This is a genomic window from Pseudomonas alliivorans (genome assembly GCF_017826695.1).
Lineage (GTDB): Bacteria > Pseudomonadota > Gammaproteobacteria > Pseudomonadales > Pseudomonadaceae > Aquipseudomonas > Aquipseudomonas alliivorans.
This window is the reverse complement of sequence record NZ_JAFFZW010000001.1, coordinates 1-114854: the sequence shown is the minus strand read 5'-3', so window position 1 is coordinate 114854 and position 114854 is coordinate 1. Positions and strand designations below refer to the sequence as shown.

Genomic DNA, 114854 nt, shown 5'->3' with positions numbered 1-114854 from the left:
GACGCCACAGAGGCGTCTGCTCGGGCAGGATGTCGTTCATGCCACGAATGGCTTGCAGAGACTTACTCACAAAAAATCCTTAGCAATACGGGTTAGCCGCGCACGATGACCGATGCGTCGGCTTCGGCCTTTTCAGCCGCTTTCTCACGAATCAAGCGTTCCAGCTCATCCACGAGATTGTCATTGGTCAGCTTCTGCGCAGGCTTGCCATCGATGTAGATCAGGTTCGGCGTACCGCCCGTGAGGCCGATATGCGCCTCCTTGGCTTCACCAGGACCGTTGACCACACAACCGATGACCGCCACATCCAGCGGCACCAGCAGATCTTCGAGACGACCTTCAAGCTCGTTCATGGTCTTGACCACATCGAAGTTCTGCCGCGAGCAACTCGGGCAGGCGATGAAGTTGATACCACGTGAACGAAGGCGCAACGATTTGAGAATGTCGTACCCGACCTTCACTTCTTCGACCGGATCAGCGGCCAGCGAGATGCGGATAGTATCGCCAATTCCTTCGGCGAGCAGCATACCTAGGCCGACGGCCGATTTCACTGTACCTGAACGCAATCCACCGGCTTCGGTAATGCCCAGGTGCAACGGCTGGGTGATCTGCCTGGCCAGCAGGCGATAGGCTTCAACGGCCATGAACACATCGGAGGCCTTCACGCTGACCTTGAAGTCCGGGAAATTCAACCGGTCCAGATGCTCCACGTGACGCAACGCGGATTCTACCAGCGCGGCGGGTGTGGGCTCGCCGTACTTCTTCTGCAGGTCTTTTTCCAGGGAACCGGCGTTGACGCCGATGCGGATCGGGATGCCGCGATCACGGGCGGCATCGACCACGGCACGTACCCGGTCTTCGCGACCGATGTTGCCCGGATTGATGCGCAGGCAATCGACGCCCAGTTCAGCTACCCGCAATGCAATCCTGTAGTCGAAATGGATGTCGGCCACCAGCGGCACTTTCACCAGCTGCTTGATGCGGCCGAACGCTTCGGCGGCATCCATGTCGGGTACGGAGACCCGCACGATGTCGACGCCGGCCGCTTCCAGTCGGTTGATCTGCGCGACCGTGGCCGCCACATCATTGGTGTCACTGTTGGTCATGCTCTGCACTGCAATCGGGGCATCGCCGCCGACAGGAACAGAACCAACCCATATTTTTCGGGATTCGCGACGCTTGATTGGGGATTCACCGTGCATGACTTATTGACCTAGTTTCAGGCGAGCAGTCTCGCCGCTGGTAAAAGGTGCCACGTCTACAGGCTGACCGTTATAGCTGACTTGCGCACCGCGGGCGAAACCCAGGCGCAGGGTCAGCGGCGGCTTGCCGTTGACGTCAAGGCTTTCGCCCTTGCGCTTGAGTCCGCTGACCAGCACCTTCCCGTTGCCGTCTGTTACCTGAGTCCAGCAATCGGCCGTGAACTGCACGTTGACCTGCCCGGCACCGGCCACGACTGGAGCAATCTGCTCGGCGGCTGGAGCGGTCGGCATGGACGGAACGGATGGCGCAACTGCGGGAGCCTGAGCCGAAGCGGCCGGTGGCGTAGCAGTAGCAGGTGCTTGCGTGTGCGCAGGCGCTGTAACGGCAGGAGCCGAGACTTCAGGCGCAGCGCTCTGGGTTTGAGTGGACGGCGTACCGGTGTTCAACGGCAGTGATGTTTCGCCGGTTGACTGGTTCTCGACGACCGCCTGATCCTCGGGCTCGTCCAGCGGGTGAATCTGGGTAGTGCCATCGGCGCTTTCGACTTCGACGTGCTCAAGGTTGAGCCCTGAAAGATCCTTGCCACGCATCGAGGCCTGGTCCTGCCACCAGAGAAAACCTCCACCGATCAGCACGATCAGCAGCAACAGGCTGACGATGCGCAGAATGTTGTGCGACAGACGCACGGGCTCCTCGATGCGACCCAGTGCATGTACCGGACTGCCCTTGCCGTCAGTGCCGGTGAACTGATCGAACTGCTCGACCAGCGCGGCCTGATCCAGCTCCAGCAGTTTTGCATAGGCACGCACATAGCCCCGGGCGAACGTGTGCCCAGGCAGCTTTTCAAAGTTCCCGTTCTCCAGATGACTCAGTGAAGTCACGGTCAGATTCAGCCTCAAAGCCACATCAGGCAGCGACCAGTTTTTGCTCTCGCGAACCTGGCGCAGGGTTTCTCCAGGATTCACGCGGGTGGTTGCTACAACTTCGGGATGCGCCGCTTTCATCATTGCTCCGACAGGTATTGCTGATATTCCGGCGTACCGGGATAGAGTCTTTTTAATTGCAGACCAAAACTGGCCGCCTTGTTGCGGTCTTCATACACTTTAGCCAACCGCGTACCGAGCAATAGACTACGTGCATTTTGCTCGCTCAGCTGGCTAAAACGGTCGTAATAATCACGCGCCGGCACATAATGCCCGTCTTCGTAAGACAACTCAGCCATTTCCAGCAACGCTCGCGGTTGCTGGCTGTCCAGCCGCAGCGCCTTGGTGAACTGCTCGCGGGCCTGCTCGCGATTGCCCAGCTTGATGGAGGTCATGCCCAGGCTTTCGAAAACCCGCGAACGCTCAGGGTAGAGGTTATCGGCGGCAGCCTGTTCGAAACGCTCATAGGCTTCCTTGTAGCGCTTCTGCTCGTAGAGGAAACTGCCATAGTTGTTGACGATGCGTGTGTCGTTGCGGCTCGCCGACAGCGCCTTGCGAAAGTACTGGTCGGCGAGTTCCGGTTCCATTTCGGCCTGGAAGACCAACGCCAGTGCCGCGTTGGCTCCGGCATCCGAACCATCCAGTTCAAGTGCTTTCTTCAGAGGTACCTTGGCGCGCTCGGTCTGGCCTTGCTGCAGATAGCCGATTCCGAGCTGAACGTATGCCTTGCGCGCTTCTTCACGTCCCTGAGGAGTGGAGAGCGGATTGACATTGCCGGTTGATACGCAGCCCACGAGCAACATGACAACACACAGCAGCAACGGGGCGCGCACAGACATGAAGTCCCTCTTGGTCAGTTTCGCGTTCGGTTTGGCAGTCAGGTTCGGGTTGCCGCGCCTGGCACTGATTCGGCCTCGACACTCAACTCACGCACGGCGATGTAGCGTTCGCTACGGCGCGTGCGGTCCATCACCTGGCCGACCAACTGGCCACAGGCAGCATCGATATCTTCGCCACGCGTGGTACGCACAGTGACGTTATAGCCAGCCTGATGCAACAGGTCCTGGAAACGACGAATTGCGTTATTGCTCGGACGCTCGTAACCGGAGTGCGGGAACGGGTTGAAAGGAATCAGATTGATCTTGCAAGGCGTGTCCTTGAGCAACTCGATCATTTCAACAGCGTGCTCGACCTTGTCATTGATGTCCTTGAGCATGGTGTACTCGATGGTGAGCACACGTTTTTCGCCCAGGTTCGACATGTAACGACGGCAGGATTCGAGCAGCATTTTCAGCGGGTATTTCTTGTTGATCGGCACCAGTTGGTTGCGCAGCGCGTCATTGGGCGCGTGCAGCGAAAGGGCCAGCGATACATCGATATGCTTGGACAGCTCATCGATCATCGGTACAACGCCTGAGGTGGACAGGGTCACCCGGCGCTTGGAAATGCCATACCCCAGGTCGTCCATCATCAGATGCATGGCGGCTATGACATTGTCGAAGTTCAGCAGTGGCTCACCCATGCCCATCATCACCACGTTGGTGATGGCACGGTCGACGGTAGCCGGGACACTGCCAAAGGATTTGTTGGCAATCCACACCTGACCGATGACTTCGGCGGCGGTGAGGTTGCTGTTGAAGCCTTGCTTGCCGGTGGAGCAGAAACTGCAATCCAGGGCACAGCCCGCCTGGGAAGACACGCACAGCGTGCCGCGCTTGCCTTGCGGAATATAGACGGTCTCGACGCAGCTGCCGGACTCGACGCGCACCACCCATTTGCGGGTGCCATCGCTCGAAATATCCTCGCTGACAACTTCAGGACCACGAACTTCGGCACAGGCCTTGAGCTTTTCGCGCAAGGCCTTGCTGACGTTCGTCATAGCGTCGAAATCATCGACACCAAAGTGGTGAATCCACTTCATGACCTGACCGGCACGGAAGCGCTTCTCCCCGATAGAGTCGAAGAATTTCTCCATTTCCAGCTGAGTCAGACCCAACAGGTTGGTTTTACCAGTCGATGCAATCATGAATTCACCCTTCACTCGTTAGTCGCAAGACTTAGCGAGCGGTTACCTCGGTAGCTGCGAAGAAGTACGAGATTTCACGAGCAGCGGCTGCTTCGGAATCGGAACCGTGGACAGCGTTGGCGTCGATGGAATCAGCGAAGTCAGCACGGATGGTGCCGGCAGCAGCTTCCTTAGGGTTGGTAGCGCCCATCAGCTCACGGTTCAGAGCGATAGCGTTTTCGCCTTCCAGAACCTGAACGACAACCGGACCGGAGATCATGAAAGCAACCAGGTCGCCGAAGAAACCACGAGCGCTGTGCTCAGCGTAGAAACCTTCAGCTTCGGCCTTGGACAGTTGCTTCAGCTTGGAAGCAACAACGCGCAGACCGGCTTTTTCGAAACGAGTGGTGATCTCGCCGATTACGTTCTTTGCAACGGCGTCAGGCTTGATGATGGAGAAAGTACGTTGAACAGCCATGGTGAAACTCCAGAAACAGTGATTGAAGCGAAAAATTAAACCCGCGAATTATACGCGGGTTCTGAGGGTATTGCCTAAAAACATGCGTTACAGACTCAGTCGAGCTCCTCGATCCAAAGCCCCTGTATCGCTTCGAGGACCTTCTCGCCGCCACGATCAGGAATGTCATCGAATTCAGGCAGAGCCATGACCAGACCACGCAATTTGACGAAATTGACGGTCAACGGATTGATCTCCGGATGCTTTTCAGCCAGTTGAATGGCAATTTCCTGTACATCGACCCATTTGAGACTCATGAGCGTTCCTTGAATCAGTGAGGCGCTTCGGCAGCGTGATTGAGCGAATATTTGGGTATTTCGACGGTCAGGTCCTCGGTGCCGACAATTGCCTGACAGGATAGACGCGATTGCGCCTCAAGGCCCCAGGCTTTGTCGAGCATGTCTTCTTCCAGCTCGTCGGCTTCATTCAGCGAATTGAAGCCCTGACGAATGACGCAGTGACAGGTCGTGCAGGCGCACACGCCGCCACAGGCGCTTTCGATCTCGATGTGATGCTCGTGAGCAAGCTCGAGGATGGATATACCGGGTTCAACTTCTACAACCAGCCCGTCCGGGCAGTGCTCGGCGTGGGGCAGAAAAATCACCTGCGGCATCAGTTATTCCTCAATCTCATTCAGGTTGCGCCCAGCCAGGGCGGCTTTCACCGTGGAATCCAGGCGGCGGGCAGCAAATGCATCGGTCACTTGCGACAGACGCTTGGTCTGCTGCTCGATCGCGTGTCCATCGGTGCCCTTCATCAATTCGCGCAGCTCATCCATCTGCAGGTTGATGACCAGACGTTCTTCTTCATCGAGAAGACGCTCGCCATCGGCATCCAGCGCGCCCTGCACCGCTTCGAGCAGACGCTCGGCATCGACCTGATGCTCACGCAATACGCGGGCAACCTTGTCGTCACCGGCGTAGGCAAAGGAATCCTTGAGCATGCGGGTGATTTCGCCATCGGTCAGACCATACGAAGGCTTGACCTGAATGCTCGCCTCGATACCCGAGCCCAGTTCACGCGCCGAAACACTCAGCAGGCCGTCAGCGTCCACCTGGAAGGTGACGCGGATCTTCGCCGCACCCGCCACCATCGGCGGAATGCCACGCAGCTCAAAGCGCGCCAGAGAGCGGCAATCGCTGATCAGCTCGCGCTCGCCCTGCAGCACATGAATCATCATGGCCGTCTGGCCATCTTTGTACGTGGTGAAGTCCTGACCGCGCGCCACGGGAATCGTGGTGTTGCGCGGAATAACCTTCTCCATCAGCCCACCCATGGTTTCCAGCCCCAGCGAGAGCGGAATCACATCGAGCAGCAGCAATTCTCCGCCGTCACGCTTGTTGCCGGCCAGAGTGTCGGCCTGGATCGCAGCCCCGATGGCCACCACTTGATCCGGATCGATTTCCGTCAACGGCTGACGACTGAACAGCTCGGCAACTGCTTCCCGAACACGCGGCACGCGAGTCGATCCGCCGACCATGACGACTGCTTCGACCTCTTCAAGCTCGATGCCGGTATCGCGCACGGCGCGGCGGCACGCCTTCAGGCTGCGGGCAACCATTGGCTCGATCATGGCGTTCAGCGCTTCGCGAGTCAGCACGGCCTTCCAGTCACCGTAGGTCACGTCGACGGCAGCTGCGTCGGTCAGCGCTTCCTTGGCCGCGCACGCCGCCTGCAGCAGGCTGCGCTGGGCAGAAGGCGCGAGATCGGCGCAAAGGCCGGCTTCGGCAACAATCCAGCTGGCAATCGCGTGATCGAAATCATCGCCGCCCAGCGCAGTGTCGCCGCCAGTGGCCAGCACTTCGAACACGCCGCCCGTCAGCCGCAGAATCGAGATATCGAATGTGCCACCACCCAGGTCATAAATGGCGACCACGCCCTCGGCTTTCTGGTCCAGACCATAAGCGACCGCAGCGGCAGTCGGCTCGTTGAGCAGGCGCAGCACGTTAAGACCTGCCAGCCTGGCAGCATCCTTGGTGGCCTGACGTTGAGCGTCATCGAAATAGGCAGGAACCGTGATGACCGCACCGACCAATTCACCACCCAGCGCCTCTTCAGCACGCTGACGCAGCACTTTGAGAATGTCGGCAGAGACTTCCACCGGGCTTTTCGGCCCCTGGACAGTCTCGATGAACGGCATATGCGACTCACCATCGACGAAGCGGTAAGGCAGTTGCTCACCCAGCTGCTTGACGTCGGTCAGTCCACGCCCCATAAGACGCTTCACCGACAGCACGGTGTTGAACGGATCCTGGGAAGCGGCGACTTTCGCCGACTGCCCCACTTCGACCCGATCGGCGTGATAGCGAACGGCAGAAGGCAGGATAACCTGACCTTCTGCGTCGGCCAGTGGCTCGGACAGGCCGCTGCGCACTGCAGCAACCAGAGAGTTGGTGGTGCCCAAGTCGATTCCCACAGCCAGACGGCGCTGATGCGGTTGAGGACTGAGGCCGGGTTCGGCGATCTGCAGTAAGGCCATGCGTTTCAGAATAATCACTGGGCGTGCGGCCAGGGCAGCACGGGGTTAATCGTCGAGGCGCTCTTCTAACTGGCGCACTTCGTGAGAAAGCTTGTCGAGAAACTGCATACGCCGCATCAGCCTTTCGGCGTGCTCGCGCTGTGCAGCATCATTCCAACAGGCAGCAAAGCTCTGATTCAGTTCATCCTGAGCCACCTTGAGCCGACGTTTGAACGTCGCGACCCCGGCGAGATCAGCTTCATCCTGCAGATCCTCGAGTTCTTCGCGCCACTGCATCTGCTGCAGAAGAAAGTCCGGATCGTGCACGGTGACCTCGAGCGGTACCTCGTTGCCGTTCATGGCCAACAGGTAACGTGCCCTTTTCGGCGGGCTCTTGAGTGTCTGATAGGCTTCGTTGAGGCTGGCGGAGCGCTCCAGCGCCGTGCGCTGCTCTCGCTCGGAAGCGTCGGCAAAACGGTCTGGATGGACGCCACGCGCCAATTCGCGATAACGCGTCGCCAACTGATCAAGATCAAGCTGGAAATCAGGCTTGAGCTCGAACAGGGCGAAATGACAGGGAGTACCCACAATAAAAGCCTCAGACGTTGAAGCTTTCGCCGCAGCCGCACTCACCGCGCGAGTTGGGGTTGTTGAACTTGAAGCCTTCGTTCAACCCTTCCCGAACGAAGTCGAGCTCGGTGCCATCGAGATAGACCAGGCTTTTCGGGTCGATAATCACCTTCACGCCGTGCATTTCGAAGACGGTATCTTCGCTGGCCGCCTCATCGACGAACTCGAGCACATAGGCAAGACCTGAACAGCCTGTGGTGCGAACACCCAGACGAACGCCATCACCCTTGCCACGCCCCTCAAGGGAACGTCGTACGTGGTTAGCGGCAGCTTCTGTCATGCTGATAGCCATCGGAACTCCTTACGCGTTTCTGAAAAAGGACTACTTACAGCAGACCTTTCTTCTGCTTGTAATCGCGAACGGCCGCCTTGATGGCGTCTTCGGCGAGTACCGAGCAGTGAATCTTTACCGGCGGCAGGGCCAGCTCTTCAGCCAGTTGAGTGTTTTTGATGGTCTCTGCTTCGTCCAGAGTCTTGCCTTTCATCCACTCGGTTGCCAGAGAGCTGGAAGCGATTGCCGAACCGCAGCCATAGGTCTTGAATTTGGCGTCTTCGATAACGCCCTGCTCGTTGACCTTGATCTGCAGACGCATCACGTCGCCGCATGCCGGAGCGCCGACCATGCCGGTGCCAACATCTGGGTCTTCCGCGTTCATCTTGCCGACGTTGCGCGGATTCTCGTAGTGGTCGATGACCTTTTCGCTGTAAGCCATGATTCTATTCCTCTCACATCAGGGAGCCGCTCTTCAGGTCGTGCAGCAGATGCTGACCACGACCTGTGTTGGAGGCGACTTTAAATTAGTGCGCCGCCCACTCGATCTTGGAGATATCGACGCCGTCTTTGAACATGTCCCACAGCGGCGAAAGTGTCCGCAGCTTGGTAACGGCCTCGCAGACTTTCTGCGCGGCATAATCGATCTCTTCTTCGGTGGTGAAGCGGCCGAAGGTGAAACGGATCGAGCTGTGTGCCAGTTCGTCGTTGCGGCCCAGAGCGCGCAATACATACGAAGGCTCGAGCGATGCAGACGTACAGGCCGAACCGGACGATACCGCCAGATCCTTGAGCGCCATGATCAGCGACTCGCCTTCAACGTAGTTGAAGCTCAGGTTCAGGTTGTGCGGTACGCGTGCAGTCAGACTGCCGTTGACGTAGAGCTCTTCCAGATTCTCGACCTGCTTGTAGAAACGATCGCTCAACGCCTTGATGCGCACGTTTTCAGCGGCCATTTCTTCTTTGGCGATACGGAATGCCTCACCCATGCCAACGATCTGGTGAGTGGCGAGCGTGCCGGAACGCATGCCGCGCTCATGACCACCACCGTGCATGGCTGCTTCAAGACGAACACGCGGCTTGCGGCTCACGTACAGCGCACCGATACCTTTGGGACCGTAGGTCTTGTGGGCAGAGAACGACATGAGGTCAACCTTGAGGCTGGCCAGATCGATTTCAACCTTGCCGGTCGACTGAGCGCCGTCAACGTGGAACAGCACGCCACGCGAACGAGTCAGCTCACCGATCGCGGCGATGTCGTTGATGGTGCCGATCTCGTTGTTCACGTGCATGATCGAGACCACGATGGTGTCGTCACGCAGTGCAGCTTCGATCATGGCAGGCGTGATCAGACCGTCTTCGCCCGGTTCGATGTACGTCACTTCAAAACCTTCACGCTCCAGTTGGCGTGTGGTGTCCAGGACAGCCTTGTGCTCGACCTTGGAGGTGATGATGTGCTTGCCCTTGCTGGCGTAGAAGTGCGCAACGCCCTTGATCGCAAGGTTGTTGGACTCGGTGGCACCGGAAGTCCAGACGATTTCACGCGGATCGGCGTTGACCAGGTCGGCGACCTGACGGCGGGCATTCTCGACCGCTTCTTCGGCTTTCCAGCCAAAGACGTGGGAGCGCGAAGCCGGGTTGCCGAAGTTTCCTTCGACTGTCAGGCATTCGATCATTTTCTGCGCGACGCGCGGATCGACCGGGGTCGTCGCGGAGTAATCGAGGTAAATCGGCAATTTCATTGAAGCTCTCCTATCAGGCAGGCGCACCGCTCATTCATCTGCGTTCATTCAACGGCGGACGTTTCGATCTTACCCAGTTGCGACGTATTGCAATGGCTACGGCGCATGTCCTGGCGCTGAGCGACTTCTTGTACCTCACGGCGAGTGACAAGATCCGCCAAGCTGATACCGCTTAGAAATTCGTGAATCTGCTGGCTCAGGTCACACCACAAGTGGTGAGTGAGACAGGTGTCGCCAGCGTGGCAATCACCCAATCCCTGACAGCGTGTGGCATCGACCGACTCATTGACCGCATCGACGACCTGCGCCACCTGGATACCTTTCATGTCGCGAGAAAGCTGATAACCGCCACCAGGACCACGGACACTGGAAACCAGGTTGCCGCGGCGCAGCTTGGCGAACAGCTGCTCGAGATAAGACAGGGAAATGCCCTGTCGCTCGGAGATATCGGCCAGAGACACTGGCCCGTTCTGCGCGTGCAAGGCCAGGTCAAGCATGGCTGTTACAGCGTATCGGCCTTTTGTAGTCAGTCGCATGGCGTGTACCGCAGAGGATCGGAATGAGCGTGAGTATGCTATTCCCGAGTAAATGAGTCAACTATTAGACCGAGTAAAACAGTCGGGTTTAGCAAAAAGTGCGGGCTGCATCATAGCAAAGGTGCGGCGCAATGACACGCCCCAACCCCCTGCCCTGCCTAGCCGATCTTGTCTTTCAATGTCTCTTCACGCTTGTCCTTGACGCAATCGAAGACCTCGTCGCGCAGCTCCGGCAAATCTTTGGCGCAGTAGTCACTGCCCAGCCGGTTGAGGGCGCCGCACATATCTTCGAGGCGACCGTCCACAGCCTGCAGATGGTCTAGCAACTGGCCGATGGCCCGCGCGACCGGGTCCGGCATATCGGCACTGACGCCGTAGGCATCGAAGCCCAGCTTCTCGGCCATCGCCTTGCGCTTGGCTTCGGTTTCATCGTCGGACTTGACGATGATGCGCCCCGGAATACCCACCGCCGTCGCGCCTGCCGGCACAGCCTTGGTCACAACCGCATTGGAACCGATCTTGGCTCCGGCACCGACCGTGAACGGACCCAGCACCTTGGCACCCGCCCCCACTACGACGCCATCTTCCAGCGTCGGATGACGCTTGCCGGCATTCCAGCTGGTGCCGCCCAGGGTTACGCCCTGATACAGCGTCACGTCATTGCCGATCTCGGCAGTCTCACCAATCACGATGCCCATGCCATGATCAATGAAGAAGCGGCGACCGATGCGCGCCCCCGGATGAATTTCGATCCCGGTCATCCAGCGACCGAAATTGGAGACCACCCGCGCCGGCCATTTCCAGCCCTTGCCCCACAGGATGTGCGCGAAACGGTGCAGCCAGATCGCGTGCATTCCTGGATAGCAGGTCAACACATCGAACGCGTTGCGCGCGGCCGGGTCACGATGGAACACACTTTGAATATCTTCTCGCAGACGTTCGAACATCACTGATCCTTCCGCTTGTAGGGTTCACCGCGCGCGGCTTTCTGGGTTTCGGTAAGGATCCCGCGCAGAATGCTGAGCTCGGAATGCTCCACTTCACTGCGACCAAAAAGCCTGCGCAGGCGCGCCATCAGGTGCCGGGGCTTTTCAGGATCAAGGAAACCGATGGCCACCAGCGTGGCTTCCAGATGACCATAAAAGCCCTCCATTTCGTCCATGGTCGCCAGCTCGGCGTTATGCGCCATTCTGGAGGGTTCGTCATGGGCGGGCTGCTCGGACGCCGCCAGCCAGGACATGCGCACTTCATAGCTGAGCACCTGCACGGCAGCGGCCAGGTTCAGCGAACTGAAGCCGGGATCGGAAGGGATGTGCACATGGAAGTGACAACGCTGCAGCTCTTCGTTGGTCAGGCCTGCATGCTCGCGACCAAAGACCAGCGCGACCTCGGCACCCTGCCCGGCCTGCTCGACAACCTTCATGCCCGACGCGCGAGGGTCCAGCATCGGCCACGGCAGACTGCGATCACGGGCGCTGGTGCCGAGCACAAGACGGCAACCTGCCAAAGCCTCTTCCAACGTGGCGACAACCTGCGCACCTTCCAGAATGTCGGTGGCTCCGGAGGCCCGGGCATCGGCGTCAGGAGAGGGGAAGATCCGCGGATCGACCAGCACCAGGCGCGAAAGCCCCATGTTTTTCATGGCGCGAGCAGCCCCGCCGATATTTCCGGGATGGGTAGTGCCGACCAGGACAACACGAATGTTCTGCAACAAAGCGAACGCTCACTGACGCGAATTAGGGGGGCAAATCTTACAGAAACGCCCCGGCTAACGCTATTAACCCGTTCAAGCCGGGCAACCTTCAGGCACACAGGGGCGCAGTGGAAAATGGGTTGAAACCCGACAACCGTTACAACGCAAGGCTGGAAATAATTCGACGCACCCAATAGAATGGCCGGCTCTCTTTAACAACCTTAGGTGAATTGTCCATGCAGCCCATGCTGAATATCGCGCTGCGCGCCGCCCGCAGCGCCAGCGAATTGATTTTCCGCTCCATCGAGCGCTTGGATACCATCAAGGTCGACGAAAAAGAAGCCAAAGACTACGTCTCAGAGATCGACCGTGCCGCCGAACAGAGCATCATCACCGCTCTGCGCAAAGCCTACCCGACCCACGGCATCCTGGGTGAAGAAAGCGGCATGCACGAAGGCAGCGGCGAAGGTACCGACTACCTGTGGATCATCGACCCACTGGACGGCACGACCAACTTCGTACGCGGCATCCCGCACTTCGCGGTCAGCATCGCCTGTAAATACCGCGGTCGCCTCGAACACGCCGTTGTCCTCGATCCCGTCCGCCAGGAAGAATTCACCGCCAGCCGTGGCCGTGGCGCCGCCCTGAACGGTCGTCGTCTGCGCGTCAGCCAGCGCAAGAGCCTTGAAGGCGCGCTGCTGGGTACCGGCTTCCCATTCCGCGACAACCAGATGGACAATCTCGAAAACTACCTGGGCATGTTCCGCAGCCTGGTTGGCCAGACCGCAGGCATCCGCCGCGCGGGCGCCGCCAGCCTGGACCTTGCCTATGTCGCAGCCGGTCGTTTCGACGCCTTCTGGGAGTCGGGCCTGTCCGAATGGGACATCGCCGCAGGCGCTCTGCTGATTCAGGAAGCAGGCGGTCTGGTCAGCGACTTCACAGGGGGTCATGACTTCCTGGAAAAAGGCCACATCGTTGCTGGCAACACCAAATGCTTCAAGGCTGTGCTGACTGCAATCGCACCGCACCTGCCACCTTCGCTCAAGCGCTAAGCGACAGGCATAAAAAAACCGGCGAAAGCCGGTTTTTTTATGCCTTGCAGAAACTCGGCTGACTTACTGGGCCTGACCCAGAATCAGCTGACCATTCTTGTCGACAGGAATCTGATTGCCTGGATCACGCTCCATGCGGACCTGACCCACTTTCTCATTCAACTTGTACTTGACGTTGTAACCCACCACCTTGTCGCTCACATCGTTGACTGTCGTGCAACGGTTCTGCGTAGTGGTGTAAGTGTCACGCTCCTGCATGCCTTCCTGAACCTTGTTGCCGGCATAACCACCACCGACCGCACCTGCAACGGTTGCGATCTTCTTGCCGTTACCACCACCGATCTGGTTACCCAGCAAACCGCCAGCGACTGCACCGATGACGCTACCCACAATCTGGTGCTGGTCCTTGACCGGCGCCTGACGGGTAACGGTTACGTCCTTGCAAACTTCGCGGGGGGTTTTGATCTGCTGGTTGATCGGCTCGACAGCCAATACGTCCGCATACTCAGGACCACCCTTGACCAGGCTATAGGTGGCAACGGCACCGCCAGCAGTTACCACAGCAGCACCTAATACAACACCAACAAGCATAGACTTGTTCACGTGAACCTCCTGACCCAATCGAAACGCAGCATGACTGCGCAATGCCTAGCCTTGGAGCATAAAAAAAGGCGCGAGTTCATCACTCGCGCCTTTTTTATGACAACTGGCTATCAGGGCAGATCATCCGCCTTCTCGACCACAACCGGAGGAATGAGGTCCTCGGTGGTCAGGTTCAGCCAGATCAGCACCACGTTGGCGATGTAGATCGACGAGTAAGTACCCGCCAGCACACCGATGAACAACGCGATGGAGAAGCCTTCCAGGCTGTCGCCACCAAACGCCCACAGCGCGACGATCGCAAGCAGCGTGGAGATCGACGTCGCCATGGTGCGCAGCAGCGTCTGGGTAGTGGAGATGTTGATGTTCTCGATCAACGACGCCTTGCGCAGCAGACGGAAGTTCTCACGAACCCGGTCAAATACCACAATGGTATCGTTCAGCGAGTAACCGATGATCGCCAGCACCGCCGCCAGCACCGTCAGGTCGAAGGTGATCTGGAAGAACGACAGGATGCCCATCGTCACCACCACGTCGTGGATCAGCGAAACGATCGCACCGACCGCGAACTTCCACTGGAAGCGGAACGCCAGATAGATCAGTACACCGCCAAGCGCCAGCAGCATGCCGATACCGCCCTGGTCACGCAGCTCTTCACCGACCTGAGGACCGACGAACTCGACGCGCTTGACCACCGCAGGGTTGTCAGCACCCGACTTGCGCAGTGCTTCCGCCACCTGAGTGCCCAGCTGAGGGTCTTCACCCGGCATGCGCACCAGCAGGTCGGTGGTTGCACCGAAGCTCTGCACGACCGCCTCGTGATAACCGGCCTCGACCAGTTCCTGACGGACCTTGCCCAAGTCGGCCGGACGCTCGTAGGTCAGCTCGATGAGCGTACCGCCGGTAAAGTCCAGACCAAAGTTAAGCCCTTTATGGAACCAGCTGAACAACGCCAGTGCGGTAAGGAGCATGGTAATGGCGAACGCAACGTTGCGAACGCCCATGAAGTTGATGGTACGTTTCATGGCAGCCCCTTAAATCCACAACTTCTTGAAGTCACGACCGCCATAGATCAGGTTGACCATTGCGCGGGTCACCATGATGGCTGTGAACATCGAGGTAAAGATCCCGAGCGACATGGTCACCGCAAACCCTTTCACCGGGCCTGTGCCCATTGCGAAGAGAATGCCGCCGACCAGCAGCGTCGTCAGGTTGGCGTCGAGGATCGCCGTGTAGGCACGATCGAAACCTTCGCTGATTGCGCGCTGAACCGTCATGCCGTTGGCGATCTCTTCACGTATCCGCGAGAAGATCAGCACGTTGGCGTCCACCGCCATACCCATGGTCAGCACGATACCGGCGATACCCGGCAGGGTCAGCGTTGCACCCAGCAGCGACATCAATGCCAGCAGCATGACCATGTTGAAGGCCAGCGCCACGGTAGCGATCAGGCCGAAGAAGCGGTAGATGGCCATGATGAACAGCGACACGAACAGCATGCCCCACAGGGAAGCGTCGACACCCTTGGTGATGTTGTCGGCACCCAGGCTGGGACCGATGGTGCGCTCTTCAGCGAAGTACATCGGCGCGGCCAGACCACCGGCACGCAACAGCAGCGCCAGCTCGGACGATTCGCCCTGACCGTTCAGGCCCGTAATACGGAACTGGCTGCCCAGTGGCGACTGGATGGTCGCCAGGCTGATGATCTTCTTGTCTTCCTTGAACGTCTGGACCGGCACGTCTTTCTCGACGCCGTTGACCATCTGCTTGGTGTAGGTGGTGGTCGGACGCTGCTCGATGAAGATCACCGCCATGCTGCGACCCACGTTGCTGCGGGTTGCACGACTCATCAGCTCGCCACCATGACCATCAAGGTTGATGTTCACCTGTGGACGACCATGCTCGTCGAAGCTCGCCTTGGCGTCGGTTACCTGGTCACCGGTGATGATCAGGCCACGCTCCACCGCTGCCGCCGGACGTCCGCCTTCGCGGAATTCGAACATTTCGGTGGTGCCTTTCGAATCCTCGGGACCTGCGCCCAGACGGAATTCGAGGTTGGCGGTCTTGCCCAGAATACGCTTGGCTTCAGCCGTGTCCTGCACGCCCGGCAGTTCGACCACGATGCGGTTGGCGCCCTGACGCTGAACCAGCGGCTCGGCAACACCCAGCTCGTTGACCCGGTTACGTACGGTGGTCAGGTTCTGCTTGATGGAGTATTCACGAATCTCGGCCAGCTTGGCCGGTGTCAGCGCCATGCGCAGTACGGGAATCCCGTTCAGTTCGGCAGGCGTGATTTCGAAATCGGTAAAGGTCTTGCGTATCAGCGCACGAGCCTGCTCGCGCTCTGCGTCGTCGGTAAAGCCCAGCTGAATCACATTACCCAGCTGCGGCAGGCTGCGATAACGCACCTTTTCCTTGCGCAGCAGCGTTTTGACTTCGCCTTCATAGACTTTCAGACGGGCATCGATTGCCTTGTCCATGTCGACTTCCAGCAGGAAGTGCACACCACCGGACAGGTCGAGACCGAGTTTCATCGGAGTTGCGCCAACATTGCGCAGCCAGTTCGGCGTGGTGCGAGCCAGGTTCAGCGCGACGACATAGTCATCACCCAGCGCCTTGCGCACGACATCCTTGGCCGGCAACTGGTCTTCCTGCTTGCTCAGACGCAACAAACCGCCTTTGCCATTCTCAGCCAGAGAAGAAGCCTTGACCGAGATACCGGCATCAGTCAGCGCCTTGGCTGCACGATCCACATCTGCCTGAGTGACCTGCAACGCAGTACTTGCGCCACTGATCTGAATGGCCGAATCGTCAGGGTAGAGATTGGGTGCGGAATAAATAAAACCGACCACCAGCACCGCCAGGATCAGTACGTATTTCCACAGAGGGTATTTGTTCAGCATCACGCCGCCCGCTTAAAACGCGGGGCGCCTTGCGCGCCCCGTCGATGGGTAAAAGTTGGTACTCAGATCGCTTTCAGGGTGCCTTTTGGCAGAGTGGCTGCGATTGCGCCCTTCTGGATTTTCAACTCAACGGTGTCAGACACTTCGATCACGACGAAATCGTCGGTCACTTTGTTGATCTTGCCGGCGATGCCGCCGCTGGTCACGACTTCGTCGCCTTTCTGCAGGTTGCCCAGCAGGTTCTTCTGCTCTTTGGCGCGCTTGGCCTGTGGACGCCAGATCATCAGATAGAAGATGACCAGAAAGCCAACCAGGAAAATCCACTCGAAACCGCTGCCCGCAGGACCGGCAGCCGGTGCAGCAGCATCCGCGAAAGCGGGAGAGATGAAAAAGCTCATGTGTCGCTCCAAGTTACATAATTAGTATAGAAAAGCAGGAAAAACTCGTTCTGTTTCAACCCAGAGGCGGCGTGGGAATTCCGCGTTTGGCATAGAAGGCATCGACAAAGGCGGCCAATGTACCCTGTTGAATAGCCTCGCGCAAACCAGCCATAAGCAGCTGGTAGTGCCGCAAATTGTGGATCGTATTGAGCATGCTCCCCAGCATTTCGTTGCACTTGTCCAGGTGATGCAGATAAGCGCGCGAGAAGTTCTTGCAGGTGTAGCAGTCGCAGGTCGGATCCAGCGGCGAATTGTCATGCCGGTGAAACGCGTTACGAATTTTCAGCACACCGGTGTCAATGAACAAATGACCATTGCGGGCATTGCGGGTCGGCATCACGCAGTCGAACATATCGACTCCGCGGCGGACACCTTCGACCAGATCTTCCGGCTTGCCTACTCCCATCAGGTAACGGGGTTTGTCTGCCGGCATCTGGCCGGGCAGGTAATCCAGCACCTTGATCATCTCGTGCTTGGGCTCGCCCACCGACAGACCGCCGATGGCCAGGCCGTCGAAACCGATCTGGTCCAGACCTTCCAGCGAGCGCATGCGCAGGCTTTCATGCATGCCGCCCTGGACGATGCCGAACAGCGCAGCGGTGTTCTCGCCATGCGCGATCTTGGAACGCTTGGCCCAGCGCAGCGACAGCTCCATTGAGATGCGCGCCACGTCTTCATCAGCGGGGTAAGGCGTGCATTCGTCGAAAATCATCACGATGTCCGAACCCAGATCACGCTGAACCTGCATGGACTCCTCCGGCCCCATGAACACCTTGGCGCCATCTACCGGCGAAGCGAAGGTCACGCCCTCCTCCTTGATCTTGCGCATGGCACCCAGGCTGAACACCTGAAAACCACCGGAGTCGGTCAGGATCGGACCTTGCCACTGCATGAAATCATGCAGATCGCCATGGCCCTTGATGACCTCGGTGCCCGGACGCAGCCACAGGTGAAAGGTGTTGCCCAGAATGATCTGCGCGCCCGTGGCTTCGATGTCCCGTGGCAGCATGCCCTTGACCGTACCGTAGGTGCCCACCGGCATGAAAGCCGGGGTCTCGACCACGCCACGGGGAAAGGTCAGGCGACCGCGACGGGCCTTGCCGTCGGTGGCCAACAATTCGAAAGACATACGACAGGTGCGACTCATGCGTGATCCTCTGGTACCGATTCCTGTGGGGCCGTCGGCGCGGGATTGCGGGTGATGAACATCGCATCACCGTAACTGAAGAAGCGGTACCCGTGCTCGATGGCAGCCGCGTAGGCCGCCATGGTCTCGGGATAACCGGCGAACGCCGAAACCAGCATCAGCAGCGTGGATTCGGGCAAATGGAAATTGGTCACGAGGGCATCGACCACATGAAACGGTCGGCCTGGATAGATGAAGATATCGGTGTCGCCGCTGAACGGCTTCAGCACCCCGTCACGCGCCGCACTCTCCAGCGAACGCACGCTGGTGGTCCCGACCGCAATCACCCGTCCGCCACGCGCACGGCACGCGGCCACGGCATCGACCACGTCCTGACCGACTTCAAGCCATTCGGTGTGCATGTGGTGATCTTCGATCTGCTCGACGCGCACCGGCTGAAACGTACCCGCCCCGACGTGCAGCGTGACGAACGTCGTCTCGACGCCCTTGGCGGCAATCGCCTCCATCAGCGGCTGATCGAAATGCAGACCCGCCGTCGGCGCCGCCACGGCACCGGCGCGCTGAGCGTAAACAGTCTGATAGCGCTCGCGGTCCGCGCCTTCGTCCGGGCGGTCTATATAAGGAGGCAACGGCATGTGCCCGACACGGTCGAGCAATGGCAGCACTTCTTCGGCGAAACGCAGCTCGAACAGGGCATCGTGTCGCGCCACCATCTCGGCCTCCCCGCCGCCGTCGATAAGGATCGACGAGCCCGGCTTGGGCGACTTGCTGGAGCGCACATGCGCCAGCACACGATGGCTGTCCAGCACGCGCTCGACCAGAATCTCCAGCTTGCCGCCGGAGGCTTTCTGACCGAACAGACGCGCAGGAATGACGCGGGTATTGTTGAACACCATCAAATCGCCCGGGCGTAAATGCTCAAGCAAATCAGTGAATTGACGATGTGCCAGCGCGCCGCTTACCCCGTCCAGGGTCAACAGACGACTACTGCGACGCTCAGCCAGCGGGTGACGAGCAATCAGGGAATCCGGGAGATCGAAGGTAAAGTCAGCGACGCGCATGATGGGGTTCGTTTAGCAGGGCCGGGAAGTTTATCCGGTTTGGCGGAATTAGTAAAAAACCAGCGCAAATCCCTGTTGACCAACGGAAAACCGATCCCTATACTTCGCCGCCATTGAGCCCTGATGGCGGAATTGGTAGACGCGGCGGATTCAAAATCCGTTTTCGAAAGAAGTGGGAGTTCGATTCTCCCTCGGGGCACCATTTGCAGTACATAGACGACTACCAGCGTCTACACAACACCCATAGAGCCCGCTAACTGCGGGCTTTTTGGTCTCTGGGGTTCCATCCCCATCCCTTGCAAGCCAGCCTCTTTTTGGTGCATTTTCTGTACAGATTCCAGTTCGAGAACCGGAGGTGTACAGCCATGCCACTCACTGCCTTGCAAGTCGAAGCGTCCAAGCCTGCCGACAAACAATACACGATGAGTGATAGTTCGGGTCTTGCCCTTCCAGTCCAGCCGAACGGCCACAAGTACTGGCATTTCCGCTATTCGTATCATGGTCGCGCGGCGCGCATGTCATTGGGCGTCTACCCGAGCATCTCCTTGCAGAAGGCTCGCGAACGGGCTGCCGAATGCCGCAAGCTGCTCAAGGACGACATCAACCCTGGCGCCAAGCGGCGGGATGACAAGCAGCAGCAACGGGAGGCCGGGCTCAACACCTTCAGGCGAGCTACGGAGTACTTGTATCAGTTCAAGGCCGACTCCGGCCGCAGCGATGCGACGCTAAAGAAGATTCGCGACTACCTCGACAAGTATCTGCTACCGGCACTCGGCGAGATGCAGCTGGAGCACATCACTCGCGCCGACTGCGCGAAGTTGCAAGCCAGCATCGAAAAGCGCGGGGCGTTCAATGTGGCAGAAGGCTCGGACCTGGCTCAAGCAGATTTTCAGTCAGGCGATTGCGCGGGGGTTGTGCGAACACAATCCGGCTTCAGAACTTCATGCCATCGCGTTGGCGCCGCCTCCCCCTGAGCACTATCCGCACTTGCGTGAAAGCGAGCTACCGGAATTCCTTCAGGCGCTGAGCAAGACCACCAGCCGGTTGCCGTCAAGGATTGCTTCGTGGATGGCAATACTGACGGCGAGCCGACCCGGCATGGTTCGGTATGCGACGTGGGATAAAATCGATTTTGAAGAAGGGACGTGGACCATACCGGCTGAACGCATGAAGATGCGCCGGGACTATGTCAGTCCCCTGCCCCATCAACTGATCGCAATGCTGATCAAGCTGCACCAATGCACTGGACGCAGCCGCTACCTGTTTCCGGGGAGTGGTGAGAAACGGCCCGTCATCAGCGAGAACACGATTAATCTGGTGTTTGCCAAGATTGGCTGTAAAGGGCGGATGGTCAGTCATGGCGTTCGTCACACCACGAGCACCTTGCTGCGAGAGCATGGGTGGTTGAAAGGCCATGTGGAAAGCTAACTGGCGCAGGTCGAGGGCGGCATTGCTGGCGAGTACAACCAAGCGCTGTATATGACCCAACGGCGGATAATGATGCAATGGTATACCGACTATCTCGATGCGCTCAGGGACGGGATTACGGCGAGCCTGGGGGATCAGTTTGATACGCGGGTTAACCAGTTTCTGTCGCGTAAGTCTTCGGAGCTTCTCGAGTTCAACGCGGTCGGTGGCGATATCAGTGCTTTGGAAAATGAGCGTGGTTCATTCTAGCGCTAACAGGTCAGTGAGATCTCCGTGGTTTGCTTTCCTCGCGGGTCCATCCAAACAGGGCTGCAAAGCCGCCGTGTTTGGATGGACCTCACTTAAAAAATCTAAAGCCCGCGCAACTGTGGAAAACCACTGATTTCCACCGGTGGATAATTTCATCCACAGCCGCAGAACTCCCGAAAATTCGAGCCTTGACCCTACCCACCCGCAGGCGTAGAAAAGATCGTGCAAGCGCTGTCGTTGACAGCACCCCAGGTAGCCAGAACCTTTAAGGCTACGCCACACCATGGTGGTTATCCCAAAGTGCGATTAGCGTCCGGCGGCTCGCACGCTCACAGCGATGTGATGGATGCCTACTTATAGCAGTGTGCCCACTGCGGCAACTTCCCCTTTCATAGCTGCCCTGCAGCAACCTATCCGCTTGGCCATTTACTTGCGCCAACCTGCGCCCGTCTCTTTCTCCCGGAAAGAGACGGGCGCTCCTACCACTGCTGCAGCCCACCTCGTACAAGGCTTTACGGCATTCCCCCTCGTGACAATTGGCGTGACAAACACCGAAGTCACCAGCAACAGCGATGCAGATGATGGTGCCGCAGCCCACGGAATGGACTGCACCTGACTGACAGTCAGACACGCCCCGGTCATCGCTTCACTGCCTTCACCTGACTCAGGATCTCGCGGCGCTGGCCTCGTCAGCCAGTACAGCCTCCACCCGCCCACTTCCTCGGAAGTGCTCAGGAGGCCAGATCATGAGATGCCCAAGCTCCCGGTCGTAAAGAGCCGCCAGTCCCGCGTTAATGGACAACCCTCACAGGTCGCAGGGGTCTCGATCCCTGATAACACTCAACATTCTTGGCGGGAAGACGTGGGGAAAAGCTTCAAATGTTTGGCTTGAAGAGGAGTTTTATCATGCCATTGTTGGGTAGATGGGATCGGGTCGGCAGCTGACTTATGCCGGGCCTCAGGCATTGCGGGATATGTTTGGTGGCGGGCACTACGGTACGGTCAAAGCGCACAGTGATCGCTGGAAAGCGTTCGTGCAGTGGCGTCATCAGAGGATGGGTCGGGCTTCAATGATGCACGGCAGATTGATCGGCAGACTTTCCTGGACTACGCCGGGCATCTGCGGCAGCAAGTCGAACATGGCGAGCTTACCATCACGACCGCGCAAAACCGGTTGTCCAGTGTGAACCGAACCATGGCCACGCTTCGCGGTGATCAATATGTGAAAGTGCCGAGCCCAAGTGAAGCGTTAGGACTGAACCGGACCACCATCTGCACAAAAATTCCCCAAGGCCAAGATCGTGACCAAGTGATTCGCATCGCTGAAGCCCTTCGCGAAGGGCATCCTCGGGCTGCCGTGATCGCCGAGTTGGCACGCACCACTGGGATGCGTTTGGGTAAGGCCAGCTTGGCCGACCTTCCGCGCCTAATCAACGCGCTACTGATACGTGTTAACCATAGGTTTGATCACTCTACGCACAGGGAAGACTTGGCATGTCTCACGCTTGCTAGGCGATGGCGCCCCGACCCAGCGCACGCCAGTGGCTGCGCAGGATCTGCGTATCGCCGAAACAAAAACTTAGACACAGATTTTTCGAAGACGGTATGGATCCAATCCGAGAAATCCAATACTATCAAAGCGCCACCGGCCTACTGGAGCGAGCTTCATTCACCACCATTGCCTTCAGTGACTACCGTAACGCGATGGCCTGAAAAGCCAATTATTTATTGGGCTGATACCTACACGCCTGAAAGGTCTTCAAAACCTAACTCCAAGTGATAAAGCAGTTAATTTTCACTTAAACCACATTTCACCTATAAGAGGTTTCATATGAACCTAGGCAAGAACGAAGCTTACAACCACGAGAAAGGTAACGATTTTAGAATGTCGTCGCGGGCCGATATAAAAACAGAGATTGCAGAAACCAATTATGTAAGCCAGACAGCGATAGACACTATTTTGGACCGGATCAATCGTGTAGACTTTACTCCGCTTTGCTTCAAGCTAGAAAAGGAATACGACTGGCGTGAAGATAAAATCAACGGTGCTCTGACCCTATACAAGCAGTGGTTGACGCTTCAGACCCTCTATGAAGATCTTTCTTTTGCGCCAAGCGAACTAATTGACGAGTTCTGGCATATCCATATTCTGGATACAAGAAAATACATGAATGACTGCAACTTCATTAAGGGTGAGTACATCCACCATTACCCTTATTTCGGCCTTACAGAACAAGAGAATGAAACAGTTCTCGAAAAAGGTTTTGATTTAACGAAAAAACTGTTCCAAATGCATTTTGGGCATTCGGAGCTTGGTTTCCAAGCAGATCATGCAGCGTCGTGTGGCTGCCGTTCCGGCAACGGTAGCAGCTGTCGCTGATGCCTACGCTTATACTTTCCAGCGAGCTTCGAGCCCTCATAAAAAAGGGCTTGGAGGTCCACGAGGGTACCAGTGTAACCCATCCCCCCTTGAACGAGCAGCCTGGGCTTTTTAATTTCTTCGATGCCGTGAAAAAAATTCTTCACCAAGAAAAACACGTTCATATAAGGGGGATTCCCGTATTAAGCAATGAAGGCTGGAGGGCTTTTACCAGCTGTTTCGGATTATTTTATGGAGTTGTCGAACGAACGGATATAAAAATCGATTGCCATTATTCAGCCTGCTCCATTAATCCTCTTACCCTTCATAACGATGATGCCATAGATGAAGTCAGGCAACCAAGGTATGGATTTATTCAAGTCACCAATGAAGATCCATTGCACCCTGTTGCAAATGGAATCGTAGTAGTCCGAGAGCTAGTCCAACAGCTTAGATATGAAGCCCCAGAACTGCTGAAAATGCTGCTCAGCCATCCAGTACCTATGTTTTCTCATGGAGTTAACTATGAGGAAAAGGATGGCGAATCTATAATTATCAATTCCCCGATACTCTACAAATCGTCTAGCGGCGAGTATCAAATAAGATTTGATCATGACAGGATCAGACGATATTACCAAGAAATGAAGAAAAAGCAGCCATTTGAAGAGGGAAAAATGATTTATGACTTTCTTCAGGCTGCTCAGAAAATAAAGCAAAAAATTACACTGTCGCATTCCGATCTATTAGTCCATGATAATTTGTGCACACTCCACGACAGAGATGCATGCAATATAGAGCTTTACTCCGACGGCACAAGAAATACTCGTCATATTTCGGTCAGTTTCGCGAGAGCACAAGATGGAAATCCATAAAATCCCTCGCAACTTAAAGCAATACGGAAACTTCCCTTTTTGGCACTCACTCATCAAAGAGTCGATTGAAATAATTCCACCTGATAAATATTTAAACGTGCTGGACTTTGGGACTGGGGAAGGTGGATTTTTGCAGCTTTTCGACTTCTTAGTACCGGAAAAACAACTTATAGGCGTGGAAAAAGATGAAAACCTGCTAGCGACATGCAAGAAGAGGCACTCAGCCCCAAATATATCCTTTACTGCTTCGTGCGACCTTGGGAACGGTAAGAATGAAACAATTGATATAGCTTACTCTCAAGAAGTAATTTATACACTTCCCCGACTCGATGAGCATGCCAGGGAAATGTATTATCTTTTAAGGCCGGGAGGGTACTACCTAGCTACGATCGGCTGCCATGTGGACAACCCAACATACACGAGGCGTAAAGAGAGAATTAGAGCTACTGAAAATTATCCAGCATTCGATTATTCATTGGATGAGGTTGGCAGATCGTTCTATGATGCTGGTTTTAGAGTTTCAGTGAAACGATTACCTGTCACAGCCCCCTTGAAATACTCATTTGAGGCGGATCCTGAGTTTTTATCTATTTCTGACTTACTACTATCTTCAGAACAGTACAAAACTTTGTTTGTATTTATGAAACCAAAGCACCCAAGGTAGAATAAATGTCAAAATCCGATGCTGATATTGCAATTATAGATGCTAATGAAAACAATCTAAAAAATCTTAGTTGCAAGATACCGCTAAATTCAATCATCTGTATAAACGGCGTCAGCGGTTCGGGAAAAACAACTTTAGCGAAAAAACTTATTGTGCAGGAAGCTGAGCGACAGCATAAAATACAATCAGGCACCGGCAAACGTTACCACCATTTGGTGAGAGGAAATTTCTTATCGATAAAAAACCTACCTAAAGTTTTATCTATCGATCAAAAACCTTTACTGCAATCCGAAAAATCCACCGTAGCCACGGCGTCGGGACTTAACGACTGCATTAGAACCTCATTTGTTAAATGTGGCATTATCCAATGTTCCTGCGGGACGACTGTCGAAGAAACCCCAAGCTACGAAACCATTAAAAAAATTATAGTCACCGCAATACCTGATGGGAACTATAGTATTTATTTTTATGTATCCAGCAAAATTTCCTCTCGCGTAGAAAAACTGATCAAATTCATGACATCTAACGGATTTAGATATTTTGAAGTAGATGGCAGCAAAAAAAAATACAGAACTAAGGATATTGAAACCCTTAATCTTGATAGCCATTCAAAAATAAAGATTGAGGCTGACTCTCTGGATCAACTGGAGAGTTTAAAAATACCACAGGAAAGTATTTTTATATCGCGCAATAGTGAAAGCGCATTTGATTTTTCTTATCAGACTTTTTGTCAGCACTGCATGACAGAATACCAAAAAAAGTCACTATCTTTATTTACCAGATCAAAACTAAGCGATCGAAATGGATGCTGCAATTTGTGCGGTGGTAGTGGATCCACTGTAAGATTGAACGAGAAATATTTATTCTATCCTAAAAATAACCTTGCCGAAGGGTTCCTGAATCTGCAGTTTGACGGGCAAAAATATACCCCCATCAACCTTTACAAATCTAAATTAAAAAAAATAATTCAGGACGGCGGAGGAAAAGTCTCGACGACATATGAGAGTTTCCCGCCTTCGGTCAAACTTGAGATTCAAAAAACTTTAATTAACAAGCTCTCCAGTTTGGAAAATACGGCGACAGATCCTGAGCTTATAATCACTTCTCTTTGTGATGAATGCGGCGGATCAGGTTTTAGTCAAAAGGCTCGAGCCGTAAAGCTAAATGGTAGGAGCGTCGCAGACATTCTTTCGCTAACAATTGACGAAGCATTTTCGTCAATACGAGACCCTGAATCTTCCGTTATTTTAAGCGCAGCGCAAGATCTCTCGCTTGGACACTTAGTGTTGAACAGAAGCACTACCACACTAAGCGGAGGAGAAATGCAAAGGATCAAGCTAATTGAAGCGATAACGGCGAAGGTGTCCGACCTACTGATAGTCATTGATGAGCCGTCAGCAAGCTTAAGCACGAACGACATAAAAAAATTATTTGTTTTACTCAAAAGACTACAATCCTTGGGCAATACACTTCTACTAGTAGATCATTCGGATCAGGTAATTTCTCAATCAGATTTCAGTATTCACCTAGGGCCTGGGTCCGGCTTGGAAGGTGGTTATATTTTGGAAACGGTTGATAGTGTTCTGCCCCCTTTAAAACCAAGAAAAAAATGCTCACAGGAACCTCAAGAGTATATTTCTCTTCGTCGAATTAGTTTCAACAACGTTGTTAATCAGGACGTCTGCTTCCCTGCAGCCGCGATCACAGCGATTGTAGGAGATTCCGGGAGCGGTAAGAGCAGCCTCGTGCAAGGAATTACATCACGAATAACCTCGAGCTCCAGAGACGCAAAGACTAATAACATAGCAACCGCGATACTATTGGACCAGAAGCATATTAGAGGTAGTAGGCGCTCAAATGTATCTACGTTTCTAGATATATCTGAAATTCTTAGAAAGCTGTACTCGGAAACAGTTGTCGCGCAGGCGTTAAATCTCGACTCTAGCTTTTTTACCTACAATGGTGCAAATGGGGCTTGTAGTGAGTGCCAAGGTTCTGGCGAACTGGCTGGTGAGACCTGTAAATCATGCGGGGGTGCTAGGTTTAATAGCCTCGCGTTGTCCGCCATGGTTCATAATCTCAATATTGCTGAGCTATTGGACTTCCCCGCAACTGGTGTACTTCCCCTTGACCTACACCCGGCAATCAATAGGGTATGCACATTATTAATAGAACTGGGCTTAGGACACCTTAACCTCGGGCGTAGTTTGACTGAGTTGAGTGGCGGCGAATCTCAACGACTCAAACTTGCGAAATTTCTTGGGGCAAGTGAAAACTCCATATCGAATAATCAACACCACTTATTGATAATCCTTGACGAACCGTGTAAGGGTTTAAGCAAAAATGATTGCCAGTTTGTATTAGAGGTTCTCCAAGGACTTTCCAGGAAAGGGCATAGTGTTCTTGTCATTGAGCACAACGACGCTTTAATACAGCAAGCGGATTATATAATAAAGATGGGCCCCGGGGTAGGCGATGAGGGTGGGCTAATTGTGTTCGAGGGACCTACTAGCGATTATCCTACAGACGGCTCTATTTTGAACGGTATGAAGGTGAAACCTATCACCTACTCTAAAGATAAATCCACGCATCTGACCTCCGAGGATCGTTACTTTCAGAAGCTTTCTATCTATCAAAAGAGGGCTTTAATTTCTCAGCGCGACGGAAAGTTCTTTAGCACCAAGGCTAAACTGTTCGAATACCTCGATGATTCCGCCTGCAAACCGCCGTATTACTTCAATCCATTTTGCGCTGAACTACATACATCCGCGACAATATCTAAAACCCAGATAAAACAAAGGCTTGAGTCGCTAGCCAAACTAGGACTACAAAAAGTACTAGTTAACAATGCGCTTATTAAGATCACTAATGCGGCTAAACTTGTTGATTATGATACCGCTTGGAAAACCTATATCGAAACTGACAACCCAGAACTAGCCTATAATTTAGGTAATGGCTGGATCGCAGTATGGAAAGATGAAAAAACGGAAATACTTTCGACACGTCTAATCGATGTAGATAAGCGAGTTGTTGGGGCACGCACATTAACGAGACGTACATTCAACGCGTTTTATAATGATTGCAAACTATGCAACGGGAGTGGCAAGCTAACATACTACGATTCGTTTATCAGCGATGAAGCTAAAGCATGTACCGATCTTGAATTTTATTCGCCCTCCATTAGACCTTATGTCAAAACAAAAATTCTATTCAAAATCCGAGAGTCTGTTAGTTTTTTTAAAGCTGAGAACCTTGCTGATTTTTCAACCCCATACAGTTCCCTGAGTAGTCGCGAGAGGATGGCGTTACTCCATGGCATTCCCAATTTATCATTCACAAAAAGAGATGGTCGGAAAGATGCATTGAGTGATCAAATTGAATGGCGTGGATTAATTAAGCTCCTTGAGTCCAGCTCATCACTGATGCCGAAGTTTCTCAAATCCTCAATCGAAACCCCTAGGGTTTCGGTGAATTGCTATTGCTGCAATGGCACAGGGTATGCCAAGGAGGTAGATCACTACCTAGTAAATGGTGCCCCAATATACCAATGCGACCCTACTGAAGTATAGGATGTTCATTAATCCACAATAGTTATACTTTCGAATCTCTCCTCATCGGATGGCGGAGAGATTCGCGCATATAACATCTCTACCATTTCATCAGAAACCACGCGCTCAGTCGCCCTCATTTTATTTCGTTCCAAACAATCGCTCAGCGAGGTAGCGATGTATATGGCATGTACTTTAACACTACCTCCAAAACCAAAAAGAAAAGACCGAGCCTCTAGCTCATTAAAGTAAGTTGTATCAAGTACAACATCTTGTCTCAATGCTACTTTCCCTGAAACAATATTTTTTATCTCCTGCAAAACTTTTTGTCTAATCTCATAAGAGCGCATCGAACCAAACATAGACTCTCGAATCACATCACACGACACAACTTGAACATTTGTAAAATTTCTGGAGCAGTAATGGCTTTTCCCTGCCCCAGGCGAACCTAACAAAAGATATATATTCACTTGACCAACCTCCTTCTTTGCAAAATCTACAGGGTTACGCCAAGACAAAATTCATTACAAGTAAACCCTCAGAATAATATACCTCCTTCCCAAGTGCTGAAACATGACTTTCTTTAATAGCACGCACATAGCCACTTAAAAGAATAGTAATGCGGTTCGTTAGATTCTTAAATAAACTGCCATACCAATCGCCGATCCCAGCCATTTTTTAAACTTAATAAGCTAGCCCATCTAAAAATAAAAACCTATGAATATGACTGGCGATATTACGCACCACTATGATACATGCCTTGCCTCAGGGTCCCCGTATAAAATATCTATCTCTTCATGCTTTTATAGATATCACTACCAGGCATATCTTCCGTGGGAAAGTTTCCAAACTGACTGGGTTTTTCGATTCGACTACGACTTGAGGCTTTGTTACTAAAAACAACCATCAAACCTACACCAGAGCCTAGACCAACTAAGAAGGTTAGGACATGCGTCAAATATTCCATTTTATATCACCAATATTTTTCGGTATCTCCTGAGGCTCGAAGCGTATCAGAGCACCACAATTAGGTCTAGTTAACATGTGACGATATGGTACTAACACTCGCTAGGGTTCTAAGGGTACCGTTCCTCCAATCCGCGAGGTGGCGCCTTTGGGAAAGGTCCGTCTAAAGCAGCGGAAAGCCTTTGTAGTATGCATGGCAAAAAAAATGCACTTCGTCGGAAATACAGCAGCAAAAACGATAGTCTCCGACGACCTTACTGAGATAATTTATCAACGTGCAAAGTATGGATATACGCACACAAAAACATGTACAGCGAAATTAATATTTTACAATCAAACAGTTAAATAATATATTGAGCCCCCCCTCGGGACACCAAAATTGAAAAAGACCTTGAAATTCAAGGTCTTTTTTTTCGTCTGGTGAAAAGTGGTCATGGCGCAATTACAGGCCTGTCCGCCTCTGTAAAACTGCCAGGCAATTCCCGATGATGCTTGCAGTGCCCGACCGGGAATTTTCGACAGCTTGTTAAAGGGAAGTGCAGGACATGGATGCCAGGCAAATCGAATTTCAACTGCCCGAAGTCATTGTGGATCTTTGGAAAGCGCGGCAGGCACTGGCTGCTCACTATGTCAGCACAGGCTTGAAGTTCACGCTGGATGGACGCCTTGTAGGCGATATCGCAGAAGCATTGGCCTTGGAGCATTTCGATCTACTCATTCCCCAGAAACGCACAGGTGGAGTCGACGCGCTCACTCGAGCCGGGAAAACCGTGCAAGTGAAAGCGACCGGCAACGCAAGATCAGGTCCGGCCTTCACGCCGGGCAAAGGCTTTGCCGATTACCTGCTGTTTTTCAGAATCGACTTTGAGTCCAATACCGCCATGGTTGCTTACAACGGCCCCGAAGCGCCCGTGCGTAGTTTGCTGCCGGAAAATGGATGGAACGGCACCAAGGCACTGAGTCTGGCCGCTATTCAACGATTGGCGCTGGAAGTGAATCCGCGGGATCAGCTTCCGCTAAAGGCCCATGCCAGCCTTTCGAATACTGACATGACGCGCTGACCTGTTGCTCTGCCCAATCGTCCGTTCTATTCATGACATTGCCCATCGGTATAATCGCCGCAGAATGGACCTCAGGACAGCCCAGTGAATAAGATCGTTTATGTAAAAGCCCACTTCCGCCCTATCGGTGAGGAAGTCACCGTCAAAGTGCCCACGGGTGAGGTGACGTGGGGGCTGTTCGGTACGAAAGAAGAGACCCGAAAAGAGAAACAATGGCAGCAAACCGGTTGGTCGGATTGCGAGGTTGATGGCGAGCGACTTTCGAAAGACATCGAAGAAGCGGTTGCCTTGCTCAATGCTGACGGTTATGAAATTCAGACCATCCTGCCGATCCTGTCGGGTGCCTATAACTACGAATTCAAGCACAAGGACGTAACATTCCCCGAACAAATAGGCGCTGCAGGCGGAGGCTGGGGATATGGCTACGGGTATGGTTTCAGCTTCACCGAAGGCGTTACCTTGATCGCCAGGAAAATTCAGAATCCTTCCGCATAACGATCAGGCCATACAGTCATCCTGAAAAATGCGCTTGCCCCGATGACTGGCAAGCGCATTACACCCTCAAAGAGCTGATAGTTTCAGGCACAGCCCAACCAAACCCTTTCAAACGCCGAATAGATCCAGAGCGCTATTTTTTCGCGTGTGGCGGTGCTCCGACATTGTATTTGTCCGTGCTGTGGTCATTGTCCTGATCGGTATCGCTGCCACCAAACGCGGCGTCGGTGCGGTGATCGTTGTCCAAGTCCTTGTCATTACCGCCAAATGAGGCGTCGGTCTTGTGATCGTCGCGCTGCAACTTGTTATCTGCTTTTACTCACGTCGCTAGCCCCTGAAAACCGGTCGTTTGTGTTCCGGGGCATCGCGATTGATTTGACCGGCATTCCGGCAAATTGCTTGCGCGACAGACGATGAGTTTTTTATTGCCTGTAGAGCAAATCAATACATTTATCAGCGTGCGGCTTGCGCGCCATGGAAAAGCCAGTCCGCACGGGTGATCGGTATGAATGGTTTCGGGATGAAGACCTGACACTGCGCACCTGACCATTGCTGAGCAAAACTCAAGTCTGCATGAGCTTTTGAGTGGGTAACCTTTACGTGGAAAAGCCAGTAGCCTGTTCGCATACCTGGCAACGGTCCAATGCGTAGTCACCAGGTACAGGATCAAGCATTCGACAGGCAGCAAAGGTTCAAGCGCATGACAATCACCTCAATCAATACTCTGGAGATCAGTTTCCTGGAAAGTCCGAGGCATGATGTCGAGGCATTGTTGCTCAAGCACATCGAGCAATTGAAAAACGCGCCGGGCTGTTTGAGCTACGCGCTGAGCAGGAGCACAAAAGGCACGGCGCGCTGGATCGTCAGCGGTTACTGGTCAAATGAAGACCAGATGACTGATCACTTCTGTACGGCTGCAATGACTGGATTCATTGATGAACTCATCGGCGCCGAAGCCAGTATTGCCTTCGCTCGCTTTGCGGCCAATATCGATATTCCAGCCTGACCCAGTTATACCCGGTAACCCAAGCGGATCGACCAGGCTTTGACACGCCTGTCAGAAACGCACGCGCCCTTGAAAAGTTACTTATCGCTATACCCACACTTTCATATAAAGGTTTTCCCATGAAATTCTTGAAACTTGCAGCGTTCGTTGTAGCCGTATCAGGCCTGGCTGGATGTGCGACCGCAATGCCTGTGCCTGACAAAGGCAATGCCATCGTTCATATTGAGGCTCAGGTCGGTGATGAGATGATCGCCAGGCGCCTTGATACAAAACCTGCCGAAAGCTTGAATCATTTCGAAGTGTCACCCGGCAAACACTCAATGGAATTGGGTATTGTCGCGAGGGGTTATCAGAAGAGTCAGCGACGTTGCGTAGCGACGCTTGAGTACAGCGGATTTGCTGCCGATGAGCTTTATACATTGGTTGAAAGCAGGTCGGGGCCGGAAGTCAAAGTAACGCTGATCGACAACAAGGGGAAGGCACTGGCGCAGACGGACAAGGTACCTTGCCTGTGATCTTGCCCAGATTCCTTGCCTAGAAAACCGTTTGAAGAAGGCACGGCCCTTTCCTACGACACTCTGCGAATCAGCCTCTATTTTCGGTTAGCCAGAAAGTCCAATCTTCCCGCCGTTCGCTGCCCCATCAGCAACCGGATTTAGCGATCCTTTCTATCCAGGCGTATTATCGCTCTCCCCTGCATCAAGCCAAAACTTGAAGCAAGTGTTATGGCGGCTGTGCGTCGGAGGCCTTCGGGCCTGCCGGTTTCCTGGATACCGGTTCGCTAACCTTCGCACAGCTGCCACCTTTTCGTTTAGCGACGTCCGGTGGCAGCTCTCTATTCAGGAGCTGTACCCATGTTGAACATTACCCCTTCCGTGCCCTGCACCGCCCATTTCGAAGCCATCCTTTTCTTTCGTCATCACCGCATGCTCCGGGCTGCTGTTTCTGAAGCGCAGGCCTGGTTCTGTCTGGCAGACCTCGCCCGCCTGATGGGCAAGGCGCTGGATGAGCGCGCCACGCTCAAGCTGGATGCAGACCAACGCCGGGTGGTCTGGCTGCAGGCCAATGGCGAGTGGTGCAGGCAGTTGATGGTCAGTGAATCCGGCGTGTTCGCGCTGCTGGTTCATCACTACGTGCCGGAAAACCGGGCGTTGCGGCAATGGCTGACCCATGAAGTGCTGACAGTACTCCGGGATCAGCACAACGTGACGCTGGATAATCCGAAAGTCAGTCAGTTGAGATGGCCAGGGACGTCTCTGAGCGTGCTGCACTGGCGAGACGAGTCATGGATCCGGTTGCGGGATATGCCGAATGTGGTGGCCGAAACTGCGCCTCGTTCGAAGCGCGGGCTATGGCATCGCGTGATAGGGCGTGAGTGCCATTAAGCTCACGTATCGACGTTCGACAGTGCGAATTGCAGATTCTATTGGCGATAACGCTTTCCTGCCCTGCGCAAGGATGCGTTACCGCACTTGCAAACGCCTCACTGTCTTAAAAGAAAAAGCGGAATACTTATACCTGATACAGATCACGGTACATTAAGACGGTGGCGGGCTGCCGGCCCTTCTTGCGCTGACCACTCATTGCCATGTTTCGGCTGCTCTCCAGAAACTCTAGACGATTATAAAACCTGATCGTACGCTCTCTGTTTACTGCATTTACCGTAAGCAACCTGGCAGAGAACGGGAGAGTGAACGATATGCCTTGAATCAACTGAATTATCGCCTCGCCGAGGCCACGGGACTGCCAGTCCAATGCCACAGCGAGTTTGGTTATTTTCACAGCAGGAAAAAAGTCTATCGGAGCCTGAAAAGGCAAGCCCAGCTCACTGAGCTCTACACCCTCAAGCTTTAAGCTGTCGCAAGACAAACTGAAAAATCCTACAGGATCGTCGGAGCCTTCCAAGAATACTACCGTAGTAGATGTAATTCCGTGCGTCGAATAGGCGCAAGCATCTTCCTTGAGAAAAACGTCGAGTTCATCATCACCCGATGTAAAGGTTTCCAGTACCCGCTGTTCGACTTCATCAACAGGGGCAAGAATGAAGTCATCCAAATTCACGCAGACATCAATCCCGTTCGTTGTTTCGTTTCGAGAAAGCTTTTTGAGCGGCACATGCGTACGCGCTAAGGGTCGCTTTACGCTCTCGAGTAAGCCCGGTAGACCCCAGCCTCTTTAAAAGAACACGGCTCTCGTCTACAGAAAGAGCAGGTGAAGATTCAATGACAGGTTTTGCAGCCATGCTAAGGCCTCTTTGTGGGTAAGCAGGAAACCCCGTCGGCCCACCAGAGGCTTGCGGAGAATCGAACACGTCGTACAGATGTATCAGTAGTGTAGTCAGCGTCTTGATGAAAAAAATCTAACTATTTGTATCTCTCAAAGACCGTGTCAGCCTGCGGAGCCGCCAGGATCTGAGCGATCTTACTCTGGGCAACGAGCTTAATTGATCGCTATCCCGTCTGCACCTCTTGGGCTCGGTTATCTGGTCACCGTTTTGCCAGAATTTGTGACGGGTAGCCTGCTACGCATTCGAAAGAATGCCTTTGGGCCCATGCATTCAGACGCCATACCCGAATGACCGACCAGTCATGAATTAAGCGAGCGTTAAGCGTCGTGCCGTAGGTTTGTGTCACGGCTTGTTACAACTACGTGGCGAGCCATTCACCCACCTCGGGCAGGAGTTTCGCCATGACCGGTCTCTTTGAAAAGAAATGGAAGTGCTTCAGAAGGACGCTGACCTATGTAGGTTGGTCGCTGTTATGGCTGTTGCTTTGGGACGTGGGCGTGACGATGGATTTCATGCTGATGGACGGCATTGGCATCGATTTCCCGCTCATGCCATTGACACTGCTGTGCTCGGCGCTGATTGTGCTGATCAGTTTTCGTAACACCAGTGCCTATAACCGCTGGTGGGAAGCGCGCACCTTGTGGGGGGCGATGGTCAACAGTTCGCGCAGTTATGGCCGACAGGTTCTGACCCTGATCGATGGCGATGGCCGTGCTCGGGAAAACCCGGTGAAGGGTGAGCTGTTTCGTCGTCACGTGGCGTATCTGCGAGCGCTGCGTGCGCACTTGAAGGGTGACGTCAGCGAAGCCCGGCTCGACGGTCTGCTGCCGCCGTTCGAAATAGAACGGGCGCGTGACAGCAACAACTTCCCCAACGACATTCTAAGCGGCTCGGCGTCGATCATCGCCGACGAGTTCGCGCAAGGCCGGCTGGACAGCATCCGGTTTTCACGGCTGGAAACGACGCTGGTGGACCTGTCCAATTGCCAGGGCGGCATGGAGCGGATTGCCAATACGCCACTGCCCTACCCTTACGTTTACTTTCCCCGACTGTTCAGTGCGTTGTTCTGCGTGATCATGCCGCTGAGCATGGTGACGACCCTGGGTTGGTTCACGCCGCTCATTTCGACGGTGGTGGGCTGCCTGTTGCTGGCCATGGAGCGGATCGGCACCGACTTGCAGGCGCCGTTCGGCAACAGCCAGCACCGGATCCGCATGGAAGACCTGTGCCAGAACATCGAAAAGAACCTGTGCTCGATGTACAACGAGCCGGAACAGGGCCCGTTACTGGCACACCTGAAAGCGATGATCGGGCCGATTGCGCCCTCGGTTCGTCAGGCGACGGCGTGAACCGATCGCGGGGTGGTGGTTCCCATAATCCTGTGAACGCTCCCCAAGGGCCGGGCTCTAAACAGCAAATCGGAAACGCGCTCGAGGAGAACACATGACCACTTCATTCAAGGTTGGCGATGCCGTGCGCTGGAATTCGGAGGCTGGCGAGATCCGGGGCAAGGTGACCAAGGTGCACGTCAAGGACGTGGAGTTCATGGGCAAGCATCGGCCCGCGTCGAAAGACAGCCCGCAATATGAAGTGAAAAGCGACAAGACCGGGCATCTGGCGATGCATCACGAGGACGCCTTGCACAAGGTCTGACGCCCGGCTCAGAACACGAACCCGTGCCCCAATTCGTTTTCCATCCACTCCAGAAAGCGCCTGACCCTTGGAAAGCTGGAGTGGGCCTTGGGAAACACCAGATGATGCGCCGCCACCGGTGAACTCAACAGGTGCGGTACGACTTCCAGCAGCGCGCCGCTTTGCAGGTATTTCTGCGCCAGCAGCGTGCTTTCCAGCGCAAAGCCCAGGCCGTGACTCGCGGCCTCCAGCGTCATGTAGGAACGGTCAAAACTCAGCGTGTAGGGTTTTTCCGGGCGCGCGAGGCCGTGCTGGGCGAACAGCTCCGGCCACTTCAATAATGTGGCTTCGGACAGAATCAGCTCGCCGTTCAGCAGGTCCGCTGCGCTGTTGACCGGGTATCGCTCCAACAGCGTCGGCGACGCCAGTACCGCAAAGGTTTCGTGGCGCACGGTGCGTACTTCATAGCTTGGCCAGTTGGGTCGGCCGTGACGGATGTCGACGTCGATCTTGTCACGACTGAAGTGCAACGATTCGTAGGAACACGACAGGTTGATCTGGATATCCGGGTGGCTGATCCGAAAGGCTTCCAGTCGCGGCATCAGCCATAACAGCCCGAAGCTGGGTGACGAATGCAGGCGCAGGCAATCGAGGCTGACGTCGCTGGCGGCGCGCTCGGTTGCCACGGCCAGGCTGTGCAGCAATCCGGAAACCTCTTTCAGGTACTGCTCACCCACCGGCGTCAGGGTGACGCCGCGTGCCGCACGCACGAACAATTGCCGACCGATCATCGCTTCCAGTTTGGCCAGTTGATGACTGACCGCCGACGGTGTCAGGTCCAGCACTTCGGCAGCGCGGGCCAGGTTGCCGAAGCGTGCCGTCTGCTCGAAGGCCTGAATGGCTTTCAGGGGTGGCAGGTTCGAGTGTGGATCATCATCGGCACGCACGGCAGCTCCGAAGCTTCAGGAAGATTGAGTTTCTGGCATTCAAGCACTGCTCGGCGGAAATGACGAGAGGTGAATTTTTTTCATCGACCAGTGATGGTTGCGTTATTGCTCGCGGGCAGCACCGGGAACACTCTGAGCCCATCGATCACTCGAATCGAACCCATAAAAACAATCAGAGGACTCCCCTCATGCTGCTTCAAGGCAAAATTGCAATCATCACCGGTGCTGCCTCCGAACGTGGAATCGGCCGCGCCACGGCTGTCACGTTCGCGCAACACGGCGCACACGTCGTGATCCTCGACCTCGATGAATCCGCCGCACGCGACGCTGCCGCCGCGCTGGGCGAAGGCCATCTGGGCCTGGCTGCCAATGTGGCCGATGAATCCCAGGTCAAACAGGCCGTTGCAAAGATCATTGAGCACTTCGGCCGCATCGACGTGCTGGTCAACAATGCCGGCATCACCCAACCGATCAAGACACTGGACATCCGTCCCGGCGATTACGACAAGGTGCTGGACGTCAGTCTGCGCGGCACACTGCTGATGTCGCAGGCGGTCATTCCGACCATGCGTGCGCAAGGCTCGGGCAGCATCGTGTGCATGTCGTCGGTCTCGGCGCAGCGTGGCGGCGGCATCTTTGGCGGGCCGCATTACAGCGCGGCGAAAGCCGGCGTGCTCGGCCTGGGCAAGGCCATGGCCCGGGAGTTTGGACCGGACCAGATTCGCATCAACTCCATCGCGCCGGGCCTGATTCACACCGATATCACCGGTGGGTTGATGCAGGACGAGCGACGCCACGCGATCATCGAAGGCATTCCGCTGGGTCGCCTGGGTGCCGCTCAGGACGTGGCCAATGCCGCGCTGTTTCTGGCCAGTGACCTGTCTTCCTACCTCACCGGCATTACGCTGGATGTGAACGGCGGCATGCTGATTCACTGATAGCCCATCGGCGGGCCGATCAGTCAGTGTGACGGCCCGTATTTGCTCTGGATCGATGACACGCCAGGCCGGTTTGCCTGGCGGTCTATAAAAACAAGAGATCAGACCATCATGATAACCACCATGCCCCTCGACGCGGTCTCGACTGCCCGTGCCAATGCCTACCGCAAGACGGCCTGGCGACTGATGCCGTTCCTGATGTTGTGCTACCTGTGTGCCTACCTGGACCGGGTCAATGTCGGTTTCGCCAAGCTGACCATGATGAATGACCTGGCCTTCAGCGAAGCCGTCTACGGCCTCGGCGCCGGCATGTTCTTCATCGGCTATTTCCTCTGCGAAGTACCCAGCAACCTGATCCTGCATCGCGTCGGCGCACGCCGCTGGATTGCGCGCATCATGATTTCCTGGGGCATCATTTCCGCCCTGTTCGCCTTCGTCGAAACCGAATGGCAGTTCTATGCCCTGCGCTTTCTGCTCGGGGTGGCCGAAGCCGGTCTGGCGCCGGGCCTGCTGCTCTACCTCACTTACTGGTTCCCCTCCTATCGCCGTGCACGCATGACCGTGCTGTGGTTCATCGCCATTCCGTTGTCCGGGATGATCGGCGGGCCGCTGTCGGGCTACATCATGGGCACCTTCGCAGGCTTTCATGGCTGGGCAGGCTGGCAGTGGATGTTCGTCATCGAGGCCATTCCCACGGTGATTGTCGGCCTGATGGTATTGGCGTACCTGAAGGACGGTGTGCATCAGGCGACCTGGCTCACCGATGACGAAAAAGAGCTGATCAAAAAGGAGCTGGCCGAAGACAACAGCCAGAAGGTCGTGCATGCCTCAGTGGGTGAGTTCATCCGTGACCGCCGTTTGTGGCTGCTGGCCTGCATCTACTTCTGCGTGGTCATGGGTCAGTACGCAATCACCTTCTGGCTGCCGACACTGATCCGCAACGCCGGACTGGCCGATCCGCTGCACATCGGGCTGATGACCAGCGTCCCTTACCTGTGCGCCATCGTCGCCATGCTGTTGATGGGCCGCAGCGGTGACAAGCACCGCGAGCGCCGCTGGCATCTGGTTCTTCCGATGATCGCCGGTGCGCTGGGCCTGAGCCTGGCAGCGGTGTTCGGCAACAGCCTGCTGATTTCGGTACTGAGCCTGTGCCTGGCCGCAGCGGGTGTGCTCTCGGCGTCGTCCCTGTTCTGGATGCTGCCCACCACCCTGCTGGGCGGCGTGTCTGCGGCGGCGGGTATTGCGGGCATCAACAGCTTCGCCAACCTCGCGGGCTTCTGCTCGCCTTACCTGATCGGCTGGATCACGACCACCACCGGCTCCAGCGCCATCGGCATGTACCTGATCACCGGCGTGCTGTTCATCGGCGCGTTTCTGGTCCTGCGTATCCCTGCCGCTTCGGTCAATCGTTGAGTTTACGGAGTCATCACCATGACAACCCAAACGTTATCTGCCTCATCCACCTCGCTGGCACAGCGTGCCCACAACATTCGTCGCCATGCCTTGCGCATGGGTCAGGTTCAGGGCCAAGGCTATGTCGGCCAGGCGCTGGGCGCGGCCGACCTGCTGGCGGTGTCCTACTTCCATGCCATGAGTTACAAGCCTGAAGACCCGGAATGGGAGCAGCGTGATCGCTTTTACCTGTCGATAGGTCACTACGCCATCGCGCTGTATGCGGCCTTGATCGAGGCTGAAGTCATCCCGCTGGACGAGCTCGAAACCTACGGCTCGGACGACAGCCGCCTGCCCATGTCGGGGATGGCCGCCTACACGCCGGGCATGGAAATCACCGGCGGCTCGCTGGGTCACGGCCTGGGCATTGCGGTCGGCGCTTGTCTGGGTCTGAAACGCAAAAAATCAGCGTCCTTCGTTTACAACCTGCTCTCGGATGGCGAACTGAACGAGGGTTCGACCTGGGAAGCGGCGATGTCGGCATCCCACTGGAAGCTCGACAACCTGATCGCAATCATCGACGTGAACAACCAGCAGGCAGATGGTCACTCCAGCGAAGTGCTCGCTTTCGAGCCCATCGTGGATCGCTGGCAGGCCTTTGGCTGGTTCACGCAACGCGTCGATGGCAACGACCTGCAAGCGCTGGTCGCCGCGTTCGATGCCGCCCGCCAGCATCCGGGCGCACAGCCTCGGGTGATTATCTGCGACACGAAAATGGGCAAAGGCGTGCCCTTTCTGGAAACCCGCGAGAAGACTCACTTCATCCGTGTCGACGAACACGAGTGGGACCTTGCACTGAACAACCTCGACGAGGGGCAAACCGTATGAGCACAGCCAACCAGAACCCTGCGGCGGCACCTGCCGTGAAGAAGAAGCTCACCACCTCGGCCATGATCGCTTCGATTGCCTCCGAAGGTCAGGCCACCCGCTCGGCGCCGTTTGGCCATGCGCTGGCGGCACTGGCAGATCAGCGCTCGGACATCGTCGGGCTGTCGGCGGACCTGTCCAAGTACACCGACCTGCACATTTTCGCCAAGGCGCACCCCGAGCGTTTCTACCAGATGGGCATGGCCGAACAGTTGCTGATGAGCGCCGCCGCCGGAATGGCCCGTGAGGGCTGCGTGCCGTTCGCGACCACCTACGCGGTGTTCGCCTCGCGCCGCGCCTACGACTTCATCTGCATGGCGATTGCCGAGGAGAACCTCAACGTCAAGATCGTCTGCGGCCTGCCCGGTCTCACCACCGGCTACGGCCCGAGCCACCAGGCCACGGACGACCTGGCGATCTTCCGCGCCATGCCCAACCTGATGATCGTCGACCCGTGCGATGCGCTGGAAATCGAACAGGCCGTACCGGCCATCGCTGCGCATCATGGGCCGGTGTACATGCGCCTGCTGCGCGGCAACGTTCCACTGGTACTGGACGAGTACGGCTATCAGTTCGAAATCGGCAAGGCCAAGACCCTGCGCACCGGCAACGACGTGCTGATCATCTCCACCGGCCTGATGACCATGCGCTCGCTTGAAGCTGCAAAGGAATTGCAGGCCGATGGCGTCGATGTGGCGGTGCTGCACGTACCGACCATCAAGCCGCTGGATGAACAGACCATTCTGGCCGAAGCCAGAAAACCGGGACGGCTGGTGGTGACAGCAGAAAACCATTCGATCATCGGCGGGCTGGGTGAAGCGGTTGCTACAGTGCTGCTGCGCAATGGCGTCACGCCAACCTTCAGACAGATCGCGCTGCCGGATGCGTTTCTCGATGCCGGCGCCCTGCCGACGCTGCATGATCGCTATGGCATTTCCACACCAGCGGTCTGTGCACAGATCAAGGCGTGGTTGTAGCGGTCGGATACTGAAGAGGCGCTGATGTCCGCCTCTGCCCGCAGGGCGTGAGAGCTCTGGGAGTTACGAGAGCCGCAATGGGCTGCGCAGCGGCCCCTGGTTGCATCTGGCACACCGCATGCGCAGGCCCTGCTGCCGGCTCCCGGTAGTTGGGCGGCAAGCCGCCTGCCATCGGTGCTTGCTGTGCTTTTTGACGAGACTGGACGATGGATGCCAACCACCTGCTCGACCCGGCCTACGCCGTTTTCCTGGATGAACCTTCGAGCGTCTGGACGCTCGATAATCTTCCCGTCATCAGGCGTCGCGTTGAAGCCGCCTGGAAACAGCCTGACGGAGCGAGGTACACGCCGTACTGGACACAGAAGGATCACATCAGGCTGTGCGTCTATCGCCCGGCACACAGCCTCAATCCCTCACAGAAACTTGCCACACTGCTGTACATCCACGGCGGCGGTTTCGTGCTCGGCCGACCCGAGATGGCTGACGATTATCTCGTCGATCTGGCCAACGAGCTGAACGTCCTGATCGTGGCCGTCGATTATCGACTTGCGCCCGAACACCCGTTTCCCACGCCGCTGAACGACTGCTACGCAGCATTGGCCTGGATCTTCGAAGAAGGCCTGGCACTCGGCGTGGATACGCAAAAGGTAATGGTCATGGGCCACAGCGCAGGTGGTGGCCTGGCTGCTGCTGTATCGATCATGGCGCGGGACAAAAACGAGTATCGGCTGGCAGGGCTGTTGATGGTCTACCCGATGCTGGACCACCGCACTGGCTCGGCCAATTCGTCAGACGACAACCCCAGCACCGGAACGCTGAGCTGGACCCGTGACGCGAACCGGTTCTGCTGGCAGTGCCTGCAAGGTACCTATGCACTGGACGATGAACGGGCAGCGCTTTTTTCACCCGCACTGGCCAATGACCTGACCGGGCTGCCGCGGAGCTTTATCAGCGTCGGCGCGCTCGATCTGTTTCTGGACGAAAACCTGGCCTTTGCGCTCAAGCTTTCCAGGTCCGGCGTGCCGGTGGAATTGCACCTGTACCCCGGCGTGCCGCACATGTTCGATCAGTATCCCGGCCGTCAGACCGATCAGCTCAAACAGGACATCACGCGTGCCCTCGCCTGCCTGTGCGCAGACAAGGGCACGCCATAGCCGCTAGACCAGCGCTTCAGCCGGGCCGAAGAACTCGTAATGGCTCTGCTCGTCCGGAATACCCAGCTCGTGCAGCGCTCGCTTGATGAACGCCATGAACGGTTTGGGGCCGAGGAAATAAGCCTCGACGTCCCGGTTCGCAGGCAGCCATTGCTGAAGATGCTCGACGGCAGGCAGGCCGACAACATGGGGCTGGGCAGGATCAGCAACCGTGTCGTTGTAGACGACATGGGCGCGGAACTGCGGATAGCGTGCCTGCCACTCCTTGACCACCTTTTGAAACGCATGCGCTTCAGCGTTGCGCGCGTAATGGATGAACACCACGTCCCGACCGCCAGCCTTCAGCGCTGTTTCGGCCATCGCCAGGGTAGGCGTGATACCGACACCGCCGCTGATCAACACCAACGGCTTGCTGCCTTCAATCAGGGTGAATTCGCCGGACGGTGGAAACAGTTGCAGCTCGTCACCCGCCTTGACCTGTTCATGCAGGTAGTTCGAAGCCACGCCATCCACTTCTTTCTTCACGCTGATGCGATAACCGATGCCTGTCGATGCAGCCGACAGCGAATAATTGCGACGGATTTCCTGACCCTTCACGACCAGGCGCAGGCCAATGTACTGACCGGCCTTGTGGGCGATGACAGGTTGACCATCCACAGGCTCGAGATAGAACGAGGTGATCTCGGCACTTTCCGGCGTCTTGGCTTTCACCTTGAACGCACGCTCGCCACGCCAGCCGCCCGGAGCTGCGGCGATGCTTTCGTACACCGCGTGTTCGGCGCCGATGAGGATGTCGGCCAGTTGCTGATAAGCAGCGCCCCAGGCAGCGATCACTTCGTCGGTGGCGGTTTCGGCGCCCAACACTTCGCGAATCGCCTGCAGCAGGCACGTTCCGACGATAGGGTAATGCTCGGGAAGAATCTGCAACGCCACGTGTTTGTTGACGATCTGGCTGGCCAGCGGACCGAGGTTCTCCAGACGGTCAATGTTGCGGGCGTACATCAGCACGGCATTGGCCAAAGCACGAGGCTGAGCACCATTGGCCTGATTGGCCTGATTGAACAGCGGGCGAACCTCTGGGTAGTCGCGCAGCATGATCTGATAGAAGTGGGTAGTCAGGGCTTCGCCCCCCACTTCCAGAATCGGCACGGTTGCCTTGACGATGTCACGTTGAATGTCGGTCAGCATGGTCAGCTCCAGAACGCTTGAAAGTCGATACCTGGATAGAGCAACGCACGTGCCAACTGAAAACCCTCATGAAATCAAGGGCAACGCGGAAGAAGAAGTCAAAATGACAAGGTCATAATGACCCTGCCATCGACGAACGGGTCATTCCGACCCGCTTCCCGGACCCTGTCGAAAACGGCTGAACACTCGTGCGCGTATCACCTCGATAAATTGGAACCGGACTGTTTCATGAGTCAGAATGGCGCCGCACAGCGCACATCCAGCACGGAGCCATTTACCCGCCCGGACCTGCCGAGCTGCGTGCGCGAACAACTGGAGTGCTCGATGCCGGCGTGATGGCAGTCGGGCCTGCAGGTTTCTCAGTGCAAATAAGCGCCCCAGGCCGATACCAGCAGCAACACCGCCATGCTCCTGTTCAGCCATTGCAGGGCATCGGCAGACTTGAGCAAGCGTGCCGACCCCGCGCCCAACAGCGCCCAGCACGCCAGACAAGGCAGCGACACGAGGAAGAACGCCAGCGCCAGATGGGCCACGGTTCCCTGACTGAACACACTGACGACGGCCAGCGCCATCATCCAGGTCTTCGGATTGACCACCTGCAGACCCGCCGCGCCGACAAATCCCAGGCGCGGACGGCTGTCATCGGGGCTTACGGGACCTGCCTGGCTGTTGAAGATTTTCCACGCCAGCCAGGTCAGCCAGCCGACACCGATGGCCGCCATGACGGGCTGTACGGCAGGCACTTGCATCAACGAACGACCGACACCGGTGCCGACCAGCAACACCAGTCCGGCGGCCCCCATGCAGGCCCCGAGAATGATCGGCAGACTGGCCTTCAGACCGTAACGGGCGCTGTTGCTCAGCACCAGCAGATTGGTGGGTCCGGGGGTGATCGACGCGACGAAAGCGAACAGCAGAAAAGACAGCATGACCGGACTCCATGGATGACAAGCCGTCATGCTCGCGCAATACGCAGCGTCAGTCTGGAAGGTCTGTGCAGCGCGTGCGATAGGCCGCAGGCGTCAAGCCATAGGCACGCAGGAACCAGCGGCCCAGATGACTCTGATCGGCAAACCCCAGATCGCTGGCGACCTCGGCAGGCTGCGCGCCACGGGCCAGAAGCCTGCGCGCCATCGACAGCCGCAACTGCACCAGATAGGCGTGAGGGGGCAGGCCGAAGGCAGCCTTGAAGGCGCGGGTCAGCCTGAAGCGGTCCACGCCGCAGGCCATCGCGAGCTCGTCCAGCCCCAGATCACGCCGAAAATGGGCGTGCAGATAATCCCGGGCACGCAGGGCGACCAAGGGCAGCCGAGGGTCGTGTTGCTGCCTGACTCGCCAGTGCACATGGGCGGTCAGCCGTTCGAGCAGACCATCGAGTGCACTCTGCCGGATGATGCGCGACTCCTGGCCATGCAGCGCCGAAAACGCAGACACGATGGACTGGGCCAGCCGCGGGTCACACACCAGCGTGCTGGTGAAACCGGGCTGGAAGTCCTGCGGCGCGTCTTCGAACAACGACGTCAGTTCACGGCCGATCCAGTGCGGGTCCAGATACAGCATGCGATAGGTAAAGCCATCGGCATTCGGCGCGTCGCCGTCATGAACCTCACCGGGTTCAAGCATGAACACCTGACCGCAGGTGCTGGCATGCCGCTGCCTGCGACAGTGAAACTGCTGCACCCCCTGCTCCGTCACGCCCACCAGATAACTGTCATGCCAATGCGGATCGTAGGCATGCCCACGAAAATGGGCGCGCAACGTCTCGATTCCGGTATCCCGGTCCTGAGCGAGGTCGATCCAGTTGGCTGACTTCATGAGTGGCTTGGGTGGGCAGATGAGCGTGTCTGCTGTTATCGCGCGGCAGAGGCGCAAAGTCTAGAAGGTTTGTGCGCACCCCCTGGGTCGTCTATATTTGCGACCGGCGCCTCCACGCCTCCATCCGCGGAAAGGGCTGCGCCCAGGACACTGCTTCACCCTCTTGTCATTACGACTCCCGACCTTCAAGCGGACAAGGTTTGCACAAGGAGCTCGTATGTCCATCAGTACTGATTTCCGGTCCCAAGACGGCCGCATCAACCTCGAGCAGCAGCGAAAGCGCGCGAAGGAACTGTTGCAGCGCCTGAAACAGGGTACCGCCCCCGATCAGCTCGCACTGCTCGGTACATCGGACCGAACGCTTGCGCCAACGCTTTCCGATGCACAGTGGCTGATTGCGCGCCAACTGGGTTTCAGCAGTTGGCCCAGGCTCAAGGCCCATGTCGACGCCGTTGCCTTTGCCGCGCAGCATCCTGACTTCGACGCCAGCGACGAGCCGCGGACAGTGCATTGGCGGTGCGGCAACGACATCGCCCACAGCCTGCAACTGGCCGGCTTCAAAGGCTCTTTCCACATGCTCAGCGACCCGCTGTGCATGGGCCCGGTTCAGGACCTGCCAGACGTAGACTTTCGAGCGCAGCGCAGTGATTTCATCAGCGCAACCTTTGATATGAATCGCGCCGATGTCGCCCGCAGAACAGACGAAGAGTATGGCCGTCTCGAACAACTGAGCAGTGATCAACACAATGTGCTGTGGTGCGAGGCCGATGCCTACGACCAACTTTTTCTGATCAGAGTCCTGGCAGGTCTGGAGCGACTGCCGTCACGGCTTGAGCTGATCGAGGTGGACCGTGTACCGGGAGTTCAGCGCTTCATCGGCATCGGTCAGTTGGCACCAAACGTTCTCGCCTGGCTGTGGCCACAGCGCAAACCGGTGACTCAGGACATGCTGAACTGCGCACGCACGGTGTGGCGAGCCTATCGCGATGCATCACCTGTTGCACTGGCAGGCCTGGCTCATGAACCGCAACTGCCTCTGCGACTGCTGGCTCCGGCACTGTTGCGACAACTTCAAGAGCTGCCGGGCAGTGAGGACGGTTTGTCGCTCACCGAGCGCCTTTCCTTGCAGTACCTTAGCGAAGCAGGCCCGACCACCTTTGGCCGTGTCTTCGCTGAACTGATGGACAAGCGTGACCCCCTGCCCTTTTTAGGTGACATGATGTTTCAAGCGCTGCTGCGTCCCTTGATCGACTCAGCGGCTCCTTTGCTGAAAGAAGCGCAAGCGCACCTGAAATGGCAGCAGCGAACGCTGACACTGACAGCCTTCGGTAAGCGAGTGCTGGATGAAGGCGCTTATTGGCTGGACCACGCGCAGCACCTGCGTTGGGTCGGTGGTGTGTGCATTATTCCGGGCCAGCCTCACTGGACGATCAACGTCGAAAACCGACCCATATGGCGCGTTTGAAGACGTATGCAGGGTGAGTAGGCGCGGAAAAAACTGTCGAGCCGGACGACTTTTCTGTGAAGTATTTGTGACAACGAGGGCAAATATAATTGGAAAATAAATTCCATTAACTGTATGAAGTGAAAGGATTCTGCGCCCGAAACACCATGGCATCGGGCGCTGAATTCACCCCTCCTTATCGACAGTTAACCAGCCTGAGGCTTTTTATGAATTCGTCCTTGTCGCGCCGCAAGATTCTTCAGGGTGCCTGCTGCCTTCCGGCTGCTGCCGCACTCATGCAAATGCCTTCCATCGCAAATGCCGCCTCACCTGCATCGCCCCGTACCAACATGACTGCCGATCAGGCATTGAAAACATTGCGTGACGGCAATGATGCGTTCATGAAAGACACCACCATCAAGACCGAAGGCAATCGTGACCGCCGTCTGGAAATCGCCAAGGGCCAGACGCCGTTCTGCATCCTGATTTCCTGCTCGGATTCGCGCGTTCCGCCGGAACTGCTGTTCGGCCGTGGTCTGGGTGAACTGTTCATCGTGCGTAACGCGGGCAACACTGTCGACACCACCGCGCTGGGCTCGATCGAATACGGTGTCAGCCAGCTCGGCGTTCCGCTGGTCGTGGTCATGGGTCATGAAAAATGCGGTGCCGTTGCCGCCGCCGTTTCGGTGGTCGAAGACAACACGGTCTTTCCAGGCGCTATCGGTCAGATGATCGAGCCGATCATTCCTGCCGTCCTGACAGCCAAGGGCAAGAAAAGCAAAAACCTTCTGGAAGACTCGGTCAAAAGCAACATCCAGCGCACTGTGGCACGTCTGCGTTCGGCGTCCGAGCCAGCCCTGATGAACCCGATCAAAGCAGGCACCGTCAAGGTTGTCGGCGCCTACTACAGCCTGGAAAACGGCAAGGTCGACTTCTTCGACGTCTGATACGAATGGTCGTATGGGATAGAAAAAGTCGGATAGTTTAAAGCGCACGGATTGCGCCACCCTCCTTGATGTGGCATTGGATATCACCGCCAAAAGGAGTGTCGCGTGACCAAGGATTATCTGGCGTTTTTCAGCGCTCTGTTTCTGTCGCGACTGGCCGATCAGATTCTTCTTTTCATCGTGCCATTGGTCGTTTTTCAGACCACCAACAGCGCGTCATGGGCGGGCCTGGCGTTCTTTGCCGAGTCACTGCCACGCTTTCTGGCGTTTCCGATCTGCGGAGCGCTGTGCGATAAATTCTCTGCGGTCCGGATTCTTCACGTCAGCCAGATGTACCGGGCGTTTCTGTGTCTGCTGGCGATGCTGTTGTACGTGGTTTTCGGCGGCCTTGTCTGGCTGATCCTGCTGTCGGCGTTGTGCGGCGTACTGACCACTCAAGGTGTGATGGCCCGCGAAGTGCTGATGCCACATGTGTTCCCGCGCTACAGCTATGCGCGCACGCTCTCCTACTCTCAGATTGCCGATCAGACGGGGCTGGTGCTCGGCCCATTGGTGGCCGTGCTGTTGCTGAACACGTGGGCGTGGCACTGGGTGGTGCTGGCTTGCGCCGCTCTGTTTCTGCTGGCGGACCTGGCCACATGGGTCTGGCACCGCACTCGCCGTCTCGATCCCTGCGTATTCGAGCAAAGGGACAACAGCGTCTGGCAATCAGTGAGCATCGCTGTCGGGCATATTCGGCGCCTCACTGAGCTGAAGAAGATCATTACCTTGGCGGCCGGGGTGAATCTGATCGTCGGCGTAACCCTGGCGACCTCGGCCGCCATGGTCATCGGTGAATACGGCAGTGATCAGGAGCGCTATGCCGGACTGCAAATGGCGGGCGCAGCGGCGACCATTCTGATCCTGTTTTTTCTGGCACGAGCGGTGCTGCCACTGCAAGTGCTCGGCGTTTTGTCGTACGTGACGATTACCGGCGGCGCATTGGCCAGCGCCTTGAGTCCATCTTTCAGTGGCTACGTGGCGGGCTTTCTGCTGATCGTCGGGTTCGACAAGATGTTCAATGTCTATATGCGCAGCATCCGCCAGCAAGTTATCCCGCGAGAGGATTTCGGCAAGACCGTAGGCGTCATGACGCTGCTCAATAACCTTTCACAGCCGATTGCCGGTCTGCTGGTCGCGCTGTTGGCCGGTCCATTGGGCATTCGAGCGGTCATCGTGGCAATGGCGCTGCTGACCGCTCTGCTCGGCGGGCTGGCGCTTCGGGTGTTTGCAGGTCGCACTGATCCGCAGTGAATAATCCCGGATGCTCACACCGTTCATGCAACACACCGGACTGTGAGGGGGCTTGCTGCGCGACAGCGCCAGACCTGCCACAGACAACCGTGTCTGCAGCAGGTCAGGCTTGCTCGCCAGGGCTGTAAAACCGCGATCAGATCACGCCGCAGGCAGCCCGGTCGCCACCACCGCCCAGCGGCTTCGGATGGTCGGAATGGTTGTCACCACCGGCATGCACCATCAGCGCATGGCCCTTGATTTCCGAAATCTTCTTCAGACGCGGAGCCAGGACCGGATAGTTTGCGGTGCCGTCGGCATTTACGTACAGCGCTGGCAGGTCACCCAGATGACCGTCGGCGTATGGCCCCAGGTGCTTGCCGGTCTTGGCCGGATCGAAGTGCCCGCCAGCGGCCAGCGCGGCGACTTTCGCGCCGTCCTTGGTGCCTGCATCGCAGCTGCCGTTTTCATGGACGTGAAAACCATGAATGCCTGCCGGCAGGTCCTTGAGGTTGGGAGTGAACACCAGCCCGTACTCCGTTTCACTCACCGACACGGTGCCAATCGGCTTCGGTGCGCCATCGGCGCTGACCAGATTGATCGGAACGTCCAGCGATGCGGCCTGTACGCCGACGGAAAACATGCCCAGCAGGCCTAGCCAAAGATAAGGTTTCATAAGGTCAATACGTCCTTGATGGAGGAATCGAGGTTGAACGCGGATGAGCGTGAAACGGCATCGATCAAGCGGCCTTCTTCGCTGTGCTCATCAACGTTTTCGTATACGGCATCACCTGTGACCACAGCCGGTGCGGTTTTGATGCAAAAACTTCGACATGCGCCCTCTGCCCGACGACCCTGCAAACCTCTGCAGCCTCGGCTAACCTGACAAAAACTCTTTCATAATTTACGGTCGTAACACCCCATGAAAGACCCCTACGCGTTCGGGTTCTACAGTGCCTGTTTTGCGCTGGTGGTCGTTGTAGCCGCAGTTTTTTACAGCGCAGCCGTCAGTACATCGCCGGGCAGTGCCGCCAACGCCTATTACATTGTCGAGGCGGCGTCATCGCTAAGCGAAGCGCTGGCGGTGATCGGGATCGCGGGCGTGGTGTTCAAGGCCTACGGATCGTGGAAGCGCGAGACCCGCCAGCAAAAGGCCCTGAGCATCATCTGGGACGCCAACGTCGCGTTCCGCGAAATAGAAATCGGTTTCAATGAATGGTTCTTCGGCCCTACGGCCAATCAGAAGTCCGGCCAGGATGTCGGCAAGATCAATACACTGCTGGCGGCAAGCGCTCTGGGATCTGCACTCAGGGCCTTCAAGAAACAGTGCATTCTGCTCGACAAGGTGGTGATCAAGGATCACTGGCACTGGCTCAACCATGCCGCCCAACTGGACATGCTGGCACGCGCGCTGAGCGCGGAAGCGTTCGGTGCCGTAGGCAAAGGCAAGGTCACGCACACCATCGTCGACTTCCTCTATGCCCATGAAGGTGAAACCTGGAAAAGAACCCAGGCCGACTGGGAATCGCAAATGACCCTCATCGAAGAACAGTTGATGTCGCTGGAAGAGCTGTACACCTGACCGCTCAAGTGTCTGAAGACCGCTTCTTTTGAGCCCAAGGCCTTGTTCCTGCTTCACATCCTCCCTGTAAATGAAGCACTCTGTCGCTTCCAATAAAAATCGACGACACACGCGAGCCCCTACTTTCATGATGAAACTGAATTACAGCGTATCGGCTGCCCTTCTGTTGGGTCTGACAGGCATGGTGCAGGCAGAGGAATCATCTTCGCACCTGGACAAGGTGTTGCAGGCCGGGCAGTTGTCGGTGTGCACCACGGGTGACTACAAGCCTTACACCTTTCATCGCGAAGACGGTGAGTACGAAGGCATCGACATCACCATGGCCCGCTCGCTGGCCAAAAGCCTGGGTGTGAACGTGCAATGGGTGCCAACCACCTGGAAAACCCTGATGCCGGACATGATTGCCGGCAAGTGCGACATCGCGATGGGGGGCATTTCCGTTTCGCTGGAACGTCAGAAGAAGGCGTTTTTCAGCAACACGCTGGATATCGACGGCAAGATTCCGCTGGTGCGCTGTGAAGACCAGGCGCTGTACCAGACCATTGAGCAGATCAATAAACCGTCGGTTCGCCTTATCGAGCCCGCTGGCGGCACCAATGAGGCGTTCGCTCGCGCCTATCTGCCTCAGGCACCCATCGCGTTCCATGACAACAAGACCATCTTTCAGGAACTGCTCGACAAGAAGGCCGACGTGATGATCACCGACGCCTCGGAAGCGCTCTATCAGCAGAAGCGTATGCCCGGCCTGTGTGCAGTCAACCCGACGCGTTACATGCAATACGGCGAGAAGGCCTACCTGCTGCCACGCGACGATGTAGCCTGGAAAGCCTACGTCGATCAGTGGCTGCACCTGAGCAAAGCCACAGGCGCTTATCAGCAGGCCCTGAGTGAATGGCTGGCCGTACCCGCGCAGTAACCGACACGATGGCCCGAGCCCGTCCGGCATTGGTTGCAAGGCGGGCCCGGCTGAAATAGCGTGTTGCAGGATCAACCGTCTGGAAGGCAACTGCGAGCATGAAGCCCACGAAACCCATCACCCGCGCGTTCTGTGTCGAACTGCAGCAGGAAATGTCCATCGCAGGCGCCCGTCGCGAATACTTCTCTCAGGAGCCGCCCCGCAAACGTTTCGAGTTTCTGTGCTCGAACGAAGCCTGCCGGGCAATGGGAGCGAAAGTGACCGGGGTCCGCTACGACGTCAAGCCACAGGACAATCCGACCTTTGTCGCCGCCCATTTCCGTGCCAATCCACATTACGACCATCATGCCGATTGTGAATGGGTGGACGCGGATGCAGACGAATCTGCTGAAGATCAGATCGACGCCAATGACCCTCAAACAGCGCTACGCAAGGCCAAGCGCAAGCTGGACGACTATATCGACGTGTTTGACCCGACGATAAAGGAGCCCGCCAAGGAGAAGTCCGGAGTGGAAAAAGCGGGCAGTCCCGCCCCCGCACCGGTTCCCGGCACGGCGCCTGCTCCGCCTGCCGAACCGAAGGCGCTACGTTACAGCGAAACCCGCACCAACAACCTCGAACGTCTGGTGGACAGTTATCGCCAGGCAAAGGCTGAACTCTCACCCGAGGAGTTCAAGTTGCTGAAACTGCGTATACCGGGTCAGGGCGAACTGTCACTGCGTTCGTACTTTCGCCATATCAAATACGCACAGTTGGGCGACAACGGACGTGTGCTGTATGGCGGTGGTCTGGTGGAACAGCGCTACGGGCAGGGTTTCAAGTTCAAGTTCTTTGACAGACTGGAGGGCAAGCTGGTGACGCTCTATGTGTCGCCCGCACAGATGCAGGCCTATCGCTCAAGCCGCTACATCAGCGAACTGCTGAGCCATGCCGACGAAGTGAAGTTCTTTACGGTCTATGCACTGGGTACGCTGACGAAGAGCCCCTCAGGAAAGAGCTTCAGCGTTGAGGTGGATGATTTGCGGCACCTGGCGATTGTATTGGGGCCGCAGAAGGAGCTTGCGGCTTGAGCGTTTGAAACGGCGTGCCTCGTTATACACACGTCTGCCTCAACCCTGATCGTGCCCATCGCTCTGCGTGGGCATGATCAGGGCCGGTATCAGACCTTGACGATCCAGCCCGCTGGCGGCTCGATATCACCGGACTGCACACCGGTCAGTTCCTTGTACAGACGCTGAGTGACAGGACCTACTTCGGTTTCGCTGTAGAACACATGCAGGTGGTCCTTGTAAGAGATCCCGCCAATCGGCGTGATCACCGCAGCCGTGCCGCACGCACCCGCTTCCTTGAACTCACCTATTTTGTCGATGAACACATCGCCCTCTTCGACCGTCAGGCCCAGGCGGGATTTTGCCAGTTCGATCAGCGACAGACGGGTGATACCCGGCAGCACGGACGGCGACTTGGGCGTCAGGAACACATCGTCATTGGTAATGGCGAAGAAGTTGGCCGAACCCACTTCCTCGATCTTGGAATGGGTCTGCGGATCCAGGTAGATGCAATCGGCGAAGCTGTGCTTCTTGGCTTCGGAACCCGGCATCAGGCTGGCGGCGTAGTTGCCACCGACCTTGGCTGCGCCCGTACCATTCGGTGCCGCGCGGTCGTAGCCGGAGATCACGAAGTTGTTCGGCTTCAGACCGCCCTTGAAATAGGCGCCTACCGGGATGCAGAAGATCGAGAAAATGAATTCCGGTGCCGTGCGCACGCCGATGTTGTCACCCACGCCGATCACGAACGGGCGCAGGTAAAGCGCGCCACCGGAACCGTAAGGCGGAATGAAACGCTCGTTGGCTTTCACCACCTGCCTGCAGGCTTCGATGAACACATCGGTGGGCACGTGGGGCATCAACAGACGGGAACAACTGCGCTGCATGCGCTGGGCGTTCTGGTCGGGACGGAACAGGTTGATCGAACCGTCCTTGCAACGATAGGCCTTGAGCCCCTCGAAGCACTGCTGACCATAATGCAGCGCGGTAGAACCTTCGCTGATGTGCAGAGTGTTGTCTTCCGTGAGCGAGCCCGCATCCCAGGCACCATCGCGCCAGTGAGACAGGTAGCGTTTGTCGGTCTTGATGTAATCGAAACCCAGAGTGTCCCAGTTGATGCTTTCGTGACTCATAACGCCCTCTATCATTTAGCGACTGCCTGGACGAGTCAGGCCATTGCCGTATTCTGCCAGATCATTCGAAACCTGAGGCTTGAAATAAATACAAACCGATGTGGCGTTTTTGCATCCGTTCAAACCGTCAGCCTGTCACTGCCTGTACAGCGCCCTGCCGCTGTCGAACATAAGCCAGAAACGCCTCCATGTCCGAACTGCACAAGGTGCGCGCAACCTGCTTGACCTCCTCCATGGGCCAGTCCCACCACGCGGCCTGAAGCAGCAGTTCGCGAACGTCCTCATCGAAACGCCAGCGAATGAATTTGCACGGATTGCCGCCGACCACGGAAAAGGGGGCTACATCGCGCACGACCATGGCGCCGGCCCCTACAATGGCCCCGTGTCCGATCGTCACGCCGGAAAGAATCACCGCGTCTGCGCAGATCCAGCAGTCACTGCCAATGGTCACGTCGCCTTTACTCGGCGCGTAGTCCTTGATGTCGCTGACCCGATCGACCATGGCCGGAAACGGGTATGTGGTGATCCAGTCGGTTCGATGCTCGCCGCCCAACAGAATCCTTACACCTTCGGCAATGGAGGTGTAGGAGCCCACTCGCAGGATCGTATCATCGCCGAACTCGATGACGTCCGGGATGCCGTAGGTACCGACTCCGACTTCATAGCGCGGGTAGCGCAACCTGATTTTCTCGGCGGCCCTTTCCAGCTTGTCCAGCTGGCGAAGCTGCTTGCGTATTTTTCTGGCCTTTAGCCTTTCGATGAATCTCATGAGCACTCTGGATCAATAGGTTGCGAGAGGTTCTGGCTACCTACCGGTAGCTCAACAGCAGGCGCTTGCAGCGACGCCAGGTGGTGCGGTCCACATGCCTTAACGGGATAGAGCAAAGCAGTTTCCAGGCGTATCGCTTGTCTGAAACCGATGCGTATTTGAGGGCCTTGTTGACGATGAGGGTTCGGCCTTTCTGATACCCGGAATGATCACGGTAAGGCTCGATGGTCTTGAGATCAGCCTCAAGCAGCACCTTGTATTTTCGCGACAGGTTGTTGGGGTGGCGGCGGTAACGGGTCACGACTTCCGGTATGACGTGAATTTCGTAACCCTGAGCCGCGATTCTCAGGGTCATCTGAAAATCCTGAACCTTGATCTCGGGGTCATAACCGTTCGCGTCACGGATGGCCTGCATGCGGTAAAGGGCGACCGGAGCGCCTACGACCACAGCACCGCGCAGCACGTCGTCGAAATCAAGACGCTCGATGTAATTGCGGGACTGGCACTTGACCTCGTTGCCGTCGCAATCCATGTAACTGATGAGCGCGCCGATGCAGCCCACTTTCGGATGCTGATCAAGGTATCGGGCACGGACACTTACGGAGGACGGCAGCATGATGTCGTCCAGATCCGGCGTGGACACGTAGACGCCTTTGGCGTATCTGAGCCCGTGATTGAGCGCGGCGCTCACACCCTGATTGGGCTGGCGATAAAGCTGGAATGGATACTGGCTCTGCAGTGCCTCCAGCATCGCAATGCTGTTATCCGTAGAGCCGTCATCGACAATGATGACTTCGAAGTTCTCGTAATCCTGAGCAAAAATGCTCTGAATGGCAGCTTCCAGAAATCGCTCGGCGTTGTAACAGGGGGCGATGATCGACACGAGCGGTTTAGGCGAAATGTCCTGAACAGTTGAGGACGTCATAGGGGTAACAGCCATAATTATTATCCAGCCCTAGGCTTTGAAATACAGCGCGTTGCGTAACAGATCGAATACAAAACGCACATGATGCGACAAGTCATCCCCATTTTCCATGACCCTCCCATGAGCAAAGATTCACGCACGCCATGACGAATCCGATCGGCGACATGGCGATACGTCTAGCTCGCACCTGAGCACCCGCCCACGTGTTTTGCGAGGCAAAATAGGGACGAAAAAAAACCCCATTCGAATGAATGGGGTTTTTCGTAAAACGGGTTACCGGTCAGAACGCATAAGTGACCAGCAGCTCCTTGGTGACCTGAAAGTCCACCGACATCATCACGCTCAACGCGGTGATTGTGAAGATGGAGAACACGAAAAGCTTGCGAGCCCAGACAGTATCGTCAACGGCCTTGTAGCCTTTCCACGCCATGTACAACCAGTACATGCCCATGCCCGCCGCAACGGCGAGGTAGTTCAGACCTGCGTAACCGCCCACCGTCAACATCAGGGTCGCCACGAGGAATGCCAGGATGTAGAGCAGGATGTGGCGCTTGGTGACCAGAATGCCGCGCTTGACCGGCAGAACCGGAATCTTCGCGGCACGGTAGTCATTGAAACGGAAGATCGCGATCGCGTACGAGTGCGGCATCTGCCACAGGCTGAACATGACCAGCAGCGTCAGTGCCGCGAAATCGAAGCTGTTGCTCACTGCGCAGTAGCCAATGACCGGAGGCATTGCCCCGGAAAGACTGCCGACCAGCGTGCCGTGAACGGATTTGCGTTTCAGGTACAGGCTGTAGAAGCCGACGTAGATGACAAAGCCGATCACCGCGAACAGTGCAGCCAGCGGATTGGCCTTGGTATACAGCAGGCCTACGCCTGCGATACCGAGTACGGTCGCGTAGAGCAGGGCCAGTTTCAGAGAAACCAGTCCCTGCACCAGGACCCTGTTGCGGGTCCTTTCCATGCGCTGATCGATGTCACGATCAATGCAGTTGTTGAACACGCAACCGGACGCAACGACCAGGGAAGTACCAATGACTGCAGCCAGAAACACGCTGAAGTCGATATTCCCCTTGGAAGCCAGAAAAAAGCCACCTGCCACCGAAAGCACGTTACCGAAAATGATCCCCGGCTTGGTGATTTGGATAAAGTGCTTCAGTGACATCTGGTATTCCTCAATGCGCCATCATTTCGCGGTGGATGCTGAAGATGATCCACAACGACAGGCCAACCAGCAGAACGATAACCATCGTGGTAAAGGCGAAGGCCATCACGTTGTTGCGTTGCACACTCGTGAAGTCCAGGTGCAGGAAGTAATGCAGGTGCACCAGGATCTGAATGATTGCAAACGCCAGGATGATCGCGATCGTCATGTCCTTCGGCAACGAAGGAGACATGACCAGCGCGAACGGGATGGCCGTCAGGATGATCGACAGTACGAAACCGATGATGTAGGACTTCACGGAGCCGTGGCTATTGTCTTCAGCCGGGTGATGTGAATTCGACATTACAAAGCCCCCATCAGGTAGACAACAGTGAACACGCCGATCCAGACAACGTCCAGGAAGTGCCAGAACAGACTCAGGCAGCTCAGGCGCGTCTTGTTGGTATTGGTCAGGCCCTTTCTCTGGACCTGAATCATCATGATCGCCATCCAGATCAGACCGCTGGTTACGTGCACACCGTGCAGGCCGACCAGCGCGAAGAACGCTGACAGGAAGCCGCTGCGGCTAGGACCGTAACCTTCGTGGATCAGGTGATGGAACTCGTAGACTTCCATGCCGATGAACGCAGCACCACACAGGAATGTCAGCGCCAGCCAGCCCAGAACCTGGCTTTTCTTGCCCTTGTACAGGGCCAGCATGGCGAAACCGTAAGTGATACTACTGACCAGCAGGAACGCGGTTTCCACGGCCACGAATGGCAGCAGGAAGATGTCCTGGCCCGACGGGCCGCCCGCGACACTGTTGACCATCACGGCGTAGACCGCGAAGAACGAGGCGAACAGCACGCAGTCGGTCATCAGGTACAGCCAGAAGCCGTAAACCGTCATCCCACCGCTGTCGTGGTGATCGTCATGCCCGTGATCATGATCGTGACCGTGATCGTGGGCTCCAGGGTTGATTGCAATATTCGACATGTTTAAACCTGTTCCAGCGAGGACTTGACAGGAGTGTATGCACCGTTGGCCGCCAGGACCTTGTGATGCTCACCTTCAATACGCGCTACTTCTTCAGCCGGCACCATGTAGCCCTGGTCGTCACGTGCAGCGTGAGCAACGAAGACCGCAATGGTTGCGACCAGGCTTGCGCCAACCAGCCACCAGATGTGCCAGATGAATGCGAAACCGAATACGGTCAGCAGCATGCCCATGTACAGGCCGGTAGGCGTGTTGTTAGGCATGTGGATCGCCGAGTACTTGGCCGGAACGTTGTAGGCAGTGCCTGCACGCTTGGCGTCAGTGAACGCATCGATGTCGTCCGCCTTTGGCAGTTCGGCAAAGTTGTAGAACGGTGGTGGCGAAGAAGTCGACCATTCCAGCGTGTGGCCATTCCACGGGTCACCGGTCAGATCAGGGTTCTTGGCACGGTCACGGATGCTGACGAACAGCTGGATCAGTTGCGAAGCGATACCGCACGCGATCAGCACGGCGCCGAACAGCGCGACGTCCAGGTAGATGTTCCACTCTGGCATGTCGGTAGCGTTCAGACGACGGGTCATACCCAGGAAGCCCAGCGCGTACAGCGGCATGAATGCGACGAAGAAGCCGACGATCCAGAACCAGAACGCTGCCTTGCCCCACTTCTCGTTCAGGGTGAAACCGAACGCTTTAGGGAACCAGAACGCGAAGCCGGCAATGTAACCGAACACTGCACCGCCGATGATGACGTTGTGGAAGTGAGCGATCACGAACAGGCTGTTGTGCAGTACGAAGTCAGCACCTGGAATCGCCAACAGAACGCCGGTCATGCCGCCGATCGAGAAGGTGACCATGAAGCCCAGGGTCCAGAGTACCGGCGCAGTGAAACGCAGACGGCCCTGGTACATGGTGAACAGCCAGTTGAATAGCTTCACACCCGTCGGAATCGCAATGAGCATCGTCGCCAGCCCGAAGAAGGCGTTGACGTTGGCCCCCGCACCCATCGTGAAGAAGTGGTGCAGCCAGACCATGAAGCCCAGGACGCAGATCGCACCGGAGGCGAAGATCATCGACTTGTGGCCGAACAGACGTTTACCCGAGAACGTGGAGATGACTTCCGAGAACACGCCGAAGGCCGGCAGAATCAGGATGTACACCTCAGGGTGACCCCACGCCCAGAACAGGTTCACGTACATCATGGGGTTACCGCCCATTTCGTTCGTGAAGATGTGGAAGTCCAGGTAGCGGTCAAGTGTCAGGAACGCAAGGGTGGCAGTCAGGATCGGGAACGAAGCCACGATCAGGATGTTTGCCCAGGTGCAGGTCCAGGTGAAGATCGGCATGTCCAGCAGTTTCATGCCAGGAGTACGCATCTTCAGTACGGTCACGAGGAAGTTGACCCCCGTCAGCGTCGTCCCTAACCCGGATAACTGTAGCGCCCAGATGTAGTAGTCAACCCCCACGCCAGGACTGTATTGCAACCCCGACAGAGGCGGATACGCGACCCAGCCGGTCTTGGCGAACTCACCGACACCCAGAGAGATGTTGATCAGAAGCATGCCGGCAACCAGCAGCCAGAAGCTCAGGGAGTTCAGGAACGGGAAGGCAACGTCGCGAGCGCCGATCTGCAGAGGCAGAACGATGTTCATCAGACCGGTGAAGAACGGCATCGCCATGAAAATGATCATGATCACACCGTGAGCGGTGAAGATCTGGTCATAGTGTTCCGGCGGCAGGAAGCCTTCGGCACCATTCTGGGCCATGGCCAGTTGGGTACGCATCATGATTGCGTCGGCAAAGCCGCGCAGCAGCATGACCATGGCAACGACGATGTACATCACGCCGATTTTCTTGTGGTCGACGGACGTCAGCCATTCACTCCACAAGTAGGTCCACTTGCGGAAATAGGTGATCAACCCGACAACCGCGAGGCCGCCGAGCGCGATCATGGCAAGTGTCACCATGACTATCGGCTCGTGGAACGGCACCGCTTCCAGACTTAATTTGCCAAACATCGTTTACTCCTCTGCCCCAGCAGCTGAATTTTTGCTCTTTTCCGCGCCTTCGTTACTGGCGGTTTCTTTCTCACCTGCAACAAGCTTCTTGCCTGGATTCATACCCTCATACTTGTCGATGATGATCTGGAACAGGTTCGGAGTGACCGCAGAAAACAGTTCAACAGGATTACGCTCGCTCGGCTTGAGCAGTTCAGCGTACTCGGTCTGGCCAAGCTTCTTCGGCGAGTTCCTGACTTCGGTGATCCAGTTGTCGAAATCGGCCTGGCTCACGGAGTTGGCCTTGAACTTCATGCCGGTAAAGCCTGCGCCACTGTAGTTGGCGGAGATACCGTTGAATTCGTGAACTTCGTTGGCGATCAGGTGCAGCTTGGTGTGCATGCCCGCCATCGCGTAGATCTGGCCGCCCAGACCCGGAATGAACAACGAGTTCATCACGCTATCGGAGGTGACCTGGAAATTGATCGGCGTGTTGGCCGGGAACACGATCTTGTTGACCGTCGCGATGTTGTATTCCGGATAGATGAAAATCCACTTCCAGTCTACGGAGACCGCCTGGATGGTGACCGGCTTCACATCGGACTCAAGCGGACGGTAAGGGTCCAGCTCGTGCGTCGAGACGTAGGTGTAGTAGCCCAGAAACACCAGCAGCAGCATGGGAACGCCCCAGACCGCGATTTCGATCTTGGTGGAGTGCGACCAGTCCGGCGTGTACTTGGCAGCCTTGTTCGTTGCGCGATACTTCCAGGCGAAGATCAGGGTCATAAGGATGACCGGGATCACGACGATCAGCATCAGCAATGTGGCGATAACGATCAGGTTACGCTGCTCGATACCCACCTGCCCTTTTGGATCGAGCAGAGGTACGCCGTCGCATCCACTGAGCAAAAGCATACAGAAAAGGGCCAAGAAGCCAAAAAACCTGGGGTACCTTTTTTTACTCATTTCACGACCTCTAAAAGCAGCTTGCGCGGTGCAGTTGGGTTTCGACCGCCAACACTTCACCCTGCCAGTGCCGGCAATTTTTTTTGAATTGAACAAGGGCCTGCCAATGCGCCAACGCGACGTATCGACAAATCCGGGTTTAGCTATGGATTCTTATTTTGAGCTGCTGGAACTGCCCGATGTGCAGGGCAGATGCCTTCAGCGGCCATTGTACGCCCTCGGAGGCAAGCATTGCGCTGCCTGTTCAGGGTACACAGGTGGCGCTAAAAGGCCTCAAAATTGCTGGTCGTCAAGTGAAGCCTGACGACAAGTGACGGGGATTGTAGATACGTAAATTTTTAATGACTATGCCTAATTTTGTAACAGTTATTCTCCGATTACGTAACAATAAGCACTGATTGGCTTTCACGGCACAAAAAAAAGCCTCGATTTCACGAGGCTATTTTCATGAAAGCCCTTGTATTCAGTAAGGTTTACGTCGATTGCGCAACACGCAGACTGGAACCAGTATTGCGGTCAGAACGAAGGCTGCGAGTGCCCATTGCGCCAGCGACAGTCCGAGCACTGGCGGATAAGGCGTGGAGCAGAACCCGCTGACCTGGAAAACGGTGGGAAACAGATCCGCCAGCGGCAGGCCGTCGACGATTGGCTGCAAGGTATCGATCCCGCAACTGACCGCAGGGTTGGCCAGCACCCAGGCATGACGGCCGGCAGCGACAATACCGCCGAGCGCACTCAGGATCACCAGAACTTCGAAAAGGGTCACGCTGCGGCGGCCTGGCATGGCAGCGCCGATGAAGGCAAAGATCGCGATGAACAGCAGAGCATAGCGCTGCAGGATACACAGCGGGCATGGCGCTTCGCCCAGTACGATCTGCATGTACAGGGCGCCGCCGATCAGGGACAGGCAGATGATCCCAAGCAAGACCAGAAATCGTTTCTCGCGTCGCAGGTACAACAGGTTGTCGCTCATTCACACACCTTACTGAACTGATGAAGCGGTTGACGGACCCGGACGCCCTGCTGACTCAACCACCTGAGGATGGGACGCGCAGTGTAGAATCGCCCGCCCCGGATCGCACGCGATAATCATCCGCCAGCCCCGACAACTCAAGGGCGCAACGGCCGTACGGCCGAATCTGCCTGCCGGATGGTTGTGCGCCAGTGAGGTGGGTTTTTCACTGCACCGTGCGGACGGCGTCTGTGCAGCGATCGAATCTCTTCCTTATATATAGAAGCGTGCGTCACTTTGTCGCACCTCTTCTATATATAGAAGGCCGCGGTATTTTGTCGCACCTCGGGTTTTGGCCCTGCAAAGCGCTATCCTTTAAAAATCCTAAAGCCACACCGACGCGGGTCGATAACCTCTCAGAGAAAGATGTTTGTCGCCTCCAGGCGACGAAACACCTATAGCCAGAAGGTTCATATGTCCAAGAACGTCCGAGCAGATTCACTTTCGCTGCTCCTTTTCACGTTGCGCAGCGGCAAGCTGATGGCGATCAACCTGCTCAAGGTCAGCGAGATCATCCCCTGCCCTGCCCTGACTCATCTGCCGGAATCGCACCCGCACGTCAAAGGCATCGCAACACTGCGCGGCTCATCGCTCTCGGTCATCGACCTGAGCCGGGCCATCGGCGAGCGGCCGCTGGCCGATCCGGATGGCGGCTGCCTGATCGTCACCGACGTCAGCCGCTCAAAGCAAGGCCTGCATGTTCAGGCCGTCAGCAAGATCGTGCACTGCCTGACCACCGATATCCGCCCGCCGCCCTACGGCTCGAGCAGCAAGTCGTTCATCACCGGCGTCACCCAGGTCGACGGTGTGCTGGTGCAGGTGCTGGATATCGAAAAAGTGATCCACGGCATCGCTCCGGCACAGATTGTCGTTCAGTCGGCCGAACTGGCCAGGGAAGACTCCGAAGTGCTGGCGCAAGCGCGTATTCTGGTAGTCGATGACAGCCAGGTCGCCCTGCAACAGTCGATCATCACGTTGCGCAATCTGGGCATCAACTGCCATACCGCCCGCAGCGCGAAAGAAGCCATCGAGGTACTGCTGGATCTGCAAGGCACAGCGGCGCAGATCAATGTCGTGGTGTCCGATATCGAAATGTCGGAAATGGACGGCTACGCCCTGACCCGGACCTTGCGCGATACGCCTGATTTCAACGACCTGTACATCCTGCTTCACACGTCACTGGACAGCGCGATGAACAGCGAGAAGGCCAGAATCGCCGGTGCCAACGCCGTGTTGACCAAGTTTTCCTCACCCGAGCTGACCAAATGCCTGATCGAGGCCGCCCGCACGGTCGTGGCTCAGGGCATCTGATCCACAAACCGCTCTCCACTGCGCCGGGTTCAGCCGACGCCTCGCCAGACCATTGCTGGCTGATGCGTCGGGACCTGAAAGCGCCCGTGCCACATGCGCCCTGGCCGCACGGCATCTCCTGCGCCAGTCTTACGCTCCAACGCAGTCTTCAGGCTCACGGCCTGCTGGCGCAGAGTCATCTGCTGGATGACGGGCCGTGGCTGGATCACAAGGACTGGCTCGACGCATTCGAGCACAACCCCGAATTCGACCGGTCGCGCTGTTTTCTGGCAATCGACAGTGATCGCGTCGTGGGGTTGATCACGTGCTGGACCAGCGCCTTTATCAAGGACCTGGCCGTACACCCGGATTACCGGAACAGGGGAATCGGCGCAGCGTTGATCAACCACCTGTTCGTCCATCTGGGGCGATGCAATGAAGTGGCTGTCGATTTGAAAGTCATGGAAAACAATCTGATCGCAAGGCGTCTTTATGAAAAATCAGACATGTCCTACGTCGCTCGTCTGGCGGTCGACCGGAAATGATCTGCGATAATTTGCGCCCGAAACGCTGCAGATGGAGATCGAGATGAAAGCGTACCTTCTCTTGCTGGCAGGTCTGGCCGTTGTTGCCAATCCAGCCGGTGCGTCGACACCACAAGCCTGGAGCGCGCACGACAAGGCGATGCTCGACAGTTGCCTGAAAGCCAGCCAGCTCAAAAACGTTTCAGCCGTCGGCAGCAGCGCCCAATTCGATGACCGGGTCGGCTATAGCGCGCTGTTGCTGAAAGGTCGTTATCCACAAAAACACATGAACGACCGCCCGGGCACCGAGCTTTGTCTCTACAACCGTAAGAGCAGACAAGCCAGCGTGACCGAGTGGGACAGCATTCAGTCGCCTGCCCGATAAGCCGGTGGCGCGCAACTTGCTTCCTGCCCTCCATCAGTCGGAACGATGACAGCCTTGTCGTCAACCCGGCGCCCGTCATGGACAGGTTACCGACCCAATGAACACCCAGTTTTCCTGCACAGGTTGCGGCGGCTGCTGCACCGATCATCACGTACCGCTGACACTCACCGAGGCCGCGCAGTGGGCGGCGGACGGCGGTACGGTGATCGTGCTGACCGAAGCCTTTCTCGGTAACGGTTATGGCGTTCCCGAAGCACAACTGACGCACGCCACACGACGCTCCACCGAAGTGAACAGCGGCCTGACCACTGCGTATGTCGCCATCACCTTCGCCGCCTATAACGTCGGCCGCTGCCGGAATCTTGACGAACAGAACCTCTGCGGCATCTACGAGCGTCGGCCGCTGGTGTGCCGGATCTATCCGATGGAAATCAATCCGCATATCCCGCTGCGCCCTGAAACCAAGGGTTGTCCGCCGGAGGCCTGGGAACAGGGCCCCGATCTGATCGTTGGCAACACGCTGGTGGACATGCAACTGATGGCGCTGATCGAACAGTCACGCCAGGCAGACCGCGACGAAATCGAGGCCAAGCAGGTGATCTGCCAGAAGCTGGGAATTCGCACCACTGCGCTCAAGGGCAACGGGTTCGTGGCTTACCTGCCGGACATGGTCGCCTTCGCGGCAGCCATTGAGCAGGTTGCCAGCCACCCAGGTGAATCGCCGGACAACGCAGGCTGGGAGTTTCATGTCGCAGGCCAGACGGTCATCGACACGCTGCAGGCGGCAGGTGCCGAAGTGACGCTCAGGGAACCGGTCTCTTACCTGTTCATCCCGCTGCAGGCAGCCTGACTCAGCGCTTGCCCATGGAACGACGGGTGCCGGACGGAGCGGCACCTGGTGTCTTGTGGTGCCCGGACTTGTTCGACTTCTGATACCAGGCCTGATCCTTGTCTTTTTTGGCCTGTGCAAACTCCGACGGCTTGAACGGAAAGCTGAACGGGGCAATCGCAGCCTTCTTGTCGGCAGCGTCTACGGAGTCGATTGCGGCTTCTTGAACAGGCGCTTGTTCAGGAGTGGTCATGGTGTCACCAGAGAGTCGAAATGGCCGGGCACATGCCCGCGGTCGCGCAGCATACAGCAAACGTCGAACGCCCGCCCGAGCCTCCTGTCGCCCTCACCGATAGAAAAGATCCACCATGATTTGCGCATCGAAAGGCCCGACCTGCGGCCTGGTGCTGTTCCAGACCAGTTCGGCGTTGAAGTCCGCCTTGGCCGCATGGGTATCGTCCAGCAATTCGGCCATGTGGAAAGGTTCGTTGTAACGCAGCGCCTTGCCGCCCAAGGCACCGCTGATGCGGATGCCTAACGAGGGGTTGCCGGCGGGTATCAACATATCCCCACTGTCTGAAACAATGCCGCTCACCGGACGAAAACGGGCATTGATGCTGAAGGGTGAGTCGCAGGTGCGTTGGGTCAGCAGTGAAAACGGCTGAGTGGCGAAGACCTTGCCGACTGCGACGTTCTTGATGGGCAGCGCGCCGAACTCCACGGTCTGCGGAATCACCTGCAGATCGGCATCGCAGGCCACGAAGCGCAGACCGGTCAGGCTGTCGATCACATAACTGAGGCTGCGCCCCGGCAACGGTTGCAGACCGGCAGCGCTGTCGAGCTGGAAGAAGCGATAATCAAGCAGATCGCTTGCGACGCCAGATGGCGGGGTTGCGCCGAACTTCTGAATGAACACCGAAAACGGCAGATTGAAACGAACCCTGGGGCATTTATCGATGTTCGCATCGCCCTCATGGCACGCGGGCAGGTAATGCCCGGTGGTGATCCGGCCACTGCCTTGGACATAGTCGATACCCTTGTGGGTCAGGCCTGCACGAATGCCTTGGCCAATCACAATGTTGTCGGGATTCAGGTAGAGGGCGATTTCTTCCTGAAGTGCCTGCTGGCCGTCCTTGGCACACTCGACCTGAATGTTCATGGGCTCGGAGCGCCAGACCACTTCGCCATTCGGGACCGTCGCAGGAATCGCCACCGTACTGCTCAACTGGCCATGAACGAAGGTTTCGCCCGCACCTTGCGTCTTGCAGACCAGGGCAAACGCGGGCGCAGGGCTCAGCAGCAATAACAATGCAGCGGTTTGAAACCGGCGGCGCACAAAGAGAGGTTTCATATCAGCAGGCTTCCTGAGGCGTGAGGTTTTCCAGAAGACGGGCGCTGGACGATGCCTGCCCGTTCAGATTCGTGCAGTAGGCGCGCTGGCCGCCGTAGTCGGTCAGCGCCTTGAACGCGAGACGGTGAAGTCCGGATCGTTGAAGAACGTGCGCGGAGACAGGTAATTGGATTCGTGCACCCGGGGCCAGCAACAGGTGGTCGCTGACCTGAACACCGTTCAGGTTCAGGGACTCAAGGGAGGCGTGGTAGGCCGTCGGATTGCTGACCTGCAACTGCGTCATGCCCGAACCGTTATCCGTCAGCGTCCAGTCCAGCCGCTCGGCGGACTCGGCCGGATCGCCCGGCAACCCGTCAGGTCGGTAAAACACATTGATGCGTTGACGGACGGCAATCGTGAGTTGCCGGTTGCCGGGCTCGCGTCGGGGAATTTCAAGCACCGACAGGTGCAGCAGGGATTCCCGGTTCTCAGGCATTCCTGCCCCCTGATACAACACCCGCAATGCCTGCCTGCCACCCGCACTGATACGCGAAAGGGGTGGCGTCACCACAAAGGGCAGAATCCGGGGCGATGCCGACATTTCATCATCGAGTGGATCACTGAGCCAGGCCTGAACAAGTACCTCGTCCTGTCCGGAATTGCGCACCTCCAGGCTGACCTCCCGATACCGGCCATCGAAGATCAGCCGCGTCCCTGTCATCGACAGTGCGCCCTGCACGCAAACACTGGTCAGTGACAGCAGCGCCAGAAGCATGAGTCGGTAGCCGCGCCTCATTGGCAGATCACCTTGAGCCGTTCGTAGGCCCGAGCCGGGTCTCTGGGCGGCAGCTCAAAAGGTGCTTCGCAACGCTGATCCGACCAGCGCACTTGCAAACGGCCGCTGTCCTGTTCGCTCAACACCAGCGCCTGACTGCTCGGATCTACCACGGCCAGCGCCCTGCCCTGCTCGTCTTCGACACTGGCCCCCAGCGGAACCTTGCTGCCATCGGCGCGCACCAGTTCGAACTGCACGCGGCGACCCACCGCAGCCTTGAAGCGCACCAGCGGCATGGCCCCGCGTCGAGGCACGATCTGGGTGATCGCGCTTTCCAGATCGATGTCGGCACCCAGTTGCCGGGTGTCCAGACTGACCCAGTTGGTACGATAGGGCTGCGCGTAGGGCATCACCGCATAACCGTTGGCGGCTGTGGCGACGTTGTTGAATGACTTGAGCCTGGCCCCGCCGACATCCGGCACATGCACCAGCGCAAAGGTTTCGCCCAATGGCTGACCCAGATTGATACCGCCGGCATGAGCCACGACAGAACCGGTGGCGGCCAGCGTCAACGCGTCATAGTCCTGGCCCTGGCTGTAACCGGCCTCAAACCGGCCGTAAGGCAGGGTGGTATTGACCTTGCCCGCACCGTAGCTCCCGGAACTGCTGTCGCGACCGGTCTGCACGGAATAAAACGTGTCGCGATCATCCAGTACCTGACCATTGAGGCCAGCCTGCACGCTGTAGTCGCCAGCACTGCCGCGCACGCCATTGAACGACAGACGTGATGACCCTGGACTGGCGCCAAGCGGCAGGGTCACGCTGAAAGCGATGCGGGTGTCCGGGGTGACATCGCCTGAACGGCCGAGGTCCTGATTACGCTCGACGGACAGGCTGTAATTGAGGCTGCGCCAGGCCGCGTTGTATGACAGATAAAGCTGGCGGGTCTTGCCGGGCAGGTTCCAATAGCGCTGTTCGGAAGCAGTCAGGCTCAGGGAAGCGTTTTGCGCAGGCAGCACCTGAGTAACATTGAGCTCCAGCCGGTCCTTGGGCTGACCGCCAGGAAGACCGTTCAGTGAGTCGTCCATGTCGCTGACGTGCTGATTGAGCGTCCGGTAGGCCTCGGTGGAATAGCGATATCCGGCGACTGCCAGGGTGGTGTCCGTCACGTCCAGCGTATTGGCGTAGCGCACCCGCAGGCTCTGGCCGGCAAGCGTCTGGCGCTTCTGTTGACTGACCGAATGGGTGACATCCAGAGAGACCGCGCCGACTCCGGTGTTCACCCCCGTTCCGATGTTTGCGGCCTGATAGTCCTCGGCCAGTTGCAGTCCGCCGAAGCCGGTCACCCGTTCTGACAGACCGTAGATCAGCGCGGCGCTGGCAAAGGCCGGGGAACTCTGACCTTCGTTGTCGACCTGCCCGGCAGCCAGACTGAAGCGCAACGCACCCGCCGGGACCATGATCGGCAACGACGCATATGCCTGGGTGAAGGAACGTCGGCGACCATCGGCTTCGATGATCGTGACATCAAGATCGCCGTTGGAGCCGCTGGGGTAAATATCTGTGATTTCGAAAGGCCCGGGCGAAACGTTACTGCTGTACAGCAGAAATCCGTTCTGGCGAACCTCGACCGTTGCATTGGTCTCGGCAGTCCCGCGGATGACTGGCGCGTAATTGCGCTCACTGTCGGGCAGCATGCCGTCATCCGAAGCAATCGACGCGCCCCTGAAGCGAACGCTGTCGAACACCTGCGAATCGCTGAACGCCTCACCCACCGTCAACTGGCTTTTCAGGGCAGTGATGTCTCGCTGAGCGAACGTGCGATTGCCCCGATAGCGCCATGAACGATCAGCGCCATAGAGCAGTGAGGACTCATTGCGCAGCCGCCAGGCCCCCAGGTTCACACCGTTGCGCAGCCCGACATAGTACTGGTCGGTATCGAGATTCTGATTGCGCCGTCTGACGGCATTGACGTTGTAATTGACGAAGGCCGCCGGTTCGCCCTCGTCCCACAACTGTGGTGAAACGTAGCCTCGGGCACTGCGCGCCATGACCGCCTGAGGAACGCTGATGTTCAGGCGCAAGGCGTCGGGATGGTAATCGACTCGTGCAAACTCGACCCCTGCAGGCAGATCGAAACACGCCTCGTCCGGCTCGCCCGTGGCAGGCAAACGGGCCGGATCGAGCCCGAAACCCTGCAACATCTCAAGCGTCAGGCAGGGCTCGATCCGGCCGGAACGCCGGTTTTTCGAAAACGCCACATCACGCCGTCCGCTCAGTGTCCGGTTCACGTAGATGTCCACGCGGTAAATGCCGGGCAGAACGCTGTTGGCGCGCAGGAACTCTTTCAGGTCCGGCGGTTGCTCGCTGCCCTGAATGAACGCTGTGTTGAACGTCACCGGGCTCATGATACCCGGGCCGTCCGGGCCGTCCGGGCTGGCCGCGAAGGCGGTGGAAGAGCAGGTCAGCACCAGACTGATACAGACCCGATAGCGGCCGGATGCCCACGTCGCACGAGGCCTCGGGCAATGTCCGGGATAAAGGCGAACAGACTTTGCAGCAACGCCCGTGTCTTTTTTGTGCCATTCCATAGCGATCTTCACTCTACTTCGGATATATCGCACGCCGCACAATCCTTCGCGCAGACGCATCGCGACAGGACGGGCCCGGCTAGCGCGCCGCAGCCTTGCTTGCGTAACCGACTCCGCCGTCGTCGAGTCGGGCCTGATAAGGGACCTGTCCGCCGAAATCGTTAATGCTGATGAAGCTCAGATCCAGTGGTACCGCAGCGCTCTTGCCACGCAATGGCAGGCTGAGGCTCTGATGCGGCGCAAGCATCTGGCGGTCAAGGCTGGCCACCTCGGTGCCGCGCTGACGAACCGAAACCCGCAACATCGACACGTGATAGGGCCCCGGGTTTTCAATGGACAGCACATCGCCGCCGGCCCAGCGCCAGCGCAGTTTTTCGGGTGCCTGCAAGGGGTCGCCGTCCAGCCCCGAAGGCCGAAAAAAGACCTTGATGCGTTGCCGTATCGCGATTTGCAGCGTGTTTTCTGCAGCGGTCTGGGGTATTTCCTGAACATTGAGCCATAGCACCGACTCACGATCGGTCGGCAGACCGGCACCCGAATGGATGATGCGCAGCAACTGCTTGCTGCCACCGGCCATGCGTGCCAGAGCCGGCGTAACAATGAAGGGCAGATCCGGCGCAGCTTGTGTACCTGCCGTGCCCGGTGTCTCGAGCCAGGACTGCAGAAGGATCTCTCCGCCGCCGCTGTTCTGCACCCCGAGGCTCGCCTCCCTGTCGCCTCCTTGATAAATGACACGTGTCGTATTCAGCACAATGCCGGCCTGAACCGAAGACACGGCCAGCCCCATCGCAAGCAGCACGATGTAACGAAAAAAGTCGAGAAGCATACTTGGCACCCGCCTCTGATGAGCATGAAACAGGGCGAGCGAAGCCCGCCCTGTCAGGCCGTTACTCGTAATCCATTACGAACGGCATGAAGCCATCGGCGTTACCAGGATTGGTCGGTGTACCGTTAAGCACGTAGACAGCGCCAAAGTTGATTTCAGCCGTTGCTCCACCGGCACCATCCTTGACCAGCGACGTGTCGATGGTTTCGCTGCCACTCAAGTCCATCAGCACACTGGAGGCATTAAGAAGACCGATACCGACACCGTCCGCCGCGCCGGTCGTGCGCAACAGTTTCGAATCGTTATTGTCCAGCCCACTGCCGTTGCGTGCGGTGAACCGCATCTTCACCATGTTGTACTGATCGGCACCGGCACTGCAGTTGACCAGCAACTGAATAGGTGTGGCAGTTTCATATTTGGCTTCGCTGGACAGGCCGATATCGGAAAACGAAACGTTGCCCAGATCGACATTGATCTCACCCGGATTATTACCGGCGCTGACGCCGGTCCCCGGCGCCACATCGCAAGAGATATTGGTGAGTGTGCCGTTGAAGATCAGTTTGCCGTTGTTTGCCGCATTGGCGGTGCCCGCCAGACCCAAACTTATAGCACCCATGACTGCCAGTGTCAGAGAAAGCTTTTTCATGCTAACTACCTTCCTTGTGTTATTTCGTGTGTGCCCACATTGGGACGGCAAGCACTATAGGTCTCGAACTTTTTGACCGCTGTCAGGGTAATTACTTTGAATGAGCGGACACGACCACACGGCACGCAGGATGCATCTGTAGGAATAACCAGAATAACCAGACAGGCCCCGGTTTCAGCGCGTTACAGACAATACCCGAGTGCATACATCAACCAAATGACTGCCGCTGACGTATTCAAGAAATCCAACAGGAAAGTGCACAGAAACTGCATTGTCAGACAATAACCCGACGCCCCTCAGAGGCGATGGATAATTGGATAAACGGCAGGGACTTTTATTGATATGTCAGCGTTACCAGGCCGGCACGTGCCGTCGCCGTTGTGCGTCCGTCCGACGATGAAACAGGCAAGGGTGTCAGTTCCTGGTAATCGGCCACAAAGGAAGCAGTGTCATCGGCGCAGGCATCTTTCACGGCACGGATCTGTAGCGTAATACCCGGTGAAACTGTCAGCGAGCGCAGCGCATTATTTGTTGAATCCGGCGCGAATGCCGACACTTCACAACTCGAATTGACGACACTTCCGAGAAAACTCAGCGTGCCGTCGCGCGCCAGTGAAAGACTGGACGTCAACAACAACGGAATAAATACGGTCGCCGCCCTTCCTGAAGGCGTGGACAGGGTTTGCAGAACTTTTTTAACGGCGGATGCCTTGCTGCTCATGCCACACCTCATGAATACATACCTGATGATAGTTAAGTCGAGGAAGAATCGGCGGCCAGAAGTTAACTCAGGAAAATGTAGGATTTATCTGAGGACCCACTCATCATCCAACACGTCATCCCCTCTGTCGTTGTATCGTCCCGGAGCGGGATTTCTTGATCGGTGTTTCCTGACATTCCTGACAGCTGAAAGTCATTTTGCTGACCGTGTTTGCAGGTTATAAGTAACACTTGAAACTCGCGGCCTTCACTTTGACTCCTCCGGCGCCTTCTTCGCATGCGTAAACAGACACTGACCGTCACAGCCGTCGTCATCCTCGCCGCACTCATTGCGGTTGTCGGCTGGAGCCTGCTGCGCCCCGCCAAAACCCACAAAGGCGCCCCTGCGCCGGTGCCGGTCAAGGTCGTGACCGTTCAGGTCGAGGACGTGCCGCGTTTCGTGACTGGCATCGGCTCGGTACTGTCGCTGCAAAGCGTTGTGATTCGCCCACAAGTGGACGGCATCCTGACCAGAGTGCTGGTCAAGGAAGGTCAGCAGGTCAAGACCGGAGAGTTGCTGGCAACGCTGGATGACCGGTCGATCCGCGCATCACTGGAGCAGGCTCGTGCGCAACTGGCGCAGAGCAAGGCCCAACTGGACGTCGCCCAGCTCGACCTCAAGCGCTATCGCCAGCTCACTGAAGACAACGGCATCTCGAAGCAGACCTACGACCAGCAGCAGGCGCTGGTCAGACAGTTGAGCGCCACGGCGCAGGGTAACGAAGCAAGTATCAATGCCGCGCAGGTTCAGCTTTCCCACACGCAGATTCGCTCGCCAGTGAGCGGCCGGGTGGGCATTCGCAATGTCGACGAAGGCAACTTCATGCGCGTGACGGATGCGGCCGGACTGTTTTCCGTGACACAGATCGACCCGATTTCCGTGGAATTCTCACTGCCGCAACAGATGCTGCCCACCCTTCAAGGGCTGATCGCCGACCGTACGGGCGCGGTGGTCAAGGCTTATCAGGGTGATAGCGCAGCCAACGGCCTGCTGTTGGGCGAAGGCACGCTGTCGCTGATCGACAACCAGGTGTCGGCTACTACCGGGACGATCCGCGCCAAGGCGCAGTTCAACAACCCCGGCGAGCGGCTGTGGCCGGGGCAGCTGGTGACGGTGAAGATCCAGACCGGTATTGAGCGCGACTCGCTCACGGTCAGCCCGCAAGTGGTCCAGCGCGGCATGGACCAGCATTTCGTCTACCGGGTAAGGCCGGATAAAAAAGTCGAAGTTGTGCCCGTGAAGGTGCTTTATCAGGACAGCGAACAGACCCTGATCAGCGGCCCGCAGGCGGGAGACACACTGGTCAGTGACGGTCAGTCCCGACTCAAGCCCGGCACCGCCATCGAAGTGGTGAACGGCGCGGCCGAGCAAGACCGCACGGCACAAGTGGAGCGCGCCCAATGAAAGGCCGGGGCTCGGTGTCGGCATGGTGTATCGACCATCCGGTTGCCACGTTGCTGCTGACCTTTGCGCTGGTGCTGTTGGGCGTCATCGCCTTTCCACGCCTGCCGGTCGCGCCATTGCCGGAAGCGGAATTTCCCACCATCCAGGTCAGCGCACAACTTCCCGGCGCCAGCCCCGAAACCATGGCCTCGTCGGTCGCCACGCCCCTTGAAGTGCAATTCAGTGCGATTCCGGGCATGACGCAAATGACGTCCAGCAGCGCTCTGGGTTCCACCAACCTGACGCTGCAATTCACCCTCAACAAGAGCATCGACACCGCAGCCCAGGAAGTGCAGGCGGCGATCAACACCGCCGCTGGACGCCTGCCCGCCGACATGCCCAGCCTGCCGACCTGGCGCAAGGTCAACCCGGCTGACAGCCCGGTGCTGATCCTGAGCGTCAGCTCCAGCCTGATGCCGGGCACCGAACTGAGCGACGTGACCGAAACCATCCTGGCGCGACAGCTCAGCCAGGTCGAAGGGGTCGGTCAGGTGTTCATCACGGGTCAGCAGCGGCCGGCAATCCGCGTGCAGGCCGCACCCGAGAAACTCGCCGCGCTGGGCCTGACCCTGGCCGACATTCGCCAGGCCGTGCAGCAAACCAGCCTGAATCTGGCCAAGGGCGCGCTGTATGGCAAGGACAGCATTTCGACCCTGTCTTCCAACGACCAGTTGTTCAAGCCGCAGGACTACGCGCAACTGATCGTGTCGTACAAGGACGGCGCACCGGTTCACCTGAGTGATGTGGCCCGTGTGGTCAACGGTTCTGAAAACGCTTATGTGAAAGCGTGGTCCGGTGATCAGCAAGGTGTCAACATCGCCATCTTCCGCCAGCCGGGCGCCAACATTGTCGACACGGTAGACCGCATTCAACGCGAACTGCCGCGCCTGCAGGAAATGCTTCCCGCCGCTGTCGATGTGTCGGTGCTCAACGACCGGACCCGCACCATCCGCGCCTCGCTGCATGAAGTGGAGCTGACCCTGCTGATTGCCGTGCTGCTGGTGGTCGCGGTAATGGCGCTGTTTCTTCGCCAGCTTTCGGCGACATTGATCGTCAGCGCGGTGCTGGGGGTGTCGCTGATTGCCAGCTTCGCGATGATGTACCTGTTGGGCTTCAGCCTGAACAACCTGACGCTGGTCGCCATTGTGGTTTCCGTAGGCTTTGTCGTGGACGACGCCATTGTGGTGGTGGAGAACATTCACCGGCATCTGGAAGCCGGGCAAGGCATGCGTGAAGCCGCGATCAAAGGCTCCGGTGAAATCGGCTTTACGGTGGTCTCGATCAGCTTCTCGCTGATTGCCGCGTTCATTCCGCTGCTGTTCATGGGCGGCGTGGTCGGGCGACTGTTCAAGGAGTTCGCCCTGACCGCCACGGCGACGATCCTGATTTCGGTGGTGGTTTCGCTGACCCTGGCCCCGACGCTGGCCGCGTTGTTCATGCGCGCCCCGTCGCACGCCAAACAGTCCAGCCCCGGCTTTAGCGAGCGCTTGCTGGCCACTTACGAGCGAGGCCTGCGCAAGGCACTGGCGCACCAGCGGATCATGCTGGGCGTGTTCGGCCTGACACTGGCCCTGGCCGTGATCGGCTACATCGTCATTCCCAAAGGATTCTTTCCGGTGCAGGACACGGCTTTCGCATTGGGCACCACTGAGGCGGCTGCCGACATTTCCTACCCGGACATGGTGGAAAAACACCTCGCACTGGCGAAGATTGTCGGGGCTGATCCTGCGGTCCTGGCGTTCTCCCATTCCGTCGGCGTCTCAGGCAGCAACCAGACCATCGCCAACGGCCGCTTCTGGATTTCGCTCAAGCCCCGTTCCGAGCGCGATGTTTCGGTCAGCGAATTCATCGACCGGCTGCGGCCCAAACTGGCCAAGGTGCCGGGCATCGTCCTGTACCTGCGCGCCGGGCAGGACATCAACCTCAGCTCCGGCCCCAGCCGCAGTCAATATCAGTACGTGCTGAAGAGCAACGACGGGCCACTGCTCAACACCTGGACCCAGCGCCTGACCGAAAAGCTGCGAGAAAACCCTGCCTTCCGCGACCTGTCCAACGACCTGCAACTGGGCGGCAGCGTGACGCACATCGAGATTGATCGCAGTGCGGCGGCACGTTTCGGGCTGACCACGGCAGACGTGGATCAGGCGTTGTATGACGCGTTCGGCCAGCGGCAGATCAGCGAATACCAGACCGAGGTCAACCAGTACAAAGTCATCCTTGAACTCGATGCCCGGCAACGTGGCAAGGCCGAAAGTCTGGCGTATTTCTACCTGCGCTCGCCGCTGACCAACGAAATGGTGCCGTTGTCGGCACTGGCCAAGGTCGGTGCGCCGCAGATGGGGCCCTTGTCCATCAGTCACGACGGCATGTTCCCGGCCGCCAACCTGTCTTTCAACCTCGCCTCCGGGGTCGCACTCGGCGATGCAGTGCGCATGCTGGACGAGGCCAAGGCCGAGATCGGCATGCCGGCGTCGATCATTGGCAGTTTCCAGGGAGCGGCGCAGGCGTTCCAGAGTTCGCTGGCCAACCAGCCCTGGCTGATCCTCGCGGCACTGGTGGCGGTGTACATCATTCTGGGCGTGCTATACGAGAGCTTCGTGCATCCGCTGACCATCATTTCGACGCTGCCGTCGGCGGGCATCGGCGCACTGTTGTTGCTGTGGATGATGGGGCAGGATTTCTCGATCATGGCGCTGATCGGCGTGGTGCTGCTGATCGGTATCGTCAAGAAGAACGGCATTCTGCTGGTGGATTTCGCCCTGCAGGCGCAACGCGAGCAAGGTCTGACGCCACAGGAAGCGATCTACGAGGCCTGCATGACACGCTTTCGGCCCATCATCATGACCACCCTGGCGGCACTGCTCGGCGCGCTGCCGTTGATGCTGGGCTTCGGCGTCGGTGCAGAACTGCGCCAACCCTTGGGTATCGCCGTGGTCGGCGGTCTGCTGGTGAGCCAGTTGCTGACGCTGTTCACCACCCCGGTCATTTACCTGCAACTGGAGCGGCTGTTCCACCGGCGTCACCCCGCGCCTGCGCCCGCACTGGCCATTCACGAGTGAGAGTCGCTTCATGCGTGTGCTGATCATCGAAGACGAAGAAAAAACCGCAGATTACCTGCGTCGTGGCCTGACCGAGCAAGGCTACGCCGTGGATGTGGCCCGCGATGGCATCGAAGGGCTGCACCTGGGGCTGGAAAACGATTACGCCATCATCGTGCTCGACGTCATGCTACCGGGGCTCGATGGCTTCGGTGTGTTGCGGGCGCTGCGGGCTCGAAAACAGACGCCGGTGATCATGCTCACTGCCCGCGAGCAGGTCGATGATCGCATTCGCGGGCTGCGCGAAGGTGCCGACGACTATCTGGGCAAACCGTTCTCGTTCCTCGAACTGGTGGCACGTCTGCAAGCGCTTACCCGTCGCAGCGGCGGCCATGAACCGGTACAGATCAGCATTGCCGACCTGTGGATCGACCTGATCAGTCGCAAAGCCACCCGTGCCGGAATGCGGCTGGACCTGACCGCCAAGGAGTTTTCCCTGCTGAGCGTGCTGGCCCGACGCCAAGGGGACATCCTGTCCAAGACCGCCATTGCCGAGATGGTCTGGGACATCAATTTCGACAGCGACACCAACGTCGTCGAGGTCGCGATCAAACGCCTGCGCGCCAAGCTCGACGGTCCGCATGAACAGAAGTTGCTGCACACCATCCGCGGCATGGGCTACGTGCTGGAGAACCGCAGTGCGGATTGACTCGATTGCCCTGCGGTTGGGCGGTCTTTTCGCGCTTGTCGCGCTGGGCGTCTTTCTGCTCATCGGCTGGGCGCTGTACCTGCAGGTCGACAGGAGCCTAGACCTGCTGCCCCGCGCCGAAGTGGATGCGCGCTACAGCGTGCTGGAGTCTGCGGTCAATCGCTATGGGACCGAGGAACACTGGACCAAAATCAAAGCCAAGCTCACGCTGCTGAGTGAAGAAGACAAACGCCTGCGTTTCTGGGTGGTCAGCGATGATCCGCGCTTCGAATTCGGCGAGCCCGGTGCAGCTATCCGCCAGTTTGCTCGCGGACCATTGGGCATGCGCGATCTCAGGCTGGACGATCATCCGTTCGCATTCAAAGTGCTGGTCAGCGAATTCGCCCCCAAGGATCAGCGTCCTGCCCTGCGTTTTCTCACTTCCATCGACACCGAGACGTTCTGGCATGCGCAACACTCATTGCTGATCGCGCTGGTCAGCTTCGCCGCACTGGGTATTCTGCTGGCGTCGGCCCTGGGCTACTGGGTTGCGCGCATTGGCTTGCGCCCCTTGGCGACGCTGTCTCTTGAAGCGCAGAAACTTGCACCGCCGAGACTGTCAGGCCGCCTGCAATTGTCGCCATTACCGCCGGAGCTCGAGCAGTTCGTGGCGTCGTTCAACTCAACCCTCGAACGCGTCGAGCAGGCGTATTCCCGGCTGGAGTCGTTCAACGCCGATGTCGCCCATGAACTGCGTTCGCCGCTGACCAACCTGATCGGCCAGACTCAGGTCGCCCTGACCCGAGGCCGCTCGGCCGAGCATTATTTTGAAGTGCTGCAATCGAACCTGGAAGAGCTGGAACGCTTGCGTTCGATCATCAACGACATGCTGTTCCTGGCCAGCGCCGATCAGGGCACCAGGGTTCAGGAACTGACGTGCGCATCGCTGGCCGAGGAAGTTGCCACCACGCTGGATTATCTGGACTTCATTCTCGAAGATGCACAGGTTCAGGTACAGGTCGAAGGTGACGCCAACGTACCCATTGAGAAGGCTCACCTGCGCCGGGCCCTGATTAACCTGCTGCACAATGCCGTTCAGCACACCGAAGCCGGTGAACGCATTCAAGTAAGCATTCAGACGCAGGAAGATCACGTCAGCATCGGCGTGGCCAATCCGGGCGCACAGATCCCGGAAGAACATCTTCTCCGGCTGTTCGAGCGCTTCTACCGGGTCGATGCATCACGCAGCAACAGTGGCGCCAACCACGGTCTGGGACTTGCCATTGTCAAAGCCATCGCCCTGATGCACGGCGGCTCAGTGTTCGTGAACAGCGAACACGGCATCAATACATTCGGTATCAGTCTTCCGCGCTGATTATCCATTTGCCGAACTTAATATTGACGCTCGGTATTTGACGGTCTTCAAGTGTTTTAAAAAATACTCTTTATTCGTCGCGCGCGCTTATTGGCGTTATCGGCATCGTGATATATATGCTGCGCCGCCAGGCCCCTCATAAAAAGTTAATTATCCCAATCAATTATCAAGAATCATTCGTTTGCAGGTAGTGCCGCCAATGATGTTGTCTGCATCCATACAAACCGCGTCTTACCGATGGTCCCGATCGGAGCTCATGCTCATTTTCGGTAGTTCGCTGTCGGTGCTCTCTATTCTGACTATCGTCGCGTCCCTGCTGGTTCGGGAACGCACCGATACGGCGCTTTCCGCCGCTCGCACCGCCTCCAACATGGTCCAGTTGATCGACGCTGACGTGATGCGCAACGCGGAACTGTATGACTCTTCCCTGCAAGGCATGATTAAAGCCTGGCAGCGCACGGATCTGAAAAACCTGTCGCCGGAACTGCGCCAGCTTGTGCTCTTCGACCGTTCAACAGCCGCGCCCTACAAAGGTGACCTTGTTCTGCTCGACAACCGGGGGGAAATCATCGCGGACTCGTTGTCGGTTATCCCGCGCGACGATAACTTTTCGGACCGCTCCTACTTCAAGGAACATGCCACCGACCCGTCGCTGGAGTTGCACGTCAGCTCGCCTTACAAAACCCGCTGGGGTTACAAGGACTGGTGCATCGGTTTCAGCCGGAGAATGTCAGGCCCCAATGGCGAGTTCATGGGCATTGCCAGCGCGGCAATGCGTCTTGTGTATTTCAAACAGTTGTTCATGAGTCAGCGGCTGGGCAACGACAGCAGTATCAACCTGATCAACACTCAGGGCATTCTGATCGTGCGTCATCCTGAAAAGGACGGACAAGACCTGATCGGCAAGGACTACAGCCGTACCGCCAACTTCCAGCGCATGCTCAGGGAAGGCGAAGGCAGTTTCTCCGCCTGGTCGACCCAGTTGAACGCACAGCGGTTCTATACCTTCTCAAGGGTTGGCAACCTGCCACTGATTGTCGTGATCGGGCAGTCCGAAGCCGAGGTGTACGCGGTCTGGCGGCGCAATGCCTGGTTGGTAGGCTCGGCGACCAGCGTGCTGTGCCTGGGCATTCTGTGGCTGACGGGGCTGCTGTGTCGCGAGTTGCGCAGACGCCAGCGGGCCGAAGACCAACTGGCCTGCCTGGCGGCGACAGACGGCCTTACCGGGCTGGATAACCGGCGCCAGATGGACGCCTCTATGGAAACCGAATGGTCGCGTGCGCAACGCTCGGGCAAGCCGCTGTCGATGCTGATGATCGACGTCGATCATTTCAAGGCCTTCAACGAGCGTCATGGGCATCAGGGCGGCGATCAGGCGTTGCGCAAGGTGGCACAGACCATTGCCAGCAACATAAGACGCCCGGGCGACATGGCGGCCCGCTACGGGGGTGAAGAGTTTGTCGTGGTGCTGCCGGAAACAGACAGCAAGGGAGCGCTGAAAATCGCTGAAAACGTGCGCAAGGCCATCGAAACCCTGCCACCCTTCCTCGGCGATGAACAGCCGATCACGGTCAGTATCGGCGTTGCCTCGCAGATGGTTCATTCAGGTGACAAGCTGGCGGCGTTCTTCGGTATTGCCGACAAGGCGCTCTATCAGGCCAAGAACAATGGCCGTAACCGGGTCGAACTGCGTGTGGCTGCGGCAACTATTGCCGGTCAAGCGTGAAGGGTCGCCGAATTCAAGGCATAAAAAAACGCCAGACTGGCTGGCGTTTTTTCAGTACCGCTGAGCTATCGAATTACGATGCGGCGCGGGCTGCGTCACGAAGTGCCTTGACTTCGTCGTGGTTCTTCAGAACGCCTTGGTACTGCTTTTCGATGACGGCGATCACAGCTGGGGAAACGCCCTTCTCGCGGGATTTTTCCAGAGCCTTGCTGTAAGACTTCTTGGCAACGTCTTCACCGCGCTCCACTTCTTCCAGTACAGCCTTGTCGTCGGCGCTGGTGAATGCGGTTTTCAGCTTGACCCAGGCCTGGTGCAAGTCTGCCGATACACTGGTCGAGTCTTCTGGCTTGCCACCCAGCTGCGTTACATGCTGCTGAAGTTCACGAACGGCTGCAGCAACTTCGGTGGAGCGACGGGCAAGAAAGGATTTTACCTGTGGGCTTTTCGCATTCTCTGCGCTGGTCTTGAAGCCTTCTTCGCCATCTTTGCTGGTCTCGATCAGGTCATTCAGGATAGAGATCGTTTCTTTGTTGATATCAGTCATTTGATAATTTCCTAATGGCAGGTTGATACGAAAGTTGCTTCTGCCTTGAATATTGCAGTCGTCATGCCAGTTTTTTTAAAAAATTTAACCCTTTAAAATCAATAAGTTACGAAATTTTCACAAAGCGTTTATCGTGATTTCTGCATGAACTGCCCCTTGCCTGCATGCAGAATGCACGTATCGTATTGGTTCAAGCAAAACGACAGAAGGTCCGGTCCATGAACCCTGAAAAACTCAAGCTGCTGGTGACCCAGGAAATGCCATTCGGCAAGTACAAGGGACGGCTGATTGCCGACCTGCCCGGCCATTACCTGAACTGGTTCGCGCGTGAGGGTTTTCCGAAGGGTGAGCTGGGTGGGCTGCTGGCCCTGATGCAGGAGATTGATCACAACGGCCTCAGCGAGATACTGGACCCGATCCGTACACGCCCGCGTCAGTCCTACAAGGACCGCGGAGCCTGAGTAGGCGAAAAAAACGGTGTGCCGGACCAGGGCACACCGCAAAGCCATACAACAACCAACAACAACTTCTTTGCCGGGGTATCGCCTGACTGACTCAGCGCATGCCAGACGCGCCCCGTGAAAATTTAACGACCGAGCAAACCATACGTGTGGAAAGCCACGTGTCTGAAACCGCCTCAGTCAAACAACGCTAACGCCTGCGCGGTAGCTTCCTGAATGCGACCCCAGTCGCCATTCTTGACCCAGGCGTTGTCGATCATCCAGGTACCGCCGACGCACATGACGTTCGACAGGGCCATGTAGTTCTTCAGGTTCTGCTCATTGACGCCGCCGGTTGGGCAGAAGCGCACTTCGTTGAACGGGCCGCCCAGCGCCTTGATCGCCGCTACGCCACCGCTGATCTCAGCCGGGAACAGCTTGAAGCGGCGATAACCCATTGCGTAGCCGATCATGATTTCCGAGGCGCTGCTGACACCTGGCAGCAACGGCAACGGGCTGTCCACGGCGGCCTGCAGCAGGTCCTGCGTACTGCCGGGGGTCACGATGAACTGCGAACCTGCCGCTTCGGCATCGGCCAGCATCTTGCGATCCAGAATCGTGCCCGCACCAACACACAGCTCCGGGCGCTGCTCACGCAGGATACGGATCGCACTCAGACCGAACGCCGAGCGCAGGGTGATTTCCAGAGCGGTCATGCCGCCCGCAGCGAGGGCGTCGGCCAATGGCAGGACGTCCTCGTCACGGGCAATGGTGATGACCGGCAGAATCTTCGCTTTTGCGCAGAGTTCATCGATCTGGGCAATCTTGTTCGCCATGCTGTTGAGCGGCTGATTATTTTCGTTCTGTGTCATGGCGACGTTTCCTTTGCTTATGGGCACCAGTAAATCTCAAGGGACGGTTCTAAGAAGGCGCGGACCGGCATTTCGGCGAGGTCATCGCCCGCCAGCGCCGCACGCAGGGTGTCGAGTTTGGCCTGTCCGGACACCGACAGGATCGGCCGCTTCGCCGACGCCAGAAGGCGACGGGTCAGGGTCAGGCGTTGATGCGGCACACTGGGTGCCAGCATCGGCAAGCAACGACGCTCACCTTCCAGGCTCAAGGCCTCGGTCAGGTTCGGACTGTTGGGGAACAGCGACGCCGTGTGACCGTCATCGCCCATGCCCAGAATCAGTACATCGATAGGTGGCAGCTCGGCCAGCGCCTGATCGGCTGCCAGCGCAGCGTCTTCAACGCTCGCCGCCACGTTGTACAGGCCGAGAAATTTCGCCTTGGCCGCAGGGCCTTGCAGCAGGTGGCGCTGCAACAGACCGGCGTTGCTGTCGGCATGCTCGGTGGGCACGAAGCGCTCGTCAGCCAGGCTGACAACCACTTTGCTCCAGTCCAGCGGCTGTTGCGCCAGACTCTGGAAAAACGCCACCGGGCTGCGACCGCCGGAAACCACCAGGGTCGCCAGGCCGTTTTCGTCAATGGCCGCTTTCAGTTGCCCGGCCACATTCGCAGCCAGTGCATCGGCCAGTTGCTGCGGGTTGTCGAATTCACGTGCTACCAGCCCTGCTGGCAGCTCAAGGTCACATATCGCCATACCAGGATCTCCCGTCGCGAGTAATCAGAGCAATGGAACTCATGGGTCCCCAGGATCCGGCGGCATAAGGCTTGGGCGCATCGCCCGCCTTTTTCCAGCCTGCGATCAACTGATCGCACCATTGCCACGCGTACTCGATTTCATCTTTGCGGACAAACAGGTTCTGATTGCCACGCATGACTTCCAGCAACAACCGCTCATAAGCGTCGGGGACCCGAGCACTGCGGTAGGTGTCGGAAAAATTCAGTTGAAGAGGACCGCTGCGCAGTTGCATGCCTTTGTCCAGGCCCTGATCCTTGGTCATTACCTGCAAGGAGATACCTTCGTCCGGCTGCAGGCGGATGATCAGACGGTTGCTGATCTGCAAGCGCTGCTCAGGGGCGAAGATGTAGTGCGGCGGCTCCTTGAAGTGGATCACGATCTGCGACAGCTTCTGCGGCATGCGCTTGCCGGTGCGCAGGTAGAACGGCGTACCCGACCAGCGCCAGTTGCGGATGTCGGCCCGCAAGGCAACGAAGGTTTCGGTGTCGCTCTGGGTGTTGGAGTTTTCTTCTTCCAGGTAACCGGGCACAGCCTTGCCTTCGCTGTAGCCGCCGGTGTACTGACCGCGCACCACTTGGGTCGCCAGACGTTCGGGAGTAAACGGCGCAAGCGCCTTGAGCACCTTGACCTTCTCGTCACGAATACTGTCGGCAGACAGATCGCTGGGCGGATCCATGGCAATCAGGCAGAGCAGTTGCAACAGGTGATTCTGGATCATGTCACGCAGCTGGCCGGCCTGATCGAAGTAACCCCAGCGGCCTTCGATACCGACCTTCTCGGCAACGGTGATTTCCACATGGGAAATATGATTCTGGTTCCACTGGGTTTCGAACAGGCTGTTGGCGAAACGCAGCGCAATGAGGTTCTGAACCGTGTCTTTGCCCAGATAGTGGTCGATGCGATAGACGCGGTTTTCCGGGAAGAACTGCGCGACGGCATCGTTGACGCGACGCGAGGACGCAAGGTCGTGGCCGATGGGCTTTTCCAGCACCGCGCGCGTGCGGTCTGCCAGATTGACCGACGCCAGGTTCTCGCAGATCGCGCCGTACACCGATGCAGGTGTCGCGAAGTAGGCAATCAGGGTTTCAGCGTCACCCACGCGCTCGGCCAGTGCGACGTAATCCTCGGCCTTGAGGAAATCGACGTGCAGGTAGCTCAGGCGTCCCAGGAAGCGGGAAACGTGTTCGTCTTCCAGCTGCGCCTCGGAAATGAAGCGACGCATGGATTGTTCGATGTAGGCCAGATGCGACGGTGCGTCGCCCGGCTCTCGTGCCAGAGCAAGAATTTTTGTGTCTTCATGCAGGAGTCCGGCGCGATCAAGCTGATAAAGAGCCGGGAACAGCTTGCGAACTGCCAGGTCCCCCAAGGCACCAAACAGGGCAAATGTGCACGGTTCAACCGTAATCAAGGGCATAATGTTGGTTCTTTTATCAAGTTAGGCTACAAATACCTTTTTTAAAGGCGTTACTCAAGGCCATATGTAGTAATAACCACAACATTCTGCCTAAAAGCATATTCCAGTGGTGATCAACACAGGCCCTCAGTACGATAGGCCACCTTTGCTACAGGCTAAAGGGCTAATAAAAGCTCGAGCGAAAACCGTTGGTGAATAAGCCCCGACAAGGATTTTGAATGGACCGCACTAGAAACCTCCTGGAGCAAATCCAGGGCCGACTCGATGAGCTGAACAAAGCCGAACGCAAGGTGGCCGAAGTCATTCTCCTCAACCCGCAGATGGCGACCCGGCTGAGTATCGCCGCGCTGGCGCAGGCTGCGAAAGTCAGCGAGCCGACCGTCAACCGTTTCTGCCGCTCGTTCAACGTCAGTGGTTACCCGGAGCTCAAGCTGCAACTGGCGCAGAGTCTTGCCAGCGGCGCGGCGTACGTCAGTCGTGCGGTCGAGGCTGACGACAATCCCGAGGCTTACACCCAGAAGATCTTCGGCAGCGCCATCGCGTCGCTGGACAGTGCCTGCCAGCAACTGGACCCGACGCTGATCAGCAAATCGGTGGACATGTTGATTCAGGCCCGTCAGATCCACTTCTTCGGTCTGGGGGCTTCGGCGCCTGTTGCGCTCGACGCACAGCACAAGTTCTTCCGCTTCAATCTGGCGGTGACGGCGCATGCCGATGTGTTGATGCAGCGCATGATCGCGTCGGTGGCGCACACCGGTGAGCTGTTCGTGATCATTTCCTACACCGGCCGCACCCGCGAGCTGGTGGAAGTCGCACGCATTGCACGGGCCAATGGCGCCTCGGTGCTGGGCCTGACCGCTGCAGGCTCGCCGCTGGCGCAGGCCAGCACCGTCAGCCTGAACATTCCACTGCCCGAAGACACCGATATCTACATGCCGATGACCTCACGGATCATCCAGCTCACCGTACTCGACGTATTGGCGACCGGCATGACCCTGCGCCGTGGCGTGGACTTCCAGCCGCACCTGCGCAAGATCAAGGAAAGCCTCAACGACAGCCGTTACCCGGTCGAGGATCAGGGCTGAATGTCAGCGAGATAAGCGCACGCGCAGCGTCACATTCGCAAGCGATCGCTCAATGCGCCAACTGCGCCTGTAGCTTCAACTGCGCGTGCTGCCCCGGTGCGAGGCTGAAGCTATCGCCGCTGCCTGACGCCGCTTCCACGCGTACGAAGCCTGCGGTCTCGCTGCCGCACACGCCCAGCAGCGGTCTGCTGCCGGGGTGCCAGACGACGGTGTTGGCGCTGTCGCCCGTGTCGATGTTCAACTGTCGCGCCCAGGCCAGGTCCTGAAGCTGCAACGCACCTTCGTGCTCGAAAACCCGCTGACAGCCGCCCAAGACCCGCAGCTCACCGTGTTGCTGGCATGCCTGACGACTCAGTTCGTCGTAGCCTGGTGCACCGTCCAGCCCCTGCAGCGCCACCTCGGCAACGTCACTGATGCGCCAATACGCGTGCAGTGCGTGACTGAAATGACAGGGTTCGCTGTCTTCATGGCAGGTGCTCAGGCTCAGCTCCATCCCCTGCCCCAGTTCAGCGTGCAGGTCGGCCTGCCAGTCGCAGAGCTGCAAGCGCCAGTGCAGGCTTACGCCCGCTTCGCTTTCGCTACTGTCGATCAGTTTCCAGTCCAGCAGGCGGCCCCAGCCATGGGCCGGCCAACCGTTTTCGCCCGGATGTCGCCCGTACCAGGGCCAGCAAACCGGCACTCCGCCACGAATCGCCCCTACCTGCGGCCATTGCGCCGCGCACCAGAGCCAGGGTTTCTGGTCGCGGGGCTGGAAGTGCAGCAACTGCGCGCCCTGCCGACTGAACACCGCCTGACACTGCGGATGGTCGATTACCAGCACATCACGCAGCTGATGGCGCTCCCACTCGAACGTCGGCCGGGCTCGCCGGGATCGGAAGAAGCGTTGCAGGGGATGCTCGGAAATCTGCGCGTCGTCGGAAATCATCGCCAATCGCGTCCTGAAAAAAAGGGAAATTCAAGCCAATAAAAAACGGGCAGCCAGGCTGCCCGCAAAGCACACACGACCCTTGATCGCTCTATGCGTCATTCATGATTCATGTAAGTTCTGAATCAGAACTTCGACTGAATCTTCAGACCTGCCACGATGGCATCGTCAACCTTGTCAACACCGCCCGGGTGTTTGACGTACTGCAGGTTGGGACGCACAGTCAGCCAGTTGGTGACGTGGAAGCCGTAGTAGATCTCGGAGTTGTATTCGGTCTGCTGCACTGGCAGGAAGCCCGGATTGTCGTAGTCGTTGATGTTGTTGATCTGGTTCTGCAGACGGCGGCGATCCTGAACATCATCGTTTACGTGGATACGGGCGAAACCGATACCGATGTCATCCTTCGGACGGGAATCGAACGGACCTTTGTAGGTGAAACCGATCTGCTGGTAGTTGTCGACGAAGTTGGTTTCCTTGTCGTGCACGGTGGCGTTGGCGAAGATGCTCAGACCGCGCGAGGCATCGCCATTGTGTGCAGTCAGCTGTTGCTGAGCGACGACCCACCAGCCTTTCTTGCTGTCATGCGACTTGAACGCAGCGCCGGTAACGGCTTGAGGCTGGCCGTTGACGTCTTCGTAGACATCGTCGGCATTCGGCGTGCTCTTGTAGAAGCCGACACGGTATTCACCCGGCAACGAATTGACGGTAGGTGTCCAGACCAGTTCCACCGGCAGGATCATGCCCTTGGTACCGCTGCCGCTGAGCTTGAAGCCGTTGCCGGTTTCCAGGTTCGACGGGTTCTGCTCGTACACACCGACCTGCGCATACACTTCAGGCGTGATGTTGTACTTCACGCGCAAGGCCCACTGGCTGATTGGCCAGTTGTACCAGGTGTTCACATAGTTACCGACCTGCGAACCGCAGAAAGACAGGTTCTGGAAATCGCACGGAAAACTGTTGAAGTCTTCGCCCGGTCCGAAACGACCGACCTTGACGTCCAGCGCGCCGTCGAAGTACTTCTGCTTGACCCACATTTGCGTCAGACGCCAGGTCTGACCACGACCCCAGACTTCCTGCGAGGAACTGAGGGTACCGGCGCGAGGATCGCCGATACGGTCGTTGGAGATGTTGCGGCCACTACGCTCGGTGATCGCCAGTTTGAATTCAGCGTCGTTCCAGCCCAGCACCTTCTGCAGATCGACCTTCATGCCCAGCGCGAACTGATCGCTGTAACGGCCGGTCTTGTCGTCGTTGTAGCCACCCTTGATGTTGCTGGCCATCTCGGAGACGTATTCCAGCGAGAAGTCGTAACCTTTGTCGAGCAGCTCGGTACGTTTTCCGCCCCAGTCACCGGTCATCCACGGTGAGTCGTAGGAAAACGCATCCGCCGCATGAGCGCTACCTGCCAGGCTCATTGCACCAATAACGGACAGCTTGCCCACCAATTGCAGCCGGGAATGCGATTTAGCCTTGTTGATCTTCTTCATCCCATCAATCCTCGTTTTATTGTTATTAGCTTTGGTTTACGTCTTACATTCACTGCTTCGTGTTCGCTGGTGGATCGCTTGCCGGAGCGAAAGGCGACCCGCCAGCTGTGCTCGGGTGGATCAAGCTATCACTTGCGGTTCAACTGGGAAACATTGTTCACACGCTCAGCCGAAGGCTGGCTTCCCAGCACGCCCAGACGCTCACCGCTTTTGGCGTCGAACAGCAGAACCCTGGACGGATCGAACTGCAGGGTCAGGCTTTCGCCGACCTGTGGCGCAACGTCCGGCGCCAGACGGCAGCAGACTTTACTCTGATTCAACGTGACGAACACCAGCGTGTCCGGACCGGTCGGTTCGGTCACCTGAACTTCGGCGCGAATGGTCGGCAGCGCGGTAGGGTCACCGTTCGCCAGAGTGATCTGCTCGGGACGGATGCCCAGAATGATTTCCCGATCCTCAAGCCCTGCGTCGCTGACGCCAACCGGCAGTTCGCAGCGAGCCTGACCGCTGTCGAGCAGCGCCACCAGACGGCCGTCCTGACGTTGCAGGCGCAGCGGAATGAAGTTCATCGGCGGCGAACCGATGAAGCTGGCGACGAACAGGTTGGCGGGATCGTTGTAGATCTGCTTGGGCGTACCGAACTGCTGGACGATACCGTCCTTCATGACCGCGACCTTGTCACCCAGCGTCATGGCCTCGATCTGGTCGTGAGTCACGTAGACCGTGGTGGTCTTCAGACGCTGGTGCATCAGTTTCATTTCGGTGCGCATCTCGACCCGCAGCTTGGCGTCGAGGTTGGACAGCGGCTCGTCGAACAGATAGATCTTCGGCCTGCGCGCCAGAGCACGGCCCATGGCCACACGCTGTTGCTGACCACCGGACAACTGGCCTGGCTTGCGGTTGAGCAGGTGCTCGATCTGCAACAGCTTGGCGACCCGTGCCACCTCTTCTTCAATGGCGGCAGGCGCCATCTTGCGGATCTTCAGGCCGAAGGCGATGTTTTCTTTCACGCTCATGGTCGGGTACAGAGCGTAGGACTGGAACACCATCGCGATGTCACGATCCTTGGGGCTGGTGCCGCTGACGTCTTCGCCGTCGATCAGGATCGCGCCGCCCGTGATGTTTTCCAGACCGGCGATGCAATTCATCAGTGTGGATTTGCCGCAGCCGGACGGGCCGACCAGGATCAGGAATTCGCCATCCTTGATCGACAGTTCGATGTTCTTCAGCGTATCCGGCAGGTTGGTGCCGTATGTCTTGTTGACGTTGCGTAGCTCGAGAGTCGCCATGATTACCCCTTGACCGCGCCGGCTGTGAGCCCACGCAGGAAATACTTGCCAGCCAGTACGTACACCAGCAGTGTCGGCAGCCCGGCGATCATCGCCGCCGCCATGTCAACGTTGTATTCCTTGGCGCCGGTGCTGGTGTTGACCAGGTTGTTCAGCGCCACGGTAATGGGCTGCGATTCGCCACTGGAGAACACCACGCCGAACAGGAAGTCGTTCCAGATCTGGGTGAACTGCCAGATCAGGCACACCATCACGATCGGCGTCGACATCGGCAGGATGATGCGGCCGAAGATGGTGAAGAACCCTGCGCCATCCAGGCGTGCGGCACGCACCAGCGCATCCGGCACGCTGACGTAGTAGTTACGGAAGAACAGCGTGGTGAATGCCAGGCCGTAGACCACGTGAACGAACACCAGGCCAGTGGTCGTGTTGGCCAGTCCCATCTTGCCCAGCGTGAAGGACGCTGGCAGCAGAACGGTCTGGAACGGCAGAAAGCAGCCGAACAACAGCAGGCCGAAGAACAGCTGCGAGCCCCGGAACTTCCACATCGACAGCACGTAGCCGTTGAGCGCTCCGATGGCAGTAGAGATGATCACCGCCGGAACGGTAATGCGCAGCGAGTTCCAGAAATAGCCGTCAACGATGTCCCAGGCCTTGACCCAGCCGATGACGGTGACGACGCTCGGCCAGCTCAGCAGGTTGCCGGTGCCGATGTCTTCCGGTGTCTTGAAACTGGTGAACAGCATGACCACCAGCGGAACCAGATATATCAAACAGGCCAGCAACAGCACGGCGTGAATCACCACGCGACTGAGGCTGATGCCTGGCTTGCCTACGAGACTAGTCATTGCGCTTGGTCCTCAGCTCGGAATACAGGTACGGCACCAGAATCGCCAGGATCGCGCCGAGCATCAGAATCGCACTCGCCGAGCCCATACCCATCTGGCCACGGCTGAAGGTGAAGGAATACATGAACATGGCGGGCAGGTCCGAAGAGTAGCCGGGACCACCGGCCGTCATCGCCGCCACCAGATCGAAGCTCTTGATGGCGATGTGAGCCAGGATCATCACGGCGCTGAAGAACACCGGACGCAGGCTTGGCAGCACCACGCGCCAATAGATCATCGGCAGACTTGCACCATCCATCTGTGCAGCACGGATGATCGACTGATCGACACCGCGAAGGCCTGCCAGAAACAGCGCCATCACAAAGCCCGAAGACTGCCAGACAGCGGCGATGACCAGGCAGTAGACCACGCGGTCAGGATCGATCAGCCAGTCCAGACGGAAGCCTTCCCAGCCCCAGTCGCGCAGCATTTTGTCCAGGCCAAGGCCCGGGTTGAGCAGCCACTTCCAGGCCGTGCCGGTGACGATCATCGAGAGCGCCATCGGGTACAGATAAATAGTGCGGATCGCGCCTTCGCGGCGGATGCGCTGGTCCAGCAGGATCGCCAGAAAAACACCGATCACCAGACTGATGCCGATGAACATGCCACCGAACACCGCAAGGTTCTTGCTCGCGACCCACCAGCGGTCGTTGTCCATCAGGCGCGCGTATTGCGCCAGACCGACCCATTTATAGGAAGGCAGGAACGTCGAGTTGGTGAACGAGAGGACGAACGTCCAAAGGATGTAACCGTAGAAACCAACCAACACGATGAACATGCTTGGCGCCAGCACCAGTTTCGGTAGCCAGCGTTGCAATGTATCCAGTGGCGAGGCTTTGCTGAACACAGCGACAGAGCTCATCGGGAGTATCCCATTCGGTGTATCGAATTCAGGCCACAGGCACGGGCGAAATCGGGTTTCGATTCCACCCGCACCGACTGCAGCGGTACGTCAGGTTAGGCGGATTACTGGGCTGACTTGACGGCGGTGGCCAATTGCTTGGCAGTCGCGGCCGGATCGGCTGACGGGTTGTTGATGTAATTGGTGATCACATCGAAGAACGCGCCCTGGACTGCCAGCGAGGTGGCCATGTTGTGCGCCATGCTCGGTTGCAGACCGCCGGTTTTCGAATCCGCCAGGAAGTCCTTGGCTGCGGTTTGCGCGCAAGAGTCGAAGCCGTATTTGGCCATGTCGTTCAGCATGTCTTCGCGAACCGGAATCGAGCCCTTGTTGATGCTGAAGACTTTCTGGAAGTCCTCACCCATCGCAACCTTGGCCAGATCCTGCTGGGCAGCGGTTGTGCCCTTGTCCTTCTGCTTGAACACAGCCAGCGAGTCGATGTTGTAGGTGAACGCCTTGTCGGTACCCGGGAAGGCTACGCACTGGTAATCCTTGCCTGCGACTTTCTTGGCGGCGGTCCATTCACTCTTGGCCCAGTCACCCATGATCTGCATGCCGGCCTTGCCGTTGATGACCTTGGCCGCTTCCAGGTTCCAGTCCTGCCCCTTGCCGTCGGCGTCCATGTAGGTCGCGACTTTCTTGAGTTCGGTGAGCGACTTGACCATGCCTTCGCCGGTCAGCGCGTCCTTGTCGAGGTCGACCAGGGCTTTCTTGTAACCGTCTGCCCCCATGACCGACATCACCACCGCTTCGAACACGGTGCTGTCCTGCCATGGCTGGCCGCCATGAGCCAGAGGAATGAAACCGGCTTTCTTCAGCTTGTCGCCAGCGGCATAGAATTCTTCGAGGGTGGTCGGTGCTTTTTCGATACCGGCTTTCTTGAAGACTTCAGGGTTGATCCACAGCCAGTTGACGCGGTGAATGTTCACCGGCACGGCTACGTAATCACCGTCGTACTTCACGGTGTCGGAGACTTTCTTGTCCAGCAGCGAATCCCACTTTTCAGCCTTGGCGACGTCTTTCAGTGCGTCGGTGTCGAGCAGGCCGGTGGACGCCCATTCCTGAATATCCGGGCCTTTGATCTGGGCGACGCCAGGCGGGTTGCCAGCCACGGCGCGGCTCTTGAGCACGGTCATGGCAGTGGAACCACCGCCACCGGCCACGGCGCCGTCTTTCCAGGTGAAACCGTCTTTTTCAACTTGCGCTTTCAGGACATCGACCGCAGCTTTTTCGCCACCCGAAGTCCACCAGTGCACGACTTCTACAGTGCCTTTGGCATCAGCAGCGTGGGCGCTCAGCGGGAACAGGGAGGCGAGGGAGATGACAACGGCGAGGCGTGACATTGAATTCATCGAATTGACCTTTCTTGTTGTTATGCATGAGCAAGTCTGGTGCTTGCGCTTCGTTGGAGTCTAACCAAGCGAATCGCGAGGACGGTAACGAAGGGATGCGCGAATGTCACAGGATGGTGACATTCGATATCACTCTGATGTCCGCGGCAGGTACAGCGTGACACGCAACCCGCCTTCGCGAAGATTCTGCAGGCTCACCTCCCCGCCATGGCTATGGGCGATATTGCGCGCGATGCCCAGCCCCAGCCCATAGCCCTGCTGATCGCCACCCGCCAGCCGGAAATGCGGTTCGAATACATGTTCCAGCCGCTGCTCGGGCACGCCCGGCCCTTCGTCATCGACATGCAGCACGAAGGCCATCGCGTTGTCCTCGACCTTGAGGTGCGCGCGGTCGCCGTACTTGAGGGCGTTATCGATGAGATTGCCGATGCAGCGCCTGAGGGCCAACGGCTTGCCGGGATAACAGGACAGTGCCGCGCCGGTCTGAGTGACACGCCCTTCTCCATCGGGACGCAGGTAGGGTTCGACGAGACAGTCGAGCAACACGTTGAGGTCAACCTGCTCGATATTTTCATGGATGTCGGTGTCCTTGACGCACTGCAGCGCGCCCTTGACCAGCAGTTCCAGCTCATCGAGGTCGCGGCCGAACTTGTACTGCATCTGCTCGTCTTCAAGCAGCTCGACACGCAGCCGCAGACGGGTAATCGGCGTGCGCAAGTCGTGGGAAATGGCACTGAACAACTGCCCGCGTTCCGTCAGATAGCGGCTGATCCGGTTACGCATGGCGTTGAAGGCACGGCTCACTTCGACCACTTCACTGCCGCCGCCCTCTACCACCGGCTCGACATCCGCACCCAGTGACATGTCGCGTGCAGCGCGAGCCAGACGTTTGAGCGGTCGGCTTTGCCAGTGCACCAGCAGTCCGATGAACAGCAGCAGAAACGCGCTGGTCAGGCCGATGAACCACACCTGCTGAATGGGCAGGTCCTGTTCTTCAAGGGTGGTGTAAGGCTCGGGCAGCAATGAGGCGATGTAGAACCACTCGCCGGGTGCCATTTCGATCTGCGTGACCAGCACCGGTGGGTTGACCGGCTCAAGGGTCAGTGCGTAATGCGCCCAGGAACGCGGCAATTCGTCGAGCTTGAGCCCGCTGTTGAAAATCCGCAGGTCATCAGGTTTCACGAACCACACGGCAATGTCCGGATCATTGCCCAGATGCTGACGCAACACCTGGCCGACCACATCGAGCACCGCCTGCTTGCGCGGCGTGGGTTGCAGGATCTGCATGTCCAGCGGGTGATCGTTGAGCGACACCACAAAGCGCGTGCCGCCCATGCTGCGCAATTGGTCCAGCACCAGCGGGCGGTAGGCGAGTGGCAGAGAACGGAAGTAACTGACGCTGGCAGCCATCGAGTAAGCCAGGCTGCGCGCACTGGTCACCAGCCCTTCCATCTGCGTGGCGCGCAGTTGCGACAGCCAGATCACGCTGGACAGCGTCTGGGCCATCAGCACCGCCAGCAGCGTCAGCAGCAGCATTCGCCCGAGCAACGAGCGCGGTAGCGGCAGGCTGCGTTTTCTGGGGCCTGCCACAGGCGCGTTAATAACCGCTGCCTGTTTGCGCGTTGACGTTGGCGGCCAGCAGATAGCCGCTGCCGCGCACGGTACGGATCAGACGTGGTGACTTGCCGGTGTCACGCAGGCGCTGACGCAGACGACTGACGGCCATGTCGACGATGCGCTCCAACGGCATCAGCTCGCGGCCACGGGTGGCATTGCCGATGGTGTCGCGATCCAGAATCTGCTGAGGGTTATCCAGAAACAGCTTGAGCAGGGCGAAGTCGGCGCCCGACAGGATCACCTCTTCGCCATCGTTGTGAAACAGCCGGTGACTGACCATGTCCAGACGCCACTCATCGAACAGGATGACGTCGCCACCGGGACGTTCCTGACCGAACTGAGCGCGGCGCAACAACGCTTTGATCCGGGCCTGAAGTTCGCGCGGGCTGAAGGGTTTGCCCAGATAGTCATCGGCACCCAGCTCCAGCCCGATGACCCGGTCGGCCTCGTCGGAACTGGCGGTGAGCATAATGATCGGCACATGCGGCTGGCGCGGATGCTGACGTACCCAGCGGCACAGGCTGAAGCCGTCTTCGTCGGGCAGCATAACGTCCAGAATCAGCAGGTCGCTGGATGCCTCGTTGAACGCCTGACGAAAACCCGCGCCGTCGCCGACCGTGCGAACCTGAAAACCGGCACGGCTCAGGTAGGTGTCCAGCAACTCCCGAATCTCCTGGTCGTCGTCCACCAGCAGGATCGATTTACTGACTGAACTCACGTGAAGGTGTCCTCGCTGGCTGTGGGTTTTTGTTGTTATGGGCGCGGCTCAGATTTCCGAACCGAAGGCCTGTTGCAGCGCAACACCCGCGCCCATCAGGCCGGGGTATTCAGCGGTGACCAGCCAGACTGGCAACCCTTTGAAATAATCGCTCATCACGCCCTTTTCGGCGAGTGCGCGCTTGAAGCCGCTGTTCATGAAGAAGTCGGTGAAACGCGGCACCACGCCGCCAGCGATGTAAACGCCGCCCAGACCGCCCACCGTCAGCACTTGATTGCCCACCACGCGGCCCAGGAACACACAGAACTGGTCCAGCACGGCCGCAGCCACCGGGTCGCCAGCGAGTGCCGCAGTGGTGATGGCCGCCGGTGACTTGAGCTCAGGCTCGATGTCATCCAGCGCGCAACTGACCTGATACAGCAGCAACAGGCCTGCACCACTGAGCACCACTTCCGCACTGACATGCTCGTGCTCGGCCATCAGGCGCGTCCACAGCAGGGCTTCACGTGCCGTGCCGATCGGCAGGTCGACATGACCGCCCTCGCCCGGCAACGCCAACCAGCGCGTGTCGCTTTCCTTGATCAGCGTGCCGACACCCAGGCCGGTGCCCGGGCCGACCACTGCCCGTGGACGATCAGGCTTGCCTACACCGTGACAGACTGTCAGGTACTCGTCGTCCTTGAGCCGGGTCATGCCCAGCGCCATGGCGGTGAAGTCGTTGATCAGCAGCAGGTGGTCGACGCTGAGGTCTTCGCAGAACGCCTTGCGGCTCAGTTGCCAATGGCTGTTGGTGAACTGGAACAGATCGCCATCCACAGGGCCGGCAACCGCCAGGCAGACGTAACCGATATCGCCACGCTTGAGCTCGAGGTCCTGCAAGTAGACCTCGATGGCCTTTTCGGGACCGATGTAGTCAATGGTCGGGAATACCCGGACAGAATGCAGCGCATCGTCTTCCCAGATGGCAAAACGAGCATTGGTACCGCCTATATCACCGACCAGGGCCAACTTCACTTAAGCGTCTCCAGACTAGAGGTAAAGGCGCAAGCGCCCTGCTCTGCGGAGCTGAAGGCCATGCGCATGAATCCAAACAGCTCCCGACCGCAACCGACGCTGTTGTCGATCTGGCAGGTGGCGGGTTCTCTGGCGGCCAATTCTGACGCTTCGACCAGAACTTGCAACGTTCCTTTCACGCCATCGACGCGAATCACGTCACCATCGCGCACCAGCGCCAGAGGACCACCCACGTAGGCTTCCGGGCAAACGTGAATGGCCGCCGGGATCTTGCCCGAAGCGCCGGACATCCGTCCATCGGTTACCAGCGCGACCTTGAAGCCACGGTCCTGCAGCACGCCGAGGAACGGCGTCATCTTGTGCAGTTCGGGCATGCCATTGGAGCGCGGCCCCTGGAAACGCATGACGGCAACGAAGTCACGCTCCAGTTCTCCAGCCTTGAAGGCGTCGGCCAGTTCCTGCTGGTCCTGAAACACTTTGGCCGGAGCCTCGACGATCTGGTGTTCGAGCGCCACGGCGGACACCTTCATCACACCACGGCCGAGGTTGCCTTCCATGACCCGCAGGCCGCCTTCCGCCGAGAACGGACGTGATACCGGACGCAGAATGTTCTCGTCCAGGCTTTCCAGCGGGCCTTCGCGCCAGACCAGTTTGCCGTCTTCCAGAAACGGCTCCTTGGTGTAGCGGCTCAGGCCGTAACCGGCCACGGTGTTGACGTTTTCGTGCAACAGACCGGCCGCCAGCAGCTCGCGGATCAGGAACGACATGCCGCCCGCGGCCTGGAAGTGGTTGATGTCGGCCTTGCCGTTCGGGTAGACGTGGCTGAGGGTCGGCACGACTTCCGACAGATCGGCCATGTCCTGCCAGGTCAGTTTGATACCGGCTGCCATGGCGATGGCCGGCATGTGCAGGGTGTGGTTGGTCGAGCCGCCGGTAGCGTGCAGGGCAACGATGGAGTTGACCAGCGAGCGCTCGTCGACGATTTCGCCGATGGGCATGAAGCTGCCGCTCTGCTTGGTCAGGCGCGTGACCTGATACGCAGCCTCGGCGGTCAGCGCGTCACGCAGCGGGGTGTACGGGTTGACGAACGACGCACCGGGCAAGTGCATGCCCATCACTTCCATCACCAGCTGGTTGGTGTTGGCGGTGCCGTAGAACGTGCAGGTGCCGGGGCTGTGGTAGGACTTCATTTCTGAGTCCAGCAGCTCTTCGCGCGTCGCCTTGCCTTCGGCGTAGCGCTGGCGAACGTCGGCTTTCTGCTTGTTTGAAATGCCGGACACCATCGGTCCGCCCGGCACGAAAATGGTCGGCAGATGACCGAAGCGCAGCGCGCCCATCATCAGGCCCGGCACGATCTTGTCGCAGATGCCCAGCATCAGCGCGCCATCGAACATGTTGTGCGACAACGCCACGGCCGTGGACATCGCGATCACTTCGCGGCTGGCAATCGCCAGCTCCATGCCCGGCTCGCCCTGGGTCACGCCATCGCACATCGCCGGTACACCACCGGCAAACTGACCGACCGAACCAATGTCACGTAAAGCCTGTTTGATCTGATTGGGAAAGTGTTCGTAGGGCTGATGCGCGGAGAGCATCTCGTTGTAGGAGGAGACGATGGCGATGTTGGCGGCGTTCATCATCCGCAGGCTCTGCTTGTCTTCAGGGCCGCAGGCCGCGACACCGTGAGCGAAGTTGGCGCATTGGAGTTTGCCGCGCATCGGGCCTTCGCTGGCGGCGCCGCGGATCAATTGAAGATAGCGCTCGCGGGTATCACGACTGCGAGCGATCAGCCGCTCGGTTACCTCAAGAATGCGGGGATGCATGTGATGAACTCCAGGCTAACGTCTATGGTCACCCGTAAAGACGGTTCCGCTGATCGGGGCCGAATGCTGTTGCGCAAAGGCCTGGTTTCGATCAATGGGGCATGCCTTTCAGGCTTGTAGTTGTAGATAAAACAAAATATTGCCACTAAAAAGGCTTGTTTTCTATTTCTATGAGAATAATCTTGTAATTCCAACAACAAATTTATGAAGGACGGCTGTATGACTCTTCGTATCGCAATCAACGGTTTTGGCCGCATCGGCCGCAACGTCCTACGCGCACTGTATACCCAAGGTTACCGGCAGGACCTGCAGGTCGTCGCCATCAACGATCTGGGCGACAGCGAAATGAACGCGCACCTGTTGCGTTTCGACACTGTACACGGCCCGTTCAGCGGCACCGTGGAGTGTGACAAAGAGAGCCTGACGGTCAACGGCGACCGTATCGCCGTGAGCGCGATCCGCAACCCTGCGGAGCTGCCATGGAAGTCGCACAACATTGATGTGGTGTTCGAATGCACCGGTCTGTTCACCAGCCGCGACAAAGCCTCCGCCCACCTGACCGCCGGTGCGCGCAAGGTCATCATCTCCGCTCCTGCCAGCGGCGCAGATGCGACCATCGTCTATGGCGTGAACCACGACACGCTGCGCCAGTCGCACCAGATCATCTCCAGCGCCTCCTGCACCACCAACTGCCTGGCGCCGGTTGCCCAGGTGCTGCACCGTGAACTGGGTATCGAAAGCGGCCTGATGACCACCATTCATGCCTACACCAATGACCAGAACCTGATCGACGTCTACCACACCGACCCGTACCGCGCGCGCTCGGCCACACAGTCGATGATCCCCAGCAAGACCGGTGCTGCCGAAGCGGTAGGTCTGGTACTGCCGGAACTGGCAGGCAAGCTGACTGGCATGGCCGTGCGGGTTCCGGTGATCAACGTGTCGCTAGTGGACCTGACCGTTACCCTGAAACGCGAAACCACCGCCGAAGAAGTCAACGCGCTGATGAAAGAAGCCAGCCAGCATTCCAAGGTCCTGGGTTACAACACCCTGCCGCTGGTCTCCCACGACTTCAACCACAACCCGCTGTCGTCGATCTTCGACGCCAACCACACCAAGGTGAGCGGCAAACTGCTCAAGGTGCTGTCCTGGTACGACAACGAATGGGCATTCTCCAACCGCATGCTGGACAACTGCCTGGCGCTGCATAACGCCGAGTAATGCATTGCGCGTGAACGTGCCGATGCGTTGCGTCGGCATGCTGCCCGTGACGCTCCGCGTCACGCCTGGCACAGCAAATGAGCCAGGCGCTCTGGCCTGCCCCTTGCGTACATTCAACACGCAAAAATAAACCCGAATCTCCACTTGACCACCTGCGCAGATGATAAGCACTATCATTTGAACAATCTGCCGGTCGAGCACGTCTGTGTCGCCGTTTCACTTCAGCGATGCCTTTATCGACTTTGCCGACCTGGGCATTGAAACCCTCACCGAACGTTCTGCTGCAGCATGCTTACGCCGATGCGCCAGCAGCCGAAGTGGCACACGCATGAAAAAGCGCCCGGTGCTGTTAAGCTGGCCGGGCTTTTCGAACCTGCCTGTAGAGACCATGACGTATAAACCACCCGGCTCCAGACTTTCACGCTTTCTGTTTGGCATTCTTGCGTATGCCAGCCTGGGCATCGGTATTGCCGCGATTTTCATTCCGGGCCTGCCGACCACCGAGTTCATTCTGCTGGCGGCCTGGGCTGCGACCCGCAGTTCACCACGCCTGAATGCCTGGCTGGAGAACCACCGCGTGTTCGGGCCGATCCTGTACAACTGGCGCAACGGAAGGCTGGTCACCCGGCGCGCCAAGATCAGCGCTACGGTGAGCATGTTGTTCTGCGCGGTGATGATGCTGAGCCTGCTGACGCATGTCTGGTGGCTGTACCTGGCGATTGCCGGGATGGCGCTGGGCAATCTGTGGATCTGGTCGCGGCCCGAGCCGGTCAAGGCTGAGCGCTCAGGTTCCAACTGAACCGCCCCGATACGAGCAGTGTCCTACGTGGACACTCAATTTCAATGGGGCAACCTCCATGTTCGAGCCAGGCCATCTGCACATGACTCACGCGGCGTTCCAGCCATCGGATGTCGCCTACGACATTCATCTGCGTTACGAAGTGAGCCAGGATCCCAAGGAAGGAACCGGCATCCATTTCACGATGCAGGGCGAGATCGATGGCAAGACTTTCTCCGAGGAATTCGTCCTGCCCCGCGACCTGGCCTTCAACTTCGCCCATGACGCCGGACGCATCGCCCTCAAGCATGGCCTGCCCCACAGCGATTCCCTGCCGATTGCCAGGCATCCCGATTACGACCGCATGTTCGAAGACATTCGCGACAAGCTCGACGCGAAATCCGGCGAGCCGGTGAAGCCTGAGCATCTGGAGTAAGGCCTCTTCCGGGCGCGGAGCGTTCTGAGCGCCGTTACCATGCCTGAGCGCGGGAACGATCAAGTCCGCCTCGACACTGATCATGCCCATCGCTCCGCGTGGGCATGCACGCCATGACGCTGAATTTCACCAAACCCCGCGCCACAGGGCATACTGGCCACCCTCTCGTTTGCGAACCCGCACTGCCCCATGCGTATCCATGTCAGTTTCATCGACCGCGTCGGTATCACCCAGGAAGTGCTGGCGATTCTGGGTGGGCGCAATCTGAACCTGGATGCTGTGGAAATGGTGCCACCGAATGTCTACATCGACGCGCCGACCCTCAGCCATCAGATGCTCGAAGAGCTCAAGGACGCCTTGTTCAGAGTGCGAGGTGTCGAGGCAATCACAGTGGTGGACATTCTGCCCGGTCAGCGTCGCCATCTGCAGCTTGATGCACTGCTGGCAGCGATGACCGATCCGGTGCTGGCACTGGACAGCGCCGGGCATGTGCTGCTGGCCAACCCGGCGTTGATCACGCTGATCGGCCGCGAGCCTGCGGGGGAATCCATCGGTGAAATGTTCGCCGACCCCAGCCTCCAAGCTGCGTTGCTGGATAACGGCTTTCGTCTGCCGCTGCGCGAAATCACGCTCAATGGCGAAGCGCTGCTGCTCGACGCCACACCGATCACCGAAGCGGGTGCGCTGATCACGTTGTACCTGCCCAGCCGGATCGGCGAACGCCTTTCAGCGTTGCACCATGACCACGCTGAAGGCTTCGATGCGTTGCTTGGCGAGTCGGCTGCCATCCGCACGCTCAAGGCACGCGCTCAACGCATTGCAGCACTCGACGCGCCGCTGTTGATTCAGGGCGAGACCGGTACAGGCAAGGAACTGGTCGCCCGCGCCTGCCACGCCAGCAGCGCCCGACATGGCGAGCCGTTTCTGGCCCTCAACTGCGCGGCGTTGCCGGAGAATCTCGCCGAAAGCGAACTGTTCGGCTATGCCCCCGGTGCCTTCACCGGCGCCCAGCGGGGCGGCAAGCCAGGGCTGATGGAGCTGGCCAACCAGGGCACGGTATTTCTCGACGAGATCGGCGAAATGTCGCCCTACCTGCAGGCCAAGCTTCTGCGTTTTCTCAACGACGGCAGCTTTCGGCGGGTGGGCGGCGACCGCGAGGTCAAGGTCAATGTGCGCATCCTGAGCGCCACCCACCGCGACCTGGAAAAAATGGTCAGCGAAGGCACCTTCCGCGAAGACCTGTTCTACCGCCTCAACGTCCTGAATCTGGAAGTGCCGCCACTGCGCGAGCGCGGCCAGGACATTCTGCTGCTGGGGCGGTACTTCATGGAGCAGGCCTGTGCGCAGATCCAGCGTCCGGTCTGTCGTCTGGCACCCGGTACTTACCCTGCCCTGCTGGGCAATCGCTGGCCGGGTAATGTCCGGCAGCTGCAGAACGTGATCTTCCGCGCCGCAGCCATCAGTGAAGGCGCAGTGGTGGATATCAGCGATCTGGACATCGCGGGCACCGCTATTGCAGGCCAGAACACAGTCGAGGTCGACAGCCTTGAGCACGCCGTGGAGTCTTTCGAAAAGGAGCTGCTGGAAAAGCTTTACGCCGACTATCCCTCCACGCGCCAGCTGGCCACACGCTTGCACACTTCGCACACCGCCATCGCTCACCGGTTGCGCAAGTACGGCATTCCCGGCAAATCCTGAAAGCGGTGTGCCTGCACTGAGAAACGGCGGATCCGAAGCAAACCTTTGGTAGCTATTTAGTGGCAAACCGCTGATAGTCGGAATGTGACTGGCAACGCGTCATGGTGTTGCCATTCGCTCGACCGATGTTCACGATAGAGCCTGATCCTCAGGAAGGCTCACGAAGTCACGGGAGCAATGATGCAAACCCCGCCAGTAGAACCTGAGTCTCGCGACGAAAGGACCACGGAGTCACGTCGTCAGAAAAACCTGCTCAAGACAGGCGCACTGCAGGATGCGATTTTCAACAGCGCCTACTTTTCCAGCATCGCGACCGATGAACACGGCGTCATCCAGATTTTCAACGTCGGCGCCGAGCGCATGCTCGGCTATCAGTCCGAAGATGTGGTCGACAAGATCACCCCCGCCGACATCTCAGATCCCACCGAACTGATCACCCGAGCGGCGGCACTCAGCCACGAGCTCAACACCCCCATCACCCCCGGCTTCGAAGCACTGGTCTTCAAGGCTTCTCGCGGCATCGAAGACATCTACGAACTGACCTACATTCGCAAGGACGGCAGTCGACTGTCAGCCATGGTCTCGGTCACTTCATTGCGCGACAGTAACGAAACCATCATCGGTTATCTGCTGATCGGCACCGATAACACCGCGCGCAAGCAGGAAGAGCAAACCCAGGCCCTGCTCGACCAGCGGCTTCGCGATCAGCACTTCTATACCCGGTCGCTGATCGAGTCGAACATCGATGCCCTGATGATGACTGATCCGCAAGGCATCATTTCCGACGTCAACAAGCAGATGATGGCGCTGACCGGGAGAACCCGTGACGAACTGATCGGCGCGCCATGCAAGAACTTCTTCACTGACCCGGCCAGCGCCGAGGCAGCCATCAAGCGTGTGCTCAGCGAACACACCGTCAGCGACTACGAACTCACGGTGCGTGCCTACGATGGCACCGAAACCGTAGTGTCCTACAACGCCGCGACTTTCCATGACCGCGACCGCAAACTCAAGGGCGTGTTCGCCGCTGCCCGTGATGTCACCGAGCGCAAGCGCTTCGAACGCACCCTGGAAGAGAAGAACGTCGAGCTGGAACATGCCAGCCACATGAAGTCCGAATTCCTCGCCACCATGTCCCACGAACTGCGCACACCGCTCAACGCCGTCATCGGTTTTTCCGAAGCGTTGCGGGACGGCATGGTCGGCGATATGACCGACACACAGCGCAAGTACATCGGCGACATCTTCAACAGCGGCCAGCACCTGCTGTCACTGATCAACGACATTCTCGATCTGTCCAAGGTGGAGGCCGGCATGATGGAGCTGGAGCTGGAGCCGGTCGAACTGAGCGAGCTGCTGAGCAACAGCCTGCTGATCGTTCGCGAACAGGCCGCGCTACAGAGCATTCAGCTCAAACTGGAATCCGAAACCGATTTCGGCCTGATGGAACTGGACCGGCGCAAGACCAAGCAGATCGTCTATAACTTGCTGGCCAACGCGGTGAAATTCAGCTCGCCGGGCGGCTGGGTCACGCTGGCCGTACGGCAAGTGCCACGTGCGCTGGCCGGATCCATCGAGGGCGACTGGCCGACCTATGGCTTCGAGCTGCCCGCCAGCAAGCATGATCAGTTCCTTGAACTGAGGGTTAGCGACACCGGGATCGGCATTGCGCAAAGCGACATGAGCAAGCTGTTCAAGGCCTTCAGCCAGATCGACAGCAGCCTGTCGCGCAAATTCGAAGGCACCGGGCTGGGCCTGGCGATGGTCAAGCAACTGGCTGAACTGCACGGCGGCAGCGTCGCGGTCGCCAGCGTCAAGGATCTGGGCGCACGCTTTGTGGTCTGGCTGCCGATTCGTGCCCACACACCTGTGGAGGCGCCGTGGCCCAAATCCTGATCATCGAAGACAATGCGGCCAACATGCGCCTGGCCGAATTGCTGCTGACCAGCGCCGGGCATGGCGTGACCTCGGCAACCGATGCCGAGACCGGCCTCAGACTGGCGCAGGAGTGTCAGCCGCAGCTGATTCTGATGGACATTCATTTGCCCGGAATGGACGGCCTGCAAGCCACCTCACTGCTCAAGAGCGATGCCAGGACCGCGACCATTCCGGTCATTGCCCTGACCGCCATGGCCATGAAAGAGGACGAAGAAAAAATCCGTCTGGCCGGCTGTGATGCCTACATCACCAAGCCGCTGGGTTACAAGGAACTGTACCGGGTCATCGAGACCTTGCTGGAAAAGAATCCGCCCGAACGGCCAACCACCTGAGTGCTCGTCATGTCCGAAACCAACGCAACGATATTGATCGTCGATGACGACGTCCATGTACGCGATCTGCTCGAAGTGCTCCTGCAGAATCAGCATTATCGGACGCAGACGGCGGAGTCTGGCGAACAGGCGCTGGAAATGGTCGAGAAACAGGCACCTGACCTGATTCTGCTGGACATCATGATGCCAGGCATGGACGGCTACGAAGTGGCCAGTCGGCTCAAGTCCGGGAAGACCACCTCCAATATCCCAATCATCATGCTGTCGGCACTCGACGAGCGCAGCGCTCGCATTTCCGGGCTGGAAGCGGGTGCCGAGGAATACCTCAACAAACCGGTGGACAGCGGCGAGCTGTGGCTGCGCGTGCGCAACCTGTTGCGACTGAAGTCGTTCGGCGACTACATGAAGGGCCACAACCTGATCCTTGAGGATCAGTTGCAACAGCGGACCATTGACCTGGAGCGCTTTCGCTCGGTGATGGACGCATCGGACGACGCGATTTTTCTCATCAACCGCAACACCATGAGCCTGATCGAATTCAACCGGCGGGCCTGCCAGTTGCTGGGTTACACCGCCGACGAGTTGCAGCACAAGACGCCTGCAGAGCTGGGCGAGAGTTCCATGGAACAGTTGGAAGTGGTCTACGACCAGATCATCGCCGGCAAAGGCCCGAGCGAACCGCTGGAAACCCTGATCCGTGACAAGAGTGGCCGTGATGTGTCGGTCGAAATCCACCGCCAGGCCTATCAGGCGGGTGACGACTGGATCATCGTCGGCATCGTGCACGACATCACCCGGCGCAAGGAGTCCGACCAGCGCCTGTTAAAAATGGCTCACTACGACAACCTGACGGGCCTGCCCAACCGCGACCTGTTCTACACCAGCCTGCAGATGGGGCTGACCCAGGCCGCTGTCAGCCGCTGGAAGCTGGCGGTGATGACCGTCAACCTCGACGGTTTCAAGAATATCAACGAAACCTGGGGTCACGTGCTGGGCGACCAGACCCTGCTTGAAGTCAGCAAACGTCTGGCGAGTTGCCTGAATGCCAGTGACACGCTTGGCCGGGTGGACGGCGACGAATTTGCGTTGATTCTCATGATCCGCGAAGGTCAGGCCGACACCCATCAGATACTGGAACGCATCCGCACCACCTTGCGCACGCCCTTCCAGATCGAAGACCAGCGGGTGGTCATGACCGCCAGCATCGGCGTCGCGCTCTTCCCCGAGGACGGCGAGGACGCCCGCGAACTGGTGCGCCACGCCTACACGGCCATGAACAATGCCAAAAAGAAAGGGGTGGATGGCTACCGGTTTTACACCGCCCAGATGAACACCGAGGTCGCGGAGCGTCTGGACCTTGAAAACGCCCTGCGTGAGGCCGTGCAACAACGTGCTTTCGAAATCGCCTATCAGCCCAAGGTCAGCCTCGAGGACGGCAGTATCTGCGGACTTGAGGCTCTGCTGCGCTGGCCGCGCCCGAACCAACCCGGCGTCTCGCCCGGCATCTTCGTGCCCGTGCTGGAAAATCTGGCATTGATCAGTGAGGTCGGGAGCTGGATGATCGACAGCGTCTGCGCCCAGATTGCCCTGTGGCAGCGTTCAGGTCTGGGATCGTTTCAGGTAGCGGTGAACGTCTCCGGCCAGCAGATCGCCGGCAGCGGCCTGATTGCCGACATCAGTCAGTCCCTTGAGCGCCATCAGATCGATCCACGGTGGCTTGAAGTCGAGTTGACGGAAAGCTCGCTGATGGAAAACACCTCCCACACCATCGCCACGCTGCAGACACTCAAGACACTGGGCGTCAGGATTTCCATCGACGATTTCGGCACGGGTTATTCAAGTCTGGCCTACCTGCGCCGATTCCCTATCGACAAGCTGAAAATCGACATTGCCTTCATTCGTGAGGTGACCAGTAACCCACAGGACGCCGCCATCGCCCGTGCAATCATCGAGCTGGCCCACAGCCTTGATCTGAAAGTGATTGCCGAAGGTGTAGAGACGCCCGAGCAACTGGCATTTCTGACTGAAAACCACTGCGACCAGGTGCAGGGGTTTCTGTTGAGTCGGCCGCTGCCGCTTGCGGAACTGGAAGCCTACCTGCGTATGCCGGGCAGTCGACTTATGTGAAGAAAGGCGTGGAATGCCCATTCAAGGAAGGAGTCCGCTGTATGCGGTGTTTGCAAGCTGTACTGTTCGCAATGTTGAGTGTTACAGGCCTGGCGCATGGGCAGACGCCTGAAGCCATCGGCCTGATTGACGAGCCTGCGCCGGGAGCTGCACCCGCCGAGCCTTCAAGAGAAGCCCGTGGCGTATTGCGGGCGCAGAATCAGGCTGTACTCGCCAGCGAATTGCCCGGACGTATCGTTGATCTGCCGTTTCAGGAAGGTGAGTCGTTCAACAAGGGCGACGTACTGGCGCGGTTTGACTGTTCAGCCTATCAGGCCCAGTTGAATGCTGCGCAAGCGGCCAGCCGTGGCGCCAGCGAAGAACTGACCCACAATCGGCAACTGGCCTCGCTCAATTCGGTCGGCCGTTTCGAGGTCGCCCGTGCCGAGGCCAGACTGTCCGAAACCCAGGCCCAGTCAAATGTTTATCAGGTGCAGATCAAGCGATGCAGCGTGGTTGCGCCGTATGACGGACAAGTCGTAGAGCGTAAGGTCAAGCGTTATGAAAGCGTCGCCCCCGGCACGCCGATGCTGGAAATCGTCGACAACCGTACCCTGGAAATTCACTTGCTGGTGCCGTCACGCTGGATGAGCCGACTCAAGCCGGGTCAGATCTTCAGCTTTGTGCCTGACGAAACCGGCAAACCGCTGACGGCCACCGTCAAGCGGTTGGGCGCCCGGATCGATGAGGGCAGCCAGACCCTGCTGTTGGTGGCCAGTCTGCCCAAGGTGGAAGGTCTGCTGAGTGGCATGAGCGGAACGGCACATTTCGCGGAGCCCAAGTGAACGCACCGGCATCAGGCGCGGTTGAACGGGTTTTCGCGCAATTTCTGGACCTTGAGCGGCTGACCCGCGCTGCGCCGAACCTGGAACAACTGACCTACAGCCTGGCCAACGATGGCCAGAGCCTGTTCGGGTTTCGTCATGCTGCGCTGGTGATTGCAGGCAAAGTACAGGTGGTGACAGGCGTCAGCGTGATTGAGCCCAATGCGCCGTTCGTGGCCTTTGTCGAGCACGCGGTTGGCCAGTTGCTAACACTGGAACTGCTCAAACCGGCTCGCGTGGTGCAGATGGACATGCTCAGTGAATCGGTGCGTGACGACTGGAACAGCCTGTCGGCACCCCATGTGTTCTGGCTGCCGTTGCAGGATCGCAAAGGTGACGTGTTCGGCGGCCTTTGGCTGGCACGCGACACACCCTGGACCCCGGCCGAGCAGGTTTTGCTGTCTCAACTGGGCGGCACGTACAGCCATGCTTGGCTGGCACTGCAGCCCGGCAAGCCATGGCGCCTGCGCTTCAACCGCAAGCGTCAGGCGTTGCTGGTGATCCTGGTGCTGCTGTGCCTGCTGATTCCTGTGCGTCAGTCAGTGCTGGCACCGGCTGAAGTCGTGCCGCTGGGTGGACGTGTGATCGCGGCACCGCTGGATGGCGTGGTGACCGAGTTTCTGGTCAAACCCAACCAGACCGTCAAGACCGGCGATCTGCTGCTGCGTTTCGAGAACACCACCCTCAAGGCTCAGGCCGATGTGGCGGAGCGTGCGCTGAACGTAGCTGAAGCGGAACTCAAGGCCAACTCGCAGCGCGCGTTTGCCGACGCAGAGTCGAGTTCGAAGATCGATCTGCTGGCCGCTCGCGTCGAACAGAAACGTGCCGAGCGCGATTACGCGCGTGAACTGCTCAAGCGCAGTGAAGTACGAGCCGAGCGTGACGGCATTGCCGTGTTCGCCGATGCCCAGCGCTGGATCGGCAAACCGGTACAGACCGGCGAACGCCTGATGGAAATCGCCGACCCGACTCAGGCCGAGCTGCGCATCGAACTGGCGGTCGGCGATGCCATTGCGTTGCAGCCTGATGCCGAGGTGGCACTGTTTCTGGACAGCGATCCGTTGCAGCGTCATGCAGCGATTCTCGAGCGGGCCGCTTATGAAGCGCAGCCGACACCTGGCGGCCAGTTGGCCTATCGCCTGGACGCCCGCTTTGTCGAATCGTCTCCGCCCCGAATCGGTCTGCGCGGCACCGCCAAGATTTTCGGTGACCGGGCACCGCTGGCGCTTTATCTGTTGCGTCGCCCGCTGGCCGGGCTGCGTCAGAGTGTGGGTCTGTAATGAACCTGCCCGGCCTGCGAGCCGATCTGCAGCTCACCAGCGCCGCTGCGGCCCTGGACGGCTCGCCGCGCTGGACACTGGCCGATCCGGTGCGCGGTCGCTACTTCAAGCTGGGGACTCAGGCCATTCGCCTGCTGCGCCATTGGGCGCTGGGCGACGCCACGCGAGTGCTGCAAGCGGCCAACCGTGAGCCGGGGCTGCCTCTGGGCAATCCAGACGTGGAAGAACTACTACGCTTTCTACGCGGACACGACCTGATCGTCGCTCTGGACCCCGAACAGCGCGCCAGTTATGTCGCCAAGGCGTCGGCATCGCGGCAGGGTCTGTGGCAAATGCTGCTCCATCAATACCTGTTTTTCCGCATCCCGCTGTGGCGACCGGACGCGTTTCTCAACCGCATCTGGCCCTGGCTGCAACGGTTCGGCCCGAGCCTGCTGCGTTATGGCCTGCCACTGACGCTGGGCCTGGGCGTGTTTCTGGTCGCCCGCGACTGGCAGCGTTTCACCGGTACCTTCCCGCACCTGTTCAGCCTGGGCGGTGCGCTGTCGTTCGGCATCGCGCTGTTTTTCGCAAAGCTTTGCCACGAATTCGGCCATGCGTTCATGGCCAAGCGCGCCGGCTGCCGAGTGCAAAGCATGGGCGTAGCATTCATGGTGTTGCTGCCGCTGTTCTATACAGACGTCAGTGACGCCTGGCGCGTGAACGATCGTCGCGCCAGGCTGTTGATCGGCGCAGGCGGTGTGCTCGCAGAAATGGTGCTGGCCTGTATTGCGCTGCTGGCCTGGTCGCTGTTGCCCGACGGGCCGGCGCGTACCGCCGCCTTCATGCTCGCCAGCGCGACCTGGATCACCACCGTGATCGTCAACCTCAACCCGTTCATGCGCTTCGATGGCTACTTTCTGATCAGCGATTTATGGGAAGTCGACAACCTGCAAGGTCGCGCCTTCGCCCTGTGCCGCTGGCGGTTACGTGAAACGCTTTTCGGTTACGGCGAGCCCGCCCCCGAGCTCTGGTCTCCGGTCATGCAGCGCCGCTTGCTGTGGTGGGGCTATCTGTCGTGGTTGTGGCGTGCTGCGCTGTTCTTCGGAATCGCCCTTGCGGTCTATCACCTGTTTTTCAAACTGCTGGGGATTTTCCTGATGCTGGTGGAACTGGGCTGGTTCATCTTTCTGCCGATTTTCAAGGAAACCCGTCACTGGTGGGCCAACCGCGAACAGGCCTATACACCACGCGTACTGCTGAGCGCTGCGGCATTGCTGACGTTGGTGCTGCTGCTGACCGTGCCGTGGAGCAACAGCGTCGAGCTGCCGGTGATGCTGGAAGCCCGGAGCGTGACAGCAATCCATGCTCCCGCTGCTGCCCGAGTAAAGCAGGTCAATGTGCAGGACGGTCAACATGTCGAGCAAGGCGCAGTGCTGATGGAACTGGAATCGCCGGACATCGATTCACGTCAGAGCATTGTGCGGCGTGAAATCGATATCCTGCAGTTGCAGATGCGTCGCCAGGCAGGACGCAGCGAGACCGCCGCCGATGCAGGCATTCTGGAGCAGCGTCTCGCCGAAGCGGTCGCTGAATATCGCGGGCTGGCGGCCCGTCGCGAACGCCTGCTGCTGCGCGCGCCGAAAGCCGGACAAGTGCGTGATCTGATGCCGCAATTGAGCGCCGGTCGCTGGATTTCCACCAGAGATCCTGTGCTGAGAATCGTCGAGCAAGGCTCACGGATCCGCGGTTACGTGGCGGAAAATGCCTTGTGGCGTATCGCGCCCGGCGACCGGGGCCGGTTCATCGCCGACGACCCGATGCGCGAATCGCTGCCGGTCGAGTTGCAGGAAGTCGACACCAATGGCGTCGAGTATCTGGATCAGGAAGCCCTGAGTTCCGATCATCACGGCCCGATAGCCGTGCGCCGCGATGAGAACCAGCGGGCGGAGCCGGTACAGGCGCAATACGGCGTCAGGCTTCAACTCACCGACGCGGTCAGTGCCGCCCCTCAGCCACTACGCGGTGTGGCGATCATCCAGGGCCGCAGCGAATCGCTGCTGGGCGCAACCTGGAGACGGCTGGCCGCACTCGGGGTGCGCGAAAGCGGATTTTAAGCGTTACACGGACAGAGGACAGCAAGGATGAGCAATACGCCTTTTGCCAATACCGACGGACTGGTCGTGCGGCCTTCAAGCGCATCGGACGCAGCATTTCTGCAGGCGCTCTACCATTCGGCCCGGCCGGACCTGCAATTTATCGACGGTGAGCGCGAGCAGATCGAGGACGTGATCAGCCAGCAGTTCCGGGTTCAAGAGCAAGGTCTGGGCGATCACTTTCCCAACGCGATGTATTACGTGGTCGAGAAGCTCGGCACTTGCATCGGCGCACTGGTGATCGACTTCGGCCACAACGAAATTCGTGTGCTGTACCTGGCATTCATTCCCGCTGCACGTGGTAAAGGCTACGGCCGAGTCGTACTGCAAGGGGTGCAGCAGGCGGCTGAGCAAATTCGCTGTCCGGTGGCGACGGTGGTCTGGGCCAACAACCCTCACGCGCTCCGGCATTATCTGGCACTGGGGTTTCAGGTGCAGGAGCAGGACGTGGCAGCGCAGCGACTGGTGTGGTATCCGGGCCAAAACATCAAGGCCCGGACACTGTGACTCAGTTGAAGCTGATGCAGTAATACGCCAGGTTTTCGTCGCGCCCCATTGCCGGTACGCGAGACACGAACACGTCCTGCAGCAGTCCCATTTCCGGCAGCACGACTGCGCATGCCCCATCGATGAACTCGCTGGGCTCCAGAGAACTCAGAGACACATTGAATGGCAGGCGTCGGTCTTCAGCAAGGCGCGCTTGCGGCTTTTCGATGACCGATGAAACACGAACCGGCAATTGACTGCCATCGCTCAGTTGCAGCGTGCAGACACAGCCCAGCATGACTCGAAAATTATCCACGTTGACTTCATGCAGCATGAACATCTCCAGCGAAGAGTGATGAAGAGTCCTTCCCTGGACTCGGGCAAGATCAATCCCGCGGCGGGAAATAACCTTGCAGGGCAATACTGAAGTTCACGACCAGAAACGGGTTCATGCTGCTCAGCGGCTGACTGCCTCCGGCTGGCTGCATGGTCCCGCTGATGGCGGTGCTAACGCCTTTCTGAACCACAGGCGCGCTCCCTGCATCCGGTGAAAATATATTCGCGGAACTGGGACCGGTGGTCGATGCGCCGATAAAAGCGTTGGTAGTGGTCGGTGCGATGGAGGCACCGGCCACCGGAGAACTGGCCAGATTGATGGTGGTGGTGGCTGTCAGCGTACTCATCTGATGCACATGAGCAGGCATGTTGTTGATGCCTACGGTGAGCGTTTCAACGCCAGAAGCCGTTCCCATCACACGGGCAGACAGCCCTGTGCCCTGTCCCTGACAGACCGGCACCCTGCCTTGCAGATTCGGCAGCATGAAGGTCTGCTGCCCGTTACCGCCATAGGTGACACCCAGCAATGCAAACAACGCTGCATATTGATTGACGTTCATGGTCTGCCCATTGCACTGCGCCCAACCGGAAGGCGCGAAAGGGAAACCAAACGTCATGATCGAACCCATAAAAACTTCCATACGCTTCATCCTTTTACGACATGGGATACCTTCGATCCACCGGAGCATGTGCCCTTGGGTGGCAGGATAAAAGCGTAGACGCAGCCTTGTGCCATGCGAGTTTTTTGCTTCCTCAGACCTGTTCACACTTCCACTCATATGAATGGGCCGGAAATATCCGGCGGCAAAATGCCATCCATCATACAAAGTTCAGTACCGTTCATCTGATAAATGTCAAAAGTTGGATTCTTTAGCTCAATAAATCCGGGAGCCTGAGCTTTTCGCTCGATTTTGCCCCCTTTTTCGTTACTCAAGACATGCAGGATGATGTCGAAGTACTACCATATGCAGACGTTTTGATACGTTGCGCACACACTCGAAAGCACCTCCATACTTCTGGACGCACGGATGCAGAAATTCCATTTCATCGCAGGTTTGCCTCGATCAGGGTCTACCCTGCTGTCCGCCATTCTGTTGCAGAACCCGCGCTTCCACGCGGGTATGAGCAGCCCGGTTGGTTCATTGTTTTCGAGCATTCTGGGTCAGTGCAGCGCAGGCAGTGAATTCTCCTCTGTGATCAGCACCGACATGCGTCGTCGCCTGCTGCGCGGCATCTTCGATTCCTATTACGCCGACCAGTCCGCGAAGGATGTGGTGTTCGATACCAGTCGCGGATGGACCTCCAGATTACCTGCGCTGAAGGATCTGTTTCCGCAATGCAGGATGATTGCCTGCGTGCGCAACGTGGCCTGGGTGATGGACAGCATCGAGCGCCTGTATCGTGCCAATCCGTTCGAAAACACCCGGCTATTCAATGATGACGTAGAGCGCAATACGGTCTACAGCCGCGTGGAAACCCTGGCACAGCGCAACAGGCTGGTGGGTTTTGCCTGGGCGTCACTCAAGGAAGCCTATTACGGCGAACACGCAGGCTCGATTCTGCTGATCGATTACGACCTGCTGTCTCAGGCGCCGGACCGGGTCATGCGGCTGGTCTATGACTTCATCGACGAACCCTGGTTCGAACACGACTTCAACAACCTTTCCTATGACGCTCCCCAGTTCGATGACGCACTGGGCGTGTCCGGCCTGCACAAGGTCAAACCGCGCGTCGCGCTGGAGCCGAGAGCCACCATCCTGCCGCCGGATCTGTTTGAACAGTATTCAAAACTGTCGTTCTGGAATGACGGGGCTGCCAGCGCAGCCAATGTCATCCGCATGAAATCAGACGCTGCGGTCAAGTGATCGCGGCTTTATAGGTCGTAACGTTCGATCCTGGGTGAGCAGTATGTGGTGGAATAACAAAAATTCGCGGATTGCAAAGCGGGCACCTTCGAGTGCGACCTCCCCCGCTTCCCCGATGATCATGTCTCTTGAGCCCCGCATGTTGTTCGACGGCGCGGTAGCGGCGACAGTCGTGGAAGCGGCAGCTCAGCCGGACGCCCAGCCAACGCCTGACGCAGCTGCCAAAAGCGCCGAACAGGCCAGTAGTGCCAGCAATGGTGAGCATTCTCAGCCCGATGCCACGGCGGATGTCACCGCCAGACCTGCTGCAGTGCCTGGCAGCACCGTGGTGTTCGTCGACTCGCGGGTCAAGGACTCCGCCAGTCTGCTGGCAGGCGTTGCCCCTGGCGCTCAAGTGGTCGAACTGGATGCCACCAAAGACGGCCTGCAACAGATCGCCGACTATCTGGGCTCCCATCAAGGCGTCAGCTCGGTACAGATCATTGCGCACGGCAACTCGGGCGATCTTTGGCTGGGCAACAGCTATGTGTCGGCCGACAACCTCTCGCAACGCAGTGCCCTGCTGGCCGAGATCGGCAACGATATCAACACAGGCGGCGACATTCTGATCTACGCCTGCAACACCGCCGAGGGCGATCAGGGTCTAAGCTTCGTGGACTCGCTGGCTACGCTGACGGGTCGTGACATCGCCGCATCCACCAACCGCACCGGCGTGGGCGGTGACTGGGATCTGGAAATCGCGACCGGCAGTATCGAAAGTGTCAGCGCTCTTTCACGGCAGTCGATGGACGCCTACCAGTGGGGACTGGCGACCTTTACGGTCAACTCCGCCAGCAACACCGGCACCGGTACACTGCGCGATGCACTGGCCAACGCCCAGAACGGCGATATCGTGACCTTCTCGACTGGCATGACTGTCTCGCTGCAGACTCAACTGGTTGTGAACAAAAATATCACCATCGATGGCGACCTCAATAACGACGGCGTCGCAGATGTCACCCTGGATGGCCAGAACAGAACCAGCGTCATCAGGGTCACCTCAGGGACAACAGCCACGCTTGATGGCGTGATCATTACCCGAGGTGTGGCCACCACGGCGGGGGCAAACAGTGGCTCCGCCATTGCTGCGGCTGATGCGCTGGGCGGCGGTATCAATAACGCGGGCAACCTCACACTGCGTAACGTTACGGTCACCGCCAACGCCGCCTCCGGCGGTGGTGGCGGCGGCGGCGTTCTGGCTCCGACCGTGGGCGGAGGTGGCGGCGGTGGTGGCGGTATCGGAGGGCAAAATGGTGCCAGTGGCGGCGCAGCAGGTACCTATACACCCACCGCTCCCTCTGCCAACACCGGCGGCAATGGTGCCGGGTTCAATACCGTTTACATGGGCGGCAAGGGAGGTAACGCTTCCGGTGGCGGTGCGGGTGGCCTTGGTGTGTCCGGATACACAAACGGCGGCAACGGCGGCACGGCTTCCAGCGGTGGCCGGACCATTGGCGGCGGTGGCGGTGGCGCGGGCTTTGACGGCAATGGCGGCAGAGGCGGCTCTGCCGTAGGCGGCATCTATAACGCTTCCAGCGGCACTCTGGCGATTATCGGCACCTCGACCATCAGCAGTAATATTGGCGCGGCTGGCGGCGGTGGCGGTGGCGGAACGGTCGGTGGCAACGGTGGCCGCGGCATCGGCGGGATCTGGAACAAAGGTACGGTCAACATCACCGCCGGCAACAACTCAGCCATGACCGGCAACGTGGGCGGCAGCGGCGCAGGCGGGCAAGCCTACTCCGGCGGCACCAACGGTTCGTCGCCGACAGCCGTCAATAACATCCTCAATGACGGCGGTACACTGAACATCGCCTACACGGCGGATACGACGGCACCGACCGGCTCAAGCATTGTGATTGCCAACACCTCATTGAGCCCGGGCGCAACGACCACCGTTACCATTACGTTCAGCGAACCTGTCTTCGGCCTGGATATTTCCGAGATCACCGCGCCAAACGGTACGCTGACTAACCTGACAACCACCAATAACATCACCTGGACCGCCACCTTCACAGCGGGTAGCAACACTTCGGGGGGTTCGAGCGCCATCACCCTGGCAACCTCGGCCGTACAGGACGCCGCAGGCAACATCGGCACGGGCACACTGAGCTCCAATAACTACGCCGTGGTCGATAATGTGCCCCCGACAGCCACTGTCGTGGTATCAGACTCCACGCTGAGTGTTGGCGAGACTTCGCTGGTGACCATCACCTTCAGCGAAGCCGTCACCGGTTTTACCAATGCTGACCTGACGGTGGCCAACGGTACATTGACCGCAGTCAGCAGCAGCGACGGCGGTATCACCTGGACGGCGACCCTGACGCCGACCAACAACTTCACCAGCTCGGTGAATCAGATCACCCTCAATCGGGCTGGCGTTCAGGATCTGGCTGGCAACGTGGGTACTGGCACCACAGCCTCGAACAACTACGCCATCGACACTGCACGCCCGACGGCTACCGTCGTGGTTGCCGACAACGCACTGAGCGTGGGCGAGACCTCACTGGTGACCATTACCTTCAGTGAAGCGGTCAGCGGTTTCACCAACGCCGACCTGACGGTGGCCAATGGCACGCTGAGCGCGGTCAGCAGCAGTAATGGCGGCATCACCTGGACCGCGACTTACACGCCGACCAACAACATCACCAGCACCACCAACCTGATCACCCTGAACAATACCGGTGTCATCGATGCCGCAGGCAATACCGGTACAGG

The 114854-nt window shown here is 58.0% G+C and carries 111 protein-coding genes, 1 tRNA gene and 2 pseudogenes (1 of these 114 running past the window's edge); 52 read left to right on the top strand and 62 right to left on the bottom strand.

What is annotated here, in order from left to right; all coding sequences use genetic code 11:
- From hisS to trmJ, 16 genes are all read right to left on the bottom strand, one after another.
- Positions 1-70, bottom strand: partial view of a histidine--tRNA ligase gene (gene hisS / locus JTJ32_RS00555; RefSeq protein WP_099229622.1) — the start only. 1220 nt of this gene lie to the left of the window's left edge; 70 of the gene's 1290 nt are visible here — the first part of the coding sequence; its start codon is at positions 68-70; the stop codon falls past the left edge of the window.
- Positions 71-92: 22 nt separating this feature from the next.
- Positions 93-1202 (bottom strand): flavodoxin-dependent (E)-4-hydroxy-3-methylbut-2-enyl-diphosphate synthase, encoded by a 1110-nt coding sequence (gene ispG, locus JTJ32_RS00550; RefSeq protein WP_099229621.1) that lies wholly within the window; start codon positions 1200-1202, stop codon positions 93-95.
- A gap of 3 nt (positions 1203-1205) precedes the next feature.
- Positions 1206-2207, bottom strand: coding sequence for a RodZ domain-containing protein (locus tag JTJ32_RS00545; RefSeq protein WP_184318800.1), 1002 nt, complete (start codon positions 2205-2207; stop codon positions 1206-1208).
- A complete protein-coding gene (gene pilW, locus JTJ32_RS00540; RefSeq protein ID WP_099229619.1) occupies positions 2207-2965 on the bottom strand; it encodes a type IV pilus biogenesis/stability protein PilW in 759 nt (252 codons plus the stop codon). Before pilW ends, JTJ32_RS00545 begins: the two co-directional genes overlap by 1 nt.
- A gap of 38 nt (positions 2966-3003) precedes the next feature.
- Positions 3004-4152: a dual-specificity RNA methyltransferase RlmN gene (gene rlmN, locus JTJ32_RS00535; protein ID WP_099230046.1), complete on the bottom strand. Its 1149-nt coding sequence runs from the start codon at positions 4150-4152 to the stop codon at positions 3004-3006.
- A gap of 31 nt (positions 4153-4183) precedes the next feature.
- On the bottom strand, positions 4184-4609 hold the full coding sequence (gene ndk, locus JTJ32_RS00530; protein WP_002552482.1) for a nucleoside-diphosphate kinase: 426 nt from the start codon (positions 4607-4609) through the stop codon (positions 4184-4186).
- 95 nt (positions 4610-4704) lie between these two features.
- Positions 4705-4905 (bottom strand): Fe-S cluster assembly protein IscX, encoded by a 201-nt coding sequence (iscX, locus tag JTJ32_RS00525; protein ID WP_099229618.1) that lies wholly within the window; start codon positions 4903-4905, stop codon positions 4705-4707.
- A 14-nt stretch (positions 4906-4919) separates the two neighbouring features.
- A complete protein-coding gene (fdx, locus tag JTJ32_RS00520; protein WP_099229617.1) occupies positions 4920-5261 on the bottom strand; it encodes an ISC system 2Fe-2S type ferredoxin in 342 nt (113 codons plus the stop codon).
- A gap of 3 nt (positions 5262-5264) precedes the next feature.
- Entirely contained in the window at positions 5265-7127 is a 1863-nt protein-coding gene (gene hscA / locus JTJ32_RS00515; RefSeq protein WP_210040378.1) for a Fe-S protein assembly chaperone HscA, read from the bottom strand.
- A gap of 45 nt (positions 7128-7172) precedes the next feature.
- Positions 7173-7694: a co-chaperone HscB gene (hscB, locus tag JTJ32_RS00510; RefSeq protein ID WP_004878740.1), complete on the bottom strand. Its 522-nt coding sequence runs from the start codon at positions 7692-7694 to the stop codon at positions 7173-7175.
- Between the two features lie 10 nt (positions 7695-7704).
- Positions 7705-8028, bottom strand: a complete 324-nt coding sequence (gene iscA / locus JTJ32_RS00505) for an iron-sulfur cluster assembly protein IscA (RefSeq protein ID WP_003365093.1) — start codon at positions 8026-8028, stop codon at positions 7705-7707.
- A 34-nt stretch (positions 8029-8062) separates the two neighbouring features.
- Entirely contained in the window at positions 8063-8449 is a 387-nt protein-coding gene (gene iscU, locus JTJ32_RS00500; protein ID WP_002552476.1) for a Fe-S cluster assembly scaffold IscU, read from the bottom strand.
- An 85-nt stretch (positions 8450-8534) separates the two neighbouring features.
- On the bottom strand, positions 8535-9749 hold the full coding sequence (locus tag JTJ32_RS00495; RefSeq protein WP_099229616.1) for an IscS subfamily cysteine desulfurase: 1215 nt from the start codon (positions 9747-9749) through the stop codon (positions 8535-8537).
- A gap of 44 nt (positions 9750-9793) precedes the next feature.
- Positions 9794-10285 (bottom strand): Fe-S cluster assembly transcriptional regulator IscR, encoded by a 492-nt coding sequence (gene iscR / locus JTJ32_RS00490; protein ID WP_004878734.1) that lies wholly within the window; start codon positions 10283-10285, stop codon positions 9794-9796.
- Positions 10286-10443: 158 nt separating this feature from the next.
- On the bottom strand, positions 10444-11232 hold the full coding sequence (cysE, locus tag JTJ32_RS00485; protein ID WP_099229615.1) for a serine O-acetyltransferase: 789 nt from the start codon (positions 11230-11232) through the stop codon (positions 10444-10446).
- Positions 11232-11999: a tRNA (cytosine(32)/uridine(32)-2'-O)-methyltransferase TrmJ gene (gene trmJ / locus JTJ32_RS00480; protein ID WP_210040376.1), complete on the bottom strand. Its 768-nt coding sequence runs from the start codon at positions 11997-11999 to the stop codon at positions 11232-11234. Before trmJ ends, cysE begins: the two co-directional genes overlap by 1 nt.
- Positions 12000-12214: 215 nt before the next feature.
- Here trmJ and suhB point away from each other — a divergent pair, with 215 nt between their 5' ends.
- Entirely contained in the window at positions 12215-13030 is an 816-nt protein-coding gene (gene suhB / locus JTJ32_RS00475) for a type III secretion system regulator SuhB (RefSeq protein ID WP_004878727.1), read from the top strand.
- A gap of 63 nt (positions 13031-13093) precedes the next feature.
- On the opposite strand, the gene JTJ32_RS00470 is transcribed toward suhB, so the two are convergent.
- From JTJ32_RS00470 to queA, 6 genes are all read right to left on the bottom strand, one after another.
- Complete coding sequence (locus JTJ32_RS00470) at positions 13094-13633, bottom strand: glycine zipper 2TM domain-containing protein (protein ID WP_004878725.1); 540 nt, start codon at positions 13631-13633, stop codon at positions 13094-13096.
- Positions 13634-13743: 110 nt separating this feature from the next.
- Positions 13744-14655, bottom strand: a complete 912-nt coding sequence (gene secF / locus JTJ32_RS00465) for a protein translocase subunit SecF (protein WP_184318795.1) — start codon at positions 14653-14655, stop codon at positions 13744-13746.
- 9 nt (positions 14656-14664) lie between these two features.
- A complete protein-coding gene (secD, locus tag JTJ32_RS00460) occupies positions 14665-16533 on the bottom strand; it encodes a protein translocase subunit SecD (RefSeq protein WP_210040374.1) in 1869 nt (622 codons plus the stop codon).
- A gap of 62 nt (positions 16534-16595) precedes the next feature.
- Positions 16596-16931 (bottom strand): preprotein translocase subunit YajC, encoded by a 336-nt coding sequence (gene yajC / locus JTJ32_RS00455; protein ID WP_002552468.1) that lies wholly within the window; start codon positions 16929-16931, stop codon positions 16596-16598.
- A 55-nt stretch (positions 16932-16986) separates the two neighbouring features.
- The gene (tgt, locus tag JTJ32_RS00450) at positions 16987-18102 is read right to left on the bottom strand and encodes a tRNA guanosine(34) transglycosylase Tgt (RefSeq protein WP_004878719.1); all 1116 of its coding nucleotides are present in this window, start codon (positions 18100-18102) and stop codon (positions 16987-16989) included.
- Positions 18103-18116: 14 nt separating this feature from the next.
- A complete protein-coding gene (queA, locus tag JTJ32_RS00445) occupies positions 18117-19181 on the bottom strand; it encodes a tRNA preQ1(34) S-adenosylmethionine ribosyltransferase-isomerase QueA (RefSeq protein WP_210040372.1) in 1065 nt (354 codons plus the stop codon).
- Between the two features lie 117 nt (positions 19182-19298).
- Here queA and JTJ32_RS00440 point away from each other — a divergent pair.
- From JTJ32_RS00440 to JTJ32_RS00415, 9 genes and pseudogenes are all read left to right on the top strand, one after another.
- Positions 19299-19383: transfer RNA gene (locus JTJ32_RS00440), tRNA-Leu, on the top strand.
- A gap of 163 nt (positions 19384-19546) precedes the next feature.
- A complete protein-coding gene (locus tag JTJ32_RS26320) occupies positions 19547-20155 on the top strand; it encodes a tyrosine-type recombinase/integrase (RefSeq protein WP_236059141.1) in 609 nt (202 codons plus the stop codon).
- The gene (locus JTJ32_RS26315; protein WP_236059140.1) at positions 20094-20609 is read left to right on the top strand and encodes a tyrosine-type recombinase/integrase; all 516 of its coding nucleotides are present in this window, start codon (positions 20094-20096) and stop codon (positions 20607-20609) included. The genes JTJ32_RS26320 and JTJ32_RS26315 overlap by 62 nt, the downstream gene beginning before the upstream one ends.
- Before the next feature lie 72 nt (positions 20610-20681).
- Positions 20682-20858: a hypothetical protein gene (locus tag JTJ32_RS26310; protein ID WP_236059139.1), complete on the top strand. Its 177-nt coding sequence runs from the start codon at positions 20682-20684 to the stop codon at positions 20856-20858.
- A gap of 923 nt (positions 20859-21781) precedes the next feature.
- Positions 21782-22287: pseudogene (locus JTJ32_RS26305) on the top strand (integrase domain-containing protein); the annotation flags it as partial.
- 402 nt (positions 22288-22689) lie between these two features.
- Positions 22690-23238, top strand: a complete 549-nt coding sequence (locus JTJ32_RS00430; RefSeq protein ID WP_149658088.1) for a glycine-rich domain-containing protein — start codon at positions 22690-22692, stop codon at positions 23236-23238.
- Positions 23238-24089 carry a TauD/TfdA family dioxygenase gene (locus JTJ32_RS00425; protein ID WP_210040369.1) on the top strand — a complete coding sequence of 284 codons (852 nt, stop codon included), beginning with the start codon at positions 23238-23240 and terminating at the stop codon, positions 24087-24089. The genes JTJ32_RS00430 and JTJ32_RS00425 overlap by 1 nt, the downstream gene beginning before the upstream one ends.
- Complete coding sequence (locus JTJ32_RS00420) at positions 24076-24753, top strand: class I SAM-dependent methyltransferase (RefSeq protein ID WP_210040367.1); 678 nt, start codon at positions 24076-24078, stop codon at positions 24751-24753. Before JTJ32_RS00425 ends, JTJ32_RS00420 begins: the two co-directional genes overlap by 14 nt.
- A 5-nt stretch (positions 24754-24758) precedes the next feature.
- Positions 24759-28322 (top strand): ATP-binding cassette domain-containing protein, encoded by a 3564-nt coding sequence (locus JTJ32_RS00415; RefSeq protein ID WP_210040365.1) that lies wholly within the window; start codon positions 24759-24761, stop codon positions 28320-28322.
- 8 nt (positions 28323-28330) lie between these two features.
- On the opposite strand, the gene JTJ32_RS00410 is transcribed toward JTJ32_RS00415, so the two are convergent.
- Positions 28331-28771: an AAA family ATPase gene (locus tag JTJ32_RS00410; RefSeq protein WP_210040363.1), complete on the bottom strand. Its 441-nt coding sequence runs from the start codon at positions 28769-28771 to the stop codon at positions 28331-28333.
- Between the two features lie 1041 nt (positions 28772-29812).
- On the opposite strand from JTJ32_RS00410, the gene JTJ32_RS00405 reads away from it, so the two are divergent.
- Together JTJ32_RS00405 and JTJ32_RS00400 are read left to right on the top strand one after the other, a co-directional pair.
- Positions 29813-30328, top strand: a complete 516-nt coding sequence (locus JTJ32_RS00405) for a DUF6998 domain-containing protein (protein WP_330718101.1) — start codon at positions 29813-29815, stop codon at positions 30326-30328.
- Positions 30329-30412: 84 nt separating this feature from the next.
- Positions 30413-30823: a hypothetical protein gene (locus tag JTJ32_RS00400; protein ID WP_184318775.1), complete on the top strand. Its 411-nt coding sequence runs from the start codon at positions 30413-30415 to the stop codon at positions 30821-30823.
- 133 nt (positions 30824-30956) lie between these two features.
- Here JTJ32_RS00400 and JTJ32_RS00395 read toward each other — a convergent pair.
- Positions 30957-31115, bottom strand: a pseudogene (locus tag JTJ32_RS00395) (ethanolamine utilization protein); the annotation flags it as partial.
- A gap of 408 nt (positions 31116-31523) precedes the next feature.
- On the opposite strand from JTJ32_RS00395, the gene JTJ32_RS00390 reads away from it, so the two are divergent.
- From JTJ32_RS00390 to JTJ32_RS00380, 3 genes are all read left to right on the top strand, one after another.
- On the top strand, positions 31524-31829 hold the full coding sequence (locus tag JTJ32_RS00390) for an antibiotic biosynthesis monooxygenase family protein (protein WP_180274411.1): 306 nt from the start codon (positions 31524-31526) through the stop codon (positions 31827-31829).
- A gap of 119 nt (positions 31830-31948) precedes the next feature.
- A complete protein-coding gene (locus JTJ32_RS00385; protein WP_236059138.1) occupies positions 31949-32344 on the top strand; it encodes a PA0061/PA0062 family lipoprotein in 396 nt (131 codons plus the stop codon).
- Between the two features lie 339 nt (positions 32345-32683).
- The gene (locus tag JTJ32_RS00380) at positions 32684-33214 is read left to right on the top strand and encodes a BRO-N domain-containing protein (protein WP_210040359.1); all 531 of its coding nucleotides are present in this window, start codon (positions 32684-32686) and stop codon (positions 33212-33214) included.
- Between the two features lie 127 nt (positions 33215-33341).
- Here JTJ32_RS00380 and JTJ32_RS00375 read toward each other — a convergent pair whose 3' ends face one another.
- A complete protein-coding gene (locus JTJ32_RS00375; protein WP_099227443.1) occupies positions 33342-33890 on the bottom strand; it encodes an N-acetyltransferase in 549 nt (182 codons plus the stop codon).
- 627 nt (positions 33891-34517) lie between these two features.
- Between JTJ32_RS00375 and JTJ32_RS00370 the strand changes: the two genes are divergently transcribed.
- The gene (locus tag JTJ32_RS00370) at positions 34518-35465 is read left to right on the top strand and encodes a bestrophin family protein (RefSeq protein ID WP_099227442.1); all 948 of its coding nucleotides are present in this window, start codon (positions 34518-34520) and stop codon (positions 35463-35465) included.
- A 94-nt stretch (positions 35466-35559) separates the two neighbouring features.
- Positions 35560-35769 (top strand): hypervirulence associated TUDOR domain-containing protein, encoded by a 210-nt coding sequence (locus tag JTJ32_RS00365; RefSeq protein ID WP_029241748.1) that lies wholly within the window; start codon positions 35560-35562, stop codon positions 35767-35769.
- 8 nt (positions 35770-35777) lie between these two features.
- Here JTJ32_RS00365 and JTJ32_RS00360 read toward each other — a convergent pair whose 3' ends face one another.
- Complete coding sequence (locus JTJ32_RS00360; RefSeq protein WP_210040357.1) at positions 35778-36695, bottom strand: LysR substrate-binding domain-containing protein; 918 nt, start codon at positions 36693-36695, stop codon at positions 35778-35780.
- Between the two features lie 188 nt (positions 36696-36883).
- On the opposite strand from JTJ32_RS00360, the gene JTJ32_RS00355 reads away from it, so the two are divergent.
- The 5 genes from JTJ32_RS00355 to JTJ32_RS00335 all read left to right on the top strand — a co-directional run bounded on the left by JTJ32_RS00355 (position 36884) and on the right by JTJ32_RS00335 (position 42083).
- Entirely contained in the window at positions 36884-37633 is a 750-nt protein-coding gene (locus JTJ32_RS00355) for an SDR family NAD(P)-dependent oxidoreductase (protein ID WP_210040355.1), read from the top strand.
- 111 nt (positions 37634-37744) lie between these two features.
- Positions 37745-39046 carry an MFS transporter gene (locus JTJ32_RS00350; protein WP_099227438.1) on the top strand — a complete coding sequence of 434 codons (1302 nt, stop codon included), beginning with the start codon at positions 37745-37747 and terminating at the stop codon, positions 39044-39046.
- An 18-nt stretch (positions 39047-39064) separates the two neighbouring features.
- Positions 39065-39913: a transketolase gene (locus JTJ32_RS00345; RefSeq protein WP_210040353.1), complete on the top strand. Its 849-nt coding sequence runs from the start codon at positions 39065-39067 to the stop codon at positions 39911-39913.
- On the top strand, positions 39910-40929 hold the full coding sequence (locus JTJ32_RS00340) for a transketolase family protein (RefSeq protein WP_210040351.1): 1020 nt from the start codon (positions 39910-39912) through the stop codon (positions 40927-40929). Before JTJ32_RS00345 ends, JTJ32_RS00340 begins: the two co-directional genes overlap by 4 nt.
- A 206-nt stretch (positions 40930-41135) precedes the next feature.
- A complete protein-coding gene (locus JTJ32_RS00335) occupies positions 41136-42083 on the top strand; it encodes an alpha/beta hydrolase (protein ID WP_210040349.1) in 948 nt (315 codons plus the stop codon).
- Positions 42084-42086: 3 nt separating this feature from the next.
- On the opposite strand, the gene hmpA is transcribed toward JTJ32_RS00335, so the two are convergent.
- From hmpA to JTJ32_RS00320, 3 genes are all read right to left on the bottom strand, one after another.
- Positions 42087-43271, bottom strand: coding sequence for an NO-inducible flavohemoprotein (hmpA, locus tag JTJ32_RS00330; protein WP_210040347.1), 1185 nt, complete (start codon positions 43269-43271; stop codon positions 42087-42089).
- A 359-nt stretch (positions 43272-43630) separates the two neighbouring features.
- Positions 43631-44200, bottom strand: a complete 570-nt coding sequence (locus JTJ32_RS00325) for a LysE family translocator (protein WP_099227433.1) — start codon at positions 44198-44200, stop codon at positions 43631-43633.
- 49 nt (positions 44201-44249) lie between these two features.
- Complete coding sequence (locus tag JTJ32_RS00320) at positions 44250-45086, bottom strand: AraC family transcriptional regulator (RefSeq protein ID WP_210040344.1); 837 nt, start codon at positions 45084-45086, stop codon at positions 44250-44252.
- Between the two features lie 217 nt (positions 45087-45303).
- Between JTJ32_RS00320 and JTJ32_RS00315 the strand changes: the two genes are divergently transcribed.
- From JTJ32_RS00315 to JTJ32_RS00305, 3 genes are all read left to right on the top strand, one after another.
- Entirely contained in the window at positions 45304-46551 is a 1248-nt protein-coding gene (locus JTJ32_RS00315) for a DUF1835 domain-containing protein (RefSeq protein ID WP_210040342.1), read from the top strand.
- Positions 46552-46757: 206 nt separating this feature from the next.
- Entirely contained in the window at positions 46758-47477 is a 720-nt protein-coding gene (locus JTJ32_RS00310; protein ID WP_184318755.1) for a carbonic anhydrase, read from the top strand.
- Between the two features lie 105 nt (positions 47478-47582).
- Complete coding sequence (locus JTJ32_RS00305; protein WP_210040340.1) at positions 47583-48770, top strand: MFS transporter; 1188 nt, start codon at positions 47583-47585, stop codon at positions 48768-48770.
- Positions 48771-48906: 136 nt separating this feature from the next.
- Here JTJ32_RS00305 and sodC read toward each other — a convergent pair whose 3' ends face one another.
- The gene (gene sodC, locus JTJ32_RS00300) at positions 48907-49425 is read right to left on the bottom strand and encodes a superoxide dismutase family protein (protein ID WP_210040338.1); all 519 of its coding nucleotides are present in this window, start codon (positions 49423-49425) and stop codon (positions 48907-48909) included.
- 246 nt (positions 49426-49671) lie between these two features.
- Between sodC and JTJ32_RS00295 the strand changes: the two genes are divergently transcribed.
- The 3 genes from JTJ32_RS00295 to JTJ32_RS00285 all read left to right on the top strand — a co-directional run bounded on the left by JTJ32_RS00295 (position 49672) and on the right by JTJ32_RS00285 (position 52317).
- The gene (locus tag JTJ32_RS00295; RefSeq protein WP_099227426.1) at positions 49672-50331 is read left to right on the top strand and encodes a hypothetical protein; all 660 of its coding nucleotides are present in this window, start codon (positions 49672-49674) and stop codon (positions 50329-50331) included.
- Between the two features lie 127 nt (positions 50332-50458).
- Entirely contained in the window at positions 50459-51247 is a 789-nt protein-coding gene (locus tag JTJ32_RS00290) for a transporter substrate-binding domain-containing protein (RefSeq protein ID WP_184318749.1), read from the top strand.
- Between the two features lie 98 nt (positions 51248-51345).
- The gene (locus JTJ32_RS00285; RefSeq protein WP_210040336.1) at positions 51346-52317 is read left to right on the top strand and encodes an ATPase; all 972 of its coding nucleotides are present in this window, start codon (positions 51346-51348) and stop codon (positions 52315-52317) included.
- Positions 52318-52406: 89 nt separating this feature from the next.
- Here JTJ32_RS00285 and JTJ32_RS00280 read toward each other — a convergent pair whose 3' ends face one another.
- From JTJ32_RS00280 to JTJ32_RS00240, 9 genes are all read right to left on the bottom strand, one after another.
- Positions 52407-53426: a branched-chain amino acid aminotransferase gene (locus JTJ32_RS00280; protein WP_099227423.1), complete on the bottom strand. Its 1020-nt coding sequence runs from the start codon at positions 53424-53426 to the stop codon at positions 52407-52409.
- A 127-nt stretch (positions 53427-53553) separates the two neighbouring features.
- Positions 53554-54195 (bottom strand): CatB-related O-acetyltransferase, encoded by a 642-nt coding sequence (locus JTJ32_RS00275; protein ID WP_210040334.1) that lies wholly within the window; start codon positions 54193-54195, stop codon positions 53554-53556.
- Between the two features lie 40 nt (positions 54196-54235).
- Positions 54236-55120: a glycosyltransferase family 2 protein gene (locus tag JTJ32_RS00270; protein WP_184320111.1), complete on the bottom strand. Its 885-nt coding sequence runs from the start codon at positions 55118-55120 to the stop codon at positions 54236-54238.
- Positions 55121-55400: 280 nt separating this feature from the next.
- On the bottom strand, positions 55401-56288 hold the full coding sequence (cyoE, locus tag JTJ32_RS00265; RefSeq protein WP_099227420.1) for a heme o synthase: 888 nt from the start codon (positions 56286-56288) through the stop codon (positions 55401-55403).
- A 10-nt stretch (positions 56289-56298) separates the two neighbouring features.
- Positions 56299-56631 (bottom strand): cytochrome o ubiquinol oxidase subunit IV, encoded by a 333-nt coding sequence (gene cyoD / locus JTJ32_RS00260; protein WP_004878631.1) that lies wholly within the window; start codon positions 56629-56631, stop codon positions 56299-56301.
- Complete coding sequence (locus tag JTJ32_RS00255) at positions 56631-57263, bottom strand: cytochrome o ubiquinol oxidase subunit III (protein WP_099227419.1); 633 nt, start codon at positions 57261-57263, stop codon at positions 56631-56633. Before JTJ32_RS00255 ends, cyoD begins: the two co-directional genes overlap by 1 nt.
- A gap of 2 nt (positions 57264-57265) precedes the next feature.
- Positions 57266-59278, bottom strand: a complete 2013-nt coding sequence (gene cyoB / locus JTJ32_RS00250) for a cytochrome o ubiquinol oxidase subunit I (protein WP_184318744.1) — start codon at positions 59276-59278, stop codon at positions 57266-57268.
- A gap of 3 nt (positions 59279-59281) precedes the next feature.
- Complete coding sequence (cyoA, locus tag JTJ32_RS00245; protein WP_043303141.1) at positions 59282-60223, bottom strand: ubiquinol oxidase subunit II; 942 nt, start codon at positions 60221-60223, stop codon at positions 59282-59284.
- A gap of 463 nt (positions 60224-60686) precedes the next feature.
- On the bottom strand, positions 60687-61196 hold the full coding sequence (locus JTJ32_RS00240) for a disulfide bond formation protein B (protein ID WP_210040332.1): 510 nt from the start codon (positions 61194-61196) through the stop codon (positions 60687-60689).
- Between the two features lie 453 nt (positions 61197-61649).
- Here JTJ32_RS00240 and JTJ32_RS00235 point away from each other — a divergent pair, with 453 nt between their 5' ends.
- The 4 genes from JTJ32_RS00235 to JTJ32_RS00220 all read left to right on the top strand — a co-directional run bounded on the left by JTJ32_RS00235 (position 61650) and on the right by JTJ32_RS00220 (position 64284).
- Positions 61650-62546 carry a chemotaxis protein gene (locus JTJ32_RS00235; protein ID WP_184318739.1) on the top strand — a complete coding sequence of 299 codons (897 nt, stop codon included), beginning with the start codon at positions 61650-61652 and terminating at the stop codon, positions 62544-62546.
- Positions 62547-62608: 62 nt separating this feature from the next.
- The gene (locus JTJ32_RS00230) at positions 62609-63070 is read left to right on the top strand and encodes a GNAT family N-acetyltransferase (RefSeq protein WP_210041090.1); all 462 of its coding nucleotides are present in this window, start codon (positions 62609-62611) and stop codon (positions 63068-63070) included.
- 43 nt (positions 63071-63113) lie between these two features.
- The gene (locus tag JTJ32_RS00225; RefSeq protein ID WP_099227446.1) at positions 63114-63434 is read left to right on the top strand and encodes a hypothetical protein; all 321 of its coding nucleotides are present in this window, start codon (positions 63114-63116) and stop codon (positions 63432-63434) included.
- A gap of 97 nt (positions 63435-63531) precedes the next feature.
- On the top strand, positions 63532-64284 hold the full coding sequence (locus tag JTJ32_RS00220) for a YkgJ family cysteine cluster protein (RefSeq protein ID WP_210040330.1): 753 nt from the start codon (positions 63532-63534) through the stop codon (positions 64282-64284).
- Position 64285: 1 nt separating this feature from the next.
- On the opposite strand, the gene JTJ32_RS00215 is transcribed toward JTJ32_RS00220, so the two are convergent.
- The 7 genes from JTJ32_RS00215 to JTJ32_RS00185 form a co-directional block, all read right to left on the bottom strand.
- Positions 64286-64516, bottom strand: a complete 231-nt coding sequence (locus tag JTJ32_RS00215; RefSeq protein WP_184318733.1) for a hypothetical protein — start codon at positions 64514-64516, stop codon at positions 64286-64288.
- A 93-nt stretch (positions 64517-64609) separates the two neighbouring features.
- Complete coding sequence (locus JTJ32_RS00210; protein ID WP_210040329.1) at positions 64610-65614, bottom strand: fimbrial protein; 1005 nt, start codon at positions 65612-65614, stop codon at positions 64610-64612.
- Position 65615: 1 nt separating this feature from the next.
- Positions 65616-66389: a fimbrial biogenesis chaperone gene (locus JTJ32_RS00205; protein ID WP_210040327.1), complete on the bottom strand. Its 774-nt coding sequence runs from the start codon at positions 66387-66389 to the stop codon at positions 65616-65618.
- A complete protein-coding gene (locus JTJ32_RS00200; protein ID WP_210040325.1) occupies positions 66386-68959 on the bottom strand; it encodes a fimbria/pilus outer membrane usher protein in 2574 nt (857 codons plus the stop codon). The genes JTJ32_RS00205 and JTJ32_RS00200 overlap by 4 nt, the downstream gene beginning before the upstream one ends.
- A 79-nt stretch (positions 68960-69038) precedes the next feature.
- The gene (locus JTJ32_RS00195) at positions 69039-69785 is read right to left on the bottom strand and encodes a fimbrial biogenesis chaperone (RefSeq protein ID WP_210040323.1); all 747 of its coding nucleotides are present in this window, start codon (positions 69783-69785) and stop codon (positions 69039-69041) included.
- A 61-nt stretch (positions 69786-69846) separates the two neighbouring features.
- Entirely contained in the window at positions 69847-70431 is a 585-nt protein-coding gene (locus tag JTJ32_RS00190; protein WP_184318724.1) for a fimbrial protein, read from the bottom strand.
- A gap of 334 nt (positions 70432-70765) precedes the next feature.
- Entirely contained in the window at positions 70766-71152 is a 387-nt protein-coding gene (locus tag JTJ32_RS00185; protein ID WP_210040321.1) for a hypothetical protein, read from the bottom strand.
- A gap of 276 nt (positions 71153-71428) precedes the next feature.
- Here JTJ32_RS00185 and JTJ32_RS00180 point away from each other — a divergent pair, with 276 nt between their 5' ends.
- The 5 genes from JTJ32_RS00180 to JTJ32_RS00160 all read left to right on the top strand — a co-directional run bounded on the left by JTJ32_RS00180 (position 71429) and on the right by JTJ32_RS00160 (position 79461).
- Positions 71429-72595: an efflux RND transporter periplasmic adaptor subunit gene (locus JTJ32_RS00180; RefSeq protein WP_210040319.1), complete on the top strand. Its 1167-nt coding sequence runs from the start codon at positions 71429-71431 to the stop codon at positions 72593-72595.
- The gene (locus tag JTJ32_RS00175; RefSeq protein WP_210040316.1) at positions 72592-75693 is read left to right on the top strand and encodes a multidrug efflux RND transporter permease subunit; all 3102 of its coding nucleotides are present in this window, start codon (positions 72592-72594) and stop codon (positions 75691-75693) included. The genes JTJ32_RS00180 and JTJ32_RS00175 overlap by 4 nt, the downstream gene beginning before the upstream one ends.
- 10 nt (positions 75694-75703) lie before the next feature.
- Positions 75704-76381, top strand: coding sequence for a heavy metal response regulator transcription factor (locus tag JTJ32_RS00170; protein WP_210040314.1), 678 nt, complete (start codon positions 75704-75706; stop codon positions 76379-76381).
- Positions 76371-77735, top strand: a complete 1365-nt coding sequence (locus JTJ32_RS00165; protein ID WP_210040312.1) for a heavy metal sensor histidine kinase — start codon at positions 76371-76373, stop codon at positions 77733-77735. The genes JTJ32_RS00170 and JTJ32_RS00165 overlap by 11 nt, the downstream gene beginning before the upstream one ends.
- 199 nt (positions 77736-77934) lie before the next feature.
- Entirely contained in the window at positions 77935-79461 is a 1527-nt protein-coding gene (locus JTJ32_RS00160) for a sensor domain-containing diguanylate cyclase (protein WP_184318712.1), read from the top strand.
- A 73-nt stretch (positions 79462-79534) separates the two neighbouring features.
- On the opposite strand, the gene JTJ32_RS00155 is transcribed toward JTJ32_RS00160, so the two are convergent.
- Entirely contained in the window at positions 79535-80005 is a 471-nt protein-coding gene (locus tag JTJ32_RS00155) for a PA2169 family four-helix-bundle protein (RefSeq protein WP_099227401.1), read from the bottom strand.
- Between the two features lie 218 nt (positions 80006-80223).
- On the opposite strand from JTJ32_RS00155, the gene JTJ32_RS00150 reads away from it, so the two are divergent.
- Complete coding sequence (locus JTJ32_RS00150; protein ID WP_080266060.1) at positions 80224-80466, top strand: DUF3820 family protein; 243 nt, start codon at positions 80224-80226, stop codon at positions 80464-80466.
- Positions 80467-80642: 176 nt separating this feature from the next.
- On the opposite strand, the gene JTJ32_RS00145 is transcribed toward JTJ32_RS00150, so the two are convergent.
- Genes JTJ32_RS00145 through zwf form a run of 3 tightly spaced genes read right to left on the bottom strand, consistent with a single transcriptional unit; the run spans position 80643 to position 83504 of the window.
- Complete coding sequence (locus tag JTJ32_RS00145) at positions 80643-81317, bottom strand: bifunctional 4-hydroxy-2-oxoglutarate aldolase/2-dehydro-3-deoxy-phosphogluconate aldolase (protein ID WP_099227400.1); 675 nt, start codon at positions 81315-81317, stop codon at positions 80643-80645.
- Between the two features lie 17 nt (positions 81318-81334).
- On the bottom strand, positions 81335-82048 hold the full coding sequence (gene pgl / locus JTJ32_RS00140) for a 6-phosphogluconolactonase (RefSeq protein ID WP_184318706.1): 714 nt from the start codon (positions 82046-82048) through the stop codon (positions 81335-81337).
- Complete coding sequence (gene zwf, locus JTJ32_RS00135; RefSeq protein WP_004878578.1) at positions 82035-83504, bottom strand: glucose-6-phosphate dehydrogenase; 1470 nt, start codon at positions 83502-83504, stop codon at positions 82035-82037. Before zwf ends, pgl begins: the two co-directional genes overlap by 14 nt.
- 218 nt (positions 83505-83722) lie before the next feature.
- On the opposite strand from zwf, the gene JTJ32_RS00130 reads away from it, so the two are divergent.
- Positions 83723-84589, top strand: coding sequence for a MurR/RpiR family transcriptional regulator (locus tag JTJ32_RS00130; RefSeq protein WP_099227398.1), 867 nt, complete (start codon positions 83723-83725; stop codon positions 84587-84589).
- Positions 84590-84638: 49 nt separating this feature from the next.
- On the opposite strand, the gene JTJ32_RS00125 is transcribed toward JTJ32_RS00130, so the two are convergent.
- From JTJ32_RS00125 to edd, 10 genes are all read right to left on the bottom strand, one after another.
- Positions 84639-85514, bottom strand: coding sequence for a D-hexose-6-phosphate mutarotase (locus JTJ32_RS00125; RefSeq protein ID WP_210040311.1), 876 nt, complete (start codon positions 85512-85514; stop codon positions 84639-84641).
- A gap of 125 nt (positions 85515-85639) precedes the next feature.
- Positions 85640-87001, bottom strand: coding sequence for a carbohydrate porin (locus tag JTJ32_RS00120; protein ID WP_099227396.1), 1362 nt, complete (start codon positions 86999-87001; stop codon positions 85640-85642).
- 128 nt (positions 87002-87129) lie between these two features.
- Positions 87130-88290 carry an ABC transporter ATP-binding protein gene (locus JTJ32_RS00115; protein ID WP_184318700.1) on the bottom strand — a complete coding sequence of 387 codons (1161 nt, stop codon included), beginning with the start codon at positions 88288-88290 and terminating at the stop codon, positions 87130-87132.
- Between the two features lie 2 nt (positions 88291-88292).
- A complete protein-coding gene (locus JTJ32_RS00110; protein ID WP_025995015.1) occupies positions 88293-89138 on the bottom strand; it encodes a carbohydrate ABC transporter permease in 846 nt (281 codons plus the stop codon).
- The gene (locus tag JTJ32_RS00105) at positions 89131-90039 is read right to left on the bottom strand and encodes a carbohydrate ABC transporter permease (RefSeq protein ID WP_004878565.1); all 909 of its coding nucleotides are present in this window, start codon (positions 90037-90039) and stop codon (positions 89131-89133) included. Before JTJ32_RS00105 ends, JTJ32_RS00110 begins: the two co-directional genes overlap by 8 nt.
- A gap of 104 nt (positions 90040-90143) precedes the next feature.
- Positions 90144-91430: an ABC transporter substrate-binding protein gene (locus tag JTJ32_RS00100; RefSeq protein ID WP_057409673.1), complete on the bottom strand. Its 1287-nt coding sequence runs from the start codon at positions 91428-91430 to the stop codon at positions 90144-90146.
- A 129-nt stretch (positions 91431-91559) separates the two neighbouring features.
- Entirely contained in the window at positions 91560-92966 is a 1407-nt protein-coding gene (locus JTJ32_RS00095) for an ATP-binding protein (protein WP_210041088.1), read from the bottom strand.
- A 61-nt stretch (positions 92967-93027) separates the two neighbouring features.
- On the bottom strand, positions 93028-93765 hold the full coding sequence (locus JTJ32_RS00090) for a response regulator (protein WP_099227393.1): 738 nt from the start codon (positions 93763-93765) through the stop codon (positions 93028-93030).
- A gap of 48 nt (positions 93766-93813) precedes the next feature.
- Entirely contained in the window at positions 93814-94779 is a 966-nt protein-coding gene (locus JTJ32_RS00085; protein ID WP_184318698.1) for a glucokinase, read from the bottom strand.
- Positions 94776-96602, bottom strand: coding sequence for a phosphogluconate dehydratase (gene edd / locus JTJ32_RS00080; protein WP_184318695.1), 1827 nt, complete (start codon positions 96600-96602; stop codon positions 94776-94778). The genes JTJ32_RS00085 and edd overlap by 4 nt, the downstream gene beginning before the upstream one ends.
- Before the next feature lie 219 nt (positions 96603-96821).
- On the opposite strand from edd, the gene gap reads away from it, so the two are divergent.
- The 11 genes from gap to JTJ32_RS00025 all read left to right on the top strand — a co-directional run bounded on the left by gap (position 96822) and on the right by JTJ32_RS00025 (position 109917).
- Positions 96822-97823 (top strand): type I glyceraldehyde-3-phosphate dehydrogenase, encoded by a 1002-nt coding sequence (gene gap / locus JTJ32_RS00075; protein ID WP_122424298.1) that lies wholly within the window; start codon positions 96822-96824, stop codon positions 97821-97823.
- Between the two features lie 328 nt (positions 97824-98151).
- Positions 98152-98622, top strand: a complete 471-nt coding sequence (locus JTJ32_RS00070) for a YbaN family protein (RefSeq protein ID WP_099227389.1) — start codon at positions 98152-98154, stop codon at positions 98620-98622.
- Between the two features lie 58 nt (positions 98623-98680).
- Positions 98681-99037: a DUF5064 family protein gene (locus tag JTJ32_RS00065; protein ID WP_099227388.1), complete on the top strand. Its 357-nt coding sequence runs from the start codon at positions 98681-98683 to the stop codon at positions 99035-99037.
- A gap of 189 nt (positions 99038-99226) precedes the next feature.
- Entirely contained in the window at positions 99227-100735 is a 1509-nt protein-coding gene (locus JTJ32_RS00060; protein WP_210040309.1) for a transcriptional regulator GcsR, read from the top strand.
- Positions 100736-100915: 180 nt separating this feature from the next.
- Complete coding sequence (locus JTJ32_RS00055) at positions 100916-102631, top strand: PAS domain-containing sensor histidine kinase (protein ID WP_180274285.1); 1716 nt, start codon at positions 100916-100918, stop codon at positions 102629-102631.
- On the top strand, positions 102616-103005 hold the full coding sequence (locus tag JTJ32_RS00050) for a response regulator (RefSeq protein ID WP_099227385.1): 390 nt from the start codon (positions 102616-102618) through the stop codon (positions 103003-103005). The genes JTJ32_RS00055 and JTJ32_RS00050 overlap by 16 nt, the downstream gene beginning before the upstream one ends.
- A gap of 9 nt (positions 103006-103014) precedes the next feature.
- A complete protein-coding gene (locus JTJ32_RS00045; protein WP_184318688.1) occupies positions 103015-105132 on the top strand; it encodes an EAL domain-containing response regulator in 2118 nt (705 codons plus the stop codon).
- Between the two features lie 71 nt (positions 105133-105203).
- Positions 105204-105956: an efflux RND transporter periplasmic adaptor subunit gene (locus JTJ32_RS00040; RefSeq protein WP_210041086.1), complete on the top strand. Its 753-nt coding sequence runs from the start codon at positions 105204-105206 to the stop codon at positions 105954-105956.
- Positions 105953-107275 carry an efflux RND transporter periplasmic adaptor subunit gene (locus JTJ32_RS00035; protein ID WP_210040307.1) on the top strand — a complete coding sequence of 441 codons (1323 nt, stop codon included), beginning with the start codon at positions 105953-105955 and terminating at the stop codon, positions 107273-107275. The genes JTJ32_RS00040 and JTJ32_RS00035 overlap by 4 nt, the downstream gene beginning before the upstream one ends.
- Positions 107275-109371, top strand: a complete 2097-nt coding sequence (locus tag JTJ32_RS00030) for a site-2 protease family protein (protein ID WP_184318683.1) — start codon at positions 107275-107277, stop codon at positions 109369-109371. Before JTJ32_RS00035 ends, JTJ32_RS00030 begins: the two co-directional genes overlap by 1 nt.
- Before the next feature lie 27 nt (positions 109372-109398).
- A complete protein-coding gene (locus JTJ32_RS00025; protein WP_184318680.1) occupies positions 109399-109917 on the top strand; it encodes a GNAT family N-acetyltransferase in 519 nt (172 codons plus the stop codon).
- Between the two features lies 1 nt (position 109918).
- Here the strand turns inward: JTJ32_RS00025 and JTJ32_RS00020 are convergent, their stop codons facing one another.
- Both JTJ32_RS00020 and JTJ32_RS00015 read right to left on the bottom strand, forming a co-directional pair.
- Positions 109919-110230: a hypothetical protein gene (locus JTJ32_RS00020; protein WP_184318677.1), complete on the bottom strand. Its 312-nt coding sequence runs from the start codon at positions 110228-110230 to the stop codon at positions 109919-109921.
- 52 nt (positions 110231-110282) lie between these two features.
- Positions 110283-110873: a phage tail protein gene (locus JTJ32_RS00015; protein ID WP_184318674.1), complete on the bottom strand. Its 591-nt coding sequence runs from the start codon at positions 110871-110873 to the stop codon at positions 110283-110285.
- A 387-nt stretch (positions 110874-111260) separates the two neighbouring features.
- Here JTJ32_RS00015 and JTJ32_RS00010 point away from each other — a divergent pair, with 387 nt between their 5' ends.
- Together JTJ32_RS00010 and JTJ32_RS00005 are read left to right on the top strand one after the other, a co-directional pair.
- Entirely contained in the window at positions 111261-112097 is an 837-nt protein-coding gene (locus JTJ32_RS00010) for a sulfotransferase family protein (protein WP_099227377.1), read from the top strand.
- A 139-nt stretch (positions 112098-112236) separates the two neighbouring features.
- A partial coding sequence (locus tag JTJ32_RS00005) for an Ig-like domain-containing protein (RefSeq protein ID WP_210040304.1) occupies positions 112237-114854 on the top strand: 2618 nt, incomplete at its 3' end.

Bases quoted from the DNA above. Each gene is read 5' to 3' on its own strand.
- ispG (WP_099229621.1), bottom strand. From the start codon at position 1,202: ATGCACGGTGAATCCCCAATCAAGCGTCGCGAATCCCGAAAAATATGG.
- JTJ32_RS00545 (WP_184318800.1), bottom strand. From the start codon at position 2,207: ATGAAAGCGGCGCATCCCGAAGTTGTAGCAACCACCCGCGTGAATCCT.
- pilW (WP_099229619.1), bottom strand. From the start codon at position 2,965: ATGTCTGTGCGCGCCCCGTTGCTGCTGTGTGTTGTCATGTTGCTCGTG.
- rlmN (WP_099230046.1), bottom strand. From the start codon at position 4,152: ATGATTGCATCGACTGGTAAAACCAACCTGTTGGGTCTGACTCAGCTG.
- ndk (WP_002552482.1), bottom strand. From the start codon at position 4,609: ATGGCTGTTCAACGTACTTTCTCCATCATCAAGCCTGACGCCGTTGCA.
- iscX (WP_099229618.1), bottom strand. From the start codon at position 4,905: ATGAGTCTCAAATGGGTCGATGTACAGGAAATTGCCATTCAACTGGCT.
- fdx (WP_099229617.1), bottom strand. From the start codon at position 5,261: ATGCCGCAGGTGATTTTTCTGCCCCACGCCGAGCACTGCCCGGACGGG.
- hscA (WP_210040378.1), bottom strand. From the start codon at position 7,127: ATGGCCTTACTGCAGATCGCCGAACCCGGCCTCAGTCCTCAACCGCAT.
- iscA (WP_003365093.1), bottom strand. From the start codon at position 8,028: ATGGCTATCAGCATGACAGAAGCTGCCGCTAACCACGTACGACGTTCC.
- iscU (WP_002552476.1), bottom strand. From the start codon at position 8,449: ATGGCTTACAGCGAAAAGGTCATCGACCACTACGAGAATCCGCGCAAC.
- JTJ32_RS00495 (WP_099229616.1), bottom strand. From the start codon at position 9,749: ATGAAATTGCCGATTTACCTCGATTACTCCGCGACGACCCCGGTCGAT.
- iscR (WP_004878734.1), bottom strand. From the start codon at position 10,285: ATGCGACTGACTACAAAAGGCCGATACGCTGTAACAGCCATGCTTGAC.
- cysE (WP_099229615.1), bottom strand. From the start codon at position 11,232: ATGTTCGAACGTCTGCGAGAAGATATTCAAAGTGTGTTCCATCGTGAC.
- suhB (WP_004878727.1), top strand. From the start codon at position 12,215: ATGCAGCCCATGCTGAATATCGCGCTGCGCGCCGCCCGCAGCGCCAGC.
- secF (WP_184318795.1), bottom strand. From the start codon at position 14,655: ATGAAACGTACCATCAACTTCATGGGCGTTCGCAACGTTGCGTTCGCC.
- secD (WP_210040374.1), bottom strand. From the start codon at position 16,533: ATGCTGAACAAATACCCTCTGTGGAAATACGTACTGATCCTGGCGGTG.
- yajC (WP_002552468.1), bottom strand. From the start codon at position 16,931: ATGAGCTTTTTCATCTCTCCCGCTTTCGCGGATGCTGCTGCACCGGCT.
- tgt (WP_004878719.1), bottom strand. From the start codon at position 18,102: ATGTCTTTCGAATTGTTGGCCACCGACGGCAAGGCCCGTCGCGGTCGC.
- queA (WP_210040372.1), bottom strand. From the start codon at position 19,181: ATGCGCGTCGCTGACTTTACCTTCGATCTCCCGGATTCCCTGATTGCT.
- JTJ32_RS26320 (WP_236059141.1), top strand. From the start codon at position 19,547: ATGCCACTCACTGCCTTGCAAGTCGAAGCGTCCAAGCCTGCCGACAAA.
- JTJ32_RS26310 (WP_236059139.1), top strand. From the start codon at position 20,682: ATGCAATGGTATACCGACTATCTCGATGCGCTCAGGGACGGGATTACG.
- JTJ32_RS00430 (WP_149658088.1), top strand. From the start codon at position 22,690: ATGAACCTAGGCAAGAACGAAGCTTACAACCACGAGAAAGGTAACGAT.
- JTJ32_RS00425 (WP_210040369.1), top strand. From the start codon at position 23,238: ATGCCTACGCTTATACTTTCCAGCGAGCTTCGAGCCCTCATAAAAAAG.
- JTJ32_RS00420 (WP_210040367.1), top strand. From the start codon at position 24,076: ATGGAAATCCATAAAATCCCTCGCAACTTAAAGCAATACGGAAACTTC.
- JTJ32_RS00415 (WP_210040365.1), top strand. From the start codon at position 24,759: ATGTCAAAATCCGATGCTGATATTGCAATTATAGATGCTAATGAAAAC.
- JTJ32_RS00405 (WP_330718101.1), top strand. From the start codon at position 29,813: ATGGATGCCAGGCAAATCGAATTTCAACTGCCCGAAGTCATTGTGGAT.
- JTJ32_RS00390 (WP_180274411.1), top strand. From the start codon at position 31,524: ATGACAATCACCTCAATCAATACTCTGGAGATCAGTTTCCTGGAAAGT.
- JTJ32_RS00385 (WP_236059138.1), top strand. From the start codon at position 31,949: ATGAAATTCTTGAAACTTGCAGCGTTCGTTGTAGCCGTATCAGGCCTG.
- JTJ32_RS00380 (WP_210040359.1), top strand. From the start codon at position 32,684: ATGTTGAACATTACCCCTTCCGTGCCCTGCACCGCCCATTTCGAAGCC.
- JTJ32_RS00370 (WP_099227442.1), top strand. From the start codon at position 34,518: ATGACCGGTCTCTTTGAAAAGAAATGGAAGTGCTTCAGAAGGACGCTG.
- JTJ32_RS00365 (WP_029241748.1), top strand. From the start codon at position 35,560: ATGACCACTTCATTCAAGGTTGGCGATGCCGTGCGCTGGAATTCGGAG.
- JTJ32_RS00355 (WP_210040355.1), top strand. From the start codon at position 36,884: ATGCTGCTTCAAGGCAAAATTGCAATCATCACCGGTGCTGCCTCCGAA.
- JTJ32_RS00350 (WP_099227438.1), top strand. From the start codon at position 37,745: ATGATAACCACCATGCCCCTCGACGCGGTCTCGACTGCCCGTGCCAAT.
- JTJ32_RS00345 (WP_210040353.1), top strand. From the start codon at position 39,065: ATGACAACCCAAACGTTATCTGCCTCATCCACCTCGCTGGCACAGCGT.
- JTJ32_RS00340 (WP_210040351.1), top strand. From the start codon at position 39,910: ATGAGCACAGCCAACCAGAACCCTGCGGCGGCACCTGCCGTGAAGAAG.
- JTJ32_RS00335 (WP_210040349.1), top strand. From the start codon at position 41,136: ATGGATGCCAACCACCTGCTCGACCCGGCCTACGCCGTTTTCCTGGAT.
- hmpA (WP_210040347.1), bottom strand. From the start codon at position 43,271: ATGCTGACCGACATTCAACGTGACATCGTCAAGGCAACCGTGCCGATT.
- JTJ32_RS00325 (WP_099227433.1), bottom strand. From the start codon at position 44,200: ATGCTGTCTTTTCTGCTGTTCGCTTTCGTCGCGTCGATCACCCCCGGA.
- JTJ32_RS00320 (WP_210040344.1), bottom strand. From the start codon at position 45,086: ATGAAGTCAGCCAACTGGATCGACCTCGCTCAGGACCGGGATACCGGA.
- JTJ32_RS00315 (WP_210040342.1), top strand. From the start codon at position 45,304: ATGTCCATCAGTACTGATTTCCGGTCCCAAGACGGCCGCATCAACCTC.
- JTJ32_RS00310 (WP_184318755.1), top strand. From the start codon at position 46,758: ATGAATTCGTCCTTGTCGCGCCGCAAGATTCTTCAGGGTGCCTGCTGC.
- sodC (WP_210040338.1), bottom strand. From the start codon at position 49,425: ATGAAACCTTATCTTTGGCTAGGCCTGCTGGGCATGTTTTCCGTCGGC.
- JTJ32_RS00295 (WP_099227426.1), top strand. From the start codon at position 49,672: ATGAAAGACCCCTACGCGTTCGGGTTCTACAGTGCCTGTTTTGCGCTG.
- JTJ32_RS00290 (WP_184318749.1), top strand. From the start codon at position 50,459: ATGATGAAACTGAATTACAGCGTATCGGCTGCCCTTCTGTTGGGTCTG.
- JTJ32_RS00285 (WP_210040336.1), top strand. From the start codon at position 51,346: ATGAAGCCCACGAAACCCATCACCCGCGCGTTCTGTGTCGAACTGCAG.
- JTJ32_RS00280 (WP_099227423.1), bottom strand. From the start codon at position 53,426: ATGAGTCACGAAAGCATCAACTGGGACACTCTGGGTTTCGATTACATC.
- JTJ32_RS00275 (WP_210040334.1), bottom strand. From the start codon at position 54,195: ATGAGATTCATCGAAAGGCTAAAGGCCAGAAAAATACGCAAGCAGCTT.
- JTJ32_RS00270 (WP_184320111.1), bottom strand. From the start codon at position 55,120: ATGACGTCCTCAACTGTTCAGGACATTTCGCCTAAACCGCTCGTGTCG.
- cyoE (WP_099227420.1), bottom strand. From the start codon at position 56,288: ATGTCACTGAAGCACTTTATCCAAATCACCAAGCCGGGGATCATTTTC.
- cyoD (WP_004878631.1), bottom strand. From the start codon at position 56,631: ATGTCGAATTCACATCACCCGGCTGAAGACAATAGCCACGGCTCCGTG.
- JTJ32_RS00255 (WP_099227419.1), bottom strand. From the start codon at position 57,263: ATGTCGAATATTGCAATCAACCCTGGAGCCCACGATCACGGTCACGAT.
- cyoB (WP_184318744.1), bottom strand. From the start codon at position 59,278: ATGTTTGGCAAATTAAGTCTGGAAGCGGTGCCGTTCCACGAGCCGATA.
- cyoA (WP_043303141.1), bottom strand. From the start codon at position 60,223: ATGAGTAAAAAAAGGTACCCCAGGTTTTTTGGCTTCTTGGCCCTTTTC.
- JTJ32_RS00240 (WP_210040332.1), bottom strand. From the start codon at position 61,196: ATGAGCGACAACCTGTTGTACCTGCGACGCGAGAAACGATTTCTGGTC.
- JTJ32_RS00235 (WP_184318739.1), top strand. From the start codon at position 61,650: ATGTCCAAGAACGTCCGAGCAGATTCACTTTCGCTGCTCCTTTTCACG.
- JTJ32_RS00230 (WP_210041090.1), top strand. From the start codon at position 62,609: ATGCGTCGGGACCTGAAAGCGCCCGTGCCACATGCGCCCTGGCCGCAC.
- JTJ32_RS00225 (WP_099227446.1), top strand. From the start codon at position 63,114: ATGAAAGCGTACCTTCTCTTGCTGGCAGGTCTGGCCGTTGTTGCCAAT.
- JTJ32_RS00220 (WP_210040330.1), top strand. From the start codon at position 63,532: ATGAACACCCAGTTTTCCTGCACAGGTTGCGGCGGCTGCTGCACCGAT.
- JTJ32_RS00215 (WP_184318733.1), bottom strand. From the start codon at position 64,516: ATGACCACTCCTGAACAAGCGCCTGTTCAAGAAGCCGCAATCGACTCC.
- JTJ32_RS00210 (WP_210040329.1), bottom strand. From the start codon at position 65,614: ATGAAACCTCTCTTTGTGCGCCGCCGGTTTCAAACCGCTGCATTGTTA.
- JTJ32_RS00205 (WP_210040327.1), bottom strand. From the start codon at position 66,389: ATGAGGCGCGGCTACCGACTCATGCTTCTGGCGCTGCTGTCACTGACC.
- JTJ32_RS00200 (WP_210040325.1), bottom strand. From the start codon at position 68,959: ATGGAATGGCACAAAAAAGACACGGGCGTTGCTGCAAAGTCTGTTCGC.
- JTJ32_RS00195 (WP_210040323.1), bottom strand. From the start codon at position 69,785: ATGCTTCTCGACTTTTTTCGTTACATCGTGCTGCTTGCGATGGGGCTG.
- JTJ32_RS00190 (WP_184318724.1), bottom strand. From the start codon at position 70,431: ATGAAAAAGCTTTCTCTGACACTGGCAGTCATGGGTGCTATAAGTTTG.
- JTJ32_RS00185 (WP_210040321.1), bottom strand. From the start codon at position 71,152: ATGAGCAGCAAGGCATCCGCCGTTAAAAAAGTTCTGCAAACCCTGTCC.
- JTJ32_RS00180 (WP_210040319.1), top strand. From the start codon at position 71,429: ATGCGTAAACAGACACTGACCGTCACAGCCGTCGTCATCCTCGCCGCA.
- JTJ32_RS00175 (WP_210040316.1), top strand. From the start codon at position 72,592: ATGAAAGGCCGGGGCTCGGTGTCGGCATGGTGTATCGACCATCCGGTT.
- JTJ32_RS00170 (WP_210040314.1), top strand. From the start codon at position 75,704: ATGCGTGTGCTGATCATCGAAGACGAAGAAAAAACCGCAGATTACCTG.
- JTJ32_RS00160 (WP_184318712.1), top strand. From the start codon at position 77,935: ATGATGTTGTCTGCATCCATACAAACCGCGTCTTACCGATGGTCCCGA.
- JTJ32_RS00155 (WP_099227401.1), bottom strand. From the start codon at position 80,005: ATGACTGATATCAACAAAGAAACGATCTCTATCCTGAATGACCTGATC.
- JTJ32_RS00150 (WP_080266060.1), top strand. From the start codon at position 80,224: ATGAACCCTGAAAAACTCAAGCTGCTGGTGACCCAGGAAATGCCATTC.
- JTJ32_RS00145 (WP_099227400.1), bottom strand. From the start codon at position 81,317: ATGACACAGAACGAAAATAATCAGCCGCTCAACAGCATGGCGAACAAG.
- pgl (WP_184318706.1), bottom strand. From the start codon at position 82,048: ATGGCGATATGTGACCTTGAGCTGCCAGCAGGGCTGGTAGCACGTGAA.
- zwf (WP_004878578.1), bottom strand. From the start codon at position 83,504: ATGCCCTTGATTACGGTTGAACCGTGCACATTTGCCCTGTTTGGTGCC.
- JTJ32_RS00130 (WP_099227398.1), top strand. From the start codon at position 83,723: ATGGACCGCACTAGAAACCTCCTGGAGCAAATCCAGGGCCGACTCGAT.
- JTJ32_RS00125 (WP_210040311.1), bottom strand. From the start codon at position 85,514: ATGATTTCCGACGACGCGCAGATTTCCGAGCATCCCCTGCAACGCTTC.
- JTJ32_RS00120 (WP_099227396.1), bottom strand. From the start codon at position 87,001: ATGAAGAAGATCAACAAGGCTAAATCGCATTCCCGGCTGCAATTGGTG.
- JTJ32_RS00115 (WP_184318700.1), bottom strand. From the start codon at position 88,290: ATGGCGACTCTCGAGCTACGCAACGTCAACAAGACATACGGCACCAAC.
- JTJ32_RS00110 (WP_025995015.1), bottom strand. From the start codon at position 89,138: ATGACTAGTCTCGTAGGCAAGCCAGGCATCAGCCTCAGTCGCGTGGTG.
- JTJ32_RS00105 (WP_004878565.1), bottom strand. From the start codon at position 90,039: ATGAGCTCTGTCGCTGTGTTCAGCAAAGCCTCGCCACTGGATACATTG.
- JTJ32_RS00100 (WP_057409673.1), bottom strand. From the start codon at position 91,430: ATGAATTCAATGTCACGCCTCGCCGTTGTCATCTCCCTCGCCTCCCTG.
- JTJ32_RS00095 (WP_210041088.1), bottom strand. From the start codon at position 92,966: ATGCTGCTGCTGACGCTGCTGGCGGTGCTGATGGCCCAGACGCTGTCC.
- edd (WP_184318695.1), bottom strand. From the start codon at position 96,602: ATGCATCCCCGCATTCTTGAGGTAACCGAGCGGCTGATCGCTCGCAGT.
- gap (WP_122424298.1), top strand. From the start codon at position 96,822: ATGACTCTTCGTATCGCAATCAACGGTTTTGGCCGCATCGGCCGCAAC.
- JTJ32_RS00070 (WP_099227389.1), top strand. From the start codon at position 98,152: ATGAAAAAGCGCCCGGTGCTGTTAAGCTGGCCGGGCTTTTCGAACCTG.
- JTJ32_RS00065 (WP_099227388.1), top strand. From the start codon at position 98,681: ATGTTCGAGCCAGGCCATCTGCACATGACTCACGCGGCGTTCCAGCCA.
- JTJ32_RS00060 (WP_210040309.1), top strand. From the start codon at position 99,227: ATGCGTATCCATGTCAGTTTCATCGACCGCGTCGGTATCACCCAGGAA.
- JTJ32_RS00055 (WP_180274285.1), top strand. From the start codon at position 100,916: ATGCAAACCCCGCCAGTAGAACCTGAGTCTCGCGACGAAAGGACCACG.
- JTJ32_RS00045 (WP_184318688.1), top strand. From the start codon at position 103,015: ATGTCCGAAACCAACGCAACGATATTGATCGTCGATGACGACGTCCAT.
- JTJ32_RS00040 (WP_210041086.1), top strand. From the start codon at position 105,204: ATGTTGAGTGTTACAGGCCTGGCGCATGGGCAGACGCCTGAAGCCATC.
- JTJ32_RS00030 (WP_184318683.1), top strand. From the start codon at position 107,275: ATGAACCTGCCCGGCCTGCGAGCCGATCTGCAGCTCACCAGCGCCGCT.
- JTJ32_RS00025 (WP_184318680.1), top strand. From the start codon at position 109,399: ATGAGCAATACGCCTTTTGCCAATACCGACGGACTGGTCGTGCGGCCT.
- JTJ32_RS00020 (WP_184318677.1), bottom strand. From the start codon at position 110,230: ATGCTGCATGAAGTCAACGTGGATAATTTTCGAGTCATGCTGGGCTGT.
- JTJ32_RS00015 (WP_184318674.1), bottom strand. From the start codon at position 110,873: ATGGAAGTTTTTATGGGTTCGATCATGACGTTTGGTTTCCCTTTCGCG.
- JTJ32_RS00010 (WP_099227377.1), top strand. From the start codon at position 111,261: ATGCAGAAATTCCATTTCATCGCAGGTTTGCCTCGATCAGGGTCTACC.